The 110,925-nt window shown below is 67.1% G+C and carries 108 protein-coding genes, 2 tRNA genes and 1 other RNA gene (1 of these 111 only partly in view); 76 read left to right on the top strand and 35 right to left on the bottom strand.

The features are described from left to right. The 7 genes from ACFFJ6_RS17125 to ACFFJ6_RS17095 form a co-directional block, all read left to right on the top strand. On the top strand, positions 1-20 hold the 3' end of the coding sequence (locus ACFFJ6_RS17125) for an urea ABC transporter substrate-binding protein (RefSeq protein WP_378389960.1). 1,219 nt of this gene lie to the left of the window's left edge; only the last 20 of its 1,239 coding nucleotides appear in the window; the start codon falls outside the window, past its left edge; the stop codon is at positions 18-20. A gap of 136 nt (positions 21-156) precedes the next feature. Beyond that, entirely contained in the window at positions 157-1,023 is an 867-nt protein-coding gene (locus ACFFJ6_RS17120; protein ID WP_378389959.1) for an ABC transporter permease subunit, read from the top strand. A 13-nt stretch (positions 1,024-1,036) separates the two neighbouring features. After that, positions 1,037-2,107 (top strand): branched-chain amino acid ABC transporter permease, encoded by a 1,071-nt coding sequence (locus ACFFJ6_RS17115; RefSeq protein ID WP_378389958.1) that lies wholly within the window; start codon positions 1,037-1,039, stop codon positions 2,105-2,107. 2 nt (positions 2,108-2,109) lie between these two features. Further along, a complete protein-coding gene (locus ACFFJ6_RS17110; protein WP_378389957.1) occupies positions 2,110-2,829 on the top strand; it encodes an ATP-binding cassette domain-containing protein in 720 nt (239 codons plus the stop codon). Then, entirely contained in the window at positions 2,819-3,544 is a 726-nt protein-coding gene (locus ACFFJ6_RS17105) for an ABC transporter ATP-binding protein (RefSeq protein WP_378389954.1), read from the top strand. The genes ACFFJ6_RS17110 and ACFFJ6_RS17105 overlap by 11 nt, the downstream gene beginning before the upstream one ends. A 69-nt stretch (positions 3,545-3,613) precedes the next feature. Further along, on the top strand, positions 3,614-4,375 hold the full coding sequence (locus ACFFJ6_RS17100; RefSeq protein WP_378389952.1) for an SDR family NAD(P)-dependent oxidoreductase: 762 nt from the start codon (positions 3,614-3,616) through the stop codon (positions 4,373-4,375). A 225-nt stretch (positions 4,376-4,600) separates the two neighbouring features. Continuing rightward, positions 4,601-6,001 (top strand): amidase, encoded by a 1,401-nt coding sequence (locus ACFFJ6_RS17095; RefSeq protein ID WP_378389950.1) that lies wholly within the window; start codon positions 4,601-4,603, stop codon positions 5,999-6,001. Between the two features lie 27 nt (positions 6,002-6,028). On the opposite strand, the gene ACFFJ6_RS17090 is transcribed toward ACFFJ6_RS17095, so the two are convergent. Further along, entirely contained in the window at positions 6,029-7,951 is a 1,923-nt protein-coding gene (locus tag ACFFJ6_RS17090) for a sigma 54-interacting transcriptional regulator (RefSeq protein WP_378389948.1), read from the bottom strand. A gap of 161 nt (positions 7,952-8,112) precedes the next feature. On the opposite strand from ACFFJ6_RS17090, the gene ACFFJ6_RS17085 reads away from it, so the two are divergent. The 6 genes from ACFFJ6_RS17085 to ACFFJ6_RS17060 all read left to right on the top strand — a co-directional run bounded on the left by ACFFJ6_RS17085 (position 8,113) and on the right by ACFFJ6_RS17060 (position 14,771). Further along, positions 8,113-9,498, top strand: a complete 1,386-nt coding sequence (locus tag ACFFJ6_RS17085; protein ID WP_378389946.1) for a CmpA/NrtA family ABC transporter substrate-binding protein — start codon at positions 8,113-8,115, stop codon at positions 9,496-9,498. A gap of 4 nt (positions 9,499-9,502) precedes the next feature. Then, a complete protein-coding gene (gene ntrB / locus ACFFJ6_RS17080) occupies positions 9,503-10,342 on the top strand; it encodes a nitrate ABC transporter permease (RefSeq protein ID WP_378389943.1) in 840 nt (279 codons plus the stop codon). Positions 10,343-10,347: 5 nt separating this feature from the next. Continuing rightward, on the top strand, positions 10,348-11,262 hold the full coding sequence (locus tag ACFFJ6_RS17075; RefSeq protein WP_378389941.1) for an ABC transporter ATP-binding protein: 915 nt from the start codon (positions 10,348-10,350) through the stop codon (positions 11,260-11,262). A gap of 42 nt (positions 11,263-11,304) precedes the next feature. Continuing rightward, complete coding sequence (gene cynS, locus ACFFJ6_RS17070) at positions 11,305-11,793, top strand: cyanase (RefSeq protein WP_022721788.1); 489 nt, start codon at positions 11,305-11,307, stop codon at positions 11,791-11,793. 478 nt (positions 11,794-12,271) lie between these two features. Continuing rightward, positions 12,272-13,477, top strand: a complete 1,206-nt coding sequence (locus tag ACFFJ6_RS17065) for an ABC transporter substrate-binding protein (RefSeq protein ID WP_378389939.1) — start codon at positions 12,272-12,274, stop codon at positions 13,475-13,477. A 100-nt stretch (positions 13,478-13,577) separates the two neighbouring features. Then, positions 13,578-14,771: a CaiB/BaiF CoA transferase family protein gene (locus tag ACFFJ6_RS17060; RefSeq protein WP_378389937.1), complete on the top strand. Its 1,194-nt coding sequence runs from the start codon at positions 13,578-13,580 to the stop codon at positions 14,769-14,771. Positions 14,772-15,045: 274 nt separating this feature from the next. On the opposite strand, the gene ACFFJ6_RS17055 is transcribed toward ACFFJ6_RS17060, so the two are convergent. Both ACFFJ6_RS17055 and ACFFJ6_RS17050 read right to left on the bottom strand, forming a co-directional pair. Further along, positions 15,046-15,738: a hypothetical protein gene (locus ACFFJ6_RS17055; RefSeq protein WP_378389935.1), complete on the bottom strand. Its 693-nt coding sequence runs from the start codon at positions 15,736-15,738 to the stop codon at positions 15,046-15,048. Between the two features lie 226 nt (positions 15,739-15,964). Next, positions 15,965-17,614, bottom strand: a complete 1,650-nt coding sequence (locus ACFFJ6_RS17050; RefSeq protein ID WP_378389932.1) for an ATP-binding protein — start codon at positions 17,612-17,614, stop codon at positions 15,965-15,967. A 231-nt stretch (positions 17,615-17,845) separates the two neighbouring features. Here ACFFJ6_RS17050 and ACFFJ6_RS17045 point away from each other — a divergent pair, with 231 nt between their 5' ends. Then, the gene (locus ACFFJ6_RS17045) at positions 17,846-18,748 is read left to right on the top strand and encodes a helix-turn-helix domain-containing protein (RefSeq protein ID WP_378389930.1); all 903 of its coding nucleotides are present in this window, start codon (positions 17,846-17,848) and stop codon (positions 18,746-18,748) included. Positions 18,749-18,784: 36 nt separating this feature from the next. On the opposite strand, the gene ACFFJ6_RS17040 is transcribed toward ACFFJ6_RS17045, so the two are convergent. The 5 genes from ACFFJ6_RS17040 to ACFFJ6_RS17020 all read right to left on the bottom strand — a co-directional run bounded on the left by ACFFJ6_RS17040 (position 18,785) and on the right by ACFFJ6_RS17020 (position 25,686). After that, positions 18,785-19,969 (bottom strand): thiolase family protein, encoded by a 1,185-nt coding sequence (locus ACFFJ6_RS17040; protein WP_378389928.1) that lies wholly within the window; start codon positions 19,967-19,969, stop codon positions 18,785-18,787. Between the two features lie 166 nt (positions 19,970-20,135). Continuing rightward, positions 20,136-23,588, bottom strand: coding sequence for an ATP-binding protein (locus ACFFJ6_RS17035; RefSeq protein ID WP_378389925.1), 3,453 nt, complete (start codon positions 23,586-23,588; stop codon positions 20,136-20,138). Continuing rightward, positions 23,585-24,808 carry a metallophosphoesterase family protein gene (locus tag ACFFJ6_RS17030; protein WP_378390020.1) on the bottom strand — a complete coding sequence of 408 codons (1,224 nt, stop codon included), beginning with the start codon at positions 24,806-24,808 and terminating at the stop codon, positions 23,585-23,587. Before ACFFJ6_RS17030 ends, ACFFJ6_RS17035 begins: the two co-directional genes overlap by 4 nt. A gap of 153 nt (positions 24,809-24,961) precedes the next feature. Next, positions 24,962-25,036, bottom strand: a tRNA-Thr gene (locus tag ACFFJ6_RS17025). Positions 25,037-25,245: 209 nt separating this feature from the next. Continuing rightward, positions 25,246-25,686: a nuclear transport factor 2 family protein gene (locus ACFFJ6_RS17020; protein WP_378389923.1), complete on the bottom strand. Its 441-nt coding sequence runs from the start codon at positions 25,684-25,686 to the stop codon at positions 25,246-25,248. Positions 25,687-25,772: 86 nt separating this feature from the next. Here ACFFJ6_RS17020 and ACFFJ6_RS17015 point away from each other — a divergent pair, with 86 nt between their 5' ends. The 3 genes from ACFFJ6_RS17015 to ACFFJ6_RS17005 all read left to right on the top strand — a co-directional run bounded on the left by ACFFJ6_RS17015 (position 25,773) and on the right by ACFFJ6_RS17005 (position 28,532). Then, positions 25,773-26,003 (top strand): hypothetical protein, encoded by a 231-nt coding sequence (locus ACFFJ6_RS17015; protein WP_378389921.1) that lies wholly within the window; start codon positions 25,773-25,775, stop codon positions 26,001-26,003. Next, entirely contained in the window at positions 26,000-27,700 is a 1,701-nt protein-coding gene (locus ACFFJ6_RS17010; RefSeq protein ID WP_378389919.1) for an FAD-dependent oxidoreductase, read from the top strand. Before ACFFJ6_RS17015 ends, ACFFJ6_RS17010 begins: the two co-directional genes overlap by 4 nt. Before the next feature lie 328 nt (positions 27,701-28,028). Continuing rightward, the gene (locus ACFFJ6_RS17005; protein ID WP_378389917.1) at positions 28,029-28,532 is read left to right on the top strand and encodes a hypothetical protein; all 504 of its coding nucleotides are present in this window, start codon (positions 28,029-28,031) and stop codon (positions 28,530-28,532) included. Between the two features lie 70 nt (positions 28,533-28,602). Here ACFFJ6_RS17005 and ACFFJ6_RS17000 read toward each other — a convergent pair whose 3' ends face one another. Next, on the bottom strand, positions 28,603-28,887 hold the full coding sequence (locus tag ACFFJ6_RS17000; protein ID WP_378389914.1) for a hypothetical protein: 285 nt from the start codon (positions 28,885-28,887) through the stop codon (positions 28,603-28,605). A 240-nt stretch (positions 28,888-29,127) separates the two neighbouring features. Between ACFFJ6_RS17000 and ACFFJ6_RS16995 the strand changes: the two genes are divergently transcribed. The 14 genes from ACFFJ6_RS16995 (at position 29,128) to ACFFJ6_RS16930 (ending at position 40,959) form a co-directional block, all read left to right on the top strand. Continuing rightward, positions 29,128-29,421 (top strand): DUF3551 domain-containing protein, encoded by a 294-nt coding sequence (locus ACFFJ6_RS16995; RefSeq protein ID WP_378389912.1) that lies wholly within the window; start codon positions 29,128-29,130, stop codon positions 29,419-29,421. A gap of 168 nt (positions 29,422-29,589) precedes the next feature. Beyond that, positions 29,590-30,879, top strand: coding sequence for a UDP-N-acetylglucosamine 1-carboxyvinyltransferase (gene murA, locus ACFFJ6_RS16990; protein ID WP_378389910.1), 1,290 nt, complete (start codon positions 29,590-29,592; stop codon positions 30,877-30,879). Between the two features lie 20 nt (positions 30,880-30,899). Continuing rightward, positions 30,900-31,358 (top strand): DUF2948 family protein, encoded by a 459-nt coding sequence (locus ACFFJ6_RS16985; protein ID WP_378389908.1) that lies wholly within the window; start codon positions 30,900-30,902, stop codon positions 31,356-31,358. Between the two features lie 135 nt (positions 31,359-31,493). Beyond that, positions 31,494-32,789, top strand: a complete 1,296-nt coding sequence (hisD, locus tag ACFFJ6_RS16980; RefSeq protein WP_378389906.1) for a histidinol dehydrogenase — start codon at positions 31,494-31,496, stop codon at positions 32,787-32,789. Beyond that, complete coding sequence (locus ACFFJ6_RS16975; RefSeq protein ID WP_378389903.1) at positions 32,786-33,277, top strand: UPF0262 family protein; 492 nt, start codon at positions 32,786-32,788, stop codon at positions 33,275-33,277. The genes hisD and ACFFJ6_RS16975 overlap by 4 nt, the downstream gene beginning before the upstream one ends. Positions 33,278-33,439: 162 nt before the next feature. After that, positions 33,440-33,895, top strand: a complete 456-nt coding sequence (locus ACFFJ6_RS16970; RefSeq protein WP_378389901.1) for an arsenate-mycothiol transferase ArsC — start codon at positions 33,440-33,442, stop codon at positions 33,893-33,895. A 346-nt stretch (positions 33,896-34,241) separates the two neighbouring features. Then, on the top strand, positions 34,242-35,399 hold the full coding sequence (locus ACFFJ6_RS16965) for an AAA family ATPase (RefSeq protein ID WP_378389898.1): 1,158 nt from the start codon (positions 34,242-34,244) through the stop codon (positions 35,397-35,399). A gap of 101 nt (positions 35,400-35,500) precedes the next feature. Beyond that, positions 35,501-36,124, top strand: coding sequence for a Maf-like protein (locus ACFFJ6_RS16960; protein WP_378389896.1), 624 nt, complete (start codon positions 35,501-35,503; stop codon positions 36,122-36,124). Then, the gene (gene yacG / locus ACFFJ6_RS16955) at positions 36,114-36,305 is read left to right on the top strand and encodes a DNA gyrase inhibitor YacG (RefSeq protein ID WP_378389894.1); all 192 of its coding nucleotides are present in this window, start codon (positions 36,114-36,116) and stop codon (positions 36,303-36,305) included. Before ACFFJ6_RS16960 ends, yacG begins: the two co-directional genes overlap by 11 nt. A 141-nt stretch (positions 36,306-36,446) precedes the next feature. After that, positions 36,447-36,522 (top strand) — tRNA-Phe (locus ACFFJ6_RS16950). Positions 36,523-36,791: 269 nt separating this feature from the next. Then, positions 36,792-37,922 carry an 8-amino-7-oxononanoate synthase gene (locus ACFFJ6_RS16945; protein WP_378389892.1) on the top strand — a complete coding sequence of 377 codons (1,131 nt, stop codon included), beginning with the start codon at positions 36,792-36,794 and terminating at the stop codon, positions 37,920-37,922. Next, positions 37,919-38,554, top strand: a complete 636-nt coding sequence (gene bioD / locus ACFFJ6_RS16940; RefSeq protein ID WP_378389889.1) for a dethiobiotin synthase — start codon at positions 37,919-37,921, stop codon at positions 38,552-38,554. Before ACFFJ6_RS16945 ends, bioD begins: the two co-directional genes overlap by 4 nt. After that, positions 38,554-39,813 (top strand): adenosylmethionine--8-amino-7-oxononanoate transaminase, encoded by a 1,260-nt coding sequence (locus ACFFJ6_RS16935; RefSeq protein ID WP_378389887.1) that lies wholly within the window; start codon positions 38,554-38,556, stop codon positions 39,811-39,813. Before bioD ends, ACFFJ6_RS16935 begins: the two co-directional genes overlap by 1 nt. A gap of 183 nt (positions 39,814-39,996) precedes the next feature. Then, a complete protein-coding gene (locus ACFFJ6_RS16930; protein ID WP_378389885.1) occupies positions 39,997-40,959 on the top strand; it encodes an MBL fold metallo-hydrolase in 963 nt (320 codons plus the stop codon). Positions 40,960-41,108: 149 nt separating this feature from the next. Here the strand turns inward: ACFFJ6_RS16930 and ACFFJ6_RS16925 are convergent, their stop codons facing one another. The 3 genes from ACFFJ6_RS16925 to ACFFJ6_RS16915 are packed head-to-tail and all read right to left on the bottom strand — an operon-like array spanning position 41,109 to position 43,784. Continuing rightward, positions 41,109-41,777, bottom strand: coding sequence for a TetR/AcrR family transcriptional regulator (locus tag ACFFJ6_RS16925; protein WP_378389883.1), 669 nt, complete (start codon positions 41,775-41,777; stop codon positions 41,109-41,111). Further along, the gene (locus ACFFJ6_RS16920; RefSeq protein WP_378389881.1) at positions 41,774-42,964 is read right to left on the bottom strand and encodes an amidase; all 1,191 of its coding nucleotides are present in this window, start codon (positions 42,962-42,964) and stop codon (positions 41,774-41,776) included. The genes ACFFJ6_RS16925 and ACFFJ6_RS16920 overlap by 4 nt, the downstream gene beginning before the upstream one ends. Positions 42,965-42,977: 13 nt before the next feature. Then, a complete protein-coding gene (locus ACFFJ6_RS16915; RefSeq protein WP_378389879.1) occupies positions 42,978-43,784 on the bottom strand; it encodes a cysteine hydrolase family protein in 807 nt (268 codons plus the stop codon). A 322-nt stretch (positions 43,785-44,106) separates the two neighbouring features. Between ACFFJ6_RS16915 and ACFFJ6_RS16910 the strand changes: the two genes are divergently transcribed. From ACFFJ6_RS16910 to ACFFJ6_RS16895, 4 genes are read left to right on the top strand one after another with little or no spacing between them, the layout of a single operon-like run. Further along, positions 44,107-45,075, top strand: a complete 969-nt coding sequence (locus tag ACFFJ6_RS16910; RefSeq protein WP_378389877.1) for a BMP family protein — start codon at positions 44,107-44,109, stop codon at positions 45,073-45,075. Positions 45,076-45,077: 2 nt separating this feature from the next. Further along, positions 45,078-46,655 (top strand): ABC transporter ATP-binding protein, encoded by a 1,578-nt coding sequence (locus ACFFJ6_RS16905; RefSeq protein WP_378389875.1) that lies wholly within the window; start codon positions 45,078-45,080, stop codon positions 46,653-46,655. Next, on the top strand, positions 46,652-47,746 hold the full coding sequence (locus ACFFJ6_RS16900; protein ID WP_378389873.1) for an ABC transporter permease: 1,095 nt from the start codon (positions 46,652-46,654) through the stop codon (positions 47,744-47,746). Before ACFFJ6_RS16905 ends, ACFFJ6_RS16900 begins: the two co-directional genes overlap by 4 nt. Beyond that, on the top strand, positions 47,743-48,660 hold the full coding sequence (locus ACFFJ6_RS16895; protein WP_378389871.1) for an ABC transporter permease: 918 nt from the start codon (positions 47,743-47,745) through the stop codon (positions 48,658-48,660). Before ACFFJ6_RS16900 ends, ACFFJ6_RS16895 begins: the two co-directional genes overlap by 4 nt. 31 nt (positions 48,661-48,691) lie before the next feature. On the opposite strand, the gene ACFFJ6_RS16890 is transcribed toward ACFFJ6_RS16895, so the two are convergent. Continuing rightward, a complete protein-coding gene (locus ACFFJ6_RS16890; RefSeq protein ID WP_378389869.1) occupies positions 48,692-48,844 on the bottom strand; it encodes a hypothetical protein in 153 nt (50 codons plus the stop codon). Between the two features lie 105 nt (positions 48,845-48,949). Between ACFFJ6_RS16890 and ACFFJ6_RS16885 the strand changes: the two genes are divergently transcribed. Continuing rightward, entirely contained in the window at positions 48,950-49,696 is a 747-nt protein-coding gene (locus tag ACFFJ6_RS16885; protein WP_378389867.1) for an HAD-IA family hydrolase, read from the top strand. Between the two features lie 24 nt (positions 49,697-49,720). Here ACFFJ6_RS16885 and ACFFJ6_RS16880 read toward each other — a convergent pair whose 3' ends face one another. Beyond that, positions 49,721-50,140, bottom strand: a complete 420-nt coding sequence (locus ACFFJ6_RS16880) for a PaaI family thioesterase (protein WP_378389865.1) — start codon at positions 50,138-50,140, stop codon at positions 49,721-49,723. A gap of 75 nt (positions 50,141-50,215) precedes the next feature. Between ACFFJ6_RS16880 and ACFFJ6_RS16875 the strand changes: the two genes are divergently transcribed. After that, a complete protein-coding gene (locus tag ACFFJ6_RS16875; protein WP_378389863.1) occupies positions 50,216-50,842 on the top strand; it encodes an NUDIX hydrolase in 627 nt (208 codons plus the stop codon). Between the two features lie 96 nt (positions 50,843-50,938). Continuing rightward, positions 50,939-52,126, top strand: coding sequence for a hypothetical protein (locus ACFFJ6_RS16870; protein ID WP_378389861.1), 1,188 nt, complete (start codon positions 50,939-50,941; stop codon positions 52,124-52,126). 91 nt (positions 52,127-52,217) lie between these two features. Here the strand turns inward: ACFFJ6_RS16870 and ACFFJ6_RS16865 are convergent, their stop codons facing one another. After that, positions 52,218-52,526, bottom strand: coding sequence for a hypothetical protein (locus ACFFJ6_RS16865; protein ID WP_378389859.1), 309 nt, complete (start codon positions 52,524-52,526; stop codon positions 52,218-52,220). A 310-nt stretch (positions 52,527-52,836) separates the two neighbouring features. Here ACFFJ6_RS16865 and ACFFJ6_RS16860 point away from each other — a divergent pair, with 310 nt between their 5' ends. Further along, on the top strand, positions 52,837-53,331 hold the full coding sequence (locus tag ACFFJ6_RS16860; protein ID WP_378389857.1) for a hypothetical protein: 495 nt from the start codon (positions 52,837-52,839) through the stop codon (positions 53,329-53,331). Between the two features lie 19 nt (positions 53,332-53,350). Here the strand turns inward: ACFFJ6_RS16860 and ACFFJ6_RS16855 are convergent, their stop codons facing one another. From ACFFJ6_RS16855 to ACFFJ6_RS16840, 4 genes are all read right to left on the bottom strand, one after another. Further along, a complete protein-coding gene (locus tag ACFFJ6_RS16855) occupies positions 53,351-54,568 on the bottom strand; it encodes an EAL domain-containing response regulator (RefSeq protein ID WP_378389855.1) in 1,218 nt (405 codons plus the stop codon). A gap of 280 nt (positions 54,569-54,848) precedes the next feature. After that, entirely contained in the window at positions 54,849-55,856 is a 1,008-nt protein-coding gene (locus ACFFJ6_RS16850) for a Bug family tripartite tricarboxylate transporter substrate binding protein (protein WP_378389853.1), read from the bottom strand. Positions 55,857-55,967: 111 nt separating this feature from the next. After that, positions 55,968-57,572, bottom strand: coding sequence for an alkaline phosphatase D family protein (locus tag ACFFJ6_RS16845; RefSeq protein WP_378389851.1), 1,605 nt, complete (start codon positions 57,570-57,572; stop codon positions 55,968-55,970). Between the two features lie 100 nt (positions 57,573-57,672). Beyond that, positions 57,673-58,953 carry an MFS transporter gene (locus ACFFJ6_RS16840; protein ID WP_378389849.1) on the bottom strand — a complete coding sequence of 427 codons (1,281 nt, stop codon included), beginning with the start codon at positions 58,951-58,953 and terminating at the stop codon, positions 57,673-57,675. A gap of 156 nt (positions 58,954-59,109) precedes the next feature. On the opposite strand from ACFFJ6_RS16840, the gene ACFFJ6_RS16835 reads away from it, so the two are divergent. The 9 genes from ACFFJ6_RS16835 (at position 59,110) to ACFFJ6_RS16795 (ending at position 68,647) form a co-directional block, all read left to right on the top strand. Then, a complete protein-coding gene (locus tag ACFFJ6_RS16835; protein WP_378389847.1) occupies positions 59,110-60,054 on the top strand; it encodes a TAXI family TRAP transporter solute-binding subunit in 945 nt (314 codons plus the stop codon). Positions 60,055-60,219: 165 nt separating this feature from the next. Continuing rightward, entirely contained in the window at positions 60,220-62,337 is a 2,118-nt protein-coding gene (locus tag ACFFJ6_RS16830) for a TRAP transporter permease (protein WP_378389845.1), read from the top strand. Between the two features lie 24 nt (positions 62,338-62,361). Further along, positions 62,362-62,733 carry a DUF1850 domain-containing protein gene (locus ACFFJ6_RS16825; RefSeq protein ID WP_378389843.1) on the top strand — a complete coding sequence of 124 codons (372 nt, stop codon included), beginning with the start codon at positions 62,362-62,364 and terminating at the stop codon, positions 62,731-62,733. A gap of 213 nt (positions 62,734-62,946) precedes the next feature. Further along, the gene (locus ACFFJ6_RS16820; RefSeq protein WP_378389841.1) at positions 62,947-63,750 is read left to right on the top strand and encodes an SDR family NAD(P)-dependent oxidoreductase; all 804 of its coding nucleotides are present in this window, start codon (positions 62,947-62,949) and stop codon (positions 63,748-63,750) included. 235 nt (positions 63,751-63,985) lie between these two features. Beyond that, a complete protein-coding gene (locus ACFFJ6_RS16815) occupies positions 63,986-64,732 on the top strand; it encodes a tetratricopeptide repeat protein (protein ID WP_378389839.1) in 747 nt (248 codons plus the stop codon). Positions 64,733-64,869: 137 nt separating this feature from the next. After that, complete coding sequence (locus tag ACFFJ6_RS16810; RefSeq protein WP_378389837.1) at positions 64,870-66,780, top strand: propionyl-CoA synthetase; 1,911 nt, start codon at positions 64,870-64,872, stop codon at positions 66,778-66,780. 311 nt (positions 66,781-67,091) lie between these two features. Continuing rightward, complete coding sequence (locus ACFFJ6_RS16805) at positions 67,092-67,346, top strand: hypothetical protein (protein WP_378389836.1); 255 nt, start codon at positions 67,092-67,094, stop codon at positions 67,344-67,346. Between the two features lie 249 nt (positions 67,347-67,595). After that, entirely contained in the window at positions 67,596-68,285 is a 690-nt protein-coding gene (locus tag ACFFJ6_RS16800) for an OmpW/AlkL family protein (protein ID WP_378389834.1), read from the top strand. A gap of 143 nt (positions 68,286-68,428) precedes the next feature. Next, entirely contained in the window at positions 68,429-68,647 is a 219-nt protein-coding gene (locus ACFFJ6_RS16795; RefSeq protein WP_378389832.1) for an alkylphosphonate utilization protein, read from the top strand. Positions 68,648-68,656: 9 nt separating this feature from the next. Here the strand turns inward: ACFFJ6_RS16795 and ACFFJ6_RS16790 are convergent, their stop codons facing one another. From ACFFJ6_RS16790 to ACFFJ6_RS16780, 3 genes are all read right to left on the bottom strand, one after another. Beyond that, entirely contained in the window at positions 68,657-68,833 is a 177-nt protein-coding gene (locus ACFFJ6_RS16790) for a hypothetical protein (protein WP_378389830.1), read from the bottom strand. Between the two features lie 312 nt (positions 68,834-69,145). Beyond that, a complete protein-coding gene (locus tag ACFFJ6_RS16785; protein WP_378389828.1) occupies positions 69,146-69,352 on the bottom strand; it encodes a type II toxin-antitoxin system HicB family antitoxin in 207 nt (68 codons plus the stop codon). Next, on the bottom strand, positions 69,352-69,546 hold the full coding sequence (locus tag ACFFJ6_RS16780; RefSeq protein WP_378389826.1) for a type II toxin-antitoxin system HicA family toxin: 195 nt from the start codon (positions 69,544-69,546) through the stop codon (positions 69,352-69,354). The genes ACFFJ6_RS16785 and ACFFJ6_RS16780 overlap by 1 nt, the downstream gene beginning before the upstream one ends. A gap of 296 nt (positions 69,547-69,842) precedes the next feature. Between ACFFJ6_RS16780 and ACFFJ6_RS16775 the strand changes: the two genes are divergently transcribed. Both ACFFJ6_RS16775 and ACFFJ6_RS16770 read left to right on the top strand, forming a co-directional pair. Beyond that, positions 69,843-72,005, top strand: a complete 2,163-nt coding sequence (locus tag ACFFJ6_RS16775) for an anthranilate synthase component I (RefSeq protein ID WP_378389824.1) — start codon at positions 69,843-69,845, stop codon at positions 72,003-72,005. 134 nt (positions 72,006-72,139) lie between these two features. After that, on the top strand, positions 72,140-72,685 hold the full coding sequence (locus tag ACFFJ6_RS16770) for an adenine phosphoribosyltransferase (protein ID WP_378389822.1): 546 nt from the start codon (positions 72,140-72,142) through the stop codon (positions 72,683-72,685). 346 nt (positions 72,686-73,031) lie between these two features. Here the strand turns inward: ACFFJ6_RS16770 and ACFFJ6_RS16765 are convergent, their stop codons facing one another. The 4 genes from ACFFJ6_RS16765 to ACFFJ6_RS16750 form a co-directional block, all read right to left on the bottom strand. After that, entirely contained in the window at positions 73,032-73,712 is a 681-nt protein-coding gene (locus ACFFJ6_RS16765) for a hypothetical protein (RefSeq protein WP_378389820.1), read from the bottom strand. An 88-nt stretch (positions 73,713-73,800) separates the two neighbouring features. Continuing rightward, positions 73,801-74,574 (bottom strand): P-loop NTPase family protein, encoded by a 774-nt coding sequence (locus ACFFJ6_RS16760; RefSeq protein ID WP_378389818.1) that lies wholly within the window; start codon positions 74,572-74,574, stop codon positions 73,801-73,803. Between the two features lie 172 nt (positions 74,575-74,746). Next, positions 74,747-75,916, bottom strand: coding sequence for a M48 family metallopeptidase (locus tag ACFFJ6_RS16755; protein WP_378389816.1), 1,170 nt, complete (start codon positions 75,914-75,916; stop codon positions 74,747-74,749). Positions 75,917-76,080: 164 nt separating this feature from the next. Further along, on the bottom strand, positions 76,081-76,638 hold the full coding sequence (locus ACFFJ6_RS16750) for a LemA family protein (RefSeq protein WP_378389814.1): 558 nt from the start codon (positions 76,636-76,638) through the stop codon (positions 76,081-76,083). Between the two features lie 317 nt (positions 76,639-76,955). Between ACFFJ6_RS16750 and ACFFJ6_RS16745 the strand changes: the two genes are divergently transcribed. Continuing rightward, complete coding sequence (locus tag ACFFJ6_RS16745; protein WP_378389812.1) at positions 76,956-80,180, top strand: autotransporter family protein; 3,225 nt, start codon at positions 76,956-76,958, stop codon at positions 80,178-80,180. 311 nt (positions 80,181-80,491) lie between these two features. After that, positions 80,492-81,256 carry a sulfite exporter TauE/SafE family protein gene (locus ACFFJ6_RS16740; protein WP_378389810.1) on the top strand — a complete coding sequence of 255 codons (765 nt, stop codon included), beginning with the start codon at positions 80,492-80,494 and terminating at the stop codon, positions 81,254-81,256. A 16-nt stretch (positions 81,257-81,272) separates the two neighbouring features. On the opposite strand, the gene ACFFJ6_RS16735 is transcribed toward ACFFJ6_RS16740, so the two are convergent. Next, on the bottom strand, positions 81,273-81,470 hold the full coding sequence (locus ACFFJ6_RS16735; protein WP_054165542.1) for a hypothetical protein: 198 nt from the start codon (positions 81,468-81,470) through the stop codon (positions 81,273-81,275). A gap of 269 nt (positions 81,471-81,739) precedes the next feature. Between ACFFJ6_RS16735 and ACFFJ6_RS16730 the strand changes: the two genes are divergently transcribed. From ACFFJ6_RS16730 to ACFFJ6_RS16720, 3 genes are all read left to right on the top strand, one after another. Further along, a complete protein-coding gene (locus ACFFJ6_RS16730; RefSeq protein WP_378389807.1) occupies positions 81,740-82,321 on the top strand; it encodes a PadR family transcriptional regulator in 582 nt (193 codons plus the stop codon). Positions 82,322-82,356: 35 nt separating this feature from the next. Next, positions 82,357-82,890: a ubiquinol-cytochrome c reductase iron-sulfur subunit gene (gene petA / locus ACFFJ6_RS16725; RefSeq protein ID WP_378389805.1), complete on the top strand. Its 534-nt coding sequence runs from the start codon at positions 82,357-82,359 to the stop codon at positions 82,888-82,890. 205 nt (positions 82,891-83,095) lie between these two features. After that, positions 83,096-83,476: a NifB/NifX family molybdenum-iron cluster-binding protein gene (locus tag ACFFJ6_RS16720; protein ID WP_378389803.1), complete on the top strand. Its 381-nt coding sequence runs from the start codon at positions 83,096-83,098 to the stop codon at positions 83,474-83,476. A gap of 135 nt (positions 83,477-83,611) precedes the next feature. Here ACFFJ6_RS16720 and ACFFJ6_RS16715 read toward each other — a convergent pair whose 3' ends face one another. After that, a complete protein-coding gene (locus tag ACFFJ6_RS16715) occupies positions 83,612-83,815 on the bottom strand; it encodes a YgaP family membrane protein (RefSeq protein ID WP_378389801.1) in 204 nt (67 codons plus the stop codon). A gap of 150 nt (positions 83,816-83,965) precedes the next feature. Between ACFFJ6_RS16715 and ACFFJ6_RS16710 the strand changes: the two genes are divergently transcribed. From ACFFJ6_RS16710 to ACFFJ6_RS16660, 11 genes are all read left to right on the top strand, one after another. After that, positions 83,966-84,286: an ArsR/SmtB family transcription factor gene (locus tag ACFFJ6_RS16710; protein WP_378389799.1), complete on the top strand. Its 321-nt coding sequence runs from the start codon at positions 83,966-83,968 to the stop codon at positions 84,284-84,286. Position 84,287: 1 nt separating this feature from the next. Then, on the top strand, positions 84,288-85,286 hold the full coding sequence (locus ACFFJ6_RS16705; RefSeq protein ID WP_378389797.1) for an efflux RND transporter periplasmic adaptor subunit: 999 nt from the start codon (positions 84,288-84,290) through the stop codon (positions 85,284-85,286). Then, positions 85,283-88,507, top strand: coding sequence for an efflux RND transporter permease subunit (locus ACFFJ6_RS16700; RefSeq protein ID WP_378389795.1), 3,225 nt, complete (start codon positions 85,283-85,285; stop codon positions 88,505-88,507). The genes ACFFJ6_RS16705 and ACFFJ6_RS16700 overlap by 4 nt, the downstream gene beginning before the upstream one ends. Before the next feature lie 59 nt (positions 88,508-88,566). Further along, positions 88,567-89,214, top strand: a complete 648-nt coding sequence (locus ACFFJ6_RS16695; protein WP_378389793.1) for a DsbA family protein — start codon at positions 88,567-88,569, stop codon at positions 89,212-89,214. A 194-nt stretch (positions 89,215-89,408) separates the two neighbouring features. Next, positions 89,409-89,735 (top strand): hypothetical protein, encoded by a 327-nt coding sequence (locus ACFFJ6_RS16690; protein ID WP_378389791.1) that lies wholly within the window; start codon positions 89,409-89,411, stop codon positions 89,733-89,735. A 4-nt stretch (positions 89,736-89,739) separates the two neighbouring features. Further along, positions 89,740-91,005, top strand: coding sequence for a ferric reductase-like transmembrane domain-containing protein (locus tag ACFFJ6_RS16685; protein WP_378389789.1), 1,266 nt, complete (start codon positions 89,740-89,742; stop codon positions 91,003-91,005). Continuing rightward, positions 91,002-91,367 carry a cytochrome b5 domain-containing protein gene (locus ACFFJ6_RS16680; RefSeq protein ID WP_378389787.1) on the top strand — a complete coding sequence of 122 codons (366 nt, stop codon included), beginning with the start codon at positions 91,002-91,004 and terminating at the stop codon, positions 91,365-91,367. The genes ACFFJ6_RS16685 and ACFFJ6_RS16680 overlap by 4 nt, the downstream gene beginning before the upstream one ends. A 168-nt stretch (positions 91,368-91,535) precedes the next feature. After that, entirely contained in the window at positions 91,536-92,642 is a 1,107-nt protein-coding gene (locus ACFFJ6_RS16675; protein ID WP_378389785.1) for an efflux RND transporter periplasmic adaptor subunit, read from the top strand. Then, entirely contained in the window at positions 92,643-95,723 is a 3,081-nt protein-coding gene (locus tag ACFFJ6_RS16670) for an efflux RND transporter permease subunit (protein ID WP_378389783.1), read from the top strand. After that, a complete protein-coding gene (locus ACFFJ6_RS16665) occupies positions 95,720-96,025 on the top strand; it encodes a DUF3240 family protein (protein ID WP_378389781.1) in 306 nt (101 codons plus the stop codon). Before ACFFJ6_RS16670 ends, ACFFJ6_RS16665 begins: the two co-directional genes overlap by 4 nt. A gap of 115 nt (positions 96,026-96,140) precedes the next feature. Continuing rightward, a complete protein-coding gene (locus ACFFJ6_RS16660; RefSeq protein ID WP_378389779.1) occupies positions 96,141-96,533 on the top strand; it encodes a rhodanese-like domain-containing protein in 393 nt (130 codons plus the stop codon). A 432-nt stretch (positions 96,534-96,965) separates the two neighbouring features. On the opposite strand, the gene ACFFJ6_RS16655 is transcribed toward ACFFJ6_RS16660, so the two are convergent. Further along, entirely contained in the window at positions 96,966-97,394 is a 429-nt protein-coding gene (locus tag ACFFJ6_RS16655) for a recombinase RecQ (protein WP_378389777.1), read from the bottom strand. Between the two features lie 97 nt (positions 97,395-97,491). On the opposite strand from ACFFJ6_RS16655, the gene ACFFJ6_RS16650 reads away from it, so the two are divergent. Next, positions 97,492-97,692: a hypothetical protein gene (locus ACFFJ6_RS16650; RefSeq protein ID WP_378389775.1), complete on the top strand. Its 201-nt coding sequence runs from the start codon at positions 97,492-97,494 to the stop codon at positions 97,690-97,692. 9 nt (positions 97,693-97,701) lie between these two features. Here ACFFJ6_RS16650 and ACFFJ6_RS16645 read toward each other — a convergent pair whose 3' ends face one another. Further along, positions 97,702-98,160 (bottom strand): hypothetical protein, encoded by a 459-nt coding sequence (locus ACFFJ6_RS16645; protein WP_378389773.1) that lies wholly within the window; start codon positions 98,158-98,160, stop codon positions 97,702-97,704. Positions 98,161-98,328: 168 nt separating this feature from the next. Here ACFFJ6_RS16645 and ssrS point away from each other — a divergent pair. The 3 genes from ssrS (at position 98,329) to ACFFJ6_RS16630 (ending at position 99,972) form a co-directional block, all read left to right on the top strand. Then, positions 98,329-98,489: non-coding RNA, 6S RNA (gene ssrS / locus ACFFJ6_RS16640), on the top strand. 65 nt (positions 98,490-98,554) lie between these two features. Then, positions 98,555-99,142 (top strand): 5-formyltetrahydrofolate cyclo-ligase, encoded by a 588-nt coding sequence (locus ACFFJ6_RS16635; RefSeq protein ID WP_378389771.1) that lies wholly within the window; start codon positions 98,555-98,557, stop codon positions 99,140-99,142. A 2-nt stretch (positions 99,143-99,144) separates the two neighbouring features. After that, positions 99,145-99,972, top strand: coding sequence for a TIGR00282 family metallophosphoesterase (locus ACFFJ6_RS16630; RefSeq protein ID WP_378389769.1), 828 nt, complete (start codon positions 99,145-99,147; stop codon positions 99,970-99,972). Between the two features lie 157 nt (positions 99,973-100,129). On the opposite strand, the gene ppk2 is transcribed toward ACFFJ6_RS16630, so the two are convergent. The 5 genes from ppk2 to ACFFJ6_RS16605 form a co-directional block, all read right to left on the bottom strand. Further along, the gene (gene ppk2 / locus ACFFJ6_RS16625; protein ID WP_378390018.1) at positions 100,130-101,023 is read right to left on the bottom strand and encodes a polyphosphate kinase 2; all 894 of its coding nucleotides are present in this window, start codon (positions 101,021-101,023) and stop codon (positions 100,130-100,132) included. 397 nt (positions 101,024-101,420) lie between these two features. Beyond that, positions 101,421-102,893, bottom strand: coding sequence for a pyridoxal phosphate-dependent decarboxylase family protein (locus tag ACFFJ6_RS16620; RefSeq protein ID WP_378389767.1), 1,473 nt, complete (start codon positions 102,891-102,893; stop codon positions 101,421-101,423). 41 nt (positions 102,894-102,934) lie between these two features. Beyond that, positions 102,935-104,179, bottom strand: coding sequence for an ATP-grasp domain-containing protein (locus tag ACFFJ6_RS16615; RefSeq protein WP_378389765.1), 1,245 nt, complete (start codon positions 104,177-104,179; stop codon positions 102,935-102,937). After that, positions 104,169-105,764, bottom strand: coding sequence for a hypothetical protein (locus tag ACFFJ6_RS16610; RefSeq protein WP_378389763.1), 1,596 nt, complete (start codon positions 105,762-105,764; stop codon positions 104,169-104,171). The genes ACFFJ6_RS16615 and ACFFJ6_RS16610 overlap by 11 nt, the downstream gene beginning before the upstream one ends. A gap of 162 nt (positions 105,765-105,926) precedes the next feature. Beyond that, positions 105,927-107,618 (bottom strand): methyl-accepting chemotaxis protein, encoded by a 1,692-nt coding sequence (locus ACFFJ6_RS16605; RefSeq protein WP_378389761.1) that lies wholly within the window; start codon positions 107,616-107,618, stop codon positions 105,927-105,929. Between the two features lie 525 nt (positions 107,619-108,143). Here ACFFJ6_RS16605 and ACFFJ6_RS16600 point away from each other — a divergent pair. The 6 genes from ACFFJ6_RS16600 to ACFFJ6_RS16575 form a co-directional block, all read left to right on the top strand. Next, entirely contained in the window at positions 108,144-108,467 is a 324-nt protein-coding gene (locus ACFFJ6_RS16600; RefSeq protein WP_378389759.1) for a hypothetical protein, read from the top strand. A 16-nt stretch (positions 108,468-108,483) separates the two neighbouring features. After that, the gene (locus tag ACFFJ6_RS16595; RefSeq protein ID WP_378389757.1) at positions 108,484-109,095 is read left to right on the top strand and encodes an RNA polymerase sigma factor; all 612 of its coding nucleotides are present in this window, start codon (positions 108,484-108,486) and stop codon (positions 109,093-109,095) included. Next, a complete protein-coding gene (locus ACFFJ6_RS16590) occupies positions 109,092-109,511 on the top strand; it encodes a hypothetical protein (RefSeq protein WP_378389755.1) in 420 nt (139 codons plus the stop codon). The genes ACFFJ6_RS16595 and ACFFJ6_RS16590 overlap by 4 nt, the downstream gene beginning before the upstream one ends. Next, a complete protein-coding gene (locus ACFFJ6_RS16585) occupies positions 109,508-109,951 on the top strand; it encodes a periplasmic heavy metal sensor (protein WP_378389753.1) in 444 nt (147 codons plus the stop codon). Before ACFFJ6_RS16590 ends, ACFFJ6_RS16585 begins: the two co-directional genes overlap by 4 nt. Positions 109,952-110,059: 108 nt before the next feature. Continuing rightward, the gene (locus ACFFJ6_RS16580; RefSeq protein WP_378389751.1) at positions 110,060-110,362 is read left to right on the top strand and encodes a cysteine rich repeat-containing protein; all 303 of its coding nucleotides are present in this window, start codon (positions 110,060-110,062) and stop codon (positions 110,360-110,362) included. Between the two features lie 446 nt (positions 110,363-110,808). Next, positions 110,809-110,925, top strand: a 117-nt coding sequence (locus tag ACFFJ6_RS16575; RefSeq protein ID WP_378390016.1) for a helix-turn-helix domain-containing protein, incomplete at its 3' end; no start/stop codon positions are given.

Here is a 110,925-nt window from a genome sequence, read left to right as displayed (position 1 = left end):
ATCTGCCGAAGAAGTCGTGAGCTCGGTCATCATGGCTCCCTTCATGCGCAACGGCATCGAACTTGCAAGACACGGTCGAGGCTGATCGCGTGACGGATCACAAGCACATCGGCGCCGCGTTGCAGCGGCGCCGGTCCTCTCAACCAGGAGACCAAGATGTCGGCTGAAGTGTTTTCGGTCTTCTATCAGTTCGCCGACGTCTTCGCCTTTCTGATCCTCTCGGCCGCCGGCCTCGCCATCGTGTTCGGCATGATGGGCGTGATCAACATGGCCCATGGCGAGTTCATCATGTGCGGCGCCTATGTCACTGTCGGGCTCGTCAATCTCGGCGTGCCGTTGCCGATCGCGCAGATCGCCGCGGCGATCACCGCCGGGCTGATCGGCGTCGTGGTCGAATATCTGATCGTTCGGCGCTTCTATAAGCGTCCCCTGGATTCGCTGCTCGCCACCTGGGGCCTCAGCCTGATCGTGACGCAGTCGATGCTGCTGATCGTCGGCTCGTCGGTGCGCGGCATCGGCACGCCCGAAGGCAGCTTCGCGATCGGCGCTTACACCTTTTCGTCCTATCGCCTGGTGCTGTTCGGCGCCGCGGTCGCGGTGCTGGTCGGGCTGTACATCGTGTTCATGAAAACGCGGTTCGGCGTAATCGCGCGGGCGACAATGCAGAACGCTGCGATGGCGCGGGCGCTCGGCGCGCGCACCGGGCGGATCTACGCGATCAGCTTCGGCATCGGTGCGGGGCTCGCGGGCCTGTGCGGCGCGCTGTATGCGCCGACCATGACGCTGATCCCGACGATGGGTGCGACCTTCGTGGTCGAGAGTTTCGTCACCGTGGTGATCGGCGGCGCCAACGTGCTGCTCGGCACCGCGCCGGCCGCGCTGCTGCTGGCAGCGATCCGGATGACGTTGAATGCGAGCTACGGCCAGATCATCGGCCAGATCGGCATGCTGGTGGCGGTCATCCTGATCATTCGGGTGCTGCCGGAAGGCTTGTCGAGCGTGCTGGCGCGGCGCGGACGTTGAGCGGAGAGGGATGATGTTCAAACTGCTCGAAGGTTCGCAGACGCTGGGGCGCGGTCCCGTGTTCTGGGGCTGCTTCCTCGCCATCCTGGCGGGCGCGCTGATCTATCCGCTGTTCGCCGACTCCTACGACGTCGGCAATTTCTCCTACTTCCTGATCTGGATCTTCATGGCGCTCGGCCTGTGCCTGATGTGGGGCTATGGCGGCATGCTGTCGTTCGGCCAGACGTTGTTCTTTGGCATCGCCGGCTATTCCTACGGCGTGCTGGCGATCAACATGGGCGGCGGCACGACGACGATCGCGGCGCTGCTGCTGTCGGTGGTGGTTGCGATGATCGCGGCCGGCATCCTCGGCTATTTCATGATCTGGGGTGGCATCAACGGCATCTTCTTCGGCATCGTGACGCTGTCGGCGACGCTGGTGCTGGCGTTCTTCCTCGGCCAGACCGCCGGACCCGAATGGCATATCGGCGACGCGCGGCTCAACGGCTTCAACGGCATGAAGGGGATGGACCCGCTGGCGATCGGCAACCTCTATATCGAGGGCTCGGCGCTGTACTATGTGATGGTTGCGCTGATCGTGATCGTCTATCTGGCGCTGCGGATGTTGGTGAATTCCGGCATCGGCAACGTCATCGTCGCCACCCGCGAGAACCCGCAGCGCGCCGAGATGCTCGGTTACGACGTCCGCAAATATCAGCTCTTGACCTTCGTGCTTGGCAGCGGCCTCGCCGGGCTCTCGGGCGCGCTCTACACCTCGTGGGGGCAGTTCATCACGCCGTCGAGCATCGGCCTGCCGGCGGCGGCGATGCCGATCGTCTGGGTGGCGTTCTCCGGGCGCAGCGACCTGACGGCAACGCTGGTCGGTTCGTTCCTGCTGCTGTTCGGCTTCCAGACCATCACGGTCTACAGCCAGCAGGCCGCGCTGGTGCTGATGGGGGCGTTGCTGCTCGCCACGGTGATGGCCGCGCCGCAAGGCTTCGTGCTGGGCATCGGCAAGTTGGTGGCGGATCGGCTGGGACGGCGCGGCAAGCGAGCCGCGACGGATCTGCCGGCGCAGTCCAAGCTCAAGACCGACGAGGCCTGACCATGTCGCTCGTCGAAGTCAAAGGTGTCACCAAGCGGTTCGGCGGTCTCACCGCCGTATCCGATGTCGATCTCACCGTGATGGCCGGCGAGGTGCATTGCCTGATCGGCCCCAACGGCGCCGGCAAGAGCACGCTGTTCAAGCTGATCGTCGGCCTGTTCCCGCCCACCACGGGAAGCATCCTGTTCGACTCGGTTGATGTGACCGCGGAACGTCCATTCGCCCGCGTTCAGCGCGGCATGAGTATCAAGATGCAGGCGCCGAGCGTGTTCAAGGAACTGCCGGTGCAGCAGAACATCCAGATCGCGCTGCAGGACCGAGTCACCGGCGCCGAACGCGCGATCGAAGAGCAGCGTCTGCTCGAACTGCTCGGCCTCGCCGCCGACGCCAAGAAGATGGCGGGCGCGCTGTCGCACGGCCAGCAGCAATGGCTGGAGATTGGCATGGCGCTGGCGCTGCGGCCGCAACTGCTGCTGCTCGACGAGCCGACCGCCGGCATGTCGCCGGAAGAGACCTTCAAGACCGGCGAACTGATCAAGTCGTTCAACGCCGAGGGCATGACGGTGCTGGTCGTGGAGCACGACATGGCGTTCGTGCGCCAGATCGCCCAGCGCGTCACCGTGCTGCATCTCGGCAAGATCTTCGCACGCGGCAGCCTCGACCAGATTCTCCAGGACGAACAGGTGGCCGAGATTTATCTCGGGAAAACCCATGCTCACTGACCACGCGCCGGCCGACCGCATCCTCGACGTCAGCGGCCTGTGGGCCGGCTATGGCGCCACGCCGATCCTGCAGGGTGTCGACATGACGGTGTATCGCGGCGAGATTGTCGGCGTGATCGGCCGCAACGGCGTCGGCAAGTCGACGCTGATGCGTTGTATCATCGGATTGCTCGACAGCTGGCGTGGCTCGATCACGTTCCAGGATCGTGACGTGACCTCTCTTCAGGCCGACGCGCGGGCGCGCGCCGGCTTCGGCTACATCCCGCAAGGCCGCGACGTGTTTCCGCAGATGACTGTGGAAGAAAATCTGCAGGTCGGCGAGCTGATCGGCGGCCCGAAGGGCAAGAAGCTGCCGGAGCTGGTCTACGAGTATTTCCCGCGGCTCAAGGAGCGGCGCAAGCAAGCGGCCGGCACGATGTCCGGCGGCGAACAGCAGCAGCTCGCGATCGGTCGCGCGCTGATCGGCAATCCGGCGCTGATGATCCTCGACGAGCCGTCGGAAGGCATCCAGCCGTCGATCGTGCAGCACATCTGCGAAGCGTTGAAGTCGTTCCGCACCGAACTCGGCACCACGATCATCTTCGTCGAGCAGAATCTCGACACCATCCTGGCCATCGCGCAGCGCTGCTACATCATGGAAAAAGGCCGGATCACGCATTCACTGATCGGCGACGACGTCAACGAAGACAAGGTGCGGGCGCAGCTGCTGCTGTGAGCGACGGCCCCGCAAGCAGGTTTCACTTCATCGCGTGCGGCGGCACGCGCCACAACAGGGGAGTTTGAGATGCATCTGGGATTGAAGGGCGCCAAGGTGCTAGTCACCGGCGGCACCAAAGGCATCGGCCGTGCCGTCGCTGAAACCTTCGCGGCCGAGGGCGCCGACGTCGGCATCTGCGCGCGCAACGCAGCCGAGGTCGATGCCACCATCACGGCGCTGAAAGCCAAGGGCGTCGCGGCGTTCGGTGGCGCGGTCGATGTCGCCAACGGGCCGGCGCTGAAGGCCTGGGTGGCCGATATGGCGAGCAAGCTCGGCGGCATCGATGTGATCGTTGCCAATGTCAGCGCGCTGGCGATCGGGCAGGACGAAGAGAGCTGGGAAAAGGAATTCGCCACCGACATGATGGGCACGGTGCGGCTGGTCGACGCCGCGATGCCGTATCTGGAGAAGAGCGGCGCCGGCGCGATCGTCACCATCTCCAGCGTGTCCGGTCGTGAGGTCGATTTCGCCGCCGGCCCCTACGGGACATTCAAGGCTGCGATCATTCACTACACGCAAGGCCTCGCCTATCAGCTCGCCGGCAAGAACATCCGCGCCAACTCGGTGTCGCCCGGCAACACCTATTTCGAAGGCGGCGTCTGGAACCAGATCAAAGACGGCAATCCCGAGCTGTACAAGGCCGCACTGGCGCTCAATCCCACCGGCCGCATGGGCACGCCGCAGGAGATGGCCAACGCCGTCGTATTCCTCGGCAGCAAGGCGGCGAGCTTCATCACCGGTACCAACCTGGTGGTCGACGGCGCTCTGACCAAGGGCGTGCAATTCTAGCGCGCGGCTGGACAATCACAGACGGGGAACTGACTCTCCCCGTCATTGCGAGCGAAGCGAAGCAATCCAGAGGCGAATTGCACGGGGCTGGATTGCTTCGTCGCTTCGCTCCTCGCAATGACGGGTGATGCCCCGTCATTCCAGCCTAGTCGAGCATGAAATGAAGCGGCGCAGTCTTTGGATCACGCCGAACGAGGAAACGCACCCAACAACAAGGCGTCAACAATGACCGCAGAGCTGCACTACAAGTCGATCACCGAATTATCGGACCTGTACCGCCGCAGGGAGTTGAAGCCCTCCGAGGTGACGCAGGCCTCGCTCGATCGCATCGCGCAGTTCGACAAACGGTTCAACGCGTACATGACGGTGCTCGGCGAGCGCGCGCTGCGACAGGCGAAGAAGGCGGATGACGAGATCGCCAAGGGCATCCACCGCGGCCCGCTCCACGGCGTGCCGATCGGGTTGAAGGACTTGTGCTACACGGCGTTCGCGCCGACCGGCGGCGGCACCATGATCCACGCCAAATTCGTGCCGTCCCACAACGCGACCGTGGTCGACCGCCTCGAACTCGGCGGCGCGATCTCGATCGGCAAGCTGAAGATGACCGAGGGCGCCTACACCAGCCATCATCCGGAGGACGATGCGCCGCTCAATCCGTGGAGCGCCGATCACTGGGTCGGCTCGTCGTCGAGCGGTTCGGGCGTCGCCACCTCCGCGGGCCTGTGCTACGGCGCGATCGGCAGCGACACCGGCGGCTCGATCCGGTTTCCGTCGGCGACCTGCGGCCTCACAGGTATCAAACCGACCTGGGGACGCGTCAGCCGCTACGGCGTGTTTCCGCTGGCGGACTCGCTCGATCACGTCGGCCCGATGTGCCGCAGCGCGGCCGATGCCGCGGCGATGCTCGGCGTGATCGCCGGCGCCGATCCGAACGATCCGACCGCACTGCAGGCGCCGGTGCCGAACTATCTGGCGCAGCTCGGTGGTGGCATGCGCGGGCTGCGGATCGGCGTCGACCGCAGCTACACGCAGGACGGCATCGATCCGCAGGTCGTCAAGGCGCTAATTGAAGCCGAACGCGCGCTGGCGGCGCTCGGCGCCGGCATCCGCGAGGTGAGGTTTCCCGCTTACGAAAAGTTGGTCAGCCAATGGATCCCGATGTGCTCGGTCGAAACCGCCGAAGCGCATCTGGCGACTTATCCGTCGCGCAAATCCGAATACGGCCCCGATCTGGCGCAGCTGATCGACCAGGGCCACACGATGACCGGCGTCGAGATCGCCGCGATTCACCACGAGCGGCTGAAATTCACCGGCGCGCTGGCCGCACTGTTCGAGGACATCGATCTGTTGCTGGTACCGACCATGCCGGTGCCGATCCCGACCCTGACTAAGATGGGCGAATACGGCGCCGATCCGAACGTGCTGTTGAACATCCTGCGCTTCACCGCGCCGTTCGATTTCAGCGGCAGCCCAACCATCACCATGCCGATGGGAATGTCGAGCGATGCGATGCCGCTCAGCTTCCAGCTGGTCGGGCCGCATTTGTCGGAGCATGTGCTGGCGCGCGCCGGGCACGCCTATCAGTCGATCACCGACTGGCACACGAGGCGGCCGCCGATCGGCTGATCGGTCCCGCCGCAGTCAGTGCCGCGCTCAATTCGGAGCGCGCGTCGAGATGTCGAGCGCCTTGATCCGCGACGACAGCGTGGTCGGCTTGACGTCGAGCATCGCGGCGGCGCCGTCGGGGCCGAACACCTTGCCGCTGCAGGCGCGCAGCGCCGCGACGATGTTGGCACGTTCCAGGTCACGCAGCTCGGCGGCGGTCATGACGGCGGGGCGTGGCTCGACCTTCTGTTTCCCGTTCGAAGGCGGATACGCGTCGGACGGCTCAGGAAGATCAATCCGTAGTCGGCCGTTGTGCGCCAGGATGGTGGCGCGCTCGATCACGTTCTGCAATTCGCGGACGTTGCCCGGCCAGTCGTAGCGCATCAGCTTTCGGACGTCGCCTTCCGACAGGCGGAGCGCGGCGCCGAGTTCGCGGCGTTCGCTGGCGAGGAAATGCTGAGCAAGCAGCGGGATGTCCTCGCGGCGCTCGCGCAGCGGTACGGAATGGATCGGGAAGACGTTGAGGCGGAAGTACAGGTCCTCGCGGAAGCGGCCGTGCTGCACCTCCTGCTTGAGGTCGCGATTGGTCGCGGCGATCAGGCGAACGTCGACATTGCGGGTGCGCTCGTCGCCGACCCGTTCGAAATGGCCCTCCTGTAACACACGCAGCAGCTTGCCCTGCAGCTCCAGCGGAATCTCGCCGACTTCGTCGAGAAACAGCGTGCCGCCGTCGGCGAGCTCGAATCGGCCGATGCGATCGCGCAGTGCGCCTGTGAAAGCGCCGCGGGCGTGGCCGAAGAATTCGCTCTCGAACAATTCACGCGGGATCGCCGCGCAATTGACGCGGATCAGCGGCCGGCCGCTGCGCGTACTCGCCTCGTGGATGGCGCGCGCGATCAGCTCCTTGCCGGTGCCGGATTCGCCGGTGATCAGCACGGCCGCCGCGGTCGGCGCCACCAGCTTGACCTGCCGCAGCGTGGTCTGGATCGCTTCGCTCTGGCCGATGATGCCGCGCGGATTAGTCTCGATCCGGATTTCTTCTTGCAGATAATCGTTTTCAAGCTGCAATCGCTCGCGCAGACGGTCGACCTCCGCGAGGGCGGCGTGCAGCTTCTCGTCGGCTTCGCGGCGCTGACTGACATCGCGAAACACCACCACGGCCCCGGCAACGTCGCCCGCGCGGTCGCGGATCGGCGTCGAGGTGTACTCGACCCAGACCGGCTTGCCGTCCTTGCGCCAGAACACTTCGCCGTCGACGGTGTGCACCGCGCCGTCGCGAAACGCGGCGTAGATCGGGCAGTCGTGGTCCGGATAGGGGCGGCCATCATGATGCGTGTGGTGCATCACGGCGTGGATCGAACGGCCGACCAGCTCTTCGGCGGACCAGCCGAGCATGCGCTCGGCCGCCGGGTTCACGAAGGTCGCCTTGCCCTCGGCATTGACGCCGTAGATGCCCTCGCCGGCGGCGGTCAGGATCAGCTGGTTCTCGCGCTCGATATCCTGAAACATCCGCTCGACGCGCTGCCAGGCCGGCAGGCCATCGTGGATGTAATCGTCGGCAGCGGCATCGACATGTCGGCGATGGCGCTGGTCGAGATCGTGCATCGTCAGCAGCACCAGCGTGCGGCCACCTGTCGCAAGTGCGCGCGCCGCATATTCGACCCGGAGCGGCGTGCCGGAGGCATGCAGCGGCGCCAGGCTGTGCGACCAATAGGCGCCGCGATCGAGCACCGCCTGGGTGAAAACGATCAGCGCGGGGAATTGTTGGGCGTCATGCAGCGTGCTGATGCGCGTCGCCAGCAGCGCCTCGCGGTCGCGGCCAAGCAGGGCGCAGGCGGCCGCGTTTATATCGAGGATCGCGTCGGCGCCGGGATCGAGCAGCAGCGCAGCTTCTGGCAGAGCATCAAACGCCTCCGCGCGTAGCAGCACAGAGGTGTCGTGGACGTCTTTGTCCAGCGGCGCCAGCTCCATTGCAAGCTCCGAGAATTCGTAATCGACCTACGAACTTTCGTATAATACGAAATTTCGTAGAAGCCAAATCCGCCCGGCCGCTGAATCGGCTTGCGAAATCTCCTGCGAGGCGCTGGCACACTCCTTGCGTAACCGAGCCCGACGTCACCGCAGGAGGGCTCATGTCCACGTTCGACAATCCGTTCGATCCCGACCGTCGCCTCGGCGCAGGCTGCAGCTGTGGTCAGCACGCCAGCGAGGCAGAGCACGCCGCCGAGACGGCGACGCTGGCGCAGCAGCCGATGCTGGAGAGCGAAGACAACCGGTTCGAGGGCGTCGTCGCCTCGGCGGTGATGCGCGCGATGTTTCCGCAGGACGCCTCGCGCCGCGCGTTCCTCAAGGCGGTCGGTGCCGGCACCGCGCTGGCGGCGATCTCGCAGTTCTTTCCGCTTGGCATCGCCACCGAAGTGTTCGCGCAAGGCGGCCCGTTGGAGAAGAAGGACCTCAAGGTCGGCTTCATCCCAATCACCTGCGCGACGCCGATCATCATGGGCGCGCCAATGGGCTTTTACGCCAAGCACGGCCTTAATGTCGAAGTGGTCAAGACCGCCGGCTGGGCCGTGGTGCGCGACAAGACCATGAACAAGGAATACGACGCCGCCCACATGCTGGCGCCGATGCCGATCGCCATCACACTCGGGCTCGGCGCCAATGCGGTGCCGTTCACCGTGCCGGCGATCGAGAACATCAACGGCCAGGGCATCACGCTCGCCACCAAGCACAAGGACAAACGCGATCCGAAGCTGTGGAAGGGCATGAAGCTGGCGGTGCCGTTCGACTATTCGATGCACAACTATCTGCTGCGCTATTATCTCGCCGAGCATGGCCTCGATCCGGACCAGGACGTCCAGATCCGTTCGGTGCCGCCGCCCGAGATGGTGGCCAATTTGCGAGCAGACAATATCGACGGCTTCCTGGCGCCGGACAACATCTGCCAGCGCGCCATTTATGATGGCGTCGGCTTCATGCACATCCTGTCCAAGGAGATCTGGGACGGCCATCCCTGCTGCAGCTTTGCGGCCAGCCGCGAGTTCATCACCACCGCGCCGAACTCGTTCGCGGCGCTGACGCGGGCCATCGTCGATGCCACCGCCTATGCGTCGAAGGCGGAGAACCGCAAGTCGATCGCCGAGGCGATCGCGCCGGCGAACTATCTCAACGCGCCGGTGACAGTGGTCGAGCAGGTGCTGACCGGCACCTATGCGGACGGCCTCGGCGAAGTGAAGACCGATCCGAAGCGCGTCGATTTCGATCCGTTCCCCTGGCAGTCCTTCGCAGTGTGGATCATGACCCAGATGAAGCGTTGGGGACAGATCAAGGGCGACGTCGACTACAAGGCCGTTGCCGAGCAGGTCTATCTCGCCACCGACACCGCCAAGGTGATGAAGGAGATGGGGCTGACGCCGCCGGCCACCTCGTACAAATCCTTCACCGTGATGGGCAAGAGCTTCGATCCGCAGAAGCCCGACGATTACCTCGCCAGCTTCAAGATCAAGAAGGCGTCGTAAGGCGATGGCGAAGTCCCTGACGCTGCGCGCTGCCGTGGTGTCGATGGTGCTGTTTCTCAGCTTCATCGGCGCCTGGCACCTGGCCACACGTGGTAGTGGCTCGACGGCCGCGATGAATCCCGAATACGCCAAGCTGATGGGACTCACGGCCACGCAAGGTAAATCGGCGATGCCCGGCCCGCTCGATGTCGGCGCCAAGCTGTGGGAGCATCTCAAGCGGCCGTTCTACGATAACGGCCCTAACGACAAGGGGCTCGGCATCCAGCTCGGCTATTCGATCGCGCGGGTGATGGCCGGTTACTTGCTGGCCGTCGCGGTGGCGATCCCGCTCGGCTTCCTCATCGGGATGTCGCCGCTGATGAGCAAGGCGCTCGATCCTTTCATCCAGGTGCTGAAGCCGATCTCGCCGCTCGCCTGGATGCCGCTGGCGCTCTACACCATCAAGGACTCCGGCCTTTCGGCAATCTTCGTGATCTTCATCTGCTCGATATGGCCGATGCTGCTCAACACCGTGTTCGGCGTCGCCTCGGTGCGTAAGGAATGGGTCAACGTCGCCCGCACGCTGGAAGTCGGCACCGTCCGCCGCGCTTTCACGGTCATCCTGCCGGCCGCGGCACCGACCATCCTCACGGGCATGCGCATCTCGATCGGCATCGCCTGGCTGGTTATCGTCGCAGCCGAGATGTTAGTAGGGGGTACGGGTATAGGGTACTTCGTCTGGAACGAATGGAATAACTTATCGATAGTGAATGTGATTATCGCTATTCTGTCGATCGGGGTGGTTGGGATGATCCTCGATCAGGTCCTCGCGCAGTGCACTCGTCTCGTGACGTTTCCGGAGTGAGCGCCATGATCGACAAGTTCATTTCGATCGAGGGTATCGCCAAGCGCTATCCGGCGGCGGGGGGCGGGCAGACGACGATCTTCGAGGATCTGTGGCTGTCGCTGCCGCGCGGCGAGTTCGGCTGCGTCATCGGCCACTCGGGCTGCGGCAAGACCACGGTGCTCAACATCCTGGCGGGGCTCGACCAGCCGAGCGAGGGCGCGGTGATCGTCGACGGCCAGGCGATCGAGGGCACCAGCCTGGATCGCGCGGTGATCTTCCAGAGCCACGCGCTGCTGCCGTGGCGCACCGTGATGGGCAATGTCGCCTATGCGGTGAGTTCGAAGTGGCGCAAGTGGGACAAGGCCAAGGTCCGCGCCCATGCGCAGCAATTCATCGATCTCGTCGGCCTCACCGGCTCCGAACACAAGCGGCCGTCGGAGCTGTCGGGCGGCATGAAGCAGCGCGTCGGCATCGCCCGCGCGCTCAGCATCACGCCGAAGATCATGCTGATGGACGAGCCGTTCTCGGCGCTCGACGCGCTGACCCGCGGTTCGCTGCAGGACGAGGTGAGGCGCATCTGCCTCGAGACCGGGCAGACCACCTTTATGATCACGCACGACGTCGACGAGGCAATGTATCTCGCCGACAAGATCTTCCTGATGACCAACGGCCCCGGCGCGGTGGTGGCCGAGATCGTCGAGAACCCGCTGCCGAAGGATCGCGCCCGCATCGATCTGCACCGCCATCCTTATTACTACGCGCTGCGCAACCACATCATCGATTTCCTGGTGACGCGCAGCAAGACCTTCGCCGCCGAAAATCCGCAGCACGATCCGCGCAATGTCCCGCTGGTCCGCCCCGGACTCGCCGAGCCGGCGCTGGTGCCGCAACCGAGCGGCGTCGCCGTCCCCGGCGCGGCACAGCTCCGCGCCCGCTGATCCACCCTCATCGAACACCGCTATCTGCCAAGGAGACCGACCATGAAGCGTGCGCAACTCACCGAAAAGCTGCTCGACCTCAAGCGCGAGAAGGGCTGGACCTGGAAGTACATCTGCGAAAAGATCGGCGGCCATTCCGAAGTGCTGGTGGTCGGCGCCATCCTGGGCCAGATGAAGCTCACCAAGCCGCAAGCCGCCGCCGCCGCCGAGCTGTTCGGCCTCTCCAAGGTCGAGACCGCGATGCTCAACGAGGTGCCGATGCGCGGCGAGGGCATCACCATGCCGCCGACCGACCCGCTGATCTATCGCTTCTACGAGCTGGTGATGATCAATGGCCCGGCCTGGAAGGCGCTGATCGAGGAAGAATTCGGCGACGGCATCATGTCGGCGATCGACTTTGACATGGTGATGGACCGCTTGCCAAATCCGAAGGGCGACCGCGTCAAGATCACGATGTCGGGCAAGTTCCTGCCCTACAAGTACTACGGCGCGACCGGCAACAATCAGGAGTACGGCTTCAAGGAAGAGTGAGGCGGGGCGCCGAACTGTCCTAGAAGTCCAGCTATAGCGCTTCATCGATCGATTGAAGCAAGGCAGCGTTTCCAAGCGCACTGCCCCCTCATCCTGAGGAGCCCGGCGAAGCCGGGCGTCTCGAAGGATGAACCACGGAGTGCCCGTGTCGCATGGTTCGAGACGGCGCTTCGCGCCTCCTCACCATGAGGTCGTTCCTGTTGCGGGCGGTCTAGCCCGCGAGATCGGAGTCCGTCAGAGGCACTTCCAAATCCCTACCCTGCAAAAATCACATGCGGATGCGCGGCTGAGGGTACGTCACAGTCGCGATCGAACATGTATGCTTGCCTGAACGCGTGAGCCGCCCGGCTCGCCAATAAGCAAGCGCGCGTCTCGGTCGAATAGTTCTGGCTGGGGCCGCGCTGATCGCAGCTGCATGGCTGCGAGGGAGTGCACCGCAAGCCTCGCGCAGACGATGCAAAGCGGACCAGGAGGAGACATGACGTACTTGCAGCGAATGCTCGTCGGCGCGACCCTGTGGGTTGCGGCCGGCACGGGTGCGGCGATTGCGGCCGGCAGCTATGATTCGGGCGCCACCGACAGCGTCATCAAGCTCGGCCAGACCATGCCGTATTCGGGCCCGGCGTCGGCCTATTCGGCGATCGGCCGCGCCGAGGCCGCTTACTTCAAGATGCTGAACGACAAGGGCGGCATCAACGGCCGCAAGGTCGAGCTGCTCAGCATGGACGATGCCTATTCGCCGGCCAAGACGGTCGAGCAGGTCCGGCGGCTCGCCGAAAGCGACGAGGTGCTGGCGATGTTCTCGATCCTCGGCACCGGGCCGAACATCGCGGTGCAGAAATATCTCAACCTCAAGAAGATCCCGCAGCTGTTTCCGTTCAGCGGCGCGAGCCGCTGGAACGACGCCGCGCATTTCCCGTGGAGCACCGGTTCGCAGCCGACCTACAGGACCGAAGGCAAGATCTACGCGAAGTGGATTCTCGCCAACAAGCCGGGCGCCAGGATCGCGGTGATCACACCGGCCGAAGAAGCCGGCCGCGATTATCTCGCCGGCTTCAAGGAAGGGCTGGGCGAGCATGTCGACCAGATCGTGTCGGAGGCGGTTTACGAGTCCACCGATCCGACCGTCGACTCGCAGATCGTCAAGTTCAAGGCCGCCGGCGCCGACGTGCTGTTCAACGAGTGCACGCCGAAATTCGCCGCGCAGGTGATCAAGAAGGCCGCCGAGCTCGGCTGGAAGCCGCAGATCATCCTGCCGGCGGTGTCGAATTCGGTCGGCTCGGTGCTCAAGCCGGCGGGGCTGGAGAATGCGGTCGGCATCGTCACCGGCGCTTATCTGAAGGATCCGGGCGATCCGCGCTGGGCCGACGATCCCGGCATGCAGCAATGGCGGAGCTGGATGAAGACCTACAATGCGGGGGCCGATCCGGCCGATATCTTCAACGTCTCCGGCTACACTTTCGCGCAGATGATGGAGCTGGTGCTGCGCCGCTCCGGCGACGATCTCACGCGGGCGAATCTGATGAAGCAGGCGGAGTCGCTCGACGGCGTCGAACTGCCGATGCTGCTGCCCGGCATCAAGCTGCAGATGTCGCCCGATCAGCGCACGCCGATCCGGCAGTTGCAGATGGCGCGCTTCAACGGCACCTCGTGGGAGTTGTTCGGCGATGTGCTGAACGAGTAGCTCGCACTCGCCGACGGCGGGGCGTCGGCCGAGTCCATCCTCCGATCGTGCCGCGAGATGCGGCGCGATCAGTCCTCCGTTTCTCTCATTGTGACCGACCATGACCGAACCGACCGGGCCGCTCGCCGGCATCCGCATTCTCGATCTCACCAGCGTGTTGTTCGGCCCCTATGCGGCGCAGATCCTTGGCGACTGGGGCGCCGACGTCATCAAGATCGAAACGCTGGACGGCGACATGTGGCGCTACAGCGGTGCGTTCCGCAATCGCGGCATGAGCGGCCAGTTCATGGCGGTGAACCGCAACAAGCGCAGCCTCGCGCTCGACCTCAAGCATCCGGACGGCAAGGCGGCGCTGCAGCGGCTGATCCCGACCGCCGACGTGCTGGTCACCAATGTGCGCCCGGCTGCGATGGCGCGGCTCGGCTTCGGTTACGACGAGTGCCGCGCGCTCAATCCCAGGCTGATCTACGCGGCTGCGACCGGCTTCGGCCAGGAAGGGCCGTGGGCGAAGCGGCCCGCGTTCGACGAGATCATCCAGGCGGCGTCGGGCCTCGCCTCGTCGGTCGGATCAGACGACGAGCCGCAATTCGTGCCGAGCCTGATCGGCGACAAGATCTGTGGCCAAGCGCTGGCCGGCGCGGTGTCGGCGGCGCTGTTCAGCCGCGAGCGCACCGGCAAGGGTCAGCTCGTCGAAGTGCCGATGCTGGAGACCATCGCGGGCTTCAACAGCGTCGAGATGCTGGGTGGCTACGCGTTCGATCCGCCGATCGGGCCTCCCGGCTACAAGCGGATGAAGGAGCGCAAGCCGGTGCGGACCAAGGACGGCTGGATCACCATGCTGCCGTACTCGGGCGACAATTGGTCCGCGTTCTTCGAGGCGGTCGGCCGGCCCGAGCTGATCGAGGAACTGCAGGTGCGCGATCCGGTGGCGCGTGCCGAGAACATCGATCGGATCTATGCGCGAATGAACGAGATCGCGCAGGGCCGCACCACGGCCGAATGGCAGGAGATGCTGCTGCGTCTCGATGTGCCGCACACCGCCTTCGCGCGGATCAGCGAGATCACCGAGCAGGAGCACCTTAAGGCGGTCGATTACTTCGCTGCGATCGATCACCCGTCCGAAGGCAAGATCCGCCAGGCCCGTCCGGCCACCAAGTTTTCCGAAGCCCCGCCCAATCTGCATCGCGTGCCGCCACGTCTCGGCGAACACTCCCGCGAAGTGCTGGCGGAGGCTGGCTACAGCGGGTCGGAGATCGATGCGCTAATGGCAGCCCGCGCGGCCGGGGAGGGATGAGGCGGCTGGAGACGCGTGAGGACGCGCCGCCAGCTCCTTACGCTTTGAATGGTTGTAGACCGGCAGAGCACAGCGCGCTCCCTCTCCCGTTTACGGGAGAGGGCTGGGGTGAGGGCGACGCGGGCGCCGTGCCTGTGTGAAGGCCACGCAGACCCAGTGCCTGGGGACCCCCACCCCCGACCCCTCCCCGCAAGGGGGAGGGGGGGAAGTAGCGCCGCGCCGCAATTGTCTGTCGTCTTCTACGTCGTCGTTATCATCGGCATCACCATCACCATCACCGGCGCCGTCTGCCGCGTCTCGCTTTCGGCGGGTGCAGCGCCGGGTGATCGTCGGGTGGCGCGTGGGCATCTTCGAACAGCTGCATAGCCTCGTCGGGGACCTTGTCGACGTCGACGCCGCCGCGGTGGATCTCTTTGAGCGCGGAGCGGATGGCTTCGTCGCGGGAGATCCACCACGAGCCTGGATACGCCGTGCCATCGGGAGCGCGGCGCCGGCGTCTGCGGCCCATCGCTTCGAGCCGTGCCATCTTCAGCACCTGCAGCGCCTGCATGAGCTTGTCGATATCGACCTGCGGATCGGCTTCGAGTTCGCGGATGGCGCGCTCGGCGAGCATGTGCAGCCGTTCGGCGAGCTTGCGTAGTTTCAGCCTCTGGCTGGCGCGGATGCTCGGCACGGTGTCGGTGGCGCGCGGCGCGAACAACGGGCGTTTCCAGCCGCCGTCGCGCGTCCAGCGGCAGATGCTGGCGCGGCCGACGCCGGTCTTCTTGGCGATCTCCCCATAGGTCAGCCTCGTCTGCTCGATCAGCCGGCGCACCTCGAGCGTCTTGGCATCGGTGTGCGGCCGGCGCGAGCCCCGCGGCCGCTTGCCGACGATCGGCGCCTCGCCGTCCACCGGCTCGGCGGGCGGCACGCGCAGGCGAAAGATCGGAGGATCGAACAAGGAGCGCATGAAAGGAATATAATCCATTCACGCGGCTCTGGCAACGACTGAGTGCCTACGGCCGGTCGAACGGCTTGAATGCCCGGTCCGACCTGCACCAGCAGATCAGTCGCGTCCATCGATCGGGTCGTCGTGCGGAGATTTCGTCGGCGCGCGCCCGGTCATCCACGTCGTTGCCGCGGTCGCGCGGCACGACGTGGATGCCGCCAACAGGCCGGGCATGGCGTGGGGCGGAGGGCAGCTGCGGAGCGGACTAACCGACGCTCGGGTCGGGGCCGATCGCCAGCGGCAGGCGCAGCTCGAAGGTGGTGCCCTGGCCGATCGCTGTGCGGATGTCGATCGAGCCGCCGTGCAGCCGGACGATCGACCGGCACAGCGCGAGGCCGACGCCCATGCCGGACGAGCGGGTGGTGAAGAACGGCTCGAACACCCGGGCGCGGACCTCTTCCGACATGCCGCAGCCGCTGTCTTCGATCGCCAGATGCACGAAGCCGTCGTCGGACGTCGTGGTCCGGATCACCAGGCGGCGGTCCTCCGGCGCGGTCGTCGCCATCGCGTGGATCGCATTGGTAATCAGATTAAGGACGACCTGCCGGAGCTGAATGCGATCCGCCAGGATCGGGCAGCGCTGGCCGGAGAATTCAGTCACGAGCTGAACGCCATGGGCGTCGAGATCCTCGGCCGCAAAGCGCAGCGCGTCGCGCACGAGATCGATCGGACAGACCGGCAGCAGCGTCGCCCGCCGCTGCTGCACCAGCGCGCGCAGCGACGTGATGATCTCGGCCGCGCGCCGGGCGGCGTCGCCGATATTGCGTAGTCCGTCGCGCGCCTCGGCGATCTCCGGCTGCGGCCTGTCGAGCCAGCGCAGGCCGACATCCGCATGGGTGATGATGCCGGCGAGCGGCTGATTGATCTCGTGCACGATCGAGGCCGCGAAACTGCCGAGCGCGATCAGCGGGGCGAGATCGGGATTGGGCGGCTGCGACGGGCCATCCGCCACGGTGTCGCCGCAGCCCGAACGGCGCGACCGCCGCGCAAGCTGGGCGGCTTTTCCATCCGCGCCCCATGTCTGATAGCAGGCGATGGCGGCCTGGAAACATCCCTGCGCGGGCGTCGGCAGACCTGCCTCCAGATAGGACGAGCCGGCGAACTCCTGGGCGAGCGCGCGTTCGTGCGTGAGGCCGGCTTTGGCCGCGGCGTCGGCCGCGCGCTCGTACAGGGCCTGCGCGCCGGTTGCGTCGCCGATCAGCCGCGCCGCTTCGGCTTCCAGCAGCAGGTGCTTGCTCTGGAACAGCGCCGGATCGAGTCGCGCCGATATTTCGAAACGATCGCGCGCCGCGATCAGATGATTGGTGCCGTGCTGCGGCGTCATTCCGCGCGCTGTCGGCCGCGAATGTGCCAGCGCCAGAAAGAAGCAGTTGTCGGCGCGGTCGATATGGGTGGGGGCGAATGCGCCGAGATCGGCTGTCTTGTCGATCCGGCGGGACTCGTGGAGATGGTCGGCGGCGCGATCGTCCTGGTTGAAGAACACCGCGGTGATGCCGGCGTAGTGATGCAGCCAGAACAGCGTTGCGGGCGAGAGCTCGCGATCGCAGACGACGGCGCTGCCGATCTCGAACTGCCCCGTGCGCAGCGCGTCGATCAGTTCGAGCTGAGCTCGGTAGATGCCACTCGTCCCGAGCGCCGAAGCGATCCTTTGGCGGATCGCCGGAAGCCTCTCACCGGTCAGTAGCGGAAACGGAAGGCCGCTTGCGTTGTCACGATGCCCCGCCGGGAGAAGGCGCACGGGCGTCGCGGAGCCGCTGCGCTGTGCGGGCGAGAGGTTCGCGGCGAGCAGGTCCTCGCACCAGCCGATCCAGCGCAGCGCTTCGGCGCCCATCGACAGATCGGCCGTGGAGCGCATGGCCGTCCGCGGACGCTCCGTCACTTTATCGTGTGGGTGCTGCTGATCGGTGGCCAATCGCGCGTCTCGAGGCTGCTGATCACAGCGCGCAGCCTGACATCGGAGGTCGGTCCTTGTATTTGCATGGAGCGGCATTGTTTTTGCCGAGATTGACGTTCTTGATCCGGGAACCGTGTCGGCTAGATTGTCGCGAGGTCGTCGAGGCGGCCCGCAACGCGGCGGAGTAACGAAATGGCGCAAGTCCAGGTGTTCGGAGATCGAAAATTTCCCACCGCTGAGTTGCTCCTCACCTCCGCCGGTCGGGACTGGAGCGGAGTATCCGCGCAGCTGCGCAACCATCCCGCCTGCGACGTGCCTGCGCCTTCGCCCGACGAGATGGAAGTCACATTCGCGATGACGACCTCGCCCGCCGGCCGGGTCGAGCGCTGCTCCGGCGGCCAATTCCAGAATACGGCGGTGCGCAGCGGCACGTTGTGGTTCTGTCCGATCGGCGTCCGCGAGGATTCGATCAGGATCACCCAGCCGCTGAGCAACGTGCTGCACGTCTTCCTGGCCCGATCGCAGTTCGACGGGCTTGCCGAGATCAGTTCGACGACTCCGTCGCCCGCCAACGTCGCCTATCTGGCGGATGTCGAGGACGAACTGGTGCGTCAGCTCTGTTTGCGCATCCATCGCGAACTCAGCGAGGAGACCAGCGGCGGCAAGCTGCTGATCGAGTGCCTGTCGCAGGCACTGGTGGCGCATCTGGTGACGAGCTACTCGAGCGACGCGAAGGTGCGGCTCGATCAAGACCGGACGGCGCTCCGGCTCGACGATGCCCGGCTGCGGCGCGTGCTCGACTACATTCACGCCAATATCGATCAGGACCTGACGCTGGCGAAGCTGTCCGACGTCGCCTGCCTGAGCAAGCATCACTTCGCGCGGGCGTTTCGCGAAGCCACCGGCGTGCCGCCGCATCGCTACATCAGCGCGCGGCGGCTCGACCATGCCTTGAGTCTGCTCAAGGGCTCGCAGTCGAGCCTGGCGGACATCGCCTATCTGTGCCGGTTCTCGTCGCAGGCGACCTTCACGCGCGCGTTCCGCCGACAGGTCGGCGTTTCGCCCGGCGAGTATCGGCGCCGCACGACGGCCTGACGGCAGCCGCCGGACTCATCCCCGGCGCATGCACGCTCAGATCATCTCCAGCGCCAGTGCGATGCCCTGGCCGCCGCCGATGCACAGCGTCACCATGCCTTTGCGCAAGCCGTCGCGCTTCATCGCGTGCAGCAGCCGCGTGGTCAGGATCGCGCCGGTCGCGCCGATCGGGTGGCCATGCGCGATGGCGCCGCCCTCGACATTGATGATGTCGGCCGGCAGTCCGAGCTCCTTGGCGACGGCGAGCGGAACGGCCGCGAAGGCCTCGTTGATCTCGATCCGCTCGACGTCCGATAATGTCCAGCCGGCGCGCTTGAGCGCCTTGCGCACGGCGGGAACGGGGCCGAGGCCGAACAGGCCGGGCTCCACCGCCGCGACGCCGTAGCCGGCCAGTCGCGCGATCGGTTCGATGCCGGCAGCGTCCGCGAAGGCGCGCCCCGCCACGATCATCGCCGCGGCGGCGCTGTTCAGGCCGGGCGCATTGCCGGCCGTGATGGTGCCGTCCGGCCGGAAGGCGGGCTTGAGTTTGGCGAGCACCTCGACGGTGGTGTCCGGCCGCGGCGCCTCGTCGGCCGCAAAGCTCTCCGGGCCCTTGCGGCCCTTGACGGTGACCGGGACGATCTCGCCCTCGAAACGGCCAGCCGTCTGGGCCGCCGCGAACCGCTGCTGCGAGCGCGCGGCGAAGTCGTCCTGCGCGGCGCGCGTGATCTGCAGCCTGGTGACGAGGTCTTCGGTGTGCCAGCCGGAGTGCTTGCCGGAAAATGCGTCGTTGAGGCCGTCGGTCAGCATGCTGTCGAGCACTTCGGCCGGACCCATCCGATAACCCCAGCGGCCGCCCTCTAGGAGATACGGCGCGCGGTCCATGTTCTCCATGCCGCCCGCCACCGCGATGTCGATCTCACCATCGGCGATTTCCTGCGCCGCGGTCAGGATCGCCTGCGCGCCCGAGCCGCAGACGCGATTGACCGTGTAGGCCGGCACCGACACCGGCAGGTCGCCGCCGATCGAGGCTTGCCGCGCCGGGTTCATCCGGTTGCCGGCCTGGATCACGTTGCCCATCACCACCGAGCCGACCGCGTCGGCCGAAAGCCCGGCGCGCCGCAGCGTCTCGCGAATGACGACGCTGCCGAGCTCGGTCGCCGGCGTCCCCTTCAGCGAACCGTTATAGGTGCCGATCGCGGTTCGGACGGGATGGCAGAGAACGATCTCGCGTGCGCTCATGAGGATCTCCTCGATCGTGTTCGCAGCGGCGACCTGGGCGCATCATCGCCGAGCCCACAGGCACCGCGGCGGCCAAGGGCGGCCGCCTGCGCCGGAATGTATGATGATCGTCATATCATCGCAAGTGCGAACGCTGGGGCGCGCGGGCGTTCCGCGCGGCCCGGGTCTACAAGTCGATCACATCGACCTGATGATCCGTCAGGGACAGGGCGAGATCGGCGACGTGGCGGTGATGCGTGAACAGGATCATCTGACGCTGCCGGCCGGCCGCGGCCAGCAGCCGGAGCGTCGCCAGCGTCCGCCGCTCATCGAAACTGGCGAGCAGATCGTCGCCGATGAACGGCAGCGGCTCGGAGGCGCGGCGTTCGAGCAGCGCGAGGCGCAGCGCCAGAAACAGCTGATCGCGCGTGCCTTCGCTGAGGCCGGACAGCGGCACGCGTTCGCCCGAGGCCCGGCGTGCCACCAGTCTCGGCTCGTCTTCGTCGCCGTAATCGATGCCGAGCCCGGCGAAGGCTTCCGCCGTCGCCAGCGCGAACAGCTCGCCGGCGCGCGCCACCATCGGATCCTGCACCTTGGCGCGATGCAGTTCGACGACGCGGCGGGCCAGCAGCGCCGCTGCCGAGCGGAGCAGCCAGTCTTCGGCGATCGATAACAGCTCGGCACCGGCCTCGCGGCGCCGGCTCGCGGCGCCCGCGGCATCGCGGCCCTTGATCAGCGCTTCCAGTTCGCGCTGCCGCTGGTAATGAGCCGCCGAGGCATCGGCGATGTCCTTGAGCAGCCGGGTCTGTTGTTCGGTGGCGCTGGCGATGTCGGCCTGCAGCCGGTCGAGATCGATGCCCTCGCGCTCCTGACGCAGCGCGGTCTCGTCGTGCCCGTCGCCGATCTCGAACAGATGTCGGCGCAGCTCCGCCTGCTCGGTCTGCAAGCGCAGACGGGTCGCGAGCCGCGCCAGCAGTTTGGGCACCGCGACGATGTCGGCGCCCAGCGTCTTGCCGGCGTGCTGGAGCGTGTCGAGGCTCGCGCTGAGGCGGCTCACCAAAGCGCCGCGACTGACCGCGCGCTTGGCCGCATTCTCGTGCAGACGATGGCACGCCTCGCGGGCGCTGCGGGCGGCGTCGAGCCGCTCGGCCAGGCGCTGCACGGCGTCCTGCGCCGCGAGGTTGCTCAGGTCCGGCGCGACCCGCGCCAGCAGGTCCGCGACGTCGCGGTCGAAGTCCTGCAGATCAGTCGTAATGGTGTCGACGCTGCGGCCTTCGCGTTCGAGGTTGGCGCGCGGCACGCCGACCGCGCTCCACACCGACAGCGCCGCTTCGGCCTGCGCCGGCGAAGCCTCGGCGGCGAGTCCGATGGCGCGCATCGTCTGCGGCCAATGCTCCCGGAGCTCGGACAGGCGCCGCTCGCAGGCCGTGCGCGCGGCCTCCGCCTCGGCGAGATCGCGCTCCAGCCGCTCTTTCGCAACCTGGCGCGCCTTCGCGTCGCTCCATGCCGCGACCAACTGATCGTAGCGGCCCTTGGCTTCGCGATACAGCACGCCAGCCGGGGCATTGGCATCGGCCTGACGGCCGACGCCGTCGAGGAAGCCGAGGATCGCCGTCTTGCCGTCGCTCAGCGCCATCGCCTGCGCGTCGATAGCGGCCCGCTGCAGGTCGAACTTCGTCAGTTTGCCGATGATCTCGTCGAACCGCTCGCGCCAGCGCAGCATCTCCGCCGCGCCGGACGGCTGCAGGCCGGAGGCCGCCCAGACCTTGGTCCATCCTTGGCTGATATCCGCCAGGCCCTGCCGGAGATCGGCCCGCTTTGCCGCGACGCGCTCGCGTTCGCTGCGCGTTTCGGCGATACGCCGCAGCGCGTCCTCATGCCGGGTGGCGCGCTCGGTGTCGGTCAGCAGCGAGTCGGTGATGCCGTCGATCGCCCGCGAGGCTTCGGCGACGGCATCGAACCGCTGACGGCGTTCGTCGCGATCACCATCGAGCCCGTCGTACAGCGCGCCGAGGCTGTCGTCGCGTGTCAGCCGCGCGGCGGTCAGATCGGCCTTGGTCGGCACCACGCCGGCGCTCGACAGCCGCGCCAGCTCGGTCTCAGAGGCGGCGATCGCATCGTCGAGCTTGGCGATCTCGGCATCGAGTCGCTTGAGCTCGGTTTCGCTGAGCTCGAAGGCGCTGGCGAATTTGCCGATGGTGGCGCGGTCGGGCACCGGAAGGGCGCGTATCCGGTCGGGCGCGCCCGGCGCCGGGTCGAGCGCGGCGACGGCATTGCCGATCGCCTCGAGCTCCACTGCCAGCGCGGCGCGGTCGCGGCGCAGCCGCTCTTCCTGCGCCTGAATGTCGCCGAGCGCCTCGAAGCGCTGGCGCAGCGGCTCGAGATCGACGAGATGCGGATCGTCGCCGGTCGCCGCCTGGGCCTCGCGTTCGCGCCGCGCGCGCTCGTAGCGGGCTTCGATATCGGCCAGCTCCTGCGTGGTCCGTCGCATTTTTTCCATGCGGTCGCGCGCGTCGGCGAGCGCCGGCTCCGTCGGCAGCGCGGCGAGGAGCTCGACATGCGAGGCGAGCCCGAGCTTGCGCGCGCAATCGTCCAGCTGTGCCTCCGCGCTGGCGCGGTCATGGCGACGCCGGGGCAGGTCGGACGCGGCCTTGCGCACGGCGCCGAGCCGTTCGCGCAGCGCCACGACCGTGCTGGCCTCCGCCAGCAGGGCCTCGTCGACATGGATCGTGGCGATCTCGGCTGCGTCCGCGGCCGCTGCGGCGTCGAGCGTCGCGATCTCGGCTTCGAGAGCGGTCTTGCTGTCGAGCGAGGCGCGCCACTCGGCCAGCGTCGGCTCGGCGACGAGCGGCAGATCCTTAAACTCCGATAGTTCGGCCTCGATATGGTCCAGCCGCGCCAGCTGCGAGCGCACCCGCAGCGTTCGCTGCCAGCGCGCCAGCGTGCTGCCGCAGGTGGCGTGCTCGGACTTCAGCTTCTCCAGCTCGGCGGCGGCTTGCTCCACCGCGCCCTGCAACTGCCGCAGCATATCGCGAGTGACGATGGCGTCGCGCAGCTCCTTGTCGGCGGCGTCGCGGCGCTCGGCCGCCACGTAGAACGGCTTGCTGGCGGATTTGCGCGACGTGAACAGCTCGTCGGCCTGCTGCTGCAGGCGATCTTGAATGCGCGACAGCTCCGCCATGCCGGCCGAGCTCGCCGCCAGCGTTTCGGCCAGACGCCCGCCGGTGCCGAGCAATTCGTCGCCGCCCGTCCGCAGCGCCTGCGCGGTCATGCCGAATTCGCGATTGAAGGTGGCGCGCGAGACGTCGCCCAGCAGCGCCGCGAGGTGATCGTCGGGCAGCGGCTGATCGTCCGCATCGAGCAGCGTGTTCTTGTTGCCCTTGCGGCGTCGCGCGGTGATCAGGCGGCCGTCGGAATGGCGGAAGCTGCCGCCGAGGCGCAGCAGCTTGCTGTCGTGCTTGAAGTCGTAATCGGTTCGCCCGCCGAATCCGAACAACAGATCGCCGATCGCCGTCAGCGCCGAGGTCTTGCCGGCCTCGTTGGCGCCGAGCACGATGTGCAGCGCCGCCTGCGGGGCGAACGGCACGATGCGGTCGGTGAAGATGCCGTAGCGCTCGAGCGCGAGCTGCTCGATTCTCACGACAGCTCTCCGGCCAGCAGGGCGCGGGCATCGTCGGACAGGCTGCCGAGCACGTCGGACGCGTCGAACTCGTCCTGCAGATCGCGCGGCAGCTTCGACCTGATCGTCTCGGTCAGCTCGGCGAGGGCCGCGGCAAGGCCGGGATCCTGCGCGCCTTCGGCCAGCAGCGCCGCGACATCGATATCGTCTCCGTCCGGCTGCGCGGTCGGCGCCTGCGCCGGCGACGTCGTCTTGATCTTGAGCTGTTCGATCCAGCAATCGGCGGCGAGATGCAGCGCGCCGGCGCGCAGATCGTCCTGCAGCGCGTCGCGGCGGACCAGCAGCCGGTTGTGCAGCGGCGTCGCACCGGTCAGCGTCACGCGGACCGCGAGAGCGCGGCCTTCGCTCTGCGCATGGAGTTCGGCGAGGCGCTCGCTCACCAGCGCGGACACCTGCGATTCCTCGGCGGTGGCTGCGACGTCGATCGTCAGATGCGCCCAGCGCGCGCCGTCGAGCGCGAGCGGCGTGACATCGACCACACGGCCGTCCTCGACCGTGACCCGCACTGCGCCCTTGGCGCCGGTCTCGCGGACGCTGCGGCCCTGCAGATTGCCCGGAAACACGATCCACGGATCGCGGTGGACGATCTCTGCGGCATGGACGTGGCCCAGCGCCCAGTAATCGTAGCCGAACCGCCGCAAATCATCGACGCTGCAGGGCGCATAGCCCTCGTGGCCGCGCGTGCCGTCGAGCGAGGTGTGCAGCACGCCGATGTTCAGCCAGCCTTCGCGGCGCGCCGGATAGCTCGCGACGAAATCCGCGTTGACCCGATCCGCAAAGCTGCGGCCGTGCAGCGCCACGCGAAAGCGTTCGAGCTCGACCGTCGCGGCCTTGGTGGGAAACACCGTGACGCTGTCCGGATAGGGCAGGCCGCGCGACATCAGGTTGTCGGCGTCGTGATTGCCCTTGACGATGAACACCGGAATCCCGGCGCGATGCAGCGCGCCGATCGCGCCGACGAAGAACAGCCCGGTGGTGACGTCCCTCCAGTCGCCGTCGAAAATGTCGCCGGCGATGATCAGGAACGCCGCATTGCTGGCGATCGTCTCGTCGACCAGCGCCTGCACGGCCTTCCGCCCAGCTTCGGCGAACCGCCGCGCCACATCCTCGTTCTTCGCCCGCAGCCCCGCCAAGGGACTGTCGATGTGCAGATCGGCGGCATGAATGAAGGTGAATCGCATGGTCATCGGTGGTGGAATAAAAGCGCAGAGCAGGGAAGGGGTATCTTAGTCGCCAAAGCCGGCTTCGGCGTGTTCATGATATGTCCAGCCGTCCCGGTATCGCTCGTGGCGCGGCTGGCGCGTTCAATAACATCAACAATTTCAAGGTTTGAATGGTGCTGCCGGGGAGGATCGAACTCACGACCTCTCCCTTACCAAGGGAGTGCTCTACCACTGAGCTACGGCAGCATAAACCGATCCGGGAATCAGCCCCTAGGGCCCGGTGCGGCGGGGCGATCCTTGCCACAGGGCATCCGGGAGTGCAAGCGCGGCGCGCGCATCGGGTGAGGAAAACCTGCCGGGGCCGCCGGGCCGCCGGCGTGGCAATTGGCCTATGATCCCAAGGGGGTGCCGCGCGAACGGCCGCCGCAACGGCGGGGCGGCGCGGCTGTTCGACTTTAGCCCGGCTTCAGCTTGAGCTGCAGCATCTTGGGGGCGACCCGGCTGCCGACGGCGTCGGCCACGGCCGACAGCGTCCGCAGCGGCCGCATCATCACCTCGAACTCCAGAATCTTGCCCTCGGTGTCGAGGCGCATCAGGTCGACGCCCTTCACCTGCAGCTTGCCGATCTCGGCGCTGAATTCGAGCGCGGCCTCGTAAGGCCCGGCGACGAAGGTGCGGCGATAGCGAATGTTCTCCAGCACTTCGGCGACCGTGAGCATCACCAGCAGGGTAGCCTCGCGGCCCTGGATCGGAGATTGTACGACCGGCGAATGGAACGTAACGCCGTCGGTCAGCAGTCCCGTCAGCGCCACCGCGTCGGCGGCTGGCAGCGCCCGATGCCAGGTGGCGACGGTGTGTTGCGATGCGGCCGCCAGCGCACAAGTGTCGCCCGACATGCGTCTCTCCTATCTGGATCCTCAATGCAGACCAAGCCCGAAGCAATGACAACCGCGACCATCGCCGCATGCGGGTGGGCCCGGCCATGACCGATACGCCGCCGCGTACCGCAAAGGATCCGACCGGCCGGCAGGCGCGGCTGCGCGACGCACTGCGCGACAATCTGAAACGGCGCAAATTGCAGGCGCGGGGCCGTGCCGGTCAGTCCGCGCCGCCAGACGGCGACCACAGCAGAAACGTTCAAGACAGCCCGTCCGGTGCCGCCGATGTCCTTGTGGAGGGGAGCGCACCGAACGTCGAAGGGGAACGCCGATGAGCATCGATGACACGGGGCGCGCCGACGCCGCCGCGGCCGGCAAGCGCAACGATCGCTACGACCAGACCTTTCCGGTGCTGACACCCGCCGAGATCGCCCGCATCCGCCGGTTCGGCGAGATCCGGCGCTACGTCGACCACGAGCTGATGTTCGAGACCGGCAAGCAAGGGCCGGGCATGTTCGTGGTGCTGTCCGGACACGTGGCCGTCACCCAGCGCGACGGTCTCGGCCGGGTCACCCCGGTCGCCGAGCAGGGACCCGGCCAGTTCCTCGGCGAGATCAGCCAATTGTCCGGCCGCGTCTCGCTGGTGGACGGCTCCGCCGAGGGCGAGGTCGAATGCCTGCTGGTGTCGCCGGAGCGGCTGCGCGCCCTGATGGTCGCGGAAGCCGATCTGGGCGAGCGGATCATGCGGGCGCTGATCCTGCGCCGGGTCAACCTGCTGCAGGGCGGCGTCGGCGGTCCGGTGCTGATCGGCTCGGCCATGTCGTCCGACGTCGTGCGGCTGATGGGCTTCCTCACCCGCAACGGCCTGCCGCATCATCTGCTCGATCCGGCGGTGGACCGCGACGCCGGCGATCTCGTCGCCCGCTACTCGCCGTCGCCGGCCGATCTGCCGCTGGTGGTGACGCCCGACGGCACCGTGCTGCGCAATCCGCGCGAGTCCGAGCTTGCCCGCGCGGTCGGGATGATCGGCGAAATCGCGCGCGACAAGGTCTATGACGTGGCGATCGTCGGCGCCGGCCCGGCCGGGCTGGCGACCGCAGTGTATGCGGCGTCCGAAGGGCTCTCCGTGGCGGTGTGCGATCAGCGCGCATTCGGCGGCCAGGCCGGCGCCAGCGCGCGGATCGAGAACTATCTGGGCTTTCCGACCGGCATCTCCGGTCATGCATTGACGGCGCGCGCCTTCAATCAGGCGCAGAAGTTCGGCGCCGACGTGATGATCCCGATCGAGGTCAAGGCGCTGGATTGCAGCCGCGACGACGGCACCTTCGCGCTCGAGATCGACGACGGCGAGGCGCTGCGCGCCCGCGCGATCGTGGTCGCCAGCGGCGCGCGCTATCGCCGGCCGGAGATCGTCAATCTGGCGGCGTTCGACGGCCGCGGCGTGTACTACTGGGCGTCGCCGATCGAGGCGCGGCTGTGCAAGGCGCAGGAGGTGATCCTGGTCGGCGGCGGCAACAGCGCCGGGCAGGCGGCGGTGTTTCTCTCCACGCACGCCGCGCGCGTCCACATGGTGATCCGTGGCGGTGGTCTCGCCGCCAGCATGTCGCGCTATCTGATCGAGCGGATCGAATCGACGCCGAACATCGAGCTGGTGTTCAACACCGAGGTGGTGGAAGTGAACGGCGCGCCGGACAGCGGCCTCGAACGCGTCACGCTGCGCAGCCGGCTGTCGGGCGAAACCTGGCCGATGGAGGTGCGCAACCTGTTCCTGTTCGTCGGCGCCGACCCGGCGACCGGCTGGCTCGACGGTTGCGGCGTGACTGTCGATCGCGGCGGCTTCGTCATCACGGGCGCCCAGACGGGGCAGGCCACCAATCAGCGTCCGACGGCAGCGCTGCAAACGTCGGTGCCGGGCGTGTTCGCGGTCGGCGACGTGCGCTCGGGCTCGGTGAAGCGCGTCGGCGGCGCGATCGGCGAGGGCGCCCAGGTGGTCGCCGCCCTGCACGGGTACTTGGCGGACCCGCTGAACTAAGTGACGTGTCTCACAGGCGGTCGGCAGAAGTAACATAGTCCCAGAGAGCAGCAGCCCCTAGCATTGGGCGCTGTCTCCCCTCCCCCTTGCGGGGAGGGGTCAGGGGTGGGGGTCCCCAGGCACTGAGTACGCGTCGCCTGCAAAAACGCAGGCGCTGTGCCCGCGTCGCCCTCACCCCGGCCCTCTCCCGCAAGCGGGAGAGGGAGCACGCTGCGGCTCGCGGCTAGGCGCTGGGCACGCGGTGTTGATCATTCCGGCGTGACAAGCGACGGCTTGTTCTGCATGATGACTATCATGCGATATTGATAATCAATTGCAGGAGCCCGCGATGGTCCTCGGAATGGATTTGCAGACCTTCACGTTGATTCATGTGGTGATCAGCCTGATCGGAATCGCCGCCGGTCTGATCGCGATGGTCGGGCTGTTGATTTCCAAGCCGTTGCCGGGATGGACCGCTCTGTTCCTCGCGACGACGATCCTGACCAGCGCGACCGGCTTCCTGTTTCCATTCTTTCAGCTGCTGCCGTCGCACATCGTCGGCATCATCTCGCTGGTGCTGCTCGCGGTCGCGGTGGTGGCGCTGTATGTCGGCCGGCTCGCCGGGCCGTGGCGACCGGCCTATGTGATCACCGCGCTGCTGTCGCTGTACCTCAACGTCTTCGTGCTGGTCGTGCAGGCGTTTCAGAAAGTCACCGTGCTGCGCGATCTCGCGCCGAATCAGAACGAGCCGCCATTCCTCGCCGCGCAGGGGGCCACGCTGGTGTTCTTCGTGGTGATGATCATTCTCGCGCTGCGCCGCTACCATCCCGTCCCGACCTATGCGCGGGCCTGACCTCGTGGACAATCGCAATGAAAAAGGCCCCGGCTGAGCCGGGGCCTTTCCGTATCTGTGATCTCGGACGTTAGCGCGCCGGCGGGGTGCGCGTGCCATTGTTGTTGCCGCCCGGGCCGACATCGCCCTGGGTGGACGACGGCGTCGGATGGTTGGCGCCGTTCATGCTGCCGGCCGCGCCGGTGGTGGTGCCGGGGGCCATCGTGCCGTTCTGCATCGGGGCGCCGTTGCCGACGCGCTCCGAGCCCATCGCGTTGCCGCGGGTGTCGGTCTGGCCCTGCGCAGCAGCCGCGAGCGTGGTGGCGAGCAATGCCGCAGCAGCGGCGCCAGCGATCTTGGTCATTCGGGAGCTCATGGGGAAACCTCTTTGGTTATATCGATTGATGCGTTTGCGTCGGGTCGTGTTGCATCGTGCGGTTGCACTGCCTGGAAAACCACGGCCACTGCGCGCCGTTCCGACGGAACAGCAGATCGCGCGTGTAAGACGGTCGCAGTTTGCATTGGAACACGAACCGCGTAGGAAGAGCGGAGGGCCCGCGACGAGGAACCACGGCGGCTGGACCGGATTGTTTCGCCAATTCAGACGGAGACACTCATGAGACGAGCTTTGAACAATCTGATGTCGCGCCGGGTCTTGGCGGCCGTTGCGGCGGTGTCGGCGATCGCGGGTGCGAGTCTGCTCGGCGGCACCGCGGCGCAAGCGCGCGATTATGCGTATTGTCTGACGTCTCCGGGCTATGGCTATCCGGGCGACTGCAGCTACGCGTCCTATCGGCAGTGCCGCGCCGCCGCATCGGGGCGTCTTGCCGACTGCAACCTCAACCCGCGCGTCGGCTTTCGCGAGCCGCGCCATCGCGATTATCGCACCTACGGCGATCCGCGCTGGTAAATGCGCCGATCGGCGCGGTGGCGCGGGAAGCGCCGCCGATTCGCCCGGGCCGGGCGGCTATTCGTCCGGATCCCGAACCCGGGCCCATGAAATAGCCTCAAATTCCACGCTTTTGCCACGGACGGCGGTTCTGCCGTATATGAACACGGCTCAAAAGCGGGAATCGGCATGGATCGCATTCGGATTATCGGCGGCAACAAGCTGCACGGCACCATCCCGATTTCGGGCGCCAAGAACGCCGCCCTGCCGCTGATGATCGCCGCGCTGCTGACCGACGAGACGCTGATCCTCGACAATGTTCCGCGGCTCGCCGACGTCGCGCTGCTTCAGCGGATCCTCGGCAATCACGGCGTGGACATCATGGCGGCTGGCAAGCGGCCGGGCGACCACGAATATCAGGGCCAGACCCTGCACATCTCCGCCAAGAACATCATCGATACCACCGCGCCCTACGAGCTGGTGTCGAAGATGCGCGCCAGCTTCTGGGTGGTGGCGCCGCTGCTGGCCCGGATGCACGAGGCCAAGGTGTCGCTGCCGGGCGGCTGCGCCATCGGCACCCGGCCGGTCGACCTCTTGATCATGGCGCTTGAAAAGCTCGGCGCCGAGATCTCGATCGACGGCGGCTACGTGATCGCCAAAGCGCCCGGCGGGCTGAAGGGCGCCACCATCGAATTCCCCAAGGTCACGGTCAGCGGCACGCATGTGGCGCTGATGGCGGCGACGCTGGCCAAGGGCAGCACGATCATCTCCAACGCGGCCTGCGAGCCGGAGATTGCCGACGTCGCCGATTGCCTCAACAAGATGGGCGCGAAGATCACCGGCGCCGGCACGCCGCGCATCCTGATCGAAGGCGTCGCCAAGCTGCACGGCGCGCGCCACACGGTGCTGCCGGACCGGATCGAGACCGGCACCTATGCGATGGCGGTGGCGATGACCGGCGGCGAAGTCCAGCTCTCGGGCGCTCGCCCCGAATTGCTGCAGGCGGCGCTCGACGTGCTGGCACAAGCCGGCGCGACCATCACGCCGAACAACGACGGCATCAAGGTGTCGCGCAACGGCGCGGGCATCAGCCCGGTGACGGTGACGACCGCGCCGTTCCCGGGTTTCCCGACCGACCTGCAGGCGCAGCTGATGGCGCTGATGACGCGCGCCAAGGGCGCCTCGCACATTACCGAGACGATCTTCGAGAACCGCTTCATGCACGTGCAGGAGCTGGCACGGTTCGGCGCCAAGATCTCGCTCGACGGCGAGACCGCGACGATCGACGGCGTCTCCCAACTGCGCGGCGCGCCGGTGATGGCGACCGATCTGCGCGCCTCGGTGTCGCTGGTGATCGCGGCGCTCGCCGCCGAAGGCGAGACCATGGTCAACCGCATCTATCATCTCGATCGCGGCTTCGAGCGGCTCGAAGAGAAGCTGTCGGCCTGCGGCGCCACGATCGAACGTATCAGCGGGTGAGCGCCGCTGCGGGGGCTGCTGTGGGTGAGTTGAAACTGATCGCGCTCGACCCCGACGACCTCGCGGTGATCTCCGCCCATGTCCAGGACGCGCGCGTCGAAACCGGCGACATCGTCTGGCGTCAGGCGGAAAAGCGGTTGGTGGTAGGACTGCACCGGCTTGACTGGGAGCAGACGCTGTCGGGCGAACCGGTGCCGGGCCGGCTGATCGCCGCGCTGCGGTTCGACCGCGTGCTCGCCTGCAAGTCGCGCAAGATCGATGTCGAGACGCCCGAGACCGCGCTGGAGCTGATCGGCATCGAATTCTATCCGGCGCCCGAGCCGCCTGGCGGCAGCGTGGTGCTGATGTTTTCACGCGGCGGCATGCTGCGCCTCGACGTCGAATGTCTCGAATGCGCGCTGACCGATCTCGGCCCCGACCATCTCGGCACCGGCGATGCCGATCGTGATGCCCCCGAGGATCTGGGCGGCCTCGGCTGAGCGAATGTTTGCTGCGGCTTTGCCCGATCCGGCAACCGAAGCGAAAGCCTTCCGGCATAAGGGTTGACGGCGGTAAGTCGCCGCGCCATTGAGCATCATGGCCGCTTGGGCCGACGTGCCTCCGGAAGCTCTCAAATGCCAATTCGTCTCGACAGCGCCAGCACCGATTTTGCCTCGCAGTTCAAGGCCTTCCTCGCCATGAAGCGCGAGGTGGCGGCCGACATCGAGGCGGCGACGCGCGCGATCGTCGAGGATGTGGCGGCGCGCGGCGATGCGGCGCTGCTCGAAGCGACCGCGAAGTTCGACCGCTTGAGCCTGACGGCCGACGGCCTGCGCGTTACCGCGGCCGAGGTCGAGGCGGCCGTGAAGGCCTGCGACCCGGCCACGATCGACGCGCTGAAATTCGCGCGCGACCGCATCGAATTCTTTCACCGCCGGCAACTGCCGAAGGACGACCGCTTCACCGACGCGCTCGGCGTCGAGCTCGGCTGGCGCTGGAGCGCCGTCGAGGCGGTTGGCCTCTATGTGCCGGGCGGCACCGCGGCCTATCCGTCCTCGGTGTTGATGAATGCGATCCCCGCCAAGGTGGCGGGCGTCGAGCGCGTGGTCATGGTGGTGCCGTCGCCGGACGGCAAGCTCAACCCGCTGGTGCTGGCGGCGGCGTCGCTCGGCGGCGTCACCGAGATCTATCGTGTGGGCGGCGCTCAGGCGGTGGCCGCGTTGGCCTACGGCACCGCGACGATCGCGCCGGTGTCCAAGATCGTCGGCCCCGGCAACGCCTATGTGGCGGCCGCCAAGCGGCTGGTGTTCGGCCGCGTCGGCATCGACATGATCGCCGGCCCGTCCGAAGTCGTGGTGGTGGCCGACCAGACCGGCAATCCGGACTGGATCGCCGCCGATCTGTTGGCGCAGGCCGAGCACGACGCCAATGCGCAGTCGATCCTGATCACCGATGATGCGGATCTTGCCGCGCAGGTCGAGCGCGCCGTCGAGGCGCAGCTCACCACGCTGCCGCGCGAAAAGATCGCGCGCGCCTCGTGGGGCGAGTTCGGCGCGATCATCAAGGTCGGCAAGCTCGACGAAGCGGCGCCGCTGGCGGACGCGATCGCCGCCGAGCATCTCGAAATCATCACCGCCGATCCGGAGGCCTTTGCGGCCAAGATCCGCAATGCCGGCGCGATCTTTCTCGGCGCACATACGCCGGAAGCGATCGGCGACTATGTCGGCGGCTCCAACCACGTCTTGCCGACCGCGCGTTCGGCGCGGTTCTCGTCCGGGCTCGGCGTGCTCGACTTCATGAAGCGCACCTCGATCCTGAAATGCGGGCCCGAGCAGCTCGCGGCGCTGGGCCCGGCGGCGATGACGCTCGGCAACGCCGAGGGGCTGGATGCGCATGCGCGCTCGGTGGGACTGCGTCTGAACCGGCGATGAGTACTTCCGAACCAGACGATTCCAACAATCGCATCGTCGCGGTGACGCTCGACGAGGAATCGATCGGGCGGTCCGGGCCGGATATCGAGCACGAGCGCGCCATCGCGATCTATGATCTCGTCGAGAAGAACCTGTTCGCGCCGGAGAACGGCGTCGAGGGCCCGTTCACGCTGCATATCGGCATCACCGGCAACCGGCTGATGTTCGACATCCGCCGCGAGGACGGCACCCCGGTGATCACCCATCTGTTGTCGCTGTCGCCGTTCCGCCGCATCGTGAAGGACTACTTCATGATCTGCGACAGCTACTACCAGGCGATCCGTACCGCGACGCCGGACAAGATCGAGGCCATCGATATGGGCCGGCGCGGCATCCACGACGAAGGCTCGCGGACCCTGCAGGAACGCCTCGCCGGCAAGGTCCGGATCGACTTCGAAACCGCGCGCCGGCTGTTCACGCTCATTTCGGTGTTGCATTGGAAGGGGTGAGGCGAAAGTGCCGGCCGTGCCCTTCCGTCATTGCGAGCCAACGGGTCGGCGCGCAGCGCCGCCCGATGACAGGCTGCGCGAAGCAATCCAGCTCCGTGCACTGCGCTGGATTGCTTCGTCGCGTTGCTCCTCGCAATGACGTCGTGATGCGAGCCTGACCGGATGGCGGGACGCGTGCCGCAAGCGGTGCTGTTCGCCTGCGGCATGAACAGCGTCCGTTCGCCGATGGCCGAAGGCCTGCTGCGCAGCATCGCGCCGCGCACGATGTACATCCGCTCGGTCGGGGTGAAGACGCAGGAGCTCGATCCGTTCGCGGTGGCGGCGATGGCCGAGCGCGGGATCGACATCTCCAAGCACAAGCCGACGACCTTCGATGAGCTCGACGACTACGAAGGGCTCAACTTCGACCTGATCATCACGCTGTCGCCCGAGGCGCACCACAAGGCGCTGGAACTGACCCGCACCCACGCGATCGACGTCGAATACTGGCCGACCTACGATCCCACCGGCACCGAAGGCACCCGCGACCAACGCATCGCCGCCTATAGCGACGTCGCCGACACGCTGATGCAACGGATCTACAAGCGCTTCGGCCGGCACAGCGGGGCGAACGAGTAGTTGAATGTGCGCCGGCACTGAGCCGCAAGTCCGCGCGGCAAGGGATCCGAGATCAGCTCTGGCTCGCTGTTTTGAGGCTAAGAATAGCCTATCGACCCGTCATCCCCGCGAAGGCGGGGATCCATACTCCGCAGCATCTCGATAGAGGTAACGCGGCAGCTTCCTTGCTTGATTCGAGAGTGCAGGGGTTATGGATCCCCGCCTGCGCGGGGACGACTTGTTGTAGGTGCAGAGCGTGGGGCGAGACCGGTGCCGTGCGTCGGCGCGCCATTTCTAGCCGTGCCGCTCTTGGCTCGCGGCGCCGATCTGCTATCCCATCCGCCTCGTTCCCCGCCCGGGCCGTCCCATGATCACGCGCCTCGCCGTCTCAGGCTATCGTTCGCTGCGCGACGTCCGGCTCACGCTTGGGCCGCTCAATGTCGTGACCGGGGCGAATGGCGCGGGCAAGTCGAGTCTGTACCGGGCGCTGCGTCTGCTGGCCGAGATCGCGCAGGGGCGGGTGGTGCAATCGCTGGCGGCGGAAGGCGGGTTGCAGTCGACGCTGTGGGCGGGGCCGGAGACGGTGTCGCGGGCGATGAAGCGCGGGGCGCAGCCGGTGCAGGGCACGACGCGGAGTACGCGCGTCGGCCTCAAGCTCGGATTCGCCGGGACCGATTACGGCTACGCGATCGATCTCGGCCTGCCGCTGCCGGACGCCACCTCGCTGTTCGGCCGCGATCCGGAGATCAAGGTCGAGAGCGTCTGGACCGCAGAGCTGCTCGGCCGCGCCAATGCGTTCGCGGAGCGGCGCGGGCCGCTGGTGCGGGTGCGTGACGAGGGCGGGCAGTGGCGCGAGGTCTATCGCCAGCTCGCCGCCTCCGACAGCATGATGACCCATGGCGCCGATCCGCGCGACGCGCTCGAGCTGCTGTTGCTGCGCGACCGGATGCGCAGCTGGCGGTTCTACGATCAGCTGCGCACCGATCGCGACGCGCCGGCGCGGCGGCCGCAGATCGGCACCCACACCCCGGTGCTGGGCGGCGACGGCGCCGATCTGGCCGCTGCGATCCAGACCATCCTGGAGATCGGCGATCCGGCCGCGCTGGATGCCACCATCGACGACGCCTTTCCCCGCGCGCGGCTGATCGTCTCCGAGCTCGACGGCTATTTCGAATTGGCGATGCAGCAGCACGGCCTGCTGCGGCCGCTGAAGGCCGCGGAGCTGTCGGACGGTACGCTGCGCTATCTGCTGCTGGTGGCGGCGCTGCTGTCGCCGCGTCCGCCCGAGCTGATGATCCTCAACGAACCGGAGGCCAGCCTGCATCCCGACCTGCTGCGCCCGCTCGCCCGGCTGATCGCCGCCGCAGCGGCGCGCTCGCAGATCGTCGTGGTGTCGCACGCCGAGGGCTTGGTCTCGGCGCTGAGCCGCGAGGCCGATTGCCGCGAGATCGTGCTCGAAAAAGAACTGAGCGAGACGGTGGTGCGTGACGGCGATCTGCCGTCTTGGAACTGGCCGTCGCGCTGAGGCTTCAGGTCAGCGGATCTGTGCGGCGGCCAGTTGTCCCGGCTTTCGCCTTCCGATAGGTTCCGGCTCCTTTCCCGCCATCCGTCGAATCGAAGTTCCGCATGCTCGGCCGTCCCAAACTCGTTCTCGCGTCCGCGTCGCCGCGCCGGCTCGCCCTGCTCAACCAGGCCGGGATCGAGCCAAATGCGCTGCGGCCCGCCGATGTCGACGAGACCCCGACCAAGGGGGAGCTGCCGCGCGCCTGTGCGACGCGCCTCGCCCGCGCCAAGGCCGAGGCGGCGCTGAAGTCGGTGCAGCTCGACGACGATCTGCGCGGCGCCTTCGTGCTGACCGCCGACACCGTGGTGGCGGTCGGCCGCCGCATCCTGCCCAAGGCCGAACTGGTCGACGAGGCGTCGCAGTGCCTGCGCCTCTTGTCCGGCCGCAACCACCGGGTCTATTCGGCGATCTGCCTGGTGACGCCGAAGGGTGGTTTCCGGCAACGGCTGATCGAGACCAAGGTGCGGTTCAAGCGGCTGTCCGAAGAGGACATCGACGGCTACGTCGCCTCCGGCGAATGGCGCGGCAAGGCCGGCGGCTATGCCGTGCAGGGCATCGCCGGCAGCTTCGTGGTCAAGATCGTCGGCTCCTACACCAACATCGTCGGCCTGCCGCTGTACGAGACGGTGACGCTGCTCGGCGGCGAAGGCTACCCGATCCGGCAGGGCTGGCTGAATGCCTCCTGAGACGCCCGGCAAGACCGCCACCAAGCCGGTCAAGGCCAAGAGCTGCCCGATCTGCGGCAAGCCGGCCACGCACGAATCGCGCCCGTTCTGCAGCGAGCGCTGCCGCGACGTCGACCTCAATCGCTGGCTGTCGGGCGCCTATGCCATCCCGGCCGCACCGTCGGACGACGACGAGGATTGAGCGGTCGGTCTGCTGTTCGGGGTTCGATCGGGCCGGCCGGACAATCCCCGATTTTCCTGTCACCGGAGTGTTGCGGACGGGTGGACAGCGCCGATTTGGCTGACTATAACCCGGCGCTCCCCCGGCATTGCTCGGCGGAATGCCCAGGTAGCTCAGTTGGTAGAGCATGCGACTGAAAATCGCAGTGTCGGTGGTTCGATCCCGCCCCTGGGCACCATCTCCCTCCGAATAGCCAGATTTCCCTAAATATCTGAAGGCTTTGCGCCTTAACGCGGCCGTGTCCGGCGGTCGGCATGTCTTGCCTTTGCCCCATTGCTGCCCGGTCGGGCGGGCATGCGGAACTCCGGGTGTTGCTCAGGGGGCCGCGGGGGTAAGCAGGGCGCTGACTTTGGTCGCCGGCATCGGCCGCAGCGCCTTGGGGCAAGTGTTTTCGCCGCTGCGCGGGCAGGGTCCGCGCAAACGGGCGCATCAGGATGAAGCACGATCATGCATGAGGTTTTCGAGGCCGATCTGCGCGGGCTGGCTGCACGGGGGCGGCTGCGGGTGCTGAAGGAGCGGGCGGGGATCGACTTCACGTCGAATGACTATTTGGGGCTCGCCGAATCCGAGGAGCTGAATCGCGCCGCCGCCGAGGCGGTGGCGCGGGGCGTGCCGGTCGGGTCGGGCGGCTCGCGGCTGCTGCGCGGCAATCATCCCGAGCACGAGGCGCTGGAAGCGGAAGCCGCGGCGTATTTCGGCGCCGAGACGGCGCTGTATTTCGGCGGCGGCTTCGTCGCCAATCAGGCGATCTTCTCGACACTGCCGCAGCGCGGCGATCTCGTCGTGCATGACGAGCTGATCCACGCCAGCGTGCACGAGGGGCTGCGGCGTGGCCGCGCCGAGTTCGTCGGCGTGGCGCACAACGACATCGACGCGTTCGAGAGCGCGATCGTCCGCTGGCGCACGGCCGGCGGCAAGGGGCGGCCGTGGCTGTCGGTCGAGAGCCTGTACAGCATGGACGGCGACAGCCCCGATCTCGACGGGCTGTTCGCGGTCGCCGATCGGCACGATGCGATGCTGGTGATCGACGAGGCGCACGCCACCGGCGTGCTCGGCCCGCAAGGCCGCGGCCTCGCGGCGCGGTTCGAGGGGCGGCAGAATGTCGTGACGCTGCACACCTGCGGCAAGGCGCTCGGCACGGTCGGTGGTTTTATCCTGGCGCCGCGGGTGATCCGCGATTTCCTCGTCAACCGCTCGCGGCCGTTCATCTTCGCCACTGCGCCATCACCGCTCACCGCGGCGATCACCCGGGCGGCGATCGAATTGTCGCGGACCAATCCGGAACGTCGCGAGCGGCTGGCGCGGCTGGTCGCTTTCGCCGCGCGCGAGCTGCGTCGCACCTGCGGGCTGCAGTCGTCCGGTTCGCACATCGTGCCGGTGGTGATCGGCGCCGATCAGGCAGCGGTCGCGGTGGCGGCGTCGCTGCAGCGGCGCGGCTTCGACATTCGCGCGATTCGGCCGCCAACCGTGCCGGAAGGCACCGCGCGGCTGCGGATCGCGCTGACGGCGAATATCACTGAGGCGATCGTGGCCGATCTGTTTGCGGCGCTGGCCGAAGACATGCGGATGGCCGCATGAACGCGCGTATCATCGTCACCGGCACCGACACCGGCGTCGGCAAGACCGTGTTCGCCGCTGCGCTCGCCGGCGCGCTCAATGCCGACTATTGGAAGCCGGTGCAGGCCGGGCTCGACGAGGGCACCGATCGCGACAGCGTGCTGCAATTGTCGGGGCTGCCCGACGCGCGGTTGCTGCCGGAAGCCTATCGGCTGAATACACCGGCCTCGCCGCATCTTGCCGCCGAGCTTGACGGCGTCACCATCGATCCGGAACGTCTCGTGCTGCCACAGACCGCGCGGCCGCTGGTGATCGAAGGCGCCGGCGGGCTGCTGGTGCCGCTGACTCGCAAGCTGCTGACGATCGATGTATTCGCGCGCTGGCAGGCGCCGGTGGTGCTGTGCGCCCGCACCACGCTCGGCACCATCAACCACACGCTGCTGTCGGTCGAGGCGCTGCGCGCGCGCGGCATCCCGCTGCTCGGCATCGCCTTCATCGGCGACGAGAACGCGGAGTCCGAACGCGTGATCGTTGATTTCAGCGGCGCGCGGCGGCTCGGCCGCTTGCCGCATCTGCCCGAACTCACAAGTCAGGCGCTCCGCGCGGCGTTCGCGGCGAACTTCAATGCTGACGATTTCCTGAAGGCTCCTTGATGATGTCCAAATCTCCCGTCTGGCATCCGTTCACCCAGCACGCGGTGCAACCCGAGGCGATTCCGATCGCGCGCGGCGAGGGCGCGTGGCTGGAAGCCGCCGACGGCCGGCGAATCTTCGACGCGATCTCGTCCTGGTGGGTGATCACCCACGGCCATCGCCATCCGCCCATCGTGCAGGCCATCAAGGCGCAGGCCGACAAGCTCGACCAGGTGATCTTCGCCGGCTTCACCCACGAGCCGGCCGAGCAGCTCGCACGGCGGCTGGTGGCGATCACTCCGCCGGAGCTGGAGTACGTGTTCTTCTCCGACAGCGGCTCGACCTCGGTCGAAGTCGCGCTGAAGATGGCGCTGGGGTTCTGGCGACATCGCGGCGAGCATCGTGCGCGCATCCTGGCGCTGCAGGGCGCGTATCACGGCGACACCATCGGCGGCATGTCGGTCGGCGAGCGCGGCGTGTTCAACGCGCCGTATGATCCGCTGCTGTTCGCGGTCGATCGCATTCCGTTTCCGGAGCGAGGCCGTGAGCAGGTGACGTTCGACGCGCTGGATGCCGCCTGCACGGCGGGCGGCGTCGCGGCGCTGATCGTCGAGCCGCTGATTCTCGGCGCCGGCGGCATGCTGATCTATCCGCCCGCCGTACTCGCCGAGATGAAGCGGATCTGCGAACGCCACGACGTGCTGTTCATCGCCGACGAGGTGATGACCGGCTGGGGCCGCACCGGCACGCGCTTCGCCTGCGAGCAGGCCGGCATCGCGCCGGACATCGCCTGCTACTCCAAGGGCCTGACCGGCGGCTCGCTGCCGCTCGCGGTGACGCTGTGCCGAGGCGATATTTTCGACGCGCATTATTCGCCGGACCGCACCCGCACCTTCTTTCACTCCAGCTCCTACACGGCAAACCCGATCGCCTGCGCGGCGGCGCTGGCGAATCTGGAGGTGTGGGACAACGAGCCGGTGATGCAGCGGATCGACGCGCTGGCCGCGCTGCAGACGCGCAAGCTGGATCGCTTCCGCACCGATGGCCGCTTCGAGAACGTGCGCCAGCTCGGTACCATCGCGGCGCTCGACGTCGTGGCCGGTGATGCCGGCTACATGGCGAACATCGGGCCGTCGCTGCACGAGGCTTTCCGCGCGCGCAACCTGCTGGTTAGGCCGCTCGGCAACACGATCTATCTGATGCCGCCTTATTGCAGCACGGAGGCGGATCTCGATCTGGTGTACGACGCGATCGACGGGATCGTGGCCGGATTGGCGTGAGCGTTGCGGCGCTCCGTTCTTCTTGATTGAGTCTTTGCAACCAGATCCGCTGGTGCCCATTGGCATTCGACATTCTGTTGACGCAAAGCGGCAGTTTCGTCGTTTGAAGCGCCCCTCACGCCGACAGTCGTCACTGCAGCCGCGTCCCGCGCGGCGCTTGACCGGCTCTCAAAGGAAGTCTCGATGGCCATCGATCGACGTACGCTTCTGCACTTGTCACTGGCCGGCGGCGTCGCCGGCGCGCTCGGCCTGAAGAGTTCGTTCGCTGCGGCCCAGCAGGCCGGCAGCGAAAGCGGCGTGAAGTGGATCTTCCTCGGCACCAAGGGCGGTCCGCGGATCGGCGCCGGCCGTTCCAACCCGGCCAATGTGCTGCTGGTCGACGGCGTGCCGTTCGTGATCGACTGCGGCTACGGCGTGGCGCGGCGGCTGGTCGAGGCCAAGGTCGCGCTGCCGAGCCTGCGCTACGTATTCGTCACCCACATGCATTCCGACCACGTGCTCGAATTCGGCAACATGGTCTATGGCGCGTGGTCGGCCGGGCTCAACCACCAGATCGACGCTTTCGGGCCGGTCGGGCTCGATGGGCTGGCGCAGGCATTCTGGCAGTCGATGAAGGACGACATCGAGATCCGGATGCCCGACGAGGGCAAGCCGGATCCGCGCAAGTTCCTGGTAGTCAAGGAGATCACCGAGTCGGGGCCGGTGATGGCCGCCGACAAGGTCAAGGTCACCGCGCTGCGCACGCCGCACCCGCCGATCCTCGAGCGCAACTACGCGTACAAATTCGAAACCCCGAAAGGCGTCATCGTCTATGTCTGCGATTCCGCCTACAATCCGGAGATCGCCAAATTCGCCGAAGGTGCGGATCTGCTGATCCACGAGGCGCTGTACGTGCCGGGCGTCGACGCGCTGGCGGCGCGGATCAAGAATGCCAGCACGCTGAAGGAACATCTGATCGCGTCGCACACCACCACCGAAGACCTCGGCAAGCTCGCCGCTGCCGCGAAGGTCAAGAAACTGGTGATGACGCATCTCGTCCCCGGCGACATCGACACCATCAGCGACGAGATGTGGATGCAGGACGTTCGGAAGCACTACAGCGGTCCGCTCGTGGTCGCGCGAGACCTGATGGAGATCGCGCTGTAGGCCTAAGCTCCGCTCGGCACACCGACTGCGTCATGGCCGTGCTCGTCCCGGCCATCCACGTCTCGCCACGGACCGTCGTCGACATTCGTGGATGCCCGGGACAAGCCCGGGCATGACGGGGCGAGATGCCAATTCAGTACTAACAGGTGCTATGTCTTCTCCAGATACGCCGCCAGCATCTTGCGGGCGTCGGCGCGGCGGGCGGCGCGCCATTCGGGGGCGCTGAGGTCGGCTTCGAATTCCGACGACAGCGTGTGGGTATTGGCCAAGTGGAACTGGCTGAGCGCGGCGATCAGCACGTAGAGCCGCAGCGGATCGATGTCGGCGGCCAGCCGGCCCTCGGCGACGCCACGCGCGAGCAGCCGCTTGGTCATCGTCAGCACCGGCGACGACATCTCGCGGATGCGCGCCGATTTGCGGATGTGGCGCGCTTTCAGCATGTTCTCGGCGCGCAGCAGGCTGACCAGATGGCCGTTGCGTTCGAAATGGCCGTTCATGAAATCGAACAGCTTGAGCAGCCCCTCGAGCGGATCGAGATGCATCAGGTCGAGCGTCAGTTCTTCGGTGCGCAGCGCGCCGAGCGCGCTTTCGAGCGTCGCGACGTACAGCGCCGACTTGCTGCCGAACTGCTCGTAGATCATCCGCGGATTCGAGCCCGCTTTCTTGACGATGCGGTCGATGCGCGCGCCGGCAAAGCCGTGGGTGGCGAATTCGGCGGTGGCGGCCTTGAGGATCTCGGCGCGGTTCTGCTCCGCCGAGCGGCGCGGCCGCCGGCGTGGCTTGGTGTCGGCGTCGAGATCGGCGGTCGGATTGGTCATGTCGAAGTCCGGTTGGTGAGGCGTGCGCCGAGCCGGCACGCTGCGTCGAGCAGCGCGCGGTCCTGGCCGGCGCCTGCAACGAGCGAGAGGCCGACGGGGCAGCCGTCGACAGTCGCGGCGGGGAGACTGATCTGCGGCAGGCCCGCATGGCCGGCGATCGACGTCAGCGTCAGCGCGCGCCCATAGAACGGACCGATCTGCTCGCCGGCCCCCGGCGCCGCCTTGGACAACGCGATGCAGGGCGCAGTCGGGATCAGCCACGCGACACCACCGCCCAGTTGCGTGCGTAGCTTGGCGCGGATTCTGTCCCGCAAAGGCTGCCAGCGTGCGACGTCCTCCGGCGTAATCTCCGCGGTGCCGGCGAAGCGCGGCGCAATCGCCTCGCCGAAGCGCGGCTTGGTCGCAGTGATCCACGGCCCGAGTTCGCGCCAGTTTTCGTTGCCCTGCAGGATGCGATACGCCTCGAACCAGTCTGCCTCGGCGCCGTCGAACACGCTGATCTCTTGGGTCGCACCGAGCGCGTCGCAGATAGTGCGCAGCGCGGCAGCGACCGGTTCATCCGCGATCGCGAAGGCGTCGCGCACGATGATGAGCGTCTCGATCAGCGTGGGCGTGGCGTCCGGCAGCAGCACGTCGCCGACCTTTGCCAGCATCTCTGCGTCGCGGGCGAACCAGCCGACGGTGTCGTAGCTCGGCGCGAACGGCAGCACGCCGTCGAGCGGAATCGCGTCGTGGGTTGGGCGGATGCCGTAGAGCCCGCAGAAGCTCGCCGGCACGCGCACCGAGCCTCCGGTGTCGGTGCCGAGCGCGAAATCGACCAGACCCGCAGCGACCGCCGAGGCGGAGCCGGACGACGAGCCGCCCGGGATGCGGTCCGGGCAGGCCGGGTTCAGCGGCGTGCCGTAGTGCGCGTTGACGCCTTCGAGGCTGAAGGCGAGTTCATCGGTGATGGTCTTGCCCAGGACGCTGGCGCCTGCGCCAAGTAATCGCTCGACCACCGGGGCCGAGCGCGCCGCCGGAGTATGCGTGCGCAGCCAGTCCGGATTGCCGCCGCCGGTAATGGTCCCGGCGACGTCGATCAGGTCCTTGACGGCGAACGTCAGCCCGTCGAGCGGCCCCGATGCGCTCGCCGGAACGCGGAGGAGCGGCCCGGGGATGAAGGCGCCGTTGTCGTGATAGGCCTGCATCGCACGACCGCCGCTATCCGGCGCGCTTGCCGAGCGCCGAGACGATCGCGGCGGAGTCGGTGACGAAACCGAAGCACTTCTTGACGTTCCAGACCGTCGCCTCGGTGCAGAAATCGGGGGAAGAGGTCGCGCAGCAATCTTCCACCAGGATGCAGCCATAGCCGAGGAAGTTGGCGTCGGTCAGCGAGTGCAGCACGCATTGATCGGTGTTGACGCCGGTGAACAGCACCGAGCGGATGCCGAGATTGCGCAGGATGCTGTCGAGCGGCGTGTCCCAGAATCCGCTGATGCGATATTTGTCGACCTTGATGTCGGCCGGATCCTGCGGCAGTTCGTCGACCACTGCGGCGGCCCAGGAGTCCTTCTCCAGCACGCGCGCGCCGCTGCCCGGCAGCGGATCGCCGAGCCCGGTGCCGGTGCCCTTCGGCTTGTAGAGATGGATCTGGTTCGGCGGCATGTTGGCGAGGTCCGGCCGGTTGCCCCAGTTGACCCAGATCACCGGCACACCGGCCTGGCGCAGCGCCGGCAGTAGCTTCTGCAGCGGTTCGATCGGCTTTCGGTCCGGGCGATAGTCGCCGCCAATGTGATCGACCCAGCCGCCGGCGGTGCAGAAATCGTTCTGCATATCGATCACCACGATCGCGGTGCGGTTGAGATCGACCGTGACGTTCTGCGGCGCGCAGGGGATGGTGACGGCGACCGGCGCCGGCCCCGGCATCGCCATGTCGACCGTATTGTGGTCCGCCCACCACGCGGTCTGCCGGCCGATGCCGAGCTGTCCACCGCTGATCGGCTGGGCGCGCTGCTCGCTGGTCTTCATGGTCGTGTCTCCGTTGCGATCGTCATCGCTGAGAGGGGCTGACCTCGTCCGGCGCGATGACAAACTGTGCCGCTGCTCCTGTTTGCAAGTTCGCTGCCAGCGGGATTTTGCGAGCACGATCAACGCAACGGGATGGAGCCCGACGCGGGCCTGCTCGCGGATTCGACAAAAGTCGCGGCGGTCGGCTCAAAAAGTAAGCATTTGTTTGTTTGGGACTAAGCACTCAGACGATTTCACAAGCAAAATCAGCGGTGTGGGTGGTTGGCATACCGCTTGCTGCAGAACGCGGGCCGTAACCAATTCAGCTTCCAAGAGGGTCCACATGAGGTCACGCCGCTCCATCCTGAAGGCCGCGCTGCTCACCGGCGCGCTGACGTTGTCTGCCACGCTTGCACACGCCGAGCCGCTCAAGGTCGGCATCCTGATCCCGGGATCGAAGTCCGACAAGGGCTGGATGGAGTCGTCCTACGACGGCCTGATGGCCGCCGAGAAGAAGTACGGCGACAAGATCAAGGTGCAGATGATCGAGAACATCAACTACGCGGATATGGATCAGGCGCTGACCAACCTCGCCAGCAAGAACACGCTGGTGATCGGCGTCGGCGGCCAGACGCAGGCGTCGGTGTACAAGATCGCCAAGCGCTTTCCGAAAGTGCACTTCTCGATCGTCGGCGGCAATGACGGCGAGAGCGCGCCGAATGTCGCCGGCTACGACGTCAAGCAGGCCGAGATCGCCTATGTGGCGGGCGCCGCAGCGGCGATGCTGTCGAAGAATGGCGCGATCAGCTATGTCGGCGGCCTCGAGATTCCGTCGATCGTCAATGCCGGCAAGGAATTCGGCAACGGCGCCAAGTCGATCAATCCGAATATCAAATACACCGAGAACTACACCGGCGATTTCGACGACGTCGCCAAGGCCAAGGAAGCCACATTGGCCGCGATCGCGCAGGGGGCCGACATCCACTACCACATCCTCAATCTCGGCCTGCGCGGCATGGAGCAGGCCGCGAAGGAGAAGGGCACCCACATCATCGGCAGCTACACCGATCGCTGCGGCACCGATCCGCTCTACGTCGCCTATTCGATCACCGGCACCGGCTATCAGGTTCAGTATGCGATCGACGAAGCCGTGAAGGGCTCGTGGGCGCCGGGCTACAAGGAGTTCGGCCTGAAGATGGGTCCGGAAGCCTCCAACATGGTGATCTGCGGCGCGACGCCGGAGCAGAAGGCCAAGCTCGACGCGATCATGAAGGATTTGCTCGACGGCAAGATCAAGGTGCTGAAGGGCTAGCCATGATCAGCGCCTCGCCCGCCGTGGAAGTTTCCGCCGCGCCGCTTCTCAGCCTGTCGGCTGTGACAAAGCGGTTCGGCAGCTTCACCGCATTGTCGGAGGTGACGCTCGACCTGCGGCCGGGCGAGGTGCATTGCATCCTTGGCGAGAACGGCGCCGGCAAATCGACGCTGTGCAACGTGATGTTCGGCGTGCACCGGCCGGACGGCGGCGCGATGAGCTATCGCGGCGCCGCCTATCAGCCGTCTGGGCCGGCCGATGCGCTGGCGCAGGGCATCGCCATGGTACACCAGCATTTCAGCCTGGTCGGCGACATGAGCGTCGTCGACAATGTGCTGCTCGGCCGTGGCCGCGGCATTCTCAACCGCAAGGAATGCGCGCGGCAGCTCGCTAAGCTCGCCGACGATTACGGCCTGCCGCTCGATCCCGATGCCAAGATCGACGATCTGTCGGTCGGCGAGCGCCAGCGCGTCGAGATCGTCAAATGCCTGATCCGAGATCCGCAGCTGTTCGTGCTGGACGAGCCGACCGCGGTGTTGCTGCCGGACGAGATCGCCGCGCTGCTGCAGGTCTGCCGCCGCGTCGCCGCGAGTGGCCGCGCCGTCGTGCTGGTCACCCACAAGCTCGCCGAGATCAAGGAAGTCGCTGACCGCGTCACCGTGCTGCGCGGCGGCCGCACCGTTGCGACTTCGGGTGCACCGGCCAAGGAGATCGATGCGCTGGTGCGGGCGATGATCCACGGCGACGTCGCCGAGCTCGACGGCGCGGCCGCCTCGACGCTAGGCCTCGGCAAGGTCGCGCATGTCGGCCATCAGCCGCCGCCGCGTAGCAAGGTCGAGGCGCTGCAGATCGACGGACTGACGGTGAAGGATCGCCAGGGTGTCACCCGGCTCGATAACTTCACGCTCACAGTCGATCGCGGCGAGATCGTCGGCGTCGCCGGCGTCGAGGGCAACGGCCAGAGCGAATTGGCCGCCGTGCTGGCCGGCATGATGACGCCGACCTCCGGGCGCTACTACCTGGGTGAGGCCGATCTGACCGGACGCTCGCCGCAAGAGATCACGGCTGCTGGAGTCGGCATCGTGTCGGAAGACCGCCACGCCGTTGGCTGCGTACTCGGCATGAGTCTCGCCGAGAACATCTATCTCAACCGCCTCGATGAGTTCACCCGGTTCGGCTTCCTCAATCGCACCGCCCTGCAGCGCCAGGCGACAACGCTGATGCAGCGTTTCGACGTCCGCGCGCGCGGGCCGGGCGCACCGTTTTCCAGTCTGTCCGGCGGCAATCAGCAGAAGGCGGTGCTGGCCCGCGAGATCACGCTGCCGAACCTGTCGTGCCTCGTCGCCTCGCAGCCGACCCGCGGCCTCGACGTCGGCGCGGTGGCGGCGGTGTACGGCCATATTCGCGAAGCCTGCGGCCGCGGCATCGCGGTGCTGCTGGTGTCGTCCGAACTCGACGAGCTGCTCAGCGTCGCCGATCGGATCGTGGTGCTGTATCGCGGCCGGATCATGGGATCGTGCGTCGCCGATCCGGCCCGCAAGGCAGAGATCGGCGCGATGATGGCGGGGCAGGCGCAATGACGACGCTCGATCAGCAGAAATCCGTCGCTGCCGCACCGCGCTTCAAGCTGCGTCCGTCCCTGTTAGTCCCGATCGCCGCGGTGGCGTTCGCGGCCGCCGTCGGTCTCGCTCTGATCGCGGCGATCGGCGTCTCCGTGCCGGAGGCGATCGAAGCCTTCATCGACGGCACCATCGGCTCCCCCTATGCGCTCGCGGCCTCGCTCAACCGCGCCTGCGTATTCGCGCTGGTCGGCTTCGGCTTCGTGCTCGCCAACCGCGCCAATCTCACCAATGTGGGCGGCGAGGGCCAGATTGCGGTCGGCGGCATCGCCGCCACCGCCGTGGCGTTGTACGGCCATGTCGCCGATCTGCCGCTCGGCCTCGCCTTCATGCTGCCGATGCTGGCGGCGGTGATCGCCGGTTCGTTGTGGGGCGCGCTCGCCGCGGTGCTGAAAGTGAAGTCCGGCACCAACGAGGTGATCTCGACGCTGCTGCTGTCGTTCATCGGCGTCTGGCTGCTGTACTGGTGCGTGCAGTCGCCGGCGCTGCTGCGCAAGCCGATGACTAGCTCGGCGACGTTGCCGGAATCGCTGGAGATCCCGGACGCAACGCAGTTGCCGCTGCTCACCGGCGACTATGGCTTCCCGGTGCATATCGGCCTGCCGCTGACGTTGCTGATTGCCGTCGTGGTCGGCGTGCTGCTGGCGAAGACGATCTTCGGCGTCCGGCTGCGCGCCGTCGGGCTCAATCCGGTCGCCGCGCATCGCGCCGGCATCTCCTATGCGAAGACCGTGATCTTCGCGCTGGCCGGCGCCGGTGCGCTCGGTGGGCTTGCCGGCGCGCTGATGCTGCTCGGCGAGCAGCACACGCTGAAGGACGGCTTCTCGTCTGGTTACGGTTTCGACGGGCTGGTGGCGGGCCTCTTGTCGCGCGGCTCGATCCCGGGCGTGATCGCCGCCTCGCTGCTGTTCGGCTTCATGCGCTCGGGCGGCATCAACATGGAGATGGTGGCGGCGGTGCCGACTGCGCTGGTGGTAGTGATCCAGGGCCTGATCGTGATCACGCTCGCGGGCGCGACGCTGTTCATCGAGAAATGGGAGCGTCGGTCATGACCTGGGAGCTGTTTGCCGTCTTCCTCGGCTCGTCGATCCGTCTCGCTACGCCGCTGCTACTTGCCGGAATCGGCGAGATGGTCAGCGAGCGCGCCGGCGTGCTCAACATGAGCATCGAGGGCATGATGCTGATGTCGGCCTTCGCGGCGGCGGTCGGCGCCTGGGCGACGGGCGATCCGCTGGTCGGCCTCTTGATCGGCATCATCTCGGTGGTGCCGGTGTCGCTGCTGCAGGCATTTCTCAGCAACACGCTGCGCGCCAATCAGATCGTCTCCGGCATCGGCATCAACATCCTGGTGCTGGGAGCCACCACGCTGGCCTATCGCGAAATTTTCGGTGCTCGGTCGCGCGCCGAAATCCCCGGCCTCGCCAAGATCAAGCCGCCGCTGCTCGGCGATATTCCGATCATCGGGCCGGCCGTGTTCGAGCAGGTCTGGCTGCTCTACGCCGGCATTGCCATCATCATCGTTACCGCCTTGGTGCTGCGCTACACGTCGCTTGGCCTCGCGATCCACGCTGCCGGTGCGGAGCCGAAGGCGGTAGACAAGTCCGGACTGTCGGTGACGGCGGTGCGCTACGGCGTCGTGGTGTTCGCCGGCTTCATGGCGTCGCTGGCCGGCGCCTTCCTGTCGATCGGCGACATCCACACCTTCACCGAGGGCATGACCCGCGGCGCCGGCTATCTGGCGATCGCGTCGGTGATTTTCGGCAAATGGCGGATCGGCGGCACCACGTTGGCGTGCCTGCTGTTCGGGGCGGCGACCGCGCTGCAATTCCAACTGCCCGCGCTCGGCGTCAACGTGCCGAATGCGCTGTTGATCATGCTGCCGTATCTGCTGGCGCTGCTCGCCGTCGGCGGACTGGTGGGGCGTCAGATGGCGCCGGCGACGCTTGGCGAACCGTATCGGCGCTGAACCGCGACCAACTTCTGACGTCGTCCCGGCTCTAGGCCTGTTCTTGCACGACGTTGTCGCAGCAGGAGCAGCGGAAAACCAAGCGTTGCGCCTGATTGGCCCGGCGCGGGAGACGGCCGAGCAGCTTCATTTCGCCTGCGCACAGGTCGCATCTGCGCGACGGCGTGTCGGAGGTCTGGGTCATCTGGGGATAGCTCTTGAGTTGTAAAGTTTACTTTACAGTGGCCCGGTTGTTTTGTCAGGCATCAATTCTAATCACGCGTGCCCGCGCAGCAGACAAAGAGGTTTGATGATACCGAGAGCTTTGATTTTCGACGTCGACGGCACGCTGGCGGAAACCGAAGAGCTTCACCGCCAAGCCTTCAACGAGACGTTCGCGGCGGAGGCGCTGCCGTGGCATTGGGATAAGGCGGCCTATCGGCGGCTGCTCGACGTCGCCGGTGGCAAGGAGCGCATCGCGCACTTCCTGGCGTCCGCGCCGGCCGGCGCCGAGCGGGCGTCGGGGCGGATCGCGGAGCTTCATGCCGCCAAGACGCAGCGTTACACCGCGCTCGCCGGCGCCGGAGCGCCGCTGCGGTCCGGCGTGGCGCGGCTGATCCGGGAGGCCCGGCAGGCCGGCGTCCGACTGGCGATCGCCACCACCACCAGCCTGCCGAATGTCGAAGCGCTGCTCGGCGCCGCCTTCGGCGCGGAGGCGATGGCCCTGTTCGACGTCGTCGGCGCCGGGGATGTCGTCCCGGCCAAGAAGCCCGCGCCCGATATCTACGCCCATGTGCTTGAGCGGCTGGCGCTGCCCGCCGCGGCCTGCGTCGCCTTCGAGGACTCGACCAACGGGCTGAAGGCGGCGCGCGGCGCCGGCCTCGCCACCATCGTCACGCCCGGCATCTACACCGAGGGGGACGATTTCAGCGGCGCGCTCGCGGTCCTGAGCGATCTCGGGGAGAAAGACGCGCCCTATCGGCATCTCGCCGGCGCCGGGGCAGGCGACACGATGGTGACGCTGGACGCGTTGGGCCGCTGGCTCGCGGCCGCCTGAGCGGCGCGGCGCAGGCTTCGCCGCCTAGCGCGGCCGCACGATCTTGAACACGCCGTTGGCGACGATCACGCAGCGGCCGTCCACGCTGACTTCGGTCGAAGTGAAGATCAGGCTGCGGGTCGCGCGGATCACGCGCGGCCGCGCGATCAGCAGGTCGCCGATCTCGCCGGCGTCGATGAAGTGGGTGTCGAGCTGCACGGTGGCGACGTGTGGGGCGCCGGATTGTTCGCGCGCCGCCATGCCGGACGCGCGGTCGGCCAGCGTCATCATCAGCCCGCCCTGCACCAGCCCGCGGCGGTTGCGATGCTTGGGCCCGGTCGCAATCGCGAATTCATGCTGGCCCTCGACGACGCGATGCCACATCGGCCCGACCAGATCGATGAAGCCATCGTCGTGAACGATGCTCCAGCCGTCGGCTTTCAGGCTGCGGGCAGTCTCGGTCATGCGTTTCGTCCCTGTCGCCGCGGCAATGGCGCGGCGGTGGTTTCCTCCGTCACGTCGCCGGTGTAGTCAAGCCACATGAGCCATCTGCACAACGATGCCCTGCGGATCGAAATCGCCGCGCGCTGCCGCGATTTTCCGCGTCACGACGATGGGCTGGAGCCGCAAGGGTTGAAGCGGGCAGCTGTCGCGATTGCCGTCGTGGCCGGGGCCGATGGTGCGGCCTCGTTCCTGCTGACGTTCCGCGCCGCCAGCCTGCGCGCCCACAGCAACCAATGGGCGCTGCCGGGCGGACGCTGCGACGCGGGCGAGACTGCGCCGGAGACGGCGCTGCGCGAATTGCACGAAGAACTCGGGCTCAAACTCGACGCCGCCGACGTACTCGGCATGCTCGACGACTACCCGACGCGGTCCGGCTATCTGATCACGCCGGTGGTGGCGTGGGCGGCGTCCGCGGAGCGTCTCGCACCGAATCCGGCCGAAGTCGCGTCGGTGCATCACATCGCGCTCGCCGACATCGCGCAGCACGACGCGTTCGATTTCACGCGCATTCCCGAGAGCGACCGCCGGGTGGTCCGGTTCCGCCACGCCGGCGACTACATTCACGCGCCGACTGCTGCGCTGATCTATCAGTTCCGCGAGGTGCTGGCGGGCCGTGTGACGCGTGTCGCAGATCTCGAACAGCCGGTGTTCGCCTGGAAGTAGCGTGCGGGGCCGCACGCGTCTCAGCCACGATTTGCCGCAGACGGAACCGCGACGGCGCAGCAATTCGTTCACCACTGGCTGCGATATGATTCGGCCATGCCGACTCGTCTGATTCGCTCCGTCAGCCTCGCGTCGCTTGCGCTGGTCGCGCTCGCGTCGCCGACGCTTGCCCAGACCGCGCTGCCGCTCGCCGTGGCGAATGCCCGCGCACAGGCGGCTTCGCCCGAAGCGATCGCCGAGTATCGCTACCGGTTGCAGCAGTATCAGGCCGCGCGCGCCGAATTCGATCGCGACGCCGAAGCCTATTGGAACGCGATCGCCGAGAAGCGCCGCATCCGCAACGCCAAGCGCCGTGCCGGCGATCAGATTTCGTCAGACGATTACGTGCTGGTGCAGCCGCCGGTCTATACCGGGCCGAAGCGCCCGGTGGATCCCGAACCGCGGCCGCAGCCTCCGGGCGAGCGGCGTTCGCTTCCGGTGGTGGCGGATTTCGTCAAGGCCGCAGGCGACTACTATCAATTCACGCCGCAGCGTCCGGCTTCCGAACTCGAATTCAAGCGCGCCTATGCGCGTGTCGCCCGCGCGATGGGGCTGACGCGCGAACAGGCGGTGCGGGTCTATGCGTTCGAGACCGGCGGCGACGGCAGCTACGACATGCAGTCAGGTCTGAGCAAGTCGCGCCCCGGCTCGCGCGCGATCTCGACCGCGATCGGCTACAATCAGCTGCTGACCACCAACACGCTGGTGCTGCTCGCCGAACAAGGCAATCACATCCTGAAAGTGCTGAACGAACGCGCCGCGGCGCTGTCGGGCCCGCAGCGCAAGGCGCTTGAGCACAAGATCGGCATCGTCAAGCGCATGGTGGCGATGGCGCGCTCGATCCCGGGCAATTGGAGCGAGCACGAGAAGCTCGGCCGCACTCCGCAGGGTTGGGGCGTGCACGCGCTGGTTCTCGATATCGACGTCGGCCCGCTGCTGCAGACCCACAAGCTGCTGACCTCGGTGATCTTCGCCCGGCAGAAGGGCTACACCGAGCCGCTGACCGCGGCCGAACTCGAGATGATGAACCTTACCGGAGACGGCACGGGATTCGACATGGTCACGATGCCGCAGGAGCTGCGCGAGATCGTGCCGACCTCGAACTTCTTCCAGCGCTCGGGCTACGAGCGCAATCCGGTGGCGATCCGTCACAATACGGTGGCGAAGCTGCTGGCGGTCACCGACGCGCGGATGGATGCCAACAGCGCCAAACCGGGCGCACGCGAACTCTACGCCGCCTTCTGAGAACTTCGTTCATGGACGAGGCCACCGCGAGTGAAGCGGCGCCTCACAGTGTACGGCGTCCTCGTACTCGCTGACCGGCCCTATCGCCGCCTCAGCGACCGGGGCCGAACTTGAAGCTGCCGTCGTCCTCGAGGAACGGGCCGCTGCGCATGTAGAGCTGGCCGTTGGCGCCGACGAAGAACAGCGTATCCTTCGGCACTTTCCTGGCGCCCTTGAACAGCTCTTTGGCATTGCTGGTGCCCATCCGGTAGGACACCGTCTTGCCGTCCTTGGTGTAGCCGTAGCCCATGTCGGGTGACAGCACCCACGGGGCGGTTTCGTCGGTCTGCGCCATGGCCGGCGCGACAAGCATGACGGCGACCGCCGCGGCCAGCAGCGTCGTGACAGGGTGGGCGATCATGGCTGTCGTCTCCTCGGGCCTCGATGCGAGCGGCGCTCACCGGCGTCCTGCGTCGCAGGTTTTGAACAAATCACGAACGGCGTTTCGGCGTCAAGCGGAGCCCGCCGCTTCCGCGTCCATGTCGGTATCGATTTCGAATTTGCCAGTGCGCTTTGGTGTGTCTTTCGCGTGAGCCAATTCCGGATTACAGCAATCCTGAACAACGCGGCACCGGATTCGGAATTGCATTCTGGCGCAGGTCTTCGGCGGAGCCTCATCACTTCGCCACAAGCGCCGTCACGGTGGTGATCAACAAGTCGGGAGGCAGACGATGCGCTTAGGTTCGTGGCGGATGTGGACGACGGGCGCGGCGCTGTCTGTCGCAATGGCGCTGGTGCTGCCGGCGGCCGTCCATGCCGACGAGTTCAAGCTGAGCAACAACCAGCGCATCTCCTGCAGCCGCGGCCTCAGCCCCGGCAAGCTCACTACCGCCACCTGCCGCTCCTACGCCTACCTGTTCAACACCAAGACGTCCGAATACTTCCGCTGCACCGTCACGCTGGCGATGACGCGCGACAACAAGGAAGTGATCAACGTCCAGACCGACGGCGGCTGCTCGAAACGCCCGCGGATCTTCGACACCGACGGCAACTACGAGTTCGACGCCGCCGAGACAGAGCCGCCGAACACCAACTCGTTCTTCGGCCCCGGCGGCTACGCGATCTGGGCGAGCGACACTGGTAGCCGCAAGTTGCGCGGCTGCATCATCATCGCGTCGGGGCTCGGCAGCGACGTTTCGAAATGCCTGGACATGACGTTCGACTAAGCGGAGGCGCGAGCGGTCTTCACTCGAGCGTGCCGAGCGGCCTGGTCGCGGCGGCGCGCGCGAATTTCTTCAGTCCCATCGGCTTGCCGAACAGATAGCCCTGCACCAGATCGAATCCGATTTCGTGGGCGGCGATGTAGTCGGACCGGCTTTCAATGCCGGTCGCGGTGCAGCGTGCACCGTAGTCGGCCGCGAGATCGACGATGCGCTTGCACACCGAGCGCTTCAGTCGGTCGTCGGCGCAGCCGGTGACGAAGCTGCGGTCGACCTTGAGTTCGACGAACGGAAACGCATCGAGCCTCATCAGCTCCGGCCATTCGGCGCCGACCTTGTCGACCGCGATCGCGATATTGTGCAGCCGCAGGCGCTGCGCGATCTCGATCATCCCATCGAGATGTTGCGCCACCTCCTGGGATTCGATTTCGACGATCAGTCCGCCGAATGCGGGATGCCGTGGCATCCAGGCGCAGAGATCCTCGACCGCCTGCGCGTCGAGCAGAAACTTCGCCGGCAGATTGATCGACAGATCGACCGGACCGTGATGGTCGAGCAGATAGCGCCAGTCGGAAATCGCGCGCGCGACGACGAATTCCGACAGCGCGCGGAAATGCGGATCGTTCTGGTCGGGCAGAAACGCGGCCGGCACGACGACGCCCCAGCTCGGATGCCGCATCCGCACCAGGGCTTCGGCACCGCATGGCGTCAGCGAGCGCGCGTCGAGCTTGCGCTGATACCAGAGCTCGAGCCAGCCGGTCTTCAGCGCCTCGGCGACATCGACTTCGGGTTTCGGCGCGGGCTCCTGCGGCAGCAGCGGTGCGATGCACTCGCGCAGCATCTGCGCGCTGAACGGCGTCGACAGCGGCGGCAGCATGGTCAAGCCACGCTCCAGGCCGTGATGCAGGATGGCACGCAGCGCGATCGTCTCACGCGCGGAAATCAGAATGACGCTTCCGCAAAATCCGGCATTGCACGCGACGTCGATGATTCGCGCCGCCTCGACGCCGCCGATCGACGAGCCGATCACCAGCACATCGGGCTGCTGCTCCACGATCCGCGATGACAGCTCTTCGACGTCGCCGCATTCGCCGGTGACGAAACGGAGCTCTTCCAGCGTGTCGGCGAGAAACGCCCGCAGATGCGGCTTGCTGTCGATGATGCACGCGCGCGGCGACACCTTGCGGCGGCCGAACGCTGCGGATGGCGCGCGCTCTTGAACCTCGATGGTGGTGGTGGTCATCGTAGCTTCCCCCGTTACCGGACCAGTTTTACGGGTTGGAACGCGTTCGAATTGTGGAATTGTTCAGCGACCCACATGAAGTCCCGGGTAGGGTTAAACCAGCGAATGCGATTTAAATCGGAGCGATCCGGAACGCGTTGTTTTCGCGGAAGATGCCGAAAACAACGCCGAGCGCAGGCGAAAGCGGCTGTGCTTTCCAGCTCATGCCAAGATGCACATTGGCGACGAAGATGTCGTCGCCAATGCCGGCGACGGTACCGCCGTGTAATCGCGCGCGCTTCTATTGTGGCTCGATCTTGGCGAACTTCGCCACCTTGCCCCACTTGTCGATCTCGGCGAGAACGTAGCGCTGCATGTCCGCGGGCGAGCCGCCGACCGGATCGGCACCGAGCTTGCGCAGCCGGGCGGTGCCGTCCTCTGTCTTGATGAATTTCTCCACGCTGGCGTTGAGCTTGGTGATGATCTCCGGCGAGGTCTTGGCGGGCGCGCCGATCGTGAACCAGGCGGCAGCGTCGTAGCCCGGCACGCCTGCCTCGGCGATCGTCGGCAGATCCGGCAATAGCGGCCAGCGCGTCGCCGTCGACACCGCGATCGCGCGGATCGCGCCGGCATCGGCGTGCGGCTGCGAAGCCGGCAGATTGTCGATGGTGAGATGGACGCGGCCGGCGATCAGATCGGTCAGCATCGGAGCCGAGCCCTTGTAGGGCACGTGCGTCATCTGCACGCCAGCCATCGACTTGAACAGTTCGGTCGAAACGTGCGCGGTCGAGCCGAGGCCAGGCGTGCCGTAAAACAATTCGCCGGGCTTGGACTTCGCATAAGCGATCAGTTCGGCGACGCTCTTTACCGGCAGCGAATTGGTGACCGAGAACAGGTTCGGCACCTTCGCGATGATGATCACCGGCGCGATGTCCTTCACCTGGTCATAAGCCAGCGTCTTGAACACGAACTGATTGATCGCGTGGGTGCCCGGCGTGCCGACGATGAAGGTGTAGCCGTCGGGCTCCGATTTGGCGACGAACTCTGCGGCGATATTGCCGCCGGCGCCGGCCTTGTTTTCCACGACGAATTGCTGGCCGTATTCCTCCGACATCTTCTGCGCCACCAGCCGCGCCAGAATGTCGGTCGTGCCGCCGGCCGCGAACGGCACCACGAATTTCACCGGCCGGCTCGGCCACGTATCGGCGCGCGCCGCATGAGCCAGGAGCGGGATGGTGCCGATGGCGGCGACACCGCGCAGCACGCTGCGGCGGCTCGGACGGAACGGCGGACGAGTCGAAGACGGCATATGAGCGTTCTCCCGGTTGCCCGGCCTCTGCTGGGCCGGTGCGGGAGGCAGACTACGCGCTCACGTGCGGCGTGACCAGTCTGCAGGCGGACGGGCGCAAGACCTGCGCGATTATCGGGGTATCAGTCCCGGCCGGCCGGCCTCGACCACCAGGGTCTGCGCGGTCCGGACTGGCTGGCCGGGCGTCGCGGTACTGTCGACGGCGCGGTAATCGGCCTGCCACTGTGCCGGCGTCACCACGTGGCGCGTGTAGCCGCGCTGGTCGCTGAAGAACTTCAGATGCGGATTGTTGCGCATCATCGTGGCCCGGTCCTTATCGGTCGCCGGCCCGTCGCCGACCGACGAGATGGACGTCGCCAGGAACTCAACGCCGATGCACGGCGAGGCCGGATCGCGCCAGTCGCGGCGCAGCTCCAGCGCAAGCGCCCGGTGCAGGTCGCCGGTCAGCACCACCGGGTTGGCGATCTTCGCCGCCTCCAGCATTGCCGTCACGCGCGCGCGGCCGGCGGTGGCGCCGTTCCAGGTGTCGACGTCGACGATCGGCGCCTCGGTCTCCTTGACGAACGGAAATCCACGCCAGTCGAACTGCGCGAACAGCACCTGCTGGGCGAGTACCTGCCAGGTCGCCGGGCTCTGCTTCAGCCGCTCGGCGAGCCACTGTTCCTGCGCGGCGCCCAGCATGGTGCGCCCCTCCTCATCGGCTTCGGCACAGCCAGCGAGGAAACCATCGCCGCACGGCTGGCGCGATCGATACTGGCGTGTATCCAGCACCGCGACGTCGATCAGCGATCCGTAGCGGAAGCCCCGATAGGCGCGCACGTCCGGCCCACGCGGAAGCTGGGCACGCCGCACCGGCATGTGCTCGTACCATGCTTGCAGCGCCATCGCGCGGCGAAACAGAAAGGCATCGGCCGGCGTGTGCTTCGGGTCGCTGTCGGCGGCCCAGTTGTTGGCGATCTCGTGGTCGTCGAAGCTCGGCAGGAACGGGCAGGAGGCGTGCGCGGCCTGCAGGTCGGCGTCGGTCTTGTACAGCGCGTAGCGGCGGCGATAATCGGTCAGCGTGAAGCAGGCCGGGAAATCCGCCGGCATGGTGCGCGGGGCCGGCTGCTTGTCGCGGCCGGTCACCTCGGTGTGGGCGTATTCGTAGATGTAGTCGCCATAGTGGAAGACGAAATCGAGCTTGTCGTCGGCGATCGCGCGCCACGCCGTGTAGTAGCCGTCCTCCCAGCGCTGGCAGCCGGCGGATGCGAAACGGATCTGCGCGGGCGTATCGCCGGGGGCGGGCAGCGTGCGTGCGCGGCCGATCGGACTCTCGGCGTCGCCGGCGCGGAAACGATAGAAGTAATCGCGGCCGGGGGCGAGGCCGTCGATCTCGGCATGGACCGAGTGAGCGAGTTCGAGGCGTGCGGTCTCGGTGGTGGTGCGGACAATCTTCGTCATCGCCGGATCGTCGGCGATCTCGATCGTGACCTCGACCGGCTGGCTCGACATGCCGCCGCGCGCCTTCAGCGGCTCCGGCGTGAGCCGGGTCCACAGCACGAAGCCGTCCGGCGCCGGATCGCCGGAGGCAACTCCGAGCGTGAACGGATCGGATTTGAACACGACACGCGACGGCTCGGTGGCGCGCGCCGGCAGTGCGCCGATCAGGCCGGCGCCGATTGCGCCGCGCAGCAGCGTGCGGCGGTCGAGCGATACAGGTTTGGAGAAGGGGCGCATGGGTGAATCCGATCCGGCCGGGCAAAGCAGGGCCGCGACGAGAACGACGATGATGGCAATATCCGAGTCTAGCGCGGCTTCGTGAAGCCGCCGCGACAGCCTACGCGGCGGGCGCCGTCGGGGCCAGCGTCGGCGGCGGAGCCGGCTGTTCTGCGCCCGGCCGCGTTTCCGGCATCAGCAGCAGGAACAGCGCGAGGCCCGCCGCCGCAATCGCCGCGAGCGTGAGGAATGCCGCGCTGTAGCCGGCCGACACCACGATCAGTCCGGCGACGCCGGTCGACAACGCACCACCCAGACCCGCCGCAGTCGCGATCGCGCCCTGGCTGACGTTGAAGTGGCCGGTGCCGCGGGTGAGGTCGGCCACCACCAGCGGAAACAGCGCGCCGAAAATGCCGGCGCCGACGCCATCGAGCAGTTGCACGCCGACCAGCCAATATGGATTGTCCGACAACGGATACAGCGCGCCCCGCAGCGCCAGCACGCCGAGCGCCACCGCGAAGATCGGCTTGCGGCCCCAGACGTCGGCCTTGTGGCCGACCAGCGCGGCCACCGGCACCATCACCATCTGGGCGGCGACGATGCACACCGACATCAGCGTGGTGCCGAGGTTCTTGTTCACCAGCGCCAGCTTCTGCCCGACCAGCGGCAGCATCGCCGCGTTGGCGAAGTGAAACAGCACGGTGGCGCCGGCGAAGATCAGTAGCGGCCGGCAGGTCAGCAGCACCTTGAAGCCCGACGGCTGATCGTGGTGGCTCCCCGCCGGTGCGTCGGCGCCGGGAGCGTCTGCGTCGAGGCCGCGGGCCACATGATCGTCGATCGCCGCGGCTGGGATCGACAGCGTCGCGAAGATGCTGGCGACGGCCATCGCGGCCATCAGCCAGAACACCACCACCGGACCGAAGAAGTAAGCCGATGCGCCCGCCAGCAAGGCAGCGGTCGCGTTGCCGGCGTGATTGAAGGCCTCGTTGCGGCCGGTGCGCCGCGCGAAGGCGCGCGGCCCGACGATGCCGAGCGTCACCGCCGCCACCGCGGGCGCGAAGATCGCGCCGGCCGCTCCCGCGAGCGCCTGGGTGGCGGCAACCAGTTCGAAGCTGTGCAACAGAGGCAACGTGATCGACGAGAGAGTGACGACCACGGCGGCGGCAACCATCAGGCCGCGCTTGGCGGTCGAGCGGTCGATCAGCGCGCCGGCCGGAGTTTGCGCCAGAATGCCGGCGGCGGCGGCGATCGACATCACCAGGCCGATCGAGGCCTCGTTCCAGTTCTGCACGGCCAGCAGATAGATCGCCAGATAGGGCCCGAGCCCGTCGCGGACGTCGGCGAGAAAGAAGTTAAGGGCATCGAGCGACCGGTTGAGGTCGGGCTTCTGTTCAGGAGACACACGAACCTCTGGGGTGCAGCGAAAAGTACGCCCGCCAACCCGCAAAGCCGCGGGCTGGTTCCGCACTCGGCTCTGTTATTGCTGATTTGACGGGTTGACCGCAGCGTTTTGCACGTTCAGTTTCCCGACTAAGCAACTCAGGGGAGAAAATCGTTCATGAAGGCCAGATTGTTCGCCTTGGCTGCAGTCGCGTCGGTGGTTGTAGCTCCGCAGGCCCACGCGCAGCAGTTCATCAACGTGCTGACCGGCGGTACCTCGGGCGTGTATTACCCGCTCGGCGTCGCGATCTCGAAGATCTACGGCGAGAAGATCCCCAACATCAAAGCGCAGGTGCAGGCCACAAAGGCCTCGGTCGAGAATCTGAACCTGCTGCAGCAGGGCCGTGGCGAGATCGCATTCACGCTGGGCGATTCCCTGAAAGCGGCCTGGGAAGGCGACGCCGAAGCCGGCTTCAAGGCCAAGCTCGACAAGCTGCGGGTGATCGGCGCGGTCTATCCGAACTACATCCAGATCGTCGCGACCTCCGAGAGTGGGATCAAGACGCTGGCCGACCTGAAGGGCAAGAGCCTGTCGGTCGGCGCGCCGAAATCCGGCACCGAGCTGAATTCGCGCGCGATCCTCAAGGCCGCCGGCATGGACTACAAGGATCTCGGCAAGGTCGAGTATCTGCCGTTCGCCGAGTCGGTCGACCTGATGAAGAACCGTCAGCTCGCCGCTACGCTGCAGTCCGCCGGCCTCGGCGTCGCCTCGCTGAAGGACCTGTCGAACTCGTCGGCGATCAACGTCGTGGCCGTGCCCAAGGAGGTCGTCGACAAGATCGGCCCGCCGTTCATCGCGGCGACGATTCCGGCCAAGACCTATACGGGCCAGGAGCAGGACGTTCCGACCGCCGCGGTGGTCAACTATCTGGTGACCTCGACCGCGGTGTCGGACGATCTCGCCTATCAGATGACCAAGCTGATCTACGAGAACCTGCCCGAGCTGGCGAGCTCCCACGCCGCCGGCCGCGAGATCAAGCTGGAGACCGCGGCGACCGGCAGCCCGGTTCCGCTGCATCCGGGCGCCGAGCGCTACTTCAAGGAAAAGGGCATGCTGAAGTAAGCGATCGCCTGTCGTCATTGCGAGGAGCGAAGCGACCAAGCAATCCAGCTCAGGGCACCGAGCCTGGATTGCTTCGCTTTGCTCGCAATGACAGATAAGATGCCAATCGGCCAAAACCTGCGCGGTTGAAGGCTCCAAGAACGCCACCGAGGGGACACGGTTCAGATGCAGCCCGCTCCGATCGAACAGGCTCCCGGAGCCGTCAAAGTCGAGTTCGACAATTTCGAGCACGGCTTTCCGGCGGGGTTCGGGCCGCGTGGCTGGCGGCATCTGGCCTATGCGGTGGCGATCGCCTTCGCGGTGTTCCAGCTGGTCATCGCGGCCTGGAACGTGCTGCCGAGCCAGGTGGTACGCAGCGTCCATGTCGGCTTTCTGATCCTCTTGACCTTCGGCCTGATCGGCAACTTCACCGCGCGCACCGATTTCGGCCGCGCGGTCGCCTGGATCATCGGCGCGCTCGGCTTTCTGTGCGGGCTGTACCAGTGGATCTTCTACGCGGACCTGATCCAGCGCGACGGCGATCCGACGCATCTCGATCTCGCGGTCGGCACGCTGCTGGCGGTGCTGATCTTCGAGGGCACGCGGCGGCTGATGGGCCCGGCGCTGCCGATCATGTGCGGCGTCTGTCTGCTGTACTGGTTCTTCGGCCAGTATCTGCCGGCGCCGTTCAACCATCGCGGCTACGACTTCGACCAGATCGTCACCCATCTGTCGTTCGGCACCGAAGGCTTCTACGGCGTGCCGATCTACGTGTCGGCGACCTACATCTTCCTGTTCATTCTGTTCGGCTCGTTTCTGGAGCGCGCCGGCATGATCCAGCTGTTCACCGACGTCTCGCTCGGCCTGTTCGGCCGCAGCCGCGGCGGCCCGGCCAAGGTCGCAGTGTTCGCCTCGGGCATGATGGGCACGATCTCCGGCTCCGGCGTCGCCAATGTGGTCACCGTCGGCCAGTTCACCATTCCGCTGATGATCAAGTTCGGCTATCGCCGGGCCTTCGCGGCCGGCGTCGAGGCCACCGCCTCGATGGGCGGGCAGATCATGCCGCCGGTGATGGGCGCGGTCGCTTTCATCATGGCCGAGACGCTCGGCGTCGATTACTCGGTGATCGTCAAGGCTGCGGTGATCCCGGCGATGCTGTATTTCGCCTCGGCGTTCTGGATGGTGCATCTCGAGGCCGGCAAGCACGGCCTGGTCGGCATGAAGGCGTCCGAGATCCCGAGCGCCTGGAAGGCGGCCGTCGAGCGCTGGTACCTGATCCTGCCGCTCGCGGCGCTGGTGTTCATGCTGTTCGAGGGTTTCACGCCGCTCTACGCCGGCTCGATGGGCCTGGCGCTGACGGTGGCGCTGATCCTCGGCGCCAGCATCGTGCACGGCTTCTCCAAGCCGGTGCTGCGCTACGTGTTCTGGATCGGGCTGGCGCTGGTGGTCGGCGCCGTGTCGCGCAACGGGCTCGACATCATGCGGATCATTCTGGTTGTCGCCGGGCTGATCGCTATCACGGCGCTGACCCGCGGCGGGCGTGCGACGCTGGCGGCGTGTCGTGACTCGCTGGCCGACAGCGCCAAGTCGGCGCTGACCGTCGGCATGGCTTGCGCGATCGTCGGCACCATCATCGGCATGATGACCCAGACCGGCGTCGGCACGGTGTTCGGCAGCTGGGTGATCGGCCTGGGTGAAAAGAGCCTGTTCCTGGCGCTGATCATGACGATGCTGCTGTCGATCCTGCTCGGCACCGGCATCCCGACGATCCCGACCTACATCATCACCGCGGCGCTCGCGGCGCCGGCGCTCGCCAAGCTCGGCGTGCCGCTGATCGTCAGCCACATGTTCGCGTTCTACTACGGCATCATGGCGGATCTCTCGCCACCGGTGGCGCTGGCGGCACTCGCGGCGGCACCGATCGCCCGCGAGAACCCCGACAAGATCGGCTGGGAGGCGATGAGGATCGCGCTGGCCGGCTACGTCATCCCGTTCATCGCCGTGTACTCGCCGGCCCTGATGCTGCAGCCCGGCGATCCGATGGCGGCCGAGCTCGGCTTCTACGGCGCCGTCGCCTACGCCACCGTCAAGGCGCTGATCGCAATCGCGCTGTTCGGCATGGTGGCGATCGGCTTCCTGTACACGCGGATGAATCTGCTCGAACGTCTCGTCGCCTTCGCGGCGGCGATCTGCCTGCTCGGTGAATTCCCCTACAGCGACTATGTCGGCTTCATCGTCACCGCGCTGATCGTCGCCTGGCAATGGCGGCAGCGCCCGCCGCGCGACGCGGTGGCGACGGCGTAAGGCACGCGCGGTGAGGCTTGCACAATGAGCCTTTGCGTCGTGTCCGCGGGCGTCGTCAAGACGCTGGCGCTCGCGGCTTTCACGCTGGCGTGGACGCATTCGATCGAGAAGGTGGAGTGGCAAGAGGACTGGCGCGTCACCCCGCAGGGACTCGAACTGGTGCAGGCCCGCGTCAAAGGCAGCGGGGCCGGCATGGAGCCGCCGCCGGACGCGCGGCTGAGGGACGGGTGGTTTCAATGGTCGCCGCACCGCGCCCCGCAGCGCGAACTTATCCTCGGCAATTCGGGCATGGCGGGTGAGTGGCGACTATGTGCCGACGGCGCCTGTCGGACGTTGTCGGAGATCGTCGGGCACAAGCTCGGCGCCGAGCCCACGACGGTCAGCGCGTGCGAGTAATTGATGCCGCGTTACGAGGTGTCTGATCCCTCGTAGTGAGGAGGCGCGAAGCGCCGTCTCGAACCAAGAGGCTGCACGGCTATGCCACCCTCATCCTTCGAGACGCGCGCAAGAGCGCGCTCCTCAGGATGAGGAACGGAACGCATCCCGGATTGCGCTTCGCTGCATCCGGGCTACAAGGCTTTCCGACACGCAACGACGAGAGAGACACGCATGCCGCGACTGCAAGGCAAGACGGCGCTGGTGGTCGGGGCCGGTTCGATCGGACCGGGCTGGGGCAACGGCAAGGCGACGGCGGTGACGTTCGCACGCGAGGGCGCGCAGGTGTTCTGCGTCGATCGCAACGCCGAGGCCGCGGAGGAAACCGCGAGCCTGATCACCGGCACCGGTGGCCGCGCCGTCGCCTTCGCGGCCGACGTATCGCGCGTCGCGGATGTCGAGGCGATGGTCAAGGCCTGCATGGAGGCCTATGGCCGGATCGACGTGCTCGACAACAATGTCGGCATCGCCGAGACCGGCGGCGTCGTCGAAGTCTCCGAGGCCGAGTGGGACCGCGTGTTCGCCGTCAATCTCAAGAGCGCGTTCCTCGCCATGAAGCATGTGATCCCGATCATGCAACAGCAGGGCGGCGGCTCGATCGTCAACATTTCGTCGATCGCCTCGATCCGGCATCTCGGCATTTCCTACGTCACCTACGCGGCGTCGAAAGCCGCGATGAATGCGATGACACGGACCACCGCGGTCGAATACGCCAAGGACCACATCCGCGTGAACGCGATCCTGCCGGGCCTGATGAAGACCCCGATGGTCGCGCACTCCGCCGGCCTCGCCGCGAGCTACGCGGGCGGCGACGTCGACGCGATGTGGCGCGCCCGCGACGCGCAGGTCCCGATGGGCCACATGGGCGAAGCCTGGGACGTCGCCAACGCGGCGCTGTTTCTCGCCAGCGACGAGTCGAAATACGTCACCGGGATCGAACTGGTGGTGGACGGCGGGCTGACCCTGAAGGTGAATTGAGGAGATGCTGTTGCAAGATGCGCACTTCGCCAGCCGATCCTCGCACCGGGTTGGAGCCTCATGGTGAGGAGGCGCTTTGCGCCGTCTCGAACCAAGAGGTGGCACGGCCGTGCCGGCTCATCCTTCGAGACGCGGCCTGACGGCCGCTCCTCAGGATGAGGGGCAACGACCGGACAAGAACATCGGCCGCTTGGTGAATATGATGAAGTTGCTACGTCGCATGTCAATTAGCTCGATGTTGATCATCATCGCGGTGATGAGCGTTGCGGCGACGCGCTCCGCCCTTGCCACCACGCCCGAGGCCATCGACGATCCGACCGTCGATCCGGCGCCATGCCTCGCCTCTGCGGCCCAACCGGAGGAGGCGGATCGCACGATAGCGCTGTGCGGCCGGCTGCTCGCCAGCCGCAAGATCGAGCGCGACGATCGCATCAAGGCGCTGGTCGCGCGTGGCGACGCGCTGGCGCGGAGCGGGCAGGTCGATCGCGCGCTCGTGGACTACGACGACGCATTGCGGCTCGATCCGAAACAGCCCGACGTGCTCAACGCGCGCGGCGAAGCCTGGCGCCTGAAGGGCGATCGCCCCAAGGCGCTGCTGGATTTCTCGGCGGCGTTGAAGCTGCAGCCGGACCACGCCGCGGCGCGCGCCAATCACAAATCGCTGGCGATGGAGCTGGAGCGACTCGGTGCCCAGAAGGCGGTCGACGGTAAGCCGAGCTTCGATTGCCGCCGGGCGCGCCGCGCCGTCGAGAAGGCGATCTGCGCCGACCGCGACCTCGCCAATCTCGACCGCGAGATCAACGCGCGCTTCGTCCGCATCGCGCAGGACGCCAAACTTACTCCAAAGGAGTTGCAGTCGCTGAAGCGGGCGCAGGACGGTTTTCTCGCGCGTCGGAATAGCGCGTTCGGGCGGCCGGGTTACGACTTGCGGGCGGAGATGAAGGCGCGGCTGCAACAGCTTACCGGGAGCGACGGCAACTGAGTGGCGCTGCGTGCCGGCTTCCCACTTGAAACGCAGCTTGCGGCGGGGTTGATTAGGAACAAAGGCGGGGTTGCCAGCGCCGCCTAAAAGCTGGACATGGCGGGCCAAACCGCCCGAAAACATGGGAGTGCGACGCCATGAATATGCATGACAAGAGTCGTTATCACGAGGTCCATGCCCGCTCGCTGGCCGATCCGGAGGGCTTCTGGGGTGAAGTCGCCCGCGAGATCGACTGGATCGAGCCGCCCACCAAGGTGTTCGACGCCTCGCTCGGCCTGTACGGCCGCTGGTTTCCGGGCGCCAAGGTCAATACCTGCTACAATGCGCTCGACCGTCATGTCGCGGGTGGCCGCGCCGATCAGGTCGCGCTGATTCACGACTCGCCACTGACCGGCACGATCAGCCAGTTCACCTATGCCGAGATGCTGCGCGAGGTGCAGGCGCTCGCGGCGATCATGCAGGACTTCGGCGTGCAGAAGGGTGACCGCGTCATTCTGTACATGCCGATGGTGCCGGAATCGATGGTGGCGATGCTGGCCTGCGCGCGCATCGGCGCGGTGCATTCAGTGGTGTTCGGCGGCTTTGCGGCGAAAGAACTCGCCACCCGCATCGACGACGCCAAGCCGAAGCTGATCCTTTCGGCGAGCTGCGGCATCGAGCCCGGCCGCATCGTCAAGTACAAGCCGCTGCTCGACGAAGCGATCGAACTCGCTTCGGTCAAGCCGGACGCCTGCATCATCCTGAAGCGTCCGCAGCAGGACTGCGAGCTGAAGGAAGGCCGCGATCACGACTGGGGCAAGCTGCGCAGCGAGGCGCTCGCGGCCGGCAAGGCCGCCGACTGCGTCGCCGTCGACGCTACCGATCCGCTCTACATCCTCTACACCTCGGGCACGACCGGTAAGCCGAAGGGCGTGGTGCGCGACAATGGCGGCCACCTGGTCGCGCTGAAATGGTCGATGGAGAACCTCTACGGCGTGAAGCCCGGCGAGGTGTGGTGGTGTGCCTCCGATATCGGCTGGGTGGTTGGCCACAGCTACATCATCTACGGCCCGCTGATCCACGGCGCGACCTCGATCATGTACGAAGGCAAGCCGGTCGGCACGCCGGACGCCGGCGCGTTCTGGCGGGTGATTTCCGAACACGGCGCGGTTGCGCTGTTCACGGCGCCGACCGCCTTCCGGGCCATCCGCAAGGAGGACGGCAACGGCGATTTTATTCGTAAGTACGATCTGTCGAAATTCCGCACGCTGTTCCTGGCGGGCGAACGCGCCGATCCGCCGACGGTGGAATGGGCCGAGCAGCAACTCAAGGTGCCGGTGATCGATCACTGGTGGCAGACCGAAACCGGCTGGTGCATCGCCGGCAATCCGGTCGGCCTCGGCCTGCTGCCCGTCAAGCACGGCTCGCCGACCGTGCCGATGCCCGGCTACAAGCTCGAAGTCGTCGACGAGGGCGCCAAGCCGGTCGCGCCCGGCGCGATGGGCTCGATCGTGATCAAGCTGCCGCTGCCGCCCGGCAATCTGCCGACGCTGTGGCAGCAGGACGAGCGCTGCCGCGAGAGCTACTTCGCCGACTTCCCCGGCTACTACAAAACCTCCGATGCCGGTTATCTGGACGAAGACGGCTACGTCTTCGTGATGGGCCGCACCGACGACATCATCAACGTCGCCGGTCACCGGCTCTCGACTGGCGGCATGGAGGAAATTCTCGCCTCGCATCCGGACGTCGCCGAATGCGCCGTGCTCGGCATCAACGACACCATCAAGGGCGAGGTCCCGTGCGGGCTGATCGTGCTGAAGAGCGGCGTCACCCGTGACCACGCTGAGATCGAGAAGGAGATCGTCAAGCTGGTCCGCGACAAGCTCGGACCGGTCGCAGCGTTCAAGCTGGCCATCACCGTGCCGCGGCTGCCCAAGACCCGCTCCGGCAAGATCCTGCGCGGCACCATCAAGAAGATCGCGGACGGCGACGCCTGGACGATGCCCGCCACGATCGAAGATCCGACAGCGCTCGACGATATCTCGTCGGCGCTGAAGAGCCACGGCTGAGCGGCTTCTTCGTCCTTGCGAGCCAACGGGTCGGCGCGAAACGCCGCCCGATGACCGGCTCCGCGAAGCAATCCCGCCCCCGTGCACGGGGCTGGGTTGCTTCGTCGCCGTGCTTCTCGCAATGACGGAAGCCCTTGCGATTGCGGACTTACAAAGCCCGCAATTCGCGGTAAACAGGCACGGCCTATCAACGTCATTCCGGGGCGCCGCATCGCGGCGAATCCGGAATCCATGACCCCTGCCGGTGAGTATGGATTCCGGGTTCGCGAGCTGCGCCCGCGCCCCGGAGTGACGAACTTTCGGGGTCATACATGTTGCCTAGAACGCTGATCGCCCTGACCTTCGCCGCCGTCGCACTCGCCGGCTGCGCCAGCCGCAATGACGCGCCGACAGATCTCGGCGACGACGATGCGTTCTGCAAGCAGAACGGCGTTGCGGTCGGTTCGTCCGAATACGTCGCCTGCCGCCGCGACCGCGACGTCCAGCGCTCCAATTCCATCACCCGCGCCAATCGCGCCCAGCGCAATCTCGGCGAATACATGATGCAGAATCCAAGCCGCCCCTGAGTGAGCGCGGTTCGAACGGACGGGGCGCGCACGCACGCGTCGCGCGACACAAATCATTGTTGCACGTCAAATTTTTCAGCCCAGTCGCGACTCGCCTGAGAATCTGTTGCCCGGACGACACGGGTGCCGGACAGGTGCGACAACTCGCCCCGCCGATTTGATCGAGATCAATCCCGAGTGCCACTCGGAGGCATCTGTGCTCGCAAGTGTGGGCTTCAGCCCATGCGACTGAACCTTAATGGGGCACCTATGACCAAATTTCTCACTGCAGTATCGGCGCTGGCAATGGCGGCGGCACTGAACGGCCTGCCGACTTCCGCGGTCGCGGCCGACCTCGCCGCGCGTCCTGTCTACAAGGCGCCGGTCGTCGAAGAATGGAATCCCTGGATGATCCGCCTGCGCGTGCTCGGCGTGATCCCGCGCGATTCCGGCTACGTCAATCAGGTCCCCGGCTCGTCCCTGAAGACCTCCGATGCGGTGGTGCCCGAGCTCGACATTTCCTACTTCTTCAACCGCAACATCGCGGCCGAACTGATCCTCGGCGTCACCCGCCACAGCATTTCCGGCACGGATGCGCTCAACGGCATCGACGTCGGCAAGTCCTGGCTGCTGCCGCCGACCCTGACGCTGCAATATCACTTCACCGATTTCGGCGCGTTCAAGCCGTATATCGGCGCCGGCGTGAACTACACCTTCTTCTTCAGCCAGAAGGCGGCCGGCGGCACCGTCATCGAAAGCCACCTCAAGGACAGCTTCGCGCCGGTCGCTCAGATCGGCTTCGACTACATGTTCGACAAGCACTGGGGCTGGAACGTCGACGTCAAGAAGATCTGGCTGCGGCCGGAGTGGAACGGCACGCTGGCCGGCAATGTCCCGGTGACCGGCAAGGTCAACCTCGATCCCTGGCTGGTCGGCACCGGCATCACCTACAAGTTCTGATCGGTTTCCAACGAGCGGCGGCGCGGAGCAATCCGCCCCGCCGTCATGTCGGGACTGGCCGCGGACATTGCCCGCCGGCCACTTTCCTGCTTTGAGTTCCCGCGCCGTGCGACCGTGCGGCACGCATCACCGAAAGGCTCCGCATGGACATCAAGGTCAGGGACAGCAACGGGACGCTGCTCGCCGACGGCGACAACGTCACGATCATCAAGGATTTGAAGCTGAAGGGGTCTTCCACCGTGCTGAAGCGCGGCACCGTGATCCGCGGCATCCGCCTCACCGACAATGAAGACGAAATCGAAGGCCGCACCGACAAGATCAAGGGCCTGGTGCTGCGGACGGAATTTCTGAAGAAGTCGTGACGGCTGCGGCTAATGCAGCCACTCGCCCTCACCGCTGGCGTGGCTGAAGATGACGGCGGCGCGCATCCGCGCCAGTTCGGCCTCGAGGTGTTCGTTCACCTGCATCAGCGCGCGCAGCGCCTCATGCATGCTGCCGCCGCTCTCGGCGACAATGCGGTCGATCTGCTTGTCCAACAAAGTCGGCATGAGTTGTCCCACTGATCATGCTGCGGTGCTAACAGGGGACACAAATGCGGCGATCGCGGCGCAAGTTCCTCGCAATCGTGGCGGACGCCGTTTCGGCGTGACTTATCACCGTTATCCCCAGGCTCCGCGAGGCCGCGGGAGGGATGCATGCCGAGAACAGGTTAGGCGTCAGCGCGTACCAATACGTTGATGTCGCAGCCAGAAACCGGCAAAATAAGCTGCGTCCGCCATTCCCCGTTACGGCCGGTTGTCACCCGGCATGCGGGGATAGAATGCGAGTGGGGCGGAAGCGTTCCTCGACAGACCGGGTTTTCAGGTCTCGATATATTCGGCCAGGCTGGTCGGGGCGGGCACCGGAAGCCCATCTTCTTTCAAACCATCGATGTGAAACCGGATCGCTTCGCGGATCTCGGCTTCGACCGCCGGAAGGGTGTCGCCGGTCGCAACGCAGCCGGGCAGGTCCGGCACATAGGCCGAGTAGTTGCCGTCGGCTTTCTCGATCACCACCGCATAGCGCATCAGCGCCGCTCCTTCAGGCCCGCCTGCTTCAGGATACTGGCAAACGTGCCGGGGGCAAGGTCGTCTGAGGGCTTGCCTGCAATCGTGACGCGGCCGGGCTTCCAGGGATGCTTGTACTGCCGATGGCTTCCGCGGGTCGCGACATGGGTCCACCCGTCGTCCTCGATCAGCCGGATGACGTCCCGTACTCTCATCGCACTGCATCCCAATGGGATCGATGCAGCTTAGTTGAGGTGTGGACAGCGTCGTTGCGTCTTTGGTCGAACGAGCCCCGTCTTGTCCGCCTCTTGACTTGGCCTCGAGCCAATGATGCACTCGCTTCCATGTGCACGCTGTCCCCGCCCGCCGTTTCACGTCGTTGGTGGCGCACCTCGTAACCAGAGGTGGCCGTGCGATCCCGTTGAATTCCGATCGTCCTGAGGCCGCCACGCGAGGCGGCTTTCGTTTGTCCTGTGTGGCGTTCCTCCGGCAATTTGCTTAAGAGGATGCCATGAACAGGACCGTTTTTTCGCTCCCCGCCCAGAGCGACTACAAGACCGCCGCCGGTCTCGCCGTGTCGCGCACGGTGCAGGCCTTCACCGGCGGCCAGGCGCTCGATGATCTGATCGATCTGCTGGATCGTCGTCGCGGCGTGATGCTGTCGTCCGGCACCACGGTGCCGGGCCGCTACGAGAGCTTCGATTTCGGCTTCGCCGACCCGCCGTTGGCGCTGACCACGCGGGCCGACCAGTTCGCCATCGAGGCGCTGAATCCGCGCGGCGAGACCCTGATTGCTTTCCTGTCGGACCGGCTGGAGGAGCCCAGCATCGTGGTCGAGCAGGCCTGCGCCACCAAGATCCGCGGGCGGATCGTCCGCGGCGAGGCGCCGGTGGACGAGGATCAGCGCACCCGCCGCGCCAGCGCGATCTCGCTCGTCCGGGCCCTGGTCGCGGCCTTCGCGTCGCCGGCCGATCCGATGCTCGGGCTGTACGGGGCCTTCGCCTACGATCTGGTGTTCCAGTTCGAGGATCTCGAGCAGAAGCGCGCCCGCGAGGCCGACCAGCGCGACATCGTATTGTACGTGCCGGACCGGCTGCTCGCCTATGACCGCGCCACCGGCCGCGGCGTCACTATCGCCTATGAGTTTGCCTGGAAGGCCAAATCGACCGCCGGCCTGCCGACCGCGACCGGCGAGAGCGTCTACACCCAGACCGGGCGCCAGGGTTTTGCCGACCACGCGCCGGGCGAATACGCCAAGGTGGTCGAGGTCGCGCGCGAGGCGTTCGCCCGTGGCGACCTGTTCGAGGCGGTGCCGGGCCAGCTGTTCGGCGAGCCTTGCGAGCGCTCGCCTGCCGAAGTGTTCAAGCGGCTGTGCCGCATCAATCCGTCGCCCTACGGCGGCCTGCTCAATCTCGGCGACGGCGAATTCCTGGTGTCGGCCTCGCCCGAGATGTTCGTCCGCTCTGACGGCCGCCGCATCGAGACCTGCCCGATCTCCGGCACCATCGCGCGCGGCGTCGATGCGATCAGCGATGCCGAGCAGATCCAGAAGCTCCTGAACTCCCAGAAGGACGAGTTCGAGCTCAACATGTGCACCGACGTCGATCGCAACGACAAGGCGCGGGTCTGCGTGCCCGGCACCATCAAGGTGCTGGCGCGACGCCAGATCGAGACCTACTCCAAGCTGTTCCACACCGTCGACCACGTCGAGGGCATGCTGCGCCCGGGTTTCGACGCGCTCGACGCGTTCCTGACCCACGCCTGGGCCGTCACCGTCACCGGTGCGCCGAAGCTGTGGGCGATGCAGTTCGTCGAGGACAATGAGCGCACGCCGCGGCGCTGGTACGCCGGCGCGTTCGGCGTGGTCGGCTTCGACGGCACCATTAACACCGGCTTGACCATTCGTACCATCCGGATGAAGGACGGCCTCGCCGAAGTCCGCGTCGGCGCCACCTGTCTGTTCGACAGCGATCCGGTCGCCGAGGACAAGGAATGCCAGGTCAAGGCCGCAGCGCTGTTCCAGGCGCTGCGCGGCGATCCGCCGAAGCCACTGTCGGCGGTGGCGCCGGACGCAACCGGTTCGGGCAAGAAGGTGCTGCTGATCGACCACGACGACAGCTTCGTGCACATGCTGGCGGACTACTTCCGTCAGGTCGGCGCCCAGGTCACCGTGGTGCGCTACGTCCATGCCCAGAAGATGCTGGCCGACAATGCCTATGATCTCTTGGTGCTGTCGCCCGGCCCGGGTCGGCCGGAGGATTTCGGCATCAAATCGACCATCGATACAGCGCTCGGCAAGCAGCTGCCGATCTTCGGCGTTTGCCTCGGCGTGCAGGCGATGGGCGAGTACTTTGGCGGCACCCTCGGCCAGCTCGCCCAGCCGGCGCATGGCCGTCCGTCGAGGATCCAGGTCCGTGGCGGCACGCTGATGCACGGCCTGCCGAACGAAATCACCATCGGCCGCTATCATTCGCTCTATGTCGAAATGAACGACATGCCGAAGGATCTCACCGTCACTGCCTCGACCGAGGACGGAGTCGCGATGGCGATCGAGCACAAGACGCTGCCGGTCGGCGGCGTGCAGTTCCACCCGGAATCGCTGATGTCGCTCGGCGGCGGGGTCGGGCTGCGGATCGTCGAAAATGCCTTCCGGCTCGGTCAACCTGCGAACTGAGCTTGCGAAATTGATCCAAACGCGTGTACCGCCGGGGGCAGGCTGCACTCTCCCCGGCGGCGGTTATCCGAATTGCCGGATTGCCTCGGCCGCCGCCCGATGAATTGATCCCTCCGCAACAGAGACCCGCGCCGATGACCCCCGAGCTTGCCCACGATCTGAAGGCCAGTGTCCGGACCATTCCGGACTATCCCAAACCCGGCATTATGTTTCGCGACATCACCACGCTGCTGGGCGATCCGCGGGCGTTCCGCCGCGCCGTCGACGAACTGGTGCATCCCTGGGCCGGCTCCAAGATCGACAAGGTCGCCGGCATCGAGGCCCGCGGCTTCATCATCGGCGGCGCCATTGCCCATCAGGTGTCGAGCGGCTTCGTGCCGATCCGCAAGAAGGGCAAGCTGCCGCACGCTTGTGTCAGCATGTCCTATGCGCTGGAATACGGCACCGACATCATCGAAATGCATGTCGACGCCATCGCGCCCGGTGAACGTGTGATTCTGGTCGACGATCTGATCGCCACCGGCGGCACCGCTGAGGGCGCCATCAAGCTGCTGCGCCAGACCGGCGCCGAAGTCGTCGCCGCCTGCTTCATCATCGACCTGCCGGATCTCGGCGGCGCCGCCAAGCTGCGCGGCATGGGTGTCCCGGTGCGGACCCTGATGGAATTCGGCGGGCACTGATCTCCCTTGACCCTCCCCCTTGCGGGGAGGGTGGACGGCCGCAGGCCGGCCGGGTGGGGGTCCCCGAGCACGGCGTTTGCGAGCTGAGTCCATAGCCTTACGCGCTGCCTCTGCCGATCCGTCGCAGCCCCTCACCCCAGCCCTCTCCCCGCAAGAGCGGGGCGAGGGCGCCGACCTCGCGCGGGGCTACATTCACTTGCAGTATCTTGCGACACCTGTCGCAGCGTCATGCTGAGGCGCCGCCGCGAAGCGGTGGCCGCGGAGGATCGGTCACGCTGCTCGGCCGCATCCTTCGAAGCTCGCTGCGCTCGCGCCTCAGGATGACGACGCTCTCAATGCCACGCCGTCACACCCTTGCCTGCGTCATCTCCTGGTCGAGATCGCGGAACGCCGTGTAGTTGCGGCGGATCCATTGGTTGAGTTCGGTAGAGGCGTCGGGCTCGCTGCGCAGATAGCCGGTGAACGAGAAGCTCAGCCGGTCGATATAGGTCTTCAGGAACGGCGGCAGCGCGCGGATGCGCATCACCCGGCCCTGGGCGAAGGCGCGCGGCATCTCGCCGAGCAGGACGTGCTCGTTGTCGATGGCGATCAGTTGCCGCGGCGGGACGATGTCCTGCAGGGTCCCGTAGGCCCGCGCCGAATTGCGATCGGTATCGGCGAGGAACAGCACGATCGGCGCGATCTGGCGCCGCGCCGCTTCCTTGATGAAGCCGATCTCCGCGAAGGTATCGAAGAACTCGTCGAAGGCGTGAAAGCCGAGGTCGATCACCTTGGCGACGCCGTCATGGACGATCAGCCGGTCCATCAGCTGGATCTTGCCGAAGGTGTGGTCGATCTCGGCGGTCTCGGTCAGCCGCGGCAGGTAGTCGAGCAGCGACGGTTCCTTGACGTTGACGTCGAATGCCGTCACCGAGCCGCGCGCCAGATACAGAAACTCTGTCAACAGCCGCGCGATCAGCGTCTTGCCGACGAACGGGCGCGGCGAACAGATGATGTAGACCGGGGTGCGGGAGAGGCTGGGGGACATTGGCTTCGATCGAGCTTTCCGGCCGGCCTCGCTTCAGCCGCCCGGAAGATGTCTCGCCCGATATAGCCAAAATCCAGGGTGAAGCGAATTATTTCTCGCCGCCGGCTTCGGCCACGTCGGTGGTGCGGCCGCCCTTGTCCTTGCCGACGATATCGGTCAGCCGGATGCGGTCGAACTCGCTCCAGACATTGGCCAGCCAGTGCCGCACATAGCCGCGCAGCACGAAGGAGTAGTTGGCCGGCTCGTCGTTGACGCCCTTGTTGGCGACGAACTTCAGGAACGGCACCGACGACACTTCGACCTGCTCGTACGCCATCTCGTTGAGCTTCGGGATGGTCAGCTCGGTGGCGTCCTTGATGCGGTGGAAGTACGAATTGTAGGTCGCCTGGTCCCACTCAAAGAAGCTGGTGTTGTTGATGAAGTTCTTCGTCAGGAAGTACTTCGCGCCGATCATGAAATTGGCGGTCTCGGCGATCTCGTCGAGCGAGGCGATCGACGGGCCGAGGATGTGGAACACCGCGAAGGTGATCTGGCCGGAGCGCGCCGCGTCGAGGAAGCCGATGTCGCGGAGCGAGGCCAGCGCCGGCGACAGCAGGCCGGCGCGGACGTCGATGACGGTGACCGACGGTGCGGCGCTGTTCAGCGTGTCGAAGATCTTCATCTGGTCGGCCGTCGACGTCATGTCGACGATTTCGGTGATGGCCGGATGGAAGCGCTTCAGGGTGCCGCGCGGCGATTCGGTGTCGAACGCCCGGGTCGGGATGTTGTTGGCGCTGAAATAGTCGAGCAGGGTCCGCGAGACTGTGGTCTTGCCCACGCCGCCCTTGTCTGCGCCGACGACGATGACTGCTGGCTTCGCCATGAGATTCCTTCTCGGCCGGATTGATCCCCCGACACCGCGCGCCGCGGTGCGTGTCCCTGCTTTGGGCGCGAACATGGCAGAAACATGGGATTTTTCAATGACGAGGCCGCACGGCGTGCGGCGATCTCAACAAATCCTTCCGCAACGCCGTCGAAGCGGCGCAACCGCGGGGTCAGGTGCGTCTGCCCCACGGTCCGCGCAGCAGGCCGCCGGCCGGCCGTGCCGAATCGTTCCACGGTCCGGCCTGCGCGGAAGCGGCGGTATCGGCCGGCGCGCCGGCATGCGGCGTCGTGTCCGCATCGGCACTGTCCGGCGACGTCGGCAGCGCCAGCGGGCCTGGATCGTGGCCGCCGGCGAATTTCACCAGAGCGGCCACCCGCGCGTCGACCGACGGGTGGGTGGCGAACAGGTCGGAGAAGCCCGACCGCGGATTGTCGAGGCACATCTCCATCACCGCCGAGGTCGCGCCCGGAAGTTCGCCGCGGTTCTCGATCTTGCGCAGCGCCGAGATCATCGCGTCGGGGTTCTTGGTCAGTTCCACCGAGCCGGCATCGGCGAGGAATTCGCGCGACCGCGACAGCGCCAGCTTGACCACCTGCGACAGCAGCCAGGCCAGCAGGATCAGCACGACCGCCACGATGACGACGATCACGGCCCCGCCGCCGCTCTTGCGGTCACCCGAGGACGAAGACGAGGACGACGAGGACGACCCGCTTGATCCGCCGTCGAACCGGAAGCCGCCCTGGAAGAACAGCCGAAAGAACATCTCGCCGAAGAACCCGACCACGCCGGCGATGATCATGGTGATCACCATCATCTGGACGTCGCCGTTCTTGATGTGGGTCAGCTCGTGGCCGAGCACCGCCTCGACTTCGGCGTCGTCGAGATTGGCCAGCAGGCCACTGGTCACCGTGATGGCGTATTGCTTCGGATTGAGACCGCTGGCGAAGGCGTTGAGCGCCTCGCTGTCGACGATTTTCAGCTGCGGCATCGGGATGCCGCGCGAGATGCACAGATTCTCGAGCAGATTATACAGCCGCGGCTGCTCCTGCCGGGTGACGTCGCGGCCGCCGGTCACCGCGTCGATCAGCTTCTGGTGGAAGAAGTAGGCGATGGCGATCCACAGCGCCGCGCCGACCGTCGCGAACGGCAGCGCCTTCACCAGGTCCGCGGCGGCGGCGCTCAGATAATACGCGACGCTGCCGTCGCCCCGGATCATCACCTCGGCGATCAGCGCGCCCGCATAGACCAGCACATAGACCAGCGCGAACAGCCCGATCAGCAGCAGCACCGAGCGGGTTTTGTTGGCGGCGATGTGGGTGTAGAGACCGTAGGCGGCCATGAAGCTGTCCAGTCATTGCAGAGCTGGCCTAAACCTCCCTCCCCCTTGCGGGGAGGGTGGCCCGGCGGAGCGCAGCGAAGCCGGGTCGGGTGGGGGGCGCCATAGGCAACTGTGCTCGCGGCCCCCCACCCCCGACCCCTCCCCGCAAGGGGGAGGGGAGGAGACTAGAACTTCACCTGCGGCACTTGCTCGACCTGCGTCCGCGTTTCGCCGAGGTCGAAATAGTCCTTGTGGGTGAAGCCGAGCGGGGCGGCGAACAGGGCGGCGGGCATCTGCTGGATGCCGGTGTTGTATTCCTGGACGGCGTTGTTGAAGAACCGCCGGCTGGCCGCGATCTTGTTCTCGATGTCGCCGAGTTCGCTCTGCAACTGCTGGAAGTTGGCGTTGGCCTTGAGGTCCGGATAGGCCTCGCTGAGCGCGATCAGCCGGCCGAGCGCGCCGGTGAGCTGGTTCTCGGTCGCCGCGACCTGGCCGGGCGACTGCGCGCTCATCGCGGCGTTGCGCGCCTTGATGACGTCGTCGAGCGTGCCGCGCTCGTGCGCCGCGTAGCCCTTCACGGTCTCGACCAGGTTGGGCACCAGATCGTGGCGCTGCTTGAGCTGCACGTCGATGTCGGCGAAGGCCTGATTGACGCGTTGCCGCAGCGCCACCAGGCGATTGTAGGCCATGAGCGCGGACACCGCGATCGCAACGATGACGCCGAGAATGATCCAGCCGGACATGAGACTTCCTGATCGGTGCCGGAGACGAGCGCTCCGATGTGAACGATGCGGCGCGGGGGTGACCCGCCGAGGGGGCTAACTCGCGCGTCGCGCGGAAGTCCCGCGGATAGGTCGTCGCGGTCTCCCGCTGCGTTCAATGTGCCGGCCACGGACGCCAGGACATGCGTTGCATGCGCGCATCGGTTCCCGCCGCAAGGCACGCAAAGCCGTCGCAGCCACGCCTTCGGGCCCGCCGTGTCACGCCGCTGTCAAATGCCACATTTAAGACAAAGTTAACTTTGGCAAGCGGCGGTGCGGTGGTGCGTTGGAATAACAGCGTGAGTTGGCTCGTGTTTCTGAGCCTTGGAACGAGCCTTGGAACGAGCCTTGGAACAATCCTGGTCGGCCCGGCCGAGGCCGCCTCGTTCAACGTCGCGGTCGGCGCCACCGACACCACGGCGAAGACCGTGACCGGCACCGATACCGGCACCGTCCAGTCCGGCGGCACACTCAACGTGAGCGGCACCGCGATCACCTTCACCGGCCCGGCCGGCGGCGTGGTCATCAACAATTCCGGGACGATTTCCTCGGGCAATCGCGGCATCGACACCTCGGGCGCCAATCCGCCGCGCAGCCTGACGCTGAACAACTTCGCCGGCGCGCTGATCTCGACGGTGGACGACGCGTTCCGCCTCAACACCTCGATCGGCAACGGCACGGTGGTGATCAACAACTCTGGCACCATCGTCTCCAACACCGGACAGGTGTTCGACTTCGCCAGCAACAGCTCGGCGACCGGCACCGTGCAGATCAACAACAATGCCGGCGGCATCCTGCGCGCGCTCGGCAACGACGTGATCCGGCCGGGGTCCGGCAGCACCACCATTACCAATGCCGGGCTGATCGACGCCACCACCACCGCCAACCGCGGCATCAATCTCAACGTCAGCAATCTCGGCACGGTGACGTCGTTCCAGGTGATCAACACCGCGACCGGCACGATCCAGTCGCAGGACGATGCGATCCGGGTCACGGCCAGCACGCTGGCGACCACCGGCAGCTTCACGATCGACAATGCCGGGACCATCCAGTCGACCGCGACCGGCCAGGCGATCGACTTCAACGACCTGACCTCGGGCGCCATCCAGATCATCAACCGCGCCACCGGTGTGATCCGCTCGACCGGCGCCGATGCGGTGCGGCCCGGCGAGGGCGCGACTGTCACCAATTACGGCCTGATCTATTCCGACGGCGTCGTCGGCAGCAGCAATGACGGCATCGACTGGCAGAGCCATTCGGGCACGGTGATCAACAAGTCCGGCGGCACCATCTCGGGCTTCCGCCACGGCATCACCACCGACGCCAACGTCACCGTCACCAACGAGGCCGGCGCGACCATCATCGGCCGCAACGGCTCGGGTGTCGGCTCCGACGGCACCGGCACCGTGGTCAACTACGGCCGCATCACCGGCGCCTATAACGGCAGCGGTACCGGCGATGGCGACGGCGTCGACGTCGATTTCGCCGCCACCATCACCAACTACGGCATCATCGAAGGCACCGGCGCCGGTGGCTACGATTCCGGTGGCCGCCTCAACAACAGCGAAGGTCTGTCGATCGGCGGCGGCACCATCGTCAACTACGGCACGATCTCCGGCGCGTCCTACGGCATCGTCGTCAACAACGACTCCAACACCGACGGCACCCGCAGCGGAGTCGCCGCGACCACGATCACCAACGCCGCGGGCGGCACCATCGTCGGCCAGAACGGCTTCGCGATCCGGCTCGAGAACAAGACCGGCACCGCGGCGGACAACGATACGATCGTGAATTCCGGCACCATCATCGGCAACGGCGCGATCCCGGATCCGAACGCCGTGGTGCTGCTGCAGAACGGCACGCCGGACACCCGATCGGTCGGCACGCTCGACGGGGTCACTTACACCGGCACCGGCTCGGCCCGCTTCATCCGCGGCGATGGCTCGGCGATCCAGATGGGCGAGGGCGCGGACGTCCTGACCAACTACGGCACCATCATCGGTAACAACGGCCGCGCCGTGAACATGGAAGGCGGCAACGACACCGTCAACATCATGCCGACCTCGCGCATCGTCGGCCTGGTCAACGGCGGCGCCGGCATCGATACGCTGAACTACTACAAGGTCGGCCTGTCCGACGCCAAGCGGGCGCAGCTCGCGGCCGGCCAGACCGTCAATATCGGCGGCACGCTCTACACCTCGTTCGAAGTGGCGAACGCGTTCGCGCCGTCGTTCTCGGCCTTCGCCAGCCCGTCCAGGCCCGGCAGCGCCGGCCCGGCCTGGCTGTTCGACAACCTCTCCAACAGCGTCGCGGCGAGCCCCGATGCACTGAGCCTGATCGACAGCGTGGCGAGCGCGGCCGATGTCGGCGCGGCGCTGGCGCAGCTGTCGCCGGCCTCCTATCAGGCACTCGGCCGGATGACGCTGAATTCGGCGTCGCAGACCGGCACGCTGATCGACCAGCGGCTGATGCAGAGCCGGTTCGGTGCCGGCAGCGATCTCGGCGGCGCCGGCGCGGCTCTGGCGATGGCCGATGCCGGGATGTTCGGTGCGTCGGTCTCGACCATGGAGCGCACGCTGGCCTCGCTCGGCGCGTGGAATACGCGCGACGCGCTGGCCGCCTCCGGCTGGGGCGCTACTGCGGATGCGCTGGCCTATGCGCCCACCAAGGCGCCGCCGCTGCGTGCCGCGCTCGATCCGAGCTTCGGCGTGTTCGTCGGCTCCAGCCTCAGCAGTTCGCGCGAGGGCGCGCGGCCGGACGTCAGCGCGTTCCGGTCGACCACCGCGAACGTCGTCGCCGGCGCCGACTGGCGCGTGTCCGACAGCTGGGTGCTCGGCGCGTTCGGCGGCTATGCGCTGACCAGCGGCGATCTCGACACGCTCGGCAGCACCACCAAGATCACCAGCCGCAGCGTCGGCGGCTACGCCAGCTATCGCGCGCCGTGGTGGTACGCGAACGTCGTCGGCTTCTACGGCTGGGACGGCTACGACAATCGCCGTGTCGCGCTCGGCACCACCAACAGCTCGCGCTTCGACGGCAACCATTACACGGTGCGCGGCGCGATCGGCACCGATCTGCGGATGTTGGGCGGCTTCGTCGTCACGCCGGAGCTGAGCCTGCAATACACCCGCGTCGCCACCGATGCATTCACCGAGGCCGGCGGCATCACCGCGCTGAGCGTTGCGGCCGACCGAACCGAGTCGCTGCGCTCAGGCGCGGGCGTGCGGATCGCCCACGATCTCCAGACCAATAACGGCGTGCTGACGCCGGAACTGCGGCTCGCCTGGCTGCACGAATTCAAGGATGGCGTTCGCGGCCTCGACGCCAGTTTCGTCGAGCCGACGCTGCCGGGCGTGTTCACCACCTTCACCGGCCAGGGCATCCGCGACCGCGGCGTATTCGGCACCGGCGTCACCGGACGACTCGGCCAGGCGACGCAGGTCTCGCTCGGCTACGACGCCATCGTCGGCAGCAGCGACGCCGTGACCCATCTGGTGACCGGACGCGTCAAGGTGTCGTTCTAGAGGCGCCGCGCCCTAGCTCTCCGTCATTGCGAGCGAAGCGAAGCAATCCAGCGCAGTGCACGGCGCTGGATTGCTTCGTCGCGGAGCCTGTGCTCGGACGGCGCGAAGCGCCGATCCGGGTGCTCCTCGCAATGACGAGAGTTCGACGGAACGTCGACCTCCAGCCCTTGCACCGTGCAGGCACCGACTTGCTTCGCGCCATTCGGTTTCACTTGCGACGAGCCGCTCCGTGCCGCATGGATCGTGGGCGCAATCGCGCGCCGTCGATTTCTGCTGCCGGTCCGGCGGCGTTCCCCTCGCGAGCCCCCCCCGTGTCGTCGATCATCACCGATCCGTGGTTCTATGTCGCCGCCGTTCCGGCGGTGATCCTGCTCGGGCTCGCCAAGGGCGGCTTCTCGGGGATCGGCATCGCGGCGACGCCGCTGCTCGCGCTGTTCCTGCCGCCGCTCGAAGCCGCGGCGCTGCTGCTGCCGGTGCTGATCAGCCAGGACATGATCTCGCTCTATGTCTATCGCCGGCATTGGGACGCGCGCAGCCTGAAGATCATGCTGCCGGGCGCGCTGATCGGCATGGGCGTGGCGTGGTGGACGGCCTCGATCGTCTCGGACGATGTGGTGCGGCTGATCGTCGGCGGCGTCGGCGTTGCCTTCGTGCTCAATGTCTGGCTGCGGCCGCAGCTGACGCCGGCCAAAGGCGCGGTCGCGCCCGGCGTGTTCTGGGGCGGCGTGTCGGGCTTCACGTCGTTCATGACGCAGGGCGGCGGCCCGCCCTATCAGGTCTATATGCTGCCGCTGCAGCTGCCGAAGCTGGTGCTGGTCGGCACCACCACGATCTTCTTCGCGATCCTCAACGTGCTGAAGATCGGCCCCTACATCCTGCTCGGCCAGTTCAACCCGGCGAACCTGTCGACCTCGATCGCGCTGCTGCCGCTCGCGGCAGCCGCCAACATGCTCGGCATCTGGCTGGTGCGCCGGATGCCGACCGGGCTGTTCTACAAGATCGCCTATGCGCTGCTGTTCGTCGTCTCGACCGCGCTGATGGCGCAAGGCGTGCTCGGCCTGATCGGCGCGAAGTAGCCACGCCGACAGTGGGTCAGCGCGCCGTGGGCGCGATCTGACGGGCCACCAGATACGAGACCGGCATGGCCAGCACAAAGCCGGCTGCGACTGCGCGCGGGATCCACTCCATCGCATGCTCGGCGAGGCTCGGTACGGCCAGGATAGCGACCACCATCATGCCGGTCAGCGTTGCGCCGCCGATGATCCACAGCACCATCGCGACCTTCAACATGTTCGTCTCCTGATTGTCGGGCCGATTGGTCAGCCAGAAAGCGGCTCGTGGCGCTGCGCGCCACGGCTCGAAAAGTGTCGGGACGATATGTCGGGGCTGGTTCCTGGTATTGATCTCGATCAAATGGCAGCGGCCGAAAGGTAATCCAAAACAGTTACTTACACTACTATCGCACCATTTTCGGCCGCACGCGTCCGTTCGCTAAGATATGTCTTTACAGGCCCGAAGAGACGGACGTACGGAAGATATATCTTACTCAGGAGAGCCCGATGGATGGCCTCGACAACGGCGGACGGCGCTGCGGATTCGGAATGCCGGGCTGCCGCTGGGCGCGTCGCGGCGGCGGGCGCGGCATGGGCGGTGAGATGACCCGCGCCGGCCGGATGCTGGCGCAGGGCGACCTCAAGCTGATCGCGCTGGCGCTGATCGCCGAGCAGCCGCGCCACGGCTACGACATCATCAAGGTGATCGAGGAGAGGACGGCCGGCTGGTACGCGCCGAGTCCCGGCGTGGTCTATCCGGCGCTCACCTTTCTGGAAGACATCGGCCACGTCATCGCGCAGCCCGAGGGCGCCAAGAAGCTCTATGTGATCACCGACGACGGCCGCGACTATCTGAGCGAGCGCCGCGACCTGGCCGAAGCCGTGCTCGATCGGCTCGCCGCGTTCGGCGAGTCGATGCAGCAGCAGAACGGCGAGGGCGGCGAGGCTGGCGAACTGCCGCCGCTGCTGCGGGCCGCGCTCGACAATCTGCGCGCAGTTGCGGCCCGGCAGATCGCCAAGGATTCCGACAAGGAAGCCGAGCTGGTCGCGGTGCTGGCCCGCGCCGCCGGCGAGCTGCGCAAGGTTTGACAACGACGGCGGGCGATCCCGCCAAGGAGACCACCATGACCGCAATCACTTCCGAACAGCCCACCCGGCGTGACGTGCTGTTTCTTGCCACCGGCGCGCTCGCCGCGGTCGGCACCGCCTCGCTGGTCTGGCCGTTCGTGGCCCAGCTCAATCCCGATTCTTCAACAATCGCGGCCGGCTTCCCGCTCGAGGTCGATCTCGCGCCGATCGCCCAAGGCCAGGTGGTGAAAGTGTTCTGGCGCGGCCAGCCGATCTTTATCAGCCACCGCACGCCGAAGGAGATCGCGTCGGCGCAGACCGCCGACTGGAAGAGCATGCGCGATCCGCAGCCGGATTCGGCTCGGGTGAAGCCCGGCAAGGAACAGTGGCTGGTGGTGTCGGCGATCTGCACCCATCTCGGCTGCGTGCCGACCGAGCATCAGGGCAATTACGACGGCTGGTTCTGCCAATGCCACGGCTCGCAATACGACTCCTCCGGCCGCATCCGCCTCGGGCCGGCACCCGCCAACCTGCCGCTGGTGCCGTACAAGTTTGCGTCCGATACGCAGATCATCATCGGCGAGACGTGAGGCTGCCTGACTTAGTTCGCGCAACCGCTCACCCGTCGTCGTCCCTGACTCTCCGCACGTCATTGCGAGGAGCACACGGATCGGCGCTTCGCGCCGTCCGAGCACAGGCTCCGCGACGAAGCAATCCAGCCCCGCACTCGGCGCTGGATTGCTTCGCTTCGCTCGCAATGACGGGTGGCATAACCCTGCATAAGAAAGTCCCTTGATGTTGATCGCCGTCGCCAGCCAGAATTTCCGCACCGTCACCGGCCATGCCGGCAAGAGCCGCCGCTTCATGGTGTTCGACGCCGCGCACGGCCGCACGCCGCGCGAGGTGCAGCGGCTCGATCTGCCGAAAGAACAATCGATCCATGAATTCGACGAGCGCGCGCCGCATCCGCTCGACCGCGTCGAGGCGGTGATCGCCGGCAGCGCCGGCGCCGGCTTCATCGCCCGTATGGCGGCCCGCGGCGTCCGCGCCATCACCACCGCCGAGACAGACCCGGTCGCCGCCGTAAAGGCCTACATCGCCGGCACCCTGCCGCCGCCGGCGCCGGACGATCACGACGAAGCGGAAGGCGGCTGCGGCTGCCATTGTGGGCACTAGACTTTCCCCGTCATTGCGAGCGAAGCGAAGCAATCCAGCGCCGAGCAGGGAGCTGGATTGCTTCGTCGCGGAGCCTGTGCTCGGACGGCGCGAAGCGCCGATCCGTGTGCTCCGCGCAATGACGGCGGATGGCGTTCAGGAAAACGCCGTCCCGCTCCCGACGCCGAGCTTCTTGAACACGATCGCCGCGGGACAGAAACCCGTGAACGACGCCTGGATCATGTTGACGCCGGCGAAGGCGGTGAGCAGCAGTGAATACGGGCTGACCAGCCAGCCGAGCAGCAGACTCGTCAGCACCACGCAGCCGGCGAAGGCGAGAACGGCGCGATCCAGGTTCATTGCGTTGCTCCTTCAAGACTGAGTGTCGCGAGACCGTTGTTGCAAGGCAGGCTCTGTCGAAAGGCACGAGCCGCGTGGTCCGCCGTCGATGCGTTGACAATATATTCGTATAATCCTATATACGCAACTATGAAGATACGAGCCGACCTCATGGAAGCCGCCGCCGACCAGGCCAGCGAGCTGCTCAAGGCGTTATCGAACCGCCACCGGCTGTTGCTGGTCTGTCAGTTGATCGATGGCGAACGTTCGGTCGGCGAGCTGGCCGAGCTGCTGGGCCTGCGCGACTCCACCGTGTCCCAGCATCTGGCGCTGCTGCGCAAGGACGGACTGGTGGCGGCCCGGCGCGACGGCCAGACCATCTACTACTCGATCGCGAGCGAACCCGCCCGCGAACTCCTGACCACGTTGTATCGGCTGTATTGCCCGGCCCCGATAACCGGCGCAGCCAAGAGAAAGTCCGCAGAGGCCTGAGATGAACCTACGCGACCTCATGGGCGGCGCCGTCGCCGCGATCCTGATTGGCGCCGCGGGTGCCTCCGCGGCCGAGCCGACGTTGACGGTGGCGGAGCGGAACGTCGCCGACGAGAAGGCGGTGTTCGCCACGGTCGAGAGTATCAGCGTGGTGCCGGCGCGCGCGCGGATCGGCGGCACGGTGATTTCGCTGAAAGTGCGCGAGGGCGACAGCGTCAGCCGCGGCCAGGAGATCGCCACCATCGGTGACGACAAGCTGACCCTGCAGATGAATTCGCTCGACGCGCAGATCCAGGCCCTGCAGGCGCAGGCGAGCCAGGCGCAGATCGATTACGACCGTACCTCGGGGCTGGTCGAACGCGGCACGCTGCCGCGCACCAAGCTCGACGAGGCCCGCACCGCGCTCAACGTCGCCGAGAACAATCTGCGCGCCAAGACCGCCGAACGGTCCGTGGTGCAGCAGCAGTTCAAGGAAGGCCAGGTGCTCGCGCCCGACGACGGCCGCGTGCTGAAGAAGATGATCACGGTCGGCTCGGTGGTGCTGCAGGGCGATCCGATCGTCACCGTGGCGCAGCAGCATTACAAGCTTCGCCTGAGGGTGCCGGAGCGGCACGCGCGCTTCCTGAAGCAGGGTGACCGCATCCGCGTCGACGGTGCCGAGGCCGGCGATGCGGCGGCGAAGTTCGGCACCATCGATCTGGTCTATCCGCAGATCGAGGACGGCCGCGTCGTTGCCGACGCCACGGTCCCCGGGCTCGGCCAGTACTTCGTCGGCGACCGGCTGCGCGTCTGGATCTCCAGCGGCGAGCGGCCGGCCTTCGTGATCCCGTCACGCTTCATCAAGACCGAGTTCGGCATCGACACCGTGCAGCTCGGCGCGCCCGGCAAGACCATCGCCGTGCCGGTGCAGCGCGGCCGCGAACATCCGACCCCCGACATGCCGGACGGCCTCGAGATTCTCTCGGGACTGCGGAATGGTGACAAGCTGGTGCAGCCGTGAATCTCGGACTCTCAGGTCGCCTGACCAGAGCGACGATCCAGTCGCCGCTGACGCCGCTGTTTCTGCTGGCCTCGCTGGTGGTGGGGCTGATCGCGCTCGCCGCGATCCCGCGCGAGGAGGAGCCGCAGATCAGCGTGCCGATGGTCGATATCCGCGTCAACGCCGACGGCTTGCGCGGCCCCGATGCGGTCGAGCTGGTGACCAAGCCGCTCGAAGCCATCGTCAAGGGCATCGACGGCGTCGAGCATGTCTATAGCCAGACCGAGGACGACCGCGTCCTGGTCACGGCGCGCTTTCTGGTCGGCACCAAGGCCGAGGACGCGATCCTGCGCGTCCACGAGAAGATCCGCGCCAATCTCGACCGCATTCCGGTCGGCATCCCCGAGCCGCTGATTGTCGGCCGCGGCATCAACGACGTCGCCGTCACCGTGCTGACGCTGTCGCCGAAGCCGGAGGCAGCCTCGCGCTGGACCGACAAGGACCTCTACGAATTCGCCGACAAGCTGCGCTCCGAGCTGATGAAGGTCGATAGCATCGGGCTCACTTACATCTCCGGCGGCGGCGCGCAGCAGATCCGGGTCGAGCCCGATCCCGAGAAGCTCTCGCTGTACGGCGTGACGCTGCAGCAGCTCGTCGCCAAGGTGAAAGATGCCAATCGCTCGTTCCTGGCCGGCAGCGTGCGCGACGCCGGCGGCGTGCGCAGCGTCTCCGCCGGGCAGACGCTGAGCGGCATTCCGGATATCGGCCTGCTGCTGATTGCGACGCGTGATAATCGCCCCGTCTATGTCAAGGACGTCGCGCAGGTGATCGTCGGCCCGAACGCCGCCGAGCACCGGGTCTGGACTGATACGCGCGCTGGTTCAGGCAAATGGGATCGCGTCCCCGCGGTCAGCCTCGCGCTGGCCAAGCGCGCCGGCGCCAATGCGGTGGTGGTGTCGCACGACATCAAGGCGCGGCTCGCCACGCTCGAAGGCACGCTGATCCCCAGCGACGTCGCCGTCACCATCACCCGCGACTATGGCGAAACCGCCAACGACAAGGCCAACGAGCTGCTGCTGCATCTCGGCATCGCGACGATCTCGATCGTGGTGCTGATCGCGATCGCGATCGGCTGGCGCGAGGCGGTGGTCACCGCGGTGGTGATCCCGACCACGATCCTGCTGACGCTGTTTGCTGCGAATCTGATGGGCTACACCATCAACCGCGTCAGCCTGTTCGCGCTGATCTTCTCGATCGGCATCCTGGTCGACGACGCCATCGTGGTGGTCGAGAATATCGCCCGGCATTGGGGCATGAAGGACGGCCGGCCGCGTCTGCAGGCCGCGATCGAGGCGGTGGCCGAGGTCGGCAACCCGACCGTGATCGCAACGCTCACAGTGATCGCCGCGCTGCTGCCGATGCTGTTCGTGTCCGGCATGATGGGGCCTTATATGGCGCCGATCCCGGCCAATGCTTCGGCCGCGATGCTGTTCTCGTTCGTCGTCGCCATGGTGGTGGCGCCGTGGCTGATGCTGAAGCTGGCGCCTGCGCCCGGTGTCGGCGCGGCGTCGCACGATGCCCACGACGAAGGCCGGCTCGGCCGGCTGTATCGCCGCATCGCGACGCCGATCGTCGCCAGCAAGCGCGCGGCGTGGATCTTCCTGCTCGGCGTCGGCATTGCGACGCTGCTGTCGATGGTGCTGTTCTATACGAAGTCGGTGACGGTGAAGCTGTTGCCGTTCGACAACAAGAGCGAGATCGCCGTGATGGTCGATCTGCCCGAAGGCGCGAGCGTGGAAGACACCGAGCGCACGCTGTTCGCCGCCGCCGATATCGCCCGCGGCCTGCCCGAGATCATGTCGGTTCAGAGCTATGCGGGCACGCCGGCGCCGTACAATTTCAACGGGCTGGCGCGGCAGTATTACTTGCGCGAGCGGCCGGAGCTCGGCGAACTGCAGGTCAACCTCAAGGAGCGCGGCGAGCGCAGCCGCGCCAGCCACGCCGTCGCGCTCGATCTGCGCGAGCGGCTCAAGGCGCTGGATCCGCCGCAAGGCACCAGCATCAAGGTGGTCGAAGTGCCGCCGGGGCCGCCGGTGCTCTCCACGTTGCTCGCCGAGATCTACGGCCCCGACGTCGCGACCCGCCGTGCCGTCGCGCACGAGGTGAAGAAGATCTTCAAGGACGTGCCGTTCATCGTCGATATCGACGACTCCATCGGCGATCCGCGGCCGCGGCTGCGGCTGTCGATCGATCAGGACCGGCTGGAATTCTTCGGCGTCGAGCAGAAGGACGTCTACGACACCATCGCCACGCTGTTCGGCGGCACCTCGGTCGGCTACTCGCATCGCGGCGAGGATCGCAACCCGATCGCCATCACTGTCGGTCTTCCGAAGCGCGATCTCGCCTGGACCGAGGCGCTCGCCTCGACGCCGGTGCCGGCCAATACGCTGCCGGGTAGCAAGACGGTGGTCGAACTCGGCCAGCTGGTGAAGGCGACGCGCGAGGTCGGCTCGCCGCTGATCTTCCGCCGCGACGGCCGCTTCGCCGACATGGTGCAGGCGGAGCTCGCGGGCAAATTCGAGGCGCCGCTCTACGGCATGCTGGAGGTCGATCGTCTGATCGAGGCGCACGACTGGGGCAAGCTGCCGAAGCCGGCGATCAGCCTGCACGGCCAGCCGACCGACGAGTCGAAGCCGATGGTGCTGTGGGACGGCGAATGGGAAATCACCTGGGTGACGTTCCGCGACATGGGCGCTGCGTTCGGCGCGGCGATCCTCGGCATCTACGTGCTGGTGGTGGCGCAGTTCAGAAGCTTCAAGCTGCCGCTGGTGATCCTGACGCCGATCCCACTGACGCTGATCGGCATCCTGATCGGTCACTGGCTGCTCGGCGCGCCGTTCACCGCCACCTCGATGATCGGCTTCATCGCGCTGGCCGGCATCATCGTGCGCAACTCGATCCTGCTGGTCGATTTCATCCGCCACTCCGGCGGCGAGGGCAAGGCGCTGCGCGAAGTCGTGCTGCAGGCCGGCGCGGTGCGGTTCAAGCCGATCCTGCTCACCGCTCTGGCGGCGATGATCGGCGCGGCGACGATCCTGCTCGATCCGATCTTCCAGGGGCTGGCGATCTCGCTGCTGTTCGGGCTGGCGTCGTCGACGCTGCTGACCGTGCTGGTGATCCCGGCGATCTACATCGCGCTGCGGGGCGGTCCGGCGAAATCCGCCGGGCTGACGTCAAAGTGATCGCATTCCCGGGCGATCCGGGGCACAACAGGCGCTCCGCAGACGACGATTGGAACCCGATGATGATCACCCGCCGCTCGGCCCTGTTGACCGCCCTGACGTTGCCGCCGGTGCTGGCCACGCGCGCCTGGGCCGCTCCCGCAGCGTCGGCGCCGGACGACAACGTGCTGTCGACCGAGGCGGTGCTGCGCGATCCGGACATTCCGGTGGCGGGCAATCCGGACGGTGACATCACCATCGTCGAATATTCTGATTATCGCTGCCCGTACTGCAAGAAGGTGGCGCCGGAGCTGATGCAGGTCGTCAACGACGACGGCAAGGTCCGGCTGGTGCTGAAGGACTGGCCGATCTTCGGCGGCATCTCGGTCGATGCGGCCAAGCTGGTGCTGGCCGCGAAGTATCAGGGCAAGTTCCTCGAGGCCCACAACGCGCTGATCGGCACCACCTCGAAGCTGACCGAAGCGGTGATGAACGATACGCTCGGCAAGGGCGGCGTCGACGTCGCCCGCGCCACCAAGGATCTCGAGACCAACAAGGACGCGATCGACGCGATCCTCAAGCGCAACGACGCGCAGGCCCGCGCCTTCGGCTTCCAGGGCACCCCCGCCTTCATCGTCGGCCGCTTCCGCGTCCCCGGCGTGCTCGACGCCGCGATGTTCAAGCAGGCCATCAAGGACGCCCGCACCGCAGCGGCGCAGAAGAAGTAGTTCGGCCGAAAGCTCTTCCCGATGTTGCGACGCCTGAAGCGACGAAGCAACCGGAAGCGGCGTGCATCGCGCTGGATTGCTTTGCAGGATCCTTCCTCGGGCGGCTCTTCGCCGGACTGTTGGCTCGCTTGATCTGGGTCATCCTTGTGCCGCTCACCACGCGCTAATCTGACGCGTCGTGGCGCAGCAGCAGGATGACGATCATGCCCTGCAGGCGAAGCGCGGCCATCACGGTCGCGACGATGGCTTCTCTGGGCTTGGCGGTCGTAGTCACGTCCGCCACGGCGGCACCGTGGCGCGCCGACGAGGGCAACACCCGCGGGTGGATGCTGATGTCGCCGCAGGAGCGGATCGAGCATCAGGCCCGCGTGCGTGGCTTTACCGATTACGACACCTGCGAAGCCTATCGGGTCGAACATCACGCCCTGATGGTGCGCCGGGCGCGTGAGCGCGGATTGGCGCTTTCGGACGAGCATTGGGATTTCTGCAGCCGCCTCAGGCGCGGCGCGCGGCCGGAATAGGCCGATGACGCCCGCCGCATCGCGCCTGCGACGCTGGTCGATCCCGCTGCTCACGCTGGCGGTGCCGCTCGGCTTCGTTGCATGGGCATTTCCGGTCGGGCTGGCGTCCCTCCGCGCTGCCGGAATCGTGGCCGGCTGGCTCGGCTGCGGGCTGCTGCTGGTCAGCCTGCTGCTGATGCTGCGCGAACCCCGGCTCGCCGGCTGGCTCGGCGGGCTGGAGCGGATGTATCGCTGGCACCACGTCACTGGCGTGCTGGCTTATGTGCTGTTGCTGCTGCATCCGCTCGCGCTCGCAGCGAGCAATCTCGGCGCCTCGCCGGCGACCGCCTGGCAGACCCTGTCCCCGTCCAGCGAGAGCTGGCCGATCTGGTCGGGCTGGCTCGGCCTGCTGCTGCTGATGGCGGGGCTCGTAGCCACTTTTCTGCCGGGCATCCGTTACGACATCTGGCGGACGCTGCACGTGCTGCTCGGTGCCGGCGTGGTGATCGGGCTACTGCATCTGATCCTGCTCGGCATCGACGAGCCGGTGCTGCCGATCCTTGCGGCTGCGGCCGCGATTCTGGGCTGGCGCCTGGTGCGCGGCGATCTCGGTCTCGCGGCACGGCCCTACATCGTCGCGACGGCACGCGGCCTCACGGAGCACTCGGTCGAGGTCGCCCTGCGGCCACTGGCGGAGCCCGCGATGGTGACTCCGGGACAATTCGTGCTGGTGGAATTCGGCAACGGCCCGGCCTACCGCGGCTGCGGCGAATTTCATCCGTTCACCGTGAGCTCGCTGGGCCGCGACGGCACGCTCCATCTCGCCGTGAAGGCGCTCGGCGATTGTACGCGCAGGATGCTGTCGATCGCACCGGGCGTCGGGGCGCGGGTGATCGGCGGGTTCGGTGGTCCGCTGGGCGAGACCGACGCGGCGCCGCAGCTTTGGATCGCCGGCGGCATTGGCGTGACGCCGTTCGTCGCCGTTCTCCATGACCATTCGCTGCGCCAGCCGGTACGGCTGCTGTATCTCTACCGGAGCGAGGCCGATGCGATCTATTTGTCCGAGCTGCGTGCGATGGCGTCGTCGGATCCGCATCTGACGCTGCAGGCAATCGCGACCGGCGATGAGCCGCCCGACCTCGACGGCCTGCTGCCGGACGCCGGCGCACTCACCGGGGTCGAGTGCTGTCTGTGCGGTCCGCCCGGCCTGATCGCAGCAGCGCAACGGGCGCTCGCCGCGCGCGGCGTCGCGGCTCGGCACATCCACTTCGAAAACTTCGAGTTCAGATGATGCGCACCTTGTATTTCGTCTCGACTGCTTTGTTCTGGGTCGCCGTGCTCGGCTTCTGGGCCGGCAGCGCGTGGACGCCGGGGGCCCGCGAACCCGCCGTTGCGGCGGAACGCGAGGTGGCGGCCGCCGAACTCGCCCGTCACGCCACCCCTGCCGATTGCTGGATGGCAATCCGCGGTGGTGTCTACGATCTCACCAGCTATCTGCCCGATCATCCGTCCCGGCCGCAGATCATCGAACCGTGGTGCGGCAAGGAAGCCACTGAGGCTTACAACACCAAGACCAAGGGGCGGTCGCATTCAGGCGAAGCCGACGCGCTGCTGCCAAAATACCGGATAGGCAGCTTTACGCCGGCTAGATGAGAGTGATTAGCAGCTACTCGCCTCGCACCCTTGCGATGTTGCGGCCGCGGCCGAGTGTCAGCATTCTGTCAGCCGGTCCGGCCTAGGGACATTGCGGTAGCGGCGGCTGCGGGGGGCCGGCGCGCTGTCGGCCTTTGGCCGGCCGGTCCGCGACATCGAAGAGCCACCATGCTCCGCAATTTCACCGTCTCCATCGTCTGTCTGGCCGCGCTGCTCGCCGCCGACGCCGCGCGCGCCGGCGACGAACTGGCGATCTCGGCCGTGCAGGCCGAGCGGGTCGGCATCGAGACCTCGCCGCTGGAGCAGCAGCCGGCGCCGGCGGGGCTGAGTTTCCCGGGCAAGATCACCGTGCCGCCGGATCGCACGCGGCTGATGAACGCCCAGCTTGGCGGCCGCATCGAGCGCCTGCTGGTACGCACCGACGACATGGTCAAGGCCGGTGACGTCCTCGCCGAGATCCAGAGCCCGGCGCTGGCGAGCGCCCAGGGCGAATTTCTGGTCGCGGCCAACAAGGAGCGCTTGCTCAAGACCAATCTCGACCGCGAGGAGCAGCTCGCGCCGTACGGCGCGGTGCCCAAGAAGCAGGTGATCGTCACCCAGAGCGAATACGATCAGGCCCGCGCCACCGCCGCCGAGCGCCGCGCCGCGCTGCAGCATGTCGGCATGACCGAGGCGGCGATCGACAGGCTGATCACCACGCAGAAGCTCGACCCGAAGCTGATCCTGATCGCGCCGATCGACGGCGTGGTGCTGGAAAGCCCGACCACGCCGGGCCAGACCGTCGAGGCGCTGGCGCTAGTGTTCAAGCTGGCGCAGCTCTCGCCGCTGTGGGCCGAAGTGCAGGTGCCGGCACTGCGCGCCGAAGACTTTGCGGTCGGCGCCCGCGTCACCCTGAAGGGCCACGACTGCGTCGGCCGCGTGGTGTCGGTCGGCTCGAGCGTCGAGCCGACGTCGCAGACCGTGATCGTGCGCGCGCAGTTCGACGATCCGGACACCGATCTGCGTCCCGGCCAGATGATCGAGGCGCAGATCACTTCGGCGACCAGCGGCAAGGCCGAATGGCGGGTGCGCAGCGGCGCGATGGTCCGGCGCGGGCCCGAAGCCTATGTGTTCGTGCAGACCGAGTCCGGCTTCGTCGCCAGGCCGGTGAAAGTACGCGAGGAGCTGCCGGCCTTCGCGGTGGTGAGCGGCAGCTTCCGCGGCGACGAGCGCATCGCGGTACGCGGCCTCGCGGCACTCAAGGGCGCCTGGCAGGGGCTCGGCGGGGTCGAGTAAATGCTCGCACGTCTGGTCGAGTTCTCGCTCGCGCATCGCCTGCTGGTGGTGCTCGCCACGCTGCTGCTGATCGGCGCCGGCATCGTCGCGGTGCGCGGCCTGCCGATCGACGCCTTCCCGGACGTCTCGCCGGTGCAGGTCAAGATCATCATGAAGGCGCCGGGCATGACCCCCGAAGAGGTCGAGACCCGGGTGACGATGCCGCTCGAGCTCGAAATGCTCGGCATCCCCAACAAGACCATCCTGCGCTCGACCACCAAATACGGCCTCGCCGACGTCACCATCGATTTCGCCGACGGCGTCGACATCTATTGGGCGCGCAACCAGGTCGCCGAACGCCTCGCCTCGGCGATGAAGGACATGCCGGACGGCCTGACCGGCGGCCTCGCGCCGATCACCACGCCGCTCGGCGAAATGTTCATGTTCACCATCGAGGGCGGCGACCTCACGCTCGCCGAACGCCGCACGCTGCTCGACTGGACCATCCGCCCGGCGCTGCGCACGCTGCCCGGCGTCGCCGACGTCAACTCGCTCGGCGGCTATGTCCGGAGCTTCGAGATCATTCCCGACAACCTCGCCATGGCGGCGCGCGGCATCTCGATCGACACGCTGCAGAAGGCCGTCAAGGCCAACAACCGCAACGGCGGCGCCGGGCGCTTGTCGGCCGGCGAAGAGGTGCTGCTGGTGCGCGTCGACGGCCAAGTGCGCACCCTGGACGATTTGCGCAACATCGTGCTCGCCTCCCGCGACGGCGGCATGGTGCGGGTGCGCGACGTTGCCGAAGTCCGCATCGGAAGTATCACCCGCGCCGGCGCAGTGACGCGCGACGGGCAAAGCGAGGCGGTGCAGGGCTTGGTGCTCGGCCTGCGCGGCGCCAACGCCCGCGATGTCGTCGAGGCGGTGCGCGCGAAGTTCGCCGAGCTGCAGCCGACGCTGCCCAAGGGCGTCGTGCTCAACGTGTTCTACGACCGCGGCGATCTCGTCGGCCGCGCCATCCACACCGTGTCGAAGTCGCTGATCGAAGCCGTGGTGCTGGTGATCGTGCTGCTGATCCTATTTCTCGGCGATTGGCGCGCCGCGCTGGTGGTGGCACTGACGCTGCCGCTGTCGGCGCTCGCCACCTTCGAACTGATGCGCTTGGCCGGCATGTCGGCCAATCTGATGAGTCTCGGCGGCCTCGCGGTGGCGATCGGCATGCTGATCGACGCCGCCGTGGTGGTGGTCGAGAACATCGTCTCGCATCTGACGCACGACCGCCACGCTGCGCATGTGCCGCTGCTGCACAGGATCTATCAGGCGCTGCGCGAGGTCGTGGTGCCGGTGACGTCCGGCATCGTCATCATCGTCATCGTGTTCCTGCCGCTGCTGACGCTGCAGGGGCTGGAAGGCAAGCTGTTCATCCCGGTGGCGATGACGATCGTGTTCGCGCTCGGCTCGTCGCTGCTGCTGGCGCTGACGGTGATCCCGGTGCTGGCCTCGCTGCTGCTGAAGACCTCCGGCCATGGCGACACCTGGCTGGTACGCAAGATCAGCGCCGGCTACACGCCGGTGCTGCGCTTCGCGCTGCGCCGCGAGAAGACGGTGCTGGCGGTCGCGGTCGTCGCGCTGATCGCCACCGTGTTCGCCTATGGCCAGCTCGGCAAGATCTTCATGCCGACGATGGAAGAGGGCACGCCGATCGTCAGCGTCGAGAAGCTGCCCTCGATCAGTCTCGAACAGAGCGTCGATCTCGACCTCAGGATCCAGCGCGCGGTGATCGGCACCGTGCCGGAAGTCACCAGCATCGTGGCCCGCGTCGGCTCTGACGAGATCGGCCTGGATCCGATGGGGCTGAACCAGACCGATACTTACGTGATCCTGAAGCCCGAGGCGGAGTGGCGCCGGCCGCACGACAAGGAGTGGCTGCTCGGCGAGATCCGCAAGGCGCTGGCCGAATTCCCCGGCATCGGCTTCAGCTTCACCCAGCCGATCGAGATGCGGGTGCAGGAAATGATCATCGGCGCCCGCGGCGACGTGGTGGCGAAGATCTTCGGCACGGATATCGCGACGCTCAACAGCCTCGCCGAGCAGATCACCGCGACGCTGAAGACGCTGAAGGGCGCCGAGGACGTCCGCACCACGTTGAACAAGGGCTTCGAGTACTACAGCGTCAAGATCGACCGGCTGCAGGCCGGCCGGCTCGGGCTCGACGTCGATCAGCTCACCGAGGCGCTGCGGGCGCAGATCGAGGGCGAGGGCGTCGGCATCGTGGTCGAGGAGGGGCGGCGCACGCCGATCACCATCCGCGGCAGCGAGGCGCTGCGCGAGTCACCGGCGCGGCTGTCCGGCGTCAGCCTGGTGCTGGCCGGCGGCCAGTCGGTGCCGCTCACCAATGTGGCCAGGCTGGAGCGGATCGACGGCCCGGTGAAGATCGATCGCGAGAACGGCAAGCGGCTGGCGCTGGTGATGAGCAACGTCACCGGTCGCGATCTGGTCGGCTTCGTCGACGAGGCCAAGGCGGCCGTCGCGGCGCACGTCAAGCTGCCCGAGGGCTACTCGATCGTCTGGGGCGGTCAGTTCGAGAACCAGCAGCGCGCCGCGGCGCGGCTCGGCATTGTGGTGCCGATCGCGCTGGCGCTGGTGTTCCTGCTGCTGTTCACCACCTTCGTGTCGCTGCGGCAATCGCTGCTGGTGTTCGTCAATATCCCGTTCGCGCTGGTCGGCGGCGTATTCAGCCTGCTGATCTCCGGCGAGTATCTGTCGGTGCCGGCCTCGGTCGGCTTCATCGCGCTGCTCGGCATCGCGGTGCTGAACGGCCTGGTGCTGGTGAGCTACTTCAACACGCTGCGCAATCAGGGCCTGCCGCCGGACGAGATCGTGATGCTCGGCGCCCAGCGCCGGCTGCGGCCGATCCTGCTCACCGCCAGCATCACGGCGTTCGGCCTCGTGCCGCTGCTGTTCGCCAGCGGTCCCGGCGCCGACGTGCAGCGGCCGCTCGCCGTGGTGGTGATCGGCGGCCTCGTCAGTTCGACGCTGCTGACGCTGGTCATTCTTCCCGTGCTGTATCGCCGCTTCGGCATCGAGAAGGAGGCGAGACGATGAGCGCCGTGGTGCTGACCTTGATCGCGCCGACCGCGCTGAAGGAGGAACTCGTCGCCGCGATGCTGGCGCATCCGCCGACCGCGGAGTCCGGCTTCATCGCCCGCGAGGTCGAAGGCTACGGCCACAACATCGATTTCGACAGCGTGGTCGAGCAGGTCCGCGGCCACACCCTGGTGGTCGAGATCGTCGTCGCGCTGCCCGACACGGAGGCGAGGGGCCTGCTCGACGCGCTCGCCGAGGAGCTTCCCGCCCGCGGCATCGTCTGGCGCATCCTCCCGGTCAGCGCCGGCGGCACGCTGTGAATCACGCCCGGCGCGCTTGGCGTCCACGGCCGATGGCTGTAGATATATTCATACAATCGAATTTATCCGAACCGTCGCTCCGGCGGTTCGACGAAACGGTACGAGGACGAGTCGCATGAGCACCAGCGTCAAGCAGATGATCGAAGCCGCCAATGCCGCGGTGCCGCGGGTCAGCGCCGCGCAGGCGCGCGAGCTGATGGCGCAGGGCGCCGTGGTGATCGACGTGCGCGACGCGCCCGAGGTCGAGACCGCCGGCAAGATCGCAGGCGCGCTGCACATCTCCCGTGGCATGCTGGAATTCCGTGCCGACCCGGAGTCCCCGATCCACGACAAGCGGCTCGACCGCGCCAAGCCCGTGATGGTGTACTGCGCCTCCGGCGGCCGCTCGGCGCTGGCCGGCAAGGCGCTGCAGGATCTCGGCTATAGCCAGGTCTACAACCTCGGCGCCTTCAAGGACTGGGCCGAATCCGGCGGCGCCATCGAGAAGCCGATCGAAGGCGGGATGTAAGGCCGCTTCGGCCTTTCGGGGCGTGCAGCGCGGCCCGGATGGCGGCGCTCTCCTCATAAACGTTCGTTATGGTGAGGGGGGCGCGTCGCGCCGCCTCGAACCACGAGCGACAGCTGCGCTGATAATTCACCCGCACACGCGGCCCATCTTTCGAGACGCCCGGCTGCGCCGGGCTCCTCAGGATGAGGTCGTGCGTGTGGTGGTGTCAGCAAAAGGTCGTCATTCCGGGGCGCGCGGAGCGCGAACCCGGAATCCATATCCCCTGAACTCTCGCGTGTAGCACGGCGTTGCGACGTCGCCCTGTGCTTATCGGTAGCGCTGCGGCGTATGGATTCCGGGTTCGCCGCTGCGCGGCGTCCCGGAATGACGGGGATAGGTTCTGTCCTTAACCCGAGGACGCGTGTCGCGTCCTGAAGAGCCCGTAGCTTCGGCCTAAGCCTTCGCCTTGGAAGTCTTGGACTTCGACGTCTTGGACTTTGCCGTCTTCGCTTTTGCCGGTGTTGCTTTGCCCGGCTTTGAAGCGCCCGTGGCGGCTTTGGCTTTGGCCGGCTTTGCCGACTTGGCAGGTTTTGCCGCCTTTTTCGCTGCGGACGCCTTGGCCTTGGTCGCCTTGACTGGCGCGGTCTTTGCCGCGCCGGTGCGCTTCGCCGCTCCGGTCAGTCCGGCTTTCGCCGCGGTGCTTTTGGCCGGCCCGGCGGCGAGGCGCTGCACGGCTTTCTTGGCCGCCGCCTTGGTAATCGCGGCGGCGCCGTCGATCACGATGTCGATCAGACTATCGACCAGCGGGGCCTTCGGCTTGGCGGACGGCTTGGGTGCTGCGCGGTCGGTGCCGGGCGTCTCGCGTCGGGTATCGTCGTCCACTGGTGATCCTCCGCAGTGTTGCGGGGCCGGGCGGAATGGTCTGTTGGAACGATGCCGCGTGCTGGCCCTTGGCTCGTCGAAGACGAGGTATCAGCAGATGTCCGAAGTCATCACTTTGTTCCACCTTGCAGCCCCGGTGTCGGCGCTTTTGGCGCTGTGCGTCGCCGCGCTCGCGGCTGTCGTTCTGCTCGTGCGCTGGGGGTGCAGGGGGATGATGCGTCGGCCACGCGTGGTGACGATGGCGCGCCACCGCGAGTTGGTGCGGCAGATGGAAGAACGCCGCCATGGGCGGCGGTAGCTGGTCGCCTCAGCGCGTCAGGAATTTCCACGCCACGACGATCGCCACCAGCGCCGCGAAGATCAACAGGGCTGGTATCGGCTTGCGCCCGCTTGCCGGCGCCGCCCGGGCGCCACGATCGGCCGGACGAACCGGCGCGGGCTTGGCCTTCGGGGGCTTCTGGAAGCGAACCACATTATCGACCTGCGCCTCGTTCGGCGGCAGCGTTCGCGGCTCGGGCTCCGGCGCGTCGCCGGTGCCGCCCATGTCGCTGTAATAGGCCTGATAGGTCTCGCGCACCGCGATCGCCTTGGACTCGATCTCGCTCATCCGATCCAGCCGCTCGCGATAGCCGTTCAGCACCTTCTGGGCGTTCTCCGGCAGCGTGTCGAAGCTGCCGAGCTTGGCCATCATCAGCCAGGTGGCAAAGTCCGCCTCGGCCCGGGTGCGGGCCCTCCGTGCGATCGTGGTGCTGGGCTTGGCCGCCATGGTGCTCCGTTCGAGTCGTCCTTCTCCCGATCGCTCGCCTTGATGGCGATCGTGCGACGATTGCTCTCAATAGCCGAAAACGTCGCCGGGTGTCAGGGGTTCGCGCGCTCGCAAGCAAATCGCCGCGGCGCACTGGCGAAGCGGCGGTATGATCGCTACATTGCGACGGCGAGGCTGCGTTTCGCGTCAGGAGCCATATATCCCCGGGGCCTTATCGATCCTTCAGGGAACTGTCCCTGGCCGGGTCCGTGGACCCGGTCACATGGTGCCCACCTACTTTCGTAGGGAACTCCGGGATCGAGCGCTTCAACGGTCATCGTGGCTTCGCACTTGCCTTCTTGTCCTGCCGATCTCCTCAGCTTTTCGCGGCGCTCGCCTCCGCCTATAAGCGGGGATGTCCGCGGTCACCGACGCCCCCAGCAAGAATGATCTCCGCGCCGCCGCCTTGGCGCGCCGCTTGGCGCTGTCCGATGCGGAGCGTCGCGCCGCCGCGACGGCGATTGCGGCGCGCGGCCTGCCGTTCGGGTTGCCGGAGAATGCGATCGTCTCCGGCTATGCGCCGATCCGCGGCGAACTCGATCCGCTGCCGCTGATGCAGGCGCTGGCGGCGCGGGGCACCCGGCTGGCGCTGCCCGCGGTCGAGCAGCAGGGGCGGCCACTGCGTTTCCATGCCTGGAAGCCCGGCGACCCGATGGTGCGCAGCCCGCTCGGCATCGACGAGCCGCGCCGCGAGGCGCCCGAACTGATCCCCGACATCCTGCTGGTGCCGCTCGCCGCCTTCGATGCGCTCGGCCATCGCATCGGCTACGGCGCCGGTTACTATGATTGCACGTTGGAGAGCCTGCGCGCGGTTCGCCGGGTCATCACCGTCGGTCTCGCCTTCGCGGTGCAGCAAATCGCGGCGGTGCCGGCTGCGGCCCACGACGTGGCGCTGGATTATGTGCTAACCGAGCGTGAGACGCTCAATTTCCGGAGTCGATAGGTTTGCGCATTCTGTTCATCGGCGATGTGGTCGGCAAGGCCGGCCGCGTAGCGATCGCCGAACATCTCCCCGGCCTGATCCGCGATTGGCGGCTCGACTGCACCATCATCAATGGCGAGAATGCCGCCGGCGGCTTCGGCATCACCGAGGCGATCTACAATGATTTCATCGACGCCGGCGCCGACGCGGTGACGCTCGGCAACCACGCGTGGAATCAGAAGGAAGCGCTGGTGTTCATCGAGCGCGCCCCGCGCCTGATCCGGCCGGCGAACTTCCCGCGCCATACGCCCGGCCGTGGCGCCGCGCTGGTCGAGACCCGCGGCGGCGCGCGCGTGCTGGTGATCAACGCAATGGGCCGCGTGTTCATGGAGCCGCTCAACGATCCGTTCGCCGCGGTGGCGCGCGAACTCGACGCCTGCCCGCTGCGCGAAGCCGCCGACGCCATCGTGCTGGATTTCCACGGCGAGGCGTCCAGCGAAAAGCAGGGTATGGGTTACTTCTGCGACGGCAAGGTCAGCCTCGTGGTCGGCACCCACACCCATGTGCCGACCGCTGATCACCAGATCCTCGCCGGCGGCACCGCCTACATGACCGACGCCGGCATGACCGGCGATTATGATTCCGTGATCGGCATGCAGAAGGACGAACCGCTGCACCGCTTTGTCACCGGCATCCCGCAGGGCCGCTTCGAGCCGGCGAACGGCGAAGCGACGCTGAGCGGCGTCGCGGTCGAAACCGACGATGCGACGGGCCTCGCCCTCCGCATCGCCCCGGTCCGCATCGGCGGCCGCCTCAACCAGGCCCGGCCGGAGTTCTGGATCTCCACCTAACCCCACGTCATTCCGGGGCGCGCCCCTTGGCGCGAGCCCGGAATCCATATCCCCCGGACTCTCGTTTGATCATCGCCCGCCGTGCTCATCAGCATCGCTGCGGCGTAGGGATTCCGGGCTCGCCGCTCCGCGGCGCCCCGGAATGACAAAAGAGAGGTCAGTACCGCTCCGGCACGTACATCTCCGGCGGGATCGGCGTGCGGTGATAGTCGGGGTGGTGGATGCGCGGCGGCAGCACAACGCGTTCGGTCGGTACCTCTTCGTATGGCACCTGGTCCAAGAGATGCGCGATGCAGTTCAGCCGCGCCTTTTTCTTGTCGACGGCCTGCACCACGTGCCATGGCGCCTCGGCGATGTGGGTGCGCTCCAGCATCTCTTCCTTGGCCTTGGTGTAGTTCTCCCAGCGCGCCCGCGACTGCACGTCCATCGGGCTGAGTTTCCACTGCTTGAGCGGATCGTTGATCCGCATCATGAAGCGGAGCTGCTGCTCGTCGTCGGTGATCGAGAACCAGTATTTGATCAGCACGATGCCGGACCGCACCAGCATCCGTTCGAATTCCGGCACCGAGCGGAAGAACTCCTCGACCTCGGCTTCGGTGCAGAATCCCATCACCCGCTCGACGCCGGCGCGGTTGTACCAGGAGCGGTCGAACAGCACGATCTCGCCCGCGGCCGGCAGGTGCGACACGTAGCGCTGGAAGTACCATTGCGACCGCTCGCGCACGCTCGGCGCCGGCAGCGCCGCGACCCGGCAGATGCGCGGATTGAGCCGCTGGGTGATGCGCTTGATCACGCCGCCCTTGCCGGCGGAGTCGCGGCCCTCGAAGATCACCACGACCTTGAGGCCCTGATGCTGCACCCAGCTCTGCAGCTTCACCAACTCGCCCTGCAGCCGGAACAGTTCCTTGAAGTAGATCCGGCGGTCGACGGTGTCGGCCGGCGAGTGCTCGGCAAATTCGTTGGTCAGCGCGTCGAGGCGGTCGTCGTCGATCTCGAGTTCGAGCTCTTCGTCGAAGCCGTCGAGCATCTCGGCCTCGATCCGCTGCCGCATCGTCGGCGTCGCGGTCAGTTTCCTGGCGGGCTTCTTTGGTTTGGTCGGCTTGGCGGCGGGCTTGCGGGCCATGGGGTTCTCCGGGCGAGGCTGCCCCGCAGATGCCGTTTGTGTTTGTCACCCGTATGACCGCCCGCCGGGTGCGGTGATTTGGCACGTGGCGCTGGGCAGTGCGTCCTAATCGGCTCGCGCCGAGCTTTTCCAGTTCGTCCGTCCAAATCGCCCTCACCGCGGATCGCAGCGAGCCCCCTCTCCCGCTTGCGGGAGAGGGTTGGGGTGAGGGCGCCCCCGGCAGTGAACCTGCGCCTCGCGGAGAGGAGTGCCCTCACCCGCCGCGCTTCGCGCGTCGACCTCTCCCGCAGGCGGGCGAGGTTGCGCTGCGCCCGCGGCGAGCTGATCAGCTCGTTCGCGCCACGCCGAACTGCAGAACAGCATCGACCATCCGGTCGACGTCCTCATACGTCGTCCGGTGGTTGACGATGGCGGCGCGGATCGCGAGCTGGCCGTCGATCGTGGTCGAGGACGGCGCGGCGATCCCCGACTCGTGCAGATCGGCGACGATCTCGGCGTTCAGCGCGTCGGCATCGATCCCGTCCGGTGCACGATAGCGGAAGCAGACGATGTTGAGCGTCACCGGCGCCAGCATTTCGAGCTGCGGCTCGCGCTGTACGCGGGCTTCGAGGTGCCGGGCGATCGCACAGGTATGGGCGATCATCGCACCCATGCGCTCGGTGCCGAAGGTCTTGAGCGTGAACCAGGTCTTCAACGCCCGGAAGCCGCGCGACAGATCGGGGCCGAAATCGCACGGCCAGGGCGAGCCGCCGGCGAGGCCGCGGGTCTCGCGGCGCAGATAGGCGGCCGGCGCCGCAAAGGTCGCGCGATGCTGCTCGCCGTCGCGCACCAGCAGGAAGCCGGCGTCGTAATTCACCTGGCCCCATTTGTGGAAGTCGAGCGCGATCGAGTCGGCCTCGCTCAATCCTGCCAGCTTCGGCGCGATCTCCGGCGACAGCATGCCGAGCGAGCCGTAGGCGCCGTCGATGTGAAACCACACGCCTTCGTCGCGGCAGAGCTGCGCCAGCGCGGCGAGATCGTCGATCGCGCCGGTGTCGACGGTGCCGGCCGAGCCGGTGACGAGGAACGGCCGGAAGCCGGCAGCACGGTCCTCGGCGATGCGCCGGCGCAGCGCCGCGATGTCGATGCGGTGCGCGGCGTCGAACGGAATCCGCCGCATCGCGCCGCGGCCGAGCCCGGCAAGATCGGCGGCCTGCACCACGCAGCCATGCGCGGCCGCCGAGGCGTAGGCCGTGAGCGGTTCGCCGGCGAGGCCGCCTTCGCGGACCTGCGGGCCGAGCACGGCGCTCCGCGCCACCAGCAGCGCCATGAAATTCGCCATCGACGAGCCGGTGACGAACACGCCGCTGGCGGTGTCCGGAAAGCCGAACAGCTCGCGCATCCAGCGCACGATCTGGCGTTCGACCTCGATGCCGACGTGATTGCGGCCGCCGCAATTGGCATTGAGCCCCGCCGCCAGCATCTCGGCCAGCATGCCGACGGCGGTGCCGCCGCCGTGCACCCAGCCCATGAAGCCGGGATGCACGTTGCCGGTCGCATAGGGCGCGATGTGATCGGTGAAATCCGCATAGACGTCGGCGAGCGGCATCGCATCGCGCGGCAGCGTCTGGCGGAAGCGCGCCCGCACGTCGTCCGGGATGGGCTGCCACACCGGCCGCTCGCGCACCCGCGCGATGGAGTCGATCATGTCGTCGAGCATGCGATGCGCGTCTGCGCGCAGCGCGCTCCAGTCGTCGGGATCGAGACTGGTCGGGGGATTCGGGACGGCGCGGGCCGGCCCGCCTTGTTCGGCACTCACATCAGCACTCGCTACAGACGCGTTGGAAACTTGCCCTGCGCCTAAGCCACGCTTTGCCGGCGCGCCGCGACATGGCGTTCCAGCATCGCCGCGAAGGCGCCGAAGATCTTGGTCATCTGCGGCGGCTTGTAGGGATAGACCTCGGGGCTGTCCATATTGTGCACCACCGCGGTGTTGTCGATCTCGAACACCAACAGGTCGCCTTGCGGCGTCTGCGCGCAGTCGATGGTGAAGTAATCGAGGCCGATCCGCTCGATCATGCCGTCGAGCGCGGTGCGATGCCGGCGCGCGAAGCCGAAATCGAAGGTGTGGAAGAATGCGGCTTCTTCCAGCCGCTTGCTGGCGCTCTGCGCCATGCCGGCGTTGAGATACCAGATGTCCCAGCGGTCGGCGATCGCCATGTGGCACGCATAGGGCTTGCCGTCGACGACGACGATCCGATACTTGCGAAACAGCCCGTCGTCGCTCGCGTAGTCGACATATCGCGCGACGAAATATTCGGGCTCGTCGCGCTCGGCGAGATACGCGGCGAGCGTCGCGCAGCTTTCGATCCGGGCCAGCCCGAAGCCGGCATGCGAGCCGCGCGGCCGCACGATCACCGGGAAGGCGACGCCGTCGGTGGCGTCCTGCAGCGCCGCTCGGCCTTCCGCCACCGCCACGAGCGCGTCGCGCGACACCGGGATGGTGGCCGGAATGTCGAGCCCGTCGACATCGCCGATCAGCCGATACAGCTTGTCGCGGTCGAGATGGCGGATCAGCTTCGGCGCGTTGAGCAGCGGCGCCGGCCAGGTCTCGGCGCGCGCCTCGATCGCCGCCAGCGCGCTACGGCATTCGTCGGAGTCCGACGCGATCACGATCGCGACGTCGTGCGGCGGCAGCGGGTCCGGCAGCGGCACGCCGTCGACCACATACAGCGTCAGCAGTTCGATGCCGGAGGTTTCCAGCAGGAATTCGATCGGCGTGTTGCCGCCCATGTCGATATCGGCGGCGAGCGCCAGCACCCTCATCCGCGGCTGCGCGCTGGCACAGGGCGAGCGAAACAGCTGATGCTGCGCCAGCGTCTCGGTCTGCACCGACAGCCCGGCCTGCTTGTGGCCGAACAGTTGCGTTAGCAGCGCGAGGTCGAGCTGTTCGCCGGCGGTCGCGGTGCCGGCGTCGACCTTGTCCATCATCTCCTGCCACAGCGGAAACAGGTTCTCGCCGTCGAACGCCCGCTTGGTCAGGCGCGCGAAGCCGATCCGGTCGGCGATCTGGTGCGAGGCGAGGGGCTGCGAGTCAGAGGGCATGATGGTCCTTGGCGGGTACGGTCGATGCAGGCGGCGTGAGCCGCGTCGTGATCCGCGCGATCACGGCGGCGGCGTCGTCGAGGATGTGGGCGATCGCCTCGTGAGCATGGCCGGGATGTGCGGCCCAGGCGTCCGCGACATGGCGGGCGCTGATGCAGATCCGCAGCGCCGCGGCCTCGTCGTCGGCGCGGCCGCCCCAGCCGACCGGCTGGCCGATCAGGCAGGGCGCGTCGGCGTCGTTCCGAAGATCGGCGGAGATCGCGCGGCATTGCGCCAGCGACAGCGGCGTGCCGTCCGGCTCGCAGGTGAAGGCGAAGATCGTCGGCGCGGCGAATTCGTCGCCCTCGGCCGGGCGCGGCTGCGGCGGCAGCAGCCGCAACGCCGGCGATGCGTTGATCAGCCGGACGATGCCGTCGCCCAGCAGGCGCAGCGCGGCGCGGCGGAAGGTTTCCGGCACGGCGTCATAGGCGCGGATCTCTTCCAGCGCCGCTTCCCAGCGCAGCCACTGGCCGAAATTCGGCGCCGCCGCGAAGGCGTCGCGCAGGCTGCGCCAGCGTTTCGGCCAGTCGCTCCGGGTCGCATAGTCACCGAGCCCCGGCGCCAGCGGGCCGGCAGTCTGGATCGCTGCGGCGAGCCGCGACGGCACCAGCAGCGCGCCGCTGAACGGCGGGCCGGCGTAGAATTTCGAGCCGGTGATCAGCACCAGGTCGCCGCGCGCCAGGCTGCGCGCGATGCGGCGGCGGCCGAGCCGCATCTGGCAGGCATCGACCACGATCTGCACCCGCCCGGGCCAGCGCGCCGCGATCTCGTCGGCGCAGGCATCGCTCGGCGCCTGCAGGCCGAGTTTGGAGCAGTCCATCACTTCCAGCATCACCCGCGCGCCGCGCGTCACGAGCGACTCCACGGTTTCCAGCACCTCGGTGTCGATCGACGCCGCCGTGCGCAGCCGGCCGTCGGCGCCGCGCAGCCGCAGCGCCACGCCGCGCACCGGGCCGAGGCCTTCGATCGGCGCGCCCTTGGTGACGCGGCAATCATTGGTGCTGCGCTCGCCGAAGTGAAAGCCGCGCGCGGTGTGCACCGTGCCGGAGCCGCTCTGGTCGGCGCCGACCACCACCGTGACGAGGTCGTCGCCGAGCAGCGCACGGCTCAGCGCCAGCGCCTGCAATTGCGCGTCGGTGCCCGAGGCGGCGAATACCACCTCGGTGCCTGAATCGCCGAGCCCGAGCAGCGCGCGTAGTTCGTCGCGCATCGCCTCCACCCGGGCGTCGAAGCAATCGACCAGGCCGTGCAGGATGGCGGAGGCCATCAGCGCGGTGCGTGCCGATTCCGCCGCGTCATAGCCGCGCTGCGAGATCGTGGTGGCGGTGCAGGACGAGAAGCTCGGGATGTCGGGCGTCGGCGACGGGCTGCAGCCATAGGCATTGCGGCCGGTGGCCGGATGGCGCGCGAGCCGCGCGTCGCCGCCGCAGACGAGTAGCTGGTCGAGCGGCGCGAACAGTTCGCGCAGCGGCGAGGCGAGGGGAAGCCCTGGCCCAAGCGGGGACCGGCGGTCGGCAAGTCGCGGCGCACTCCCGGAGTTCGACATCGCTCAGCCTCTCGCCCGGCCTTGGCCGGGCGGTCGTCGAAGGCGCCGGGCCGGATGCCGGGCGCCGTGATCCTCACCAAGACGTAAACAGTCTTGGTTAATAGTGCCTTTACCAATCGGCCCGTCCGGTACCCGAGGATGCCGGACGGGGCCTTCGCGGGACTACGCGGCGCGGACGCTGTCGAGGAATTTCGACACTTCGACCTTGAGCCGCGAACTGTTCTGCGACAGCGATTTCGCCGCGGAGAGCACCTGGCTGGAGGCCGAGCCGGTCTCGGTGGCGCCGCGCTGAACCTCGGTGATATTGGCCGAGACCTGATGGGTGCCCTGCGCCGCCTGCGAGACGTTGCGGGAAATCTCCTGCGTGGCCGCGCCCTGCTCCTCGACCGCCGAGGCGATCGTCGACGAGATTTCCGACATCCGTCCGATGGTGCCGCCGATCTCCTTGATGGCCGCCACCGACTGATCGGTCGCCGCCTGGATGCCGTTGATCTGCTGGGTGATCTCGCCGGTCGCCTTGGCGGTCTGCTCGGCCAGCGCCTTGACCTCGCTGGCCACCACGGCGAAGCCGCGGCCGGCTTCGCCCGCACGGGCGGCTTCGATCGTGGCGTTCAGCGCCAGCAGGTTGGTCTGGCCCGCGATGGTGCTGATCAGCTCCACCACGTCGCCGATCCGCGCCGCCGCCCGCGCCAGTTCCTCGACCCGGCTGTTGGTCGCCTGCGCCTGCTCGACCGCCTCGTGGGCGATCCGCGCCGATTCCTGCACCTGCCGGCTGATCTCGTTGACCGACGAACTCATCTGTTCGGTCGCCGACGCCACCGACTGCACGTTGGTCGAGGCTTCCTCGGACGCCGAGGTCACCATCGTGGCGAGATGCTGCGAGCGCTCCGCCGTCGAGGACAGCATGGTGGCGGACGCTTCGAGCTCGTGCGAGGCCGACGACACCGTCTCGACGATCTCGCCGATCGCGCGTTCGAACTCGCCGGCGAGCCGCTGCGTGTCGGCCTTGCGCTGCGCCGCGGCGCGGGCTTCGGCTTCCTCCTGGCCGGCCTGCAGCCGCTGACGTTCGATCGCGTTGAGCTTGAACACTTCGACGGCGCCGGCCATCTCGCCGATCTCGTCGGCGCGTCCGACGCCGGGGATGTCGGCCTCCAGCCGCCCGGCCGCGAGCTGCTTCATCGCCTGCGTGATCGCATCGATCGGCCGGGTGATGCCGCGCGCCACCAGCACCGAGACCAGCGTGATGATCACCAGCACGATCGCGGCGGCGATCAGCAGCCGCTGGGTGGCGCTCCAGGTCTGCGCATGCAGGTCGTCGATATACACGCCGGTGCCGACGATCCAGCCCCACGGCGCGAAGCCTGCAACGCGGCTCAGCTTCGGAAACTGCTGGTCGGAGCCCGGCTTCGGCCAGACGTATTCGACATAGCCGCTGCCGTCACGGCGCACGGTGTCGACCATCTCGCGGAACAGCAGCTTGCCGTTCGTGTCCTTGGTGTTGGTCTGATCCTGCCCGATCAGCTGCTTGGCGATCGGGTGCATCAGCATCCGGCTCTGCATGTCGGTGATGAAGAAGTACTCGTTGCCGCCGTAGCGCAGCTTGGCGATCCGAGCCTGGGCGCGCTTCTGCGCGTCCTCGGTGCTGATCTCGCCGCGCCGCGCGGCATCGTGCTCGTCCTGCAGGATCGCGATGGCGAGATCGGCGATATGACTGAGCTCGATCTGCTTCTGCTGTTTCAGGCCCGAAGCGATTTCGTGCGAGGCCAGCCAGCTGGTCGCCAGCAGTCCGAGAAATCCGAGGCCGATCAGCAGATAGATCCGGCGGCTGATGGTCATGCGTAGTTTGGACGGCATTCTGCGTGTTCCCGCTGCTTGACTCGTGTGTCGGATCAGCCGGGCCCGGCGATCCGCATGCTGGCCCCTTCCGGCGGACAAGCGGTTTGCCGAAGCAATCCTGCGTGCCGGCTCCTGCCGTCGGTCGCGCACACGTCTTCGGTCGCCGCCCGAAGAAAAAGGCGTCGGAGGGAAGCGGCACACCACACTGGGGTCTTGCGTCACTTGCGAGTGAGCCCGAGCCGCGATGCGGTCCCGTGCGTCAATCGAGCGACGGTTTCATGATGGGAACTATCCACGAAGAACGATAGCTATTGGTAAACATCCGGGCGGCGGATTGTCGCTCGTAGAATTACCGGGGTCGTTTTCGGCAACTAACTACCACTGGCGCCGTCCGGAGGCGCAAACTTTAGTTCAAGGCGCGCGCCGCTCCCCCGGAGGGTCGAAATAAAAGCATCGCCTCCGCGAGGGAAAGCGGCGGCGGGTCCGTATTCCTCACATCGGCCGGCATGCCGGCCCGCCTGTTCGCCAGCGAGGAAGGACCCGATGATGCGCAACATACTGATCGCCGCCCTGTTCGCAGCCGCCGCGCCGGTTTCGGCCCAGGCCGCATCGTTGATAGCGCCCGCGACCGCCGCGCAAGCGGCCGTTGCAGCGACATCGCCGGTCGAAACCGTGGCGTGCGTCCGCGGCGGCTGGCGCGGGGTCGGGGTCTATCCCGGCTGCCGCAATTATCGGCCTTACTACCGGCCGTATCCCTATGTGGTGGCGCCTGCGCCGGTCTATGTGGCGCCGCCGGTCGTGGTGGCCGGGCCGGTGGTGCCGGCGCCGCGTCGCTGCTGGATCGCGGGCGCCTGGCGGCCGTGCTAACCGGTCGCAGTGTGAGGTGAGCGCCGCCACCATGCTGGGCGATGCGGCGGTCGGGCAGAGGATCGGGGCGATGGAGGACGACAGCGACGAAGCGCTGATGGCCGCCGTCGCCGCGCGGCGCCAGCAGGCGTTTCGCGTGCTGATGACGCGGCACATGCCGCGCGCGATCCGCGTCGCGCAGCGCATCGTCCGCGATGCCGCCGAGGCCGACGACATCGGCCAGGAGGCGTTCCTGCGGGTCTGGAACAAGGCCGCGTCGTTCGATCCGGCGGTCGCGCGGTTCACCACCTGGCTGTACCGGATCGTGCTCAATTTGTCGTTCGACCGCGCCCGCAAGCCTGCGCATGCGCCGATCGACGAGGCGGCCGAGATCGCTTCGAGCGAGCCGGCGCCGATCGAGCATCTGATCGCCGATCAGCAGCGCCGCGCGCTCGACGCCGCGATGGCGCGGCTGTCCGACCGGCAGCGCGGCGCGATCGCGCTGTTTCATATGGAAGGCCTCTCCGGCGAGGACGCGGCGCGGGCGATGGGGCTCAGCGCCAAGGCGTTCGAGTCGCTGCTGGCGAGGGCCCGCATCGCGCTCAAGACAGAAGTCGAGACCATCGAGCAGACCAGGAGGTTGCCATGACGCCCGATCGCTTCAGGGAGCTGGCGGAGACATGGGGCGGCGATATCGCGCGCTGGCCCGAAGCGGCGCGGCCGGCGGCGCGCACTTTCGCGCGCACGGACGCCGGCGCAGCGATCCTGCGCCAACAGCAGGCGTTCGATGCGCTGCTTGCGGCAGCGCCCGAGGTCACGCCCGCGCGCGCCGGCCGCGCGGCGCTGTCGGTGTTGCAGGCGATCGCGGCGAGCGAGGCACGTCCGCCCTGGTATCGGCGATGGCTGCGGCCGGTGTCGCTGCTGCCGGCCGGCAGTCTCGCCTGTTCGGCGCTGCTCGGCCTCTGGCTCGCCGGCGCGCTGCCCTATCGCCAGGACGATCAGGCGGTCGCCGTGGTCGCAGCCGTGTTCGATGCCTCCGTCATCAACCTGTGGGGAAACCAATGACGTCCCGGTTCGGCCCGTTCACCGGCGGCCGCCTGCTGCTGCTGGCCTCGCTCTGTCTCAACGTCGCGCTCGGCGCCTATGTGGGGGCGCAGTGGCTGCAGCCCGAATGGGCGCCGAAAAATGCCGCCACGCCGATCCGGCTGATCGAACGCGTCGCCACGCGGCTGCCGCCCGACGATGCCGAGATCCTGCGTCGCAATTTCCAGGCGCGGCAGACCGAGATGCAGCCGTTGCAGGAGGCCTATGTGGCGGCGCTGATGAAGACGCTGCGACTGACCGGCCAGGCCGAGCTCGACAAGCCGGCGCTCGAGGCGGCCATCAAGGACGCCCGCGAGAAACGCATCAAGATCGGCGACGCGGTGATCGACACCTTCATCGAAACGCTGGAGCAGATCTCGACGAAAGGACGCCGGCAACTCGTCGGCGGAATGTTTCGCTGAGCCGGCGCGGCGCGGCGAGGGATCGCGGCGGCTGCAGCGTATCACCTACATCCGCCTGCCGGATCTCGATCTCGACCCGAGACGCCGGCCCGACCCAAAGGAGCTCCGATGCGATCCCTGATGTCGAAGTCCGTGCGACGCCGGCCTGTGCTGTTCTACACCCACGATGCGATGGTGCGCGCCGCCCTGGTCGCCGCGCTGGTGATCGCCGCCCTCGCGGTGTCGCTGTCGATGGCAAGCGCCCAGGACCGCGACGCTTCCCGCGGCGCCGCCCGCGAAGCCTGCAAGCCCGACTACCAGAAATTCTGCAGCACCGTGACCCCCGGCGGCGGTCGCATCAAGAAGTGCCTCGCCGACAACTTCGCCAGCCTGTCCGACGCCTGCAAGCAGGTGGTCGGGTCGGCGAAGTAAGCGAGAGCGCCAGCTCCGCATTGTAGCGTCATCGCCGGGCTGAACACTCGACCCGGCGATCCATCGTCTTGGCAAGAAACTTGTTAGCAGCACGCTGCGCGCGCGATGGATGCGCGGGTCAAGCCGCGCATGACGGCGGGGTAGGGAGGCGCGCAGCCCCACAATAAACTGTCATCCCCCGCGCATGCGGGGGATCCAGTATCCCAGAGTGTGCGATGGGATGCTCTGCCGCTCAACCAGCGCCCTGGAATACTGGGTCGCCCGCCTTCGCGGGCGATGACGGTCGGGGGGTAGGGCGCGGCTTGCCCAAGCAACTCATTGGCGTGGCCAAGCAGCCGAGCGTCATTGCCGGGCCCGATGTTCAGCCCGGAGACATGACCGACAGGTGTTCGGAGACATAGTCGACACATCATAGTGGGTGGATTTGGCGGTTGGAGGCCAAGTTCATGCCCTGGCGTGAGGTGTCGGTAATGGATCAGAGGCGGGAGTTCGTTCGGCTCGTGGCTCAAGATGGGGCGAACCGGCGGGAGCTGTGTCGTCGGTTCGGGATTCATCCGTCGACG

The sequence above is a fragment of the Rhodopseudomonas telluris genome, assembly GCF_042432815.1.
GTDB lineage: Bacteria > Pseudomonadota > Alphaproteobacteria > Rhizobiales > Xanthobacteraceae > Rhodopseudomonas > Rhodopseudomonas telluris.
The sequence above is the reverse complement of the archived record's forward strand: the minus strand, read 5'-3'. Positions and strand labels throughout refer to the sequence as shown.

Coding starts and splice junctions, on each gene's coding strand:
- ACFFJ6_RS17120 (WP_378389959.1), top strand. CDS start 157: ATGTCGGCTGAAGTGTTTTCGGTCTTCTATCAGTTCGCCGACGTCTTC.
- ACFFJ6_RS17115 (WP_378389958.1), top strand. CDS start 1,037: ATGTTCAAACTGCTCGAAGGTTCGCAGACGCTGGGGCGCGGTCCCGTG.
- ACFFJ6_RS17110 (WP_378389957.1), top strand. CDS start 2,110: ATGTCGCTCGTCGAAGTCAAAGGTGTCACCAAGCGGTTCGGCGGTCTC.
- ACFFJ6_RS17105 (WP_378389954.1), top strand. CDS start 2,819: ATGCTCACTGACCACGCGCCGGCCGACCGCATCCTCGACGTCAGCGGC.
- ACFFJ6_RS17100 (WP_378389952.1), top strand. CDS start 3,614: ATGCATCTGGGATTGAAGGGCGCCAAGGTGCTAGTCACCGGCGGCACC.
- ACFFJ6_RS17095 (WP_378389950.1), top strand. CDS start 4,601: ATGACCGCAGAGCTGCACTACAAGTCGATCACCGAATTATCGGACCTG.
- ACFFJ6_RS17090 (WP_378389948.1), bottom strand. CDS start 7,951: ATGGAGCTGGCGCCGCTGGACAAAGACGTCCACGACACCTCTGTGCTG.
- ACFFJ6_RS17085 (WP_378389946.1), top strand. CDS start 8,113: ATGTCCACGTTCGACAATCCGTTCGATCCCGACCGTCGCCTCGGCGCA.
- ntrB (WP_378389943.1), top strand. CDS start 9,503: ATGGCGAAGTCCCTGACGCTGCGCGCTGCCGTGGTGTCGATGGTGCTG.
- ACFFJ6_RS17075 (WP_378389941.1), top strand. CDS start 10,348: ATGATCGACAAGTTCATTTCGATCGAGGGTATCGCCAAGCGCTATCCG.
- cynS (WP_022721788.1), top strand. CDS start 11,305: ATGAAGCGTGCGCAACTCACCGAAAAGCTGCTCGACCTCAAGCGCGAG.
- ACFFJ6_RS17065 (WP_378389939.1), top strand. CDS start 12,272: ATGACGTACTTGCAGCGAATGCTCGTCGGCGCGACCCTGTGGGTTGCG.
- ACFFJ6_RS17060 (WP_378389937.1), top strand. CDS start 13,578: ATGACCGAACCGACCGGGCCGCTCGCCGGCATCCGCATTCTCGATCTC.
- ACFFJ6_RS17055 (WP_378389935.1), bottom strand. CDS start 15,738: ATGGATTATATTCCTTTCATGCGCTCCTTGTTCGATCCTCCGATCTTT.
- ACFFJ6_RS17050 (WP_378389932.1), bottom strand. CDS start 17,614: ATGCGCTCCACGGCCGATCTGTCGATGGGCGCCGAAGCGCTGCGCTGG.
- ACFFJ6_RS17045 (WP_378389930.1), top strand. CDS start 17,846: ATGGCGCAAGTCCAGGTGTTCGGAGATCGAAAATTTCCCACCGCTGAG.
- ACFFJ6_RS17040 (WP_378389928.1), bottom strand. CDS start 19,969: ATGAGCGCACGCGAGATCGTTCTCTGCCATCCCGTCCGAACCGCGATC.
- ACFFJ6_RS17030 (WP_378390020.1), bottom strand. CDS start 24,808: ATGCGATTCACCTTCATTCATGCCGCCGATCTGCACATCGACAGTCCC.
- ACFFJ6_RS17020 (WP_378389923.1), bottom strand. CDS start 25,686: ATGTCGGGCGACACTTGTGCGCTGGCGGCCGCATCGCAACACACCGTC.
- ACFFJ6_RS17015 (WP_378389921.1), top strand. CDS start 25,773: ATGACCGATACGCCGCCGCGTACCGCAAAGGATCCGACCGGCCGGCAG.
- ACFFJ6_RS17010 (WP_378389919.1), top strand. CDS start 26,000: ATGAGCATCGATGACACGGGGCGCGCCGACGCCGCCGCGGCCGGCAAG.
- ACFFJ6_RS17005 (WP_378389917.1), top strand. CDS start 28,029: ATGGTCCTCGGAATGGATTTGCAGACCTTCACGTTGATTCATGTGGTG.
- ACFFJ6_RS17000 (WP_378389914.1), bottom strand. CDS start 28,887: ATGAGCTCCCGAATGACCAAGATCGCTGGCGCCGCTGCTGCGGCATTG.
- ACFFJ6_RS16995 (WP_378389912.1), top strand. CDS start 29,128: ATGAGACGAGCTTTGAACAATCTGATGTCGCGCCGGGTCTTGGCGGCC.
- murA (WP_378389910.1), top strand. CDS start 29,590: ATGGATCGCATTCGGATTATCGGCGGCAACAAGCTGCACGGCACCATC.
- hisD (WP_378389906.1), top strand. CDS start 31,494: ATGCCAATTCGTCTCGACAGCGCCAGCACCGATTTTGCCTCGCAGTTC.
- ACFFJ6_RS16975 (WP_378389903.1), top strand. CDS start 32,786: ATGAGTACTTCCGAACCAGACGATTCCAACAATCGCATCGTCGCGGTG.
- ACFFJ6_RS16970 (WP_378389901.1), top strand. CDS start 33,440: ATGGCGGGACGCGTGCCGCAAGCGGTGCTGTTCGCCTGCGGCATGAAC.
- ACFFJ6_RS16965 (WP_378389898.1), top strand. CDS start 34,242: ATGATCACGCGCCTCGCCGTCTCAGGCTATCGTTCGCTGCGCGACGTC.
- ACFFJ6_RS16960 (WP_378389896.1), top strand. CDS start 35,501: ATGCTCGGCCGTCCCAAACTCGTTCTCGCGTCCGCGTCGCCGCGCCGG.
- yacG (WP_378389894.1), top strand. CDS start 36,114: ATGCCTCCTGAGACGCCCGGCAAGACCGCCACCAAGCCGGTCAAGGCC.
- ACFFJ6_RS16945 (WP_378389892.1), top strand. CDS start 36,792: ATGCATGAGGTTTTCGAGGCCGATCTGCGCGGGCTGGCTGCACGGGGG.
- bioD (WP_378389889.1), top strand. CDS start 37,919: ATGAACGCGCGTATCATCGTCACCGGCACCGACACCGGCGTCGGCAAG.
- ACFFJ6_RS16935 (WP_378389887.1), top strand. CDS start 38,554: ATGATGTCCAAATCTCCCGTCTGGCATCCGTTCACCCAGCACGCGGTG.
- ACFFJ6_RS16930 (WP_378389885.1), top strand. CDS start 39,997: ATGGCCATCGATCGACGTACGCTTCTGCACTTGTCACTGGCCGGCGGC.
- ACFFJ6_RS16925 (WP_378389883.1), bottom strand. CDS start 41,777: ATGACCAATCCGACCGCCGATCTCGACGCCGACACCAAGCCACGCCGG.
- ACFFJ6_RS16920 (WP_378389881.1), bottom strand. CDS start 42,964: ATGCAGGCCTATCACGACAACGGCGCCTTCATCCCCGGGCCGCTCCTC.
- ACFFJ6_RS16915 (WP_378389879.1), bottom strand. CDS start 43,784: ATGAAGACCAGCGAGCAGCGCGCCCAGCCGATCAGCGGTGGACAGCTC.
- ACFFJ6_RS16910 (WP_378389877.1), top strand. CDS start 44,107: ATGAGGTCACGCCGCTCCATCCTGAAGGCCGCGCTGCTCACCGGCGCG.
- ACFFJ6_RS16905 (WP_378389875.1), top strand. CDS start 45,078: ATGATCAGCGCCTCGCCCGCCGTGGAAGTTTCCGCCGCGCCGCTTCTC.
- ACFFJ6_RS16900 (WP_378389873.1), top strand. CDS start 46,652: ATGACGACGCTCGATCAGCAGAAATCCGTCGCTGCCGCACCGCGCTTC.
- ACFFJ6_RS16895 (WP_378389871.1), top strand. CDS start 47,743: ATGACCTGGGAGCTGTTTGCCGTCTTCCTCGGCTCGTCGATCCGTCTC.
- ACFFJ6_RS16890 (WP_378389869.1), bottom strand. CDS start 48,844: ATGACCCAGACCTCCGACACGCCGTCGCGCAGATGCGACCTGTGCGCA.
- ACFFJ6_RS16885 (WP_378389867.1), top strand. CDS start 48,950: ATGATACCGAGAGCTTTGATTTTCGACGTCGACGGCACGCTGGCGGAA.
- ACFFJ6_RS16880 (WP_378389865.1), bottom strand. CDS start 50,140: ATGACCGAGACTGCCCGCAGCCTGAAAGCCGACGGCTGGAGCATCGTT.
- ACFFJ6_RS16875 (WP_378389863.1), top strand. CDS start 50,216: ATGAGCCATCTGCACAACGATGCCCTGCGGATCGAAATCGCCGCGCGC.
- ACFFJ6_RS16870 (WP_378389861.1), top strand. CDS start 50,939: ATGCCGACTCGTCTGATTCGCTCCGTCAGCCTCGCGTCGCTTGCGCTG.
- ACFFJ6_RS16865 (WP_378389859.1), bottom strand. CDS start 52,526: ATGATCGCCCACCCTGTCACGACGCTGCTGGCCGCGGCGGTCGCCGTC.
- ACFFJ6_RS16860 (WP_378389857.1), top strand. CDS start 52,837: ATGCGCTTAGGTTCGTGGCGGATGTGGACGACGGGCGCGGCGCTGTCT.
- ACFFJ6_RS16855 (WP_378389855.1), bottom strand. CDS start 54,568: ATGACCACCACCACCATCGAGGTTCAAGAGCGCGCGCCATCCGCAGCG.
- ACFFJ6_RS16850 (WP_378389853.1), bottom strand. CDS start 55,856: ATGCCGTCTTCGACTCGTCCGCCGTTCCGTCCGAGCCGCCGCAGCGTG.
- ACFFJ6_RS16845 (WP_378389851.1), bottom strand. CDS start 57,572: ATGCGCCCCTTCTCCAAACCTGTATCGCTCGACCGCCGCACGCTGCTG.
- ACFFJ6_RS16835 (WP_378389847.1), top strand. CDS start 59,110: ATGAAGGCCAGATTGTTCGCCTTGGCTGCAGTCGCGTCGGTGGTTGTA.
- ACFFJ6_RS16830 (WP_378389845.1), top strand. CDS start 60,220: ATGCAGCCCGCTCCGATCGAACAGGCTCCCGGAGCCGTCAAAGTCGAG.
- ACFFJ6_RS16825 (WP_378389843.1), top strand. CDS start 62,362: ATGAGCCTTTGCGTCGTGTCCGCGGGCGTCGTCAAGACGCTGGCGCTC.
- ACFFJ6_RS16820 (WP_378389841.1), top strand. CDS start 62,947: ATGCCGCGACTGCAAGGCAAGACGGCGCTGGTGGTCGGGGCCGGTTCG.
- ACFFJ6_RS16815 (WP_378389839.1), top strand. CDS start 63,986: ATGTTGATCATCATCGCGGTGATGAGCGTTGCGGCGACGCGCTCCGCC.
- ACFFJ6_RS16810 (WP_378389837.1), top strand. CDS start 64,870: ATGAATATGCATGACAAGAGTCGTTATCACGAGGTCCATGCCCGCTCG.
- ACFFJ6_RS16805 (WP_378389836.1), top strand. CDS start 67,092: ATGTTGCCTAGAACGCTGATCGCCCTGACCTTCGCCGCCGTCGCACTC.
- ACFFJ6_RS16800 (WP_378389834.1), top strand. CDS start 67,596: ATGACCAAATTTCTCACTGCAGTATCGGCGCTGGCAATGGCGGCGGCA.
- ACFFJ6_RS16795 (WP_378389832.1), top strand. CDS start 68,429: ATGGACATCAAGGTCAGGGACAGCAACGGGACGCTGCTCGCCGACGGC.
- ACFFJ6_RS16790 (WP_378389830.1), bottom strand. CDS start 68,833: ATGCCGACTTTGTTGGACAAGCAGATCGACCGCATTGTCGCCGAGAGC.
- ACFFJ6_RS16785 (WP_378389828.1), bottom strand. CDS start 69,352: ATGCGCTATGCGGTGGTGATCGAGAAAGCCGACGGCAACTACTCGGCC.
- ACFFJ6_RS16780 (WP_378389826.1), bottom strand. CDS start 69,546: ATGAGAGTACGGGACGTCATCCGGCTGATCGAGGACGACGGGTGGACC.
- ACFFJ6_RS16775 (WP_378389824.1), top strand. CDS start 69,843: ATGAACAGGACCGTTTTTTCGCTCCCCGCCCAGAGCGACTACAAGACC.
- ACFFJ6_RS16770 (WP_378389822.1), top strand. CDS start 72,140: ATGACCCCCGAGCTTGCCCACGATCTGAAGGCCAGTGTCCGGACCATT.
- ACFFJ6_RS16765 (WP_378389820.1), bottom strand. CDS start 73,712: ATGTCCCCCAGCCTCTCCCGCACCCCGGTCTACATCATCTGTTCGCCG.
- ACFFJ6_RS16760 (WP_378389818.1), bottom strand. CDS start 74,574: ATGGCGAAGCCAGCAGTCATCGTCGTCGGCGCAGACAAGGGCGGCGTG.
- ACFFJ6_RS16755 (WP_378389816.1), bottom strand. CDS start 75,916: ATGGCCGCCTACGGTCTCTACACCCACATCGCCGCCAACAAAACCCGC.
- ACFFJ6_RS16750 (WP_378389814.1), bottom strand. CDS start 76,638: ATGTCCGGCTGGATCATTCTCGGCGTCATCGTTGCGATCGCGGTGTCC.
- ACFFJ6_RS16735 (WP_054165542.1), bottom strand. CDS start 81,470: ATGTTGAAGGTCGCGATGGTGCTGTGGATCATCGGCGGCGCAACGCTG.
- ACFFJ6_RS16730 (WP_378389807.1), top strand. CDS start 81,740: ATGGATGGCCTCGACAACGGCGGACGGCGCTGCGGATTCGGAATGCCG.
- petA (WP_378389805.1), top strand. CDS start 82,357: ATGACCGCAATCACTTCCGAACAGCCCACCCGGCGTGACGTGCTGTTT.
- ACFFJ6_RS16720 (WP_378389803.1), top strand. CDS start 83,096: ATGTTGATCGCCGTCGCCAGCCAGAATTTCCGCACCGTCACCGGCCAT.
- ACFFJ6_RS16715 (WP_378389801.1), bottom strand. CDS start 83,815: ATGAACCTGGATCGCGCCGTTCTCGCCTTCGCCGGCTGCGTGGTGCTG.
- ACFFJ6_RS16710 (WP_378389799.1), top strand. CDS start 83,966: ATGGAAGCCGCCGCCGACCAGGCCAGCGAGCTGCTCAAGGCGTTATCG.
- ACFFJ6_RS16705 (WP_378389797.1), top strand. CDS start 84,288: ATGAACCTACGCGACCTCATGGGCGGCGCCGTCGCCGCGATCCTGATT.
- ACFFJ6_RS16695 (WP_378389793.1), top strand. CDS start 88,567: ATGATGATCACCCGCCGCTCGGCCCTGTTGACCGCCCTGACGTTGCCG.
- ACFFJ6_RS16690 (WP_378389791.1), top strand. CDS start 89,409: ATGACGATCATGCCCTGCAGGCGAAGCGCGGCCATCACGGTCGCGACG.
- ACFFJ6_RS16685 (WP_378389789.1), top strand. CDS start 89,740: ATGACGCCCGCCGCATCGCGCCTGCGACGCTGGTCGATCCCGCTGCTC.
- ACFFJ6_RS16680 (WP_378389787.1), top strand. CDS start 91,002: ATGATGCGCACCTTGTATTTCGTCTCGACTGCTTTGTTCTGGGTCGCC.
- ACFFJ6_RS16675 (WP_378389785.1), top strand. CDS start 91,536: ATGCTCCGCAATTTCACCGTCTCCATCGTCTGTCTGGCCGCGCTGCTC.
- ACFFJ6_RS16670 (WP_378389783.1), top strand. CDS start 92,643: ATGCTCGCACGTCTGGTCGAGTTCTCGCTCGCGCATCGCCTGCTGGTG.
- ACFFJ6_RS16665 (WP_378389781.1), top strand. CDS start 95,720: ATGAGCGCCGTGGTGCTGACCTTGATCGCGCCGACCGCGCTGAAGGAG.
- ACFFJ6_RS16660 (WP_378389779.1), top strand. CDS start 96,141: ATGAGCACCAGCGTCAAGCAGATGATCGAAGCCGCCAATGCCGCGGTG.
- ACFFJ6_RS16650 (WP_378389775.1), top strand. CDS start 97,492: ATGTCCGAAGTCATCACTTTGTTCCACCTTGCAGCCCCGGTGTCGGCG.
- ACFFJ6_RS16645 (WP_378389773.1), bottom strand. CDS start 98,160: ATGGCGGCCAAGCCCAGCACCACGATCGCACGGAGGGCCCGCACCCGG.
- ACFFJ6_RS16635 (WP_378389771.1), top strand. CDS start 98,555: ATGTCCGCGGTCACCGACGCCCCCAGCAAGAATGATCTCCGCGCCGCC.
- ppk2 (WP_378390018.1), bottom strand. CDS start 101,023: ATGCGGCAGCGGATCGAGGCCGAGATGCTCGACGGCTTCGACGAAGAG.
- ACFFJ6_RS16615 (WP_378389765.1), bottom strand. CDS start 104,179: ATGCCCTCTGACTCGCAGCCCCTCGCCTCGCACCAGATCGCCGACCGG.
- ACFFJ6_RS16610 (WP_378389763.1), bottom strand. CDS start 105,764: ATGTCGAACTCCGGGAGTGCGCCGCGACTTGCCGACCGCCGGTCCCCG.
- ACFFJ6_RS16605 (WP_378389761.1), bottom strand. CDS start 107,618: ATGCCGTCCAAACTACGCATGACCATCAGCCGCCGGATCTATCTGCTG.
- ACFFJ6_RS16600 (WP_378389759.1), top strand. CDS start 108,144: ATGATGCGCAACATACTGATCGCCGCCCTGTTCGCAGCCGCCGCGCCG.
- ACFFJ6_RS16590 (WP_378389755.1), top strand. CDS start 109,092: ATGACGCCCGATCGCTTCAGGGAGCTGGCGGAGACATGGGGCGGCGAT.
- ACFFJ6_RS16585 (WP_378389753.1), top strand. CDS start 109,508: ATGACGTCCCGGTTCGGCCCGTTCACCGGCGGCCGCCTGCTGCTGCTG.
- ACFFJ6_RS16580 (WP_378389751.1), top strand. CDS start 110,060: ATGCGATCCCTGATGTCGAAGTCCGTGCGACGCCGGCCTGTGCTGTTC.